Consider the following 115,343-nt stretch of genomic DNA (forward strand, 5'->3'; position numbering starts at 1 on the left):
GATCGTCATGGACCTCTCCTCGACCAAGCCCGTCGGCCCGGCCGACCGCGCCGTTCGCCCGCGCATCTGGGCGATGGGCATCAGCCGCCTGCGCGACCTTTTTCGCGAGATCGCCGGCGAATTCGACGAACGCGCCGACGTGCGCATCGTCACGCGCGCATACGAAGACGCGCTGAGCGCGATCGCGGAAGCCGGCACCGCGCGGCCCGACGTGATCGTCGCGGCCGGCTCGAACGGCGGCTTCCTGAAAACGCGTGCGCAGGTGCCGGTCGTGGTCGTGTCGCCGACCGGTTTCGACGTGATGCAGGCGCTCGCGCGCGCACGGCGCGACGCATCGCGCATCGCGCTCGTCAGCGCCGGCGAGACGCCGCCGGAAGTGCGCCGCTTCGTCGCCGCCTACGGCCTCGACGTGCAGTTTGCGTCATATCAGTCCGCGCAGGAAGCGGAAGCCTGCGTGCACGACCTGCACGATCGCGGCATCGAGACGATCGTCGGCCCCGGCCTCGTCACCGATCTCGCGGCAAGCGCCGGCATGGGCGCGGTGTTCCTTTATTCGCACGCGTCGGTGCGCAAGGCAGTCGAGACGGCGCTCGAAGTCGCATACGCCACGCACGCCGAGGCGTTTCGCCGCCAGCGTCTCGACAACTTGTTGCAGCACTTGCGCGACGGCGTGGTGGCGCTCGATGCGCGCGGTCGCGTCGAAGCCATCAACGAGCGGCTCGCGTCGGCGCTCGGGGTCGAACCCGCGGCGGCCGTCGGCCGTGCGCTCGTCGACCTGCGGCCGGAGCTGCGCACGCTGCGCGGCGAGGACGGCGACGCGCTCGCGACCGTGCGCGGCGTGCGCTACGTCGTGCATCGCGGGCCGCTGGTCGATCGCGGCGTGACGTCCGGCAGCGTGCTGACGTTCCAGGAGTCGCGCGCGGTCGAGCGGCTCGATCGCACGCTGCGTTCGCAGCCGAATACGCAGCAGTTCGCGGCGCGCTACACGCTCGACGACGTGGTCGGCGCGTCCGCGGCGATGGCGCGCGTGCGCGATCTCGTGCGCCGCTACGCGAAATCCGACGCGACCGTACTCGTGCTCGGCGAAAGCGGCACCGGCAAGGAAATGATCGCGCAGAGCCTGCATGCGCTGTCCGCGCGGCGCAGCTATCCGTTCGTCGCGATCAACTGCGGCGCGTTTCCGGAGGCGCTGCTCGAGAGCGAGCTGTTCGGTTACGAGGAAGGCGCGTTCACCGGCGCGCGGCGCGGCGGCAAGACCGGGCTGTTCGAGGCCGCGCACCGCGGCACGCTGTTTCTCGACGAGATCGGCGAGATGCCGCCGTCCCTGCAAAGCCGGCTGCTGCGCGTGCTGCAGGAGCGCGAGGTGATCCGTCTAGGTTCGACCGAACCGATCCGCATCGACGTGCGCGTGATCGCCGCAACGCACCGTCCGCTGCTCGCGGCCGTCGAGGACGGCACATTCCGCGCGGACCTGTACTACCGGCTCAACATCCTGAACATTGGCCTGCCGCCGCTGCGCGAGCGCGCCGCCGACATTCCGGCGCTCGCGGCCGCGCTGCTCGTGCAGGCTGCGCGGCGCGAACCGCGGCTGGCCGAACGCATGCGCGAGGCCGGCGATGCGATGCGCGTGCTCGACACGGCGCAAGCGACGCTCGCGCGCTATCGATGGCCCGGCAACGTGCGGGAACTGCAGAACGTGGTCGAGCGGATCGCGGTGGAACTGGCCGAGGAGGTCGACGAGCACGATCCGGGCGCCGCGTGCGCGGCGCTCACGCCCGATGCGCTGCAAGCGATCGCGCCCGAGTTGTTCGCCGTGCCACCCGACGCGACCGACGCCGACGACACGCAGACGCTCCACGCGCGCCGCCGTCGTGCCGAAGCCGACGAGATCCGCGCGGTGCTCGATGCGTGCGGCGGCGATCGCGATCGCGCGTGCGCGATGCTCGGCATCAGCAAGACGACGCTGTGGCGGAAGCTGTCGGCGAAATAGGTTCCGGAGGAACAGGCGCGATCGTATGACACGCCGCAGCGCGCCGCCGTCAATCGGCCTTGTGATAGTGGCGGTACGCCTTCGCGCGATTCCCGCACGACGACATCGAGCACCAGCGACGGCTGCCGTTCTTGCTGTCGTCGATGAACAGCCACTGGCATGCGTCATTCGCGCAGCGCTTGACCTTTGCGAGCCGCGCGCTGCCCAGCACGTCCGTTGCCGACCACAGCACCGGGCTCAGGAGCGCCGGGAGCGTCGCGTCCGCTACCCCGATCCGCCACGCGTAGCGGCCGTCGATCCGCGCGAGCGCGACGCGCGGCGCCGCTTCTGCCAGAAAACCGCCCAGCAGCGCGAGATCGTCCGCACTCGGCTCGCGCCGCTCGGCTTGCGCATGAAAGAGCCGATACAACACCTCGCGCAACGCGAACGCGCGCGCTAGCATCGCCGGCTCGTCCCCCTTCTCCTTTACTCGTGCACGACACATGTCGGCCAGGCCGGACGGCACACCCGCCCGCTCGCGGCACCATGTGAACAGGTCGTCCAGTGCGCCGAAGGGAGCCACAGATGAACGACCGTTTTTCCTGCAACGTTGTCCACACCGGCCGCAGCCCCACGTTCTACGACGGCACACTCGGCGCGCTTCGCTACAAGCGGCTGGCATGGTGGTTATAAGCGGGTTGGGTGCCCCGACGTTCCCCGTTCAGTTCAAGGAGCCACAGATGATCGATCACCTTTCGTTTGGCGTTGCCCACATCGACCGCAGCCGCGCGTTCTACGACAACACGCTCGGCGCGCTCGGCTACAAGCGGCTGTACAGCGACGACGGATCCCTCGGCTACGGCACCAGCGAGCCGGTGCTGTGGCTGCAGCACGCGGCGCGTCCGGTCGTCGCCGATCCCGATTCAGGGCTGCACGTGTCGTTTCGCGCATCGTCACCGGTTGAAGTCGATGCGTTCTACCGCGCCGCGCTGCAGCACGGCGGACAGGACAACGGCGGGCCGGGCAAACGCGAACATTACGGCCCCGGCTATTACGCGGCGTTCGTCGTCGATCCCGACGGCTATCGGCTGGAAGCGCATTGCGAGCTCGACAACGTCGTCTGACGAAATCGTCGATTCCCGACTGAGGCGAACGACGTCGATGCGTCGGCAGAGCGCCGGGCACGCACGAACCGGATACATCGACGACAAGGGCCCGATTCCGCGTTGCACGGAATCGAGCCCTCGCCTTTCTGATGCCATGTCATGCCGTCGTTCGGCCCGGGCAGATGCGCCCGGCGGCGGCTCGACGCGGACGATTACTGCGCGCCACGCGTGCGCTGGTATTGCTCACCAAGCCCCTCGATCCCGAGACGCACGGTCTGGCCCGCCTTCAGAAACACCGGCGACGGCTTGATGCCCATCCCGACGCCCGGCGGCGTGCCGGTCGTGATCACGTCGCCCGGCTGCAGAGTCATGCAGCGCGACAGATAGGCGACCAGCTGTGCGACGGTGAACACCATCGTGCGCGTGTTGCCGTTCTGATAGCGGTAACCGTCGACCTCGAGCCACAGATCGAGACGCTGCGGATCGGGCACTTCGTCGCGCGTGACGAGCCACGGACCGATCGGGCCAAACGTGTCGAAGCCCTTGCCCTTGTCCCACTGGCCGCCTCGCTCGATCTGCCATTCGCGCTCGGAGACGTCGTTGACCACGCAATAACCTGCAACGTAGTCGAGCGCGCTCGCTTCGTCGACATCCTTGCACGGCGCGCCGATCACGACGCCCAGTTCGACTTCCCAGTCCGTCTTGACCGAGCCCTTCGGAATGTCGATCCCGTCGTTCGGCCCGCAGATCGAGCTCGTCCACTTGCCGAACACGACCGGCTCCTTCGGCACCGGCATGCCGGCCTCGGCCGCGTGATCGGCATAGTTCAGACCGATGCCGATGAACTTGCCGACCCGCCCGACGCACGCGCCGATGCGTGGCTCCCCGGACACCAGCGGCAGCGTGGCCGGATCGATCGCGCGCAGCCGCGCGAGACCCGCGTCGGACAGCGCGTCGCCGGCGAGATCCGCGACGTGCGCGGACAGGTCGCGAATCCGGCCGTCCGCATCGAGAATACCGGGCTTTTCCTGGCCGGACGGGCCATAGCGAAGCAGTTTCATCGTCTCAACCTCTGTAGTCGAATGTGACAGGATACCGGCCGATGCGGCTGGCTTCAGCCGCACGCCGGACAGGTCGTCGATCGTCGATTGCGCGCGTCGGCACCAGGTCCGGCATGCCGTTCGACGCGCGAGGCTCGCGCGGGCGCAGCGATCGCGGCGCCGCCCGAGGGGTAGCGCGCATCGGTCGGGCGGCCGCCGGTCTGCGCATCGGCGACGGCGGCACGGCCGCGACGCGTGCCGGCTGCGCCGACCGGCTTCGCGCGCGGCCGTGCCGTCGCTGGCCCGCGAGTCTTTGTACCATCGGCCGCGCGCGTTGAAATCGCGCGCGACGGATACCGACTATTGGGCACCCGTGCGTTCGCTGCGGCGCAGCATGGCCCGCATCGACACCGCCCAATCGCGTTTCCAAGACCTTGCCCCCATGCCACCTCGCATAAATACCGGGTATTCGGGGCTACCCTGTCATCGCAAACGATTGCAGATCCGTTCTTAATCGGTAACGATCGGTAAAATGACGCTGCATTGCACACTGGATGTTTGTTGTTAAGCTCGAACGCATGGCGAGCATTGCCATGTGCGGGCTCGACACAAACGTGTTGCATGATGGGTCAGCGTGCGTCGCCCACCGATCGACGGACATTCTCGAACTCATATCAACAATGCAAACATCCAACGACCCGCTTCCTGGCAGCGACGCACGGGAGGCAATCGGGGCAATCGGGGCAATCGATCGCTATCGCGCACCCGCGCTCGACAAGGGCCTCGACATTCTCGAACTCCTGTCGGAACAAAAGGAAGGACTCACCCGCACCGAAATCACGAAGGAACTCGGCCGCAACGCAAGCGAAATCTACCGGATGCTCGAGCGTCTCGTTGCACGCCGCTACGTGATGCGCTCGAGCGGCGGCGACCGTTACACGCTCAGCCTGAAACTGTTCGCACTCGCGCATCGGCATCCGCCGATGAACCGGCTGATCGCCGAGGCCTTGCCGCTGATGCAGCGCTTCGCCGATGCGGCCGAACAGTCGTGCCATCTGACCGTCTACGATCGCGGCAACCTGCTCGTGATCGCGCAGGTCGACGGCCCCGGCCCATGGGGCGTGTCGGTGCGGCTCGGCTCGCGCGTCGGGCTCGCCGATACGGCGTCGGGGCGCGTAATGCTGTCGTTCCAGGGTTCCGAGCAGCGTGCGCACATGCTGGCCGAGCATCGCAAGGTCAAGGGCGAAACCCCGATGAACGAGCAGGAACTCGCGCTCGCGTGCCAATCCATCCGCCAGTCCGGCTACGTGCGCCAGGACAGCCGCCAGGCATACGGCGTAACCGACCTGAGCGCGCCGATCCTCGGCCCGGCCGGCCATGCGATCGCCGTGCTGACCTGTCCGTACATGCGCCGGATCGACGCACATATGGCGCCGTCGGTCGAGGTGGTCGTTGCAAGACTGCGCGATACGGCAGGCCAATTGTCGATGTGCCGCGCGCAGACTTGCTGAACGCTGCAGAACGGTCGCCTGCCCTGAAGGTGGTCGACCGTTCGGGCGTGGCGGTCGTTCGGTCACGACCAGCGGATCGGGCCGGGCGTGTGAGCTCGACGTCGCGCACTCGGTGTGCGGATGCGTGCCGGTCACGCGGCCTCGCGTACCCGCATCCGGCAGACCGTTTCCGGATGCGCGGACGCCGCGCTACGCTAGAATAGCGGCCCTCTCAAAAACTACGACGGCCGGTTGTCGCGGCCGTCGTGTCCGATGGATGTCATGGCCAAACTTCTGAACGATCAAGAATTCCAGCGTTTCTCCGAACTTCAGCAGAAGCAGGCGAGCTTCACGATCACGCCCGAGGAAGCGGACGAGCTGCGCGACATCGTCGCGCGCGCGCAGAAGAAGCGCGACGACCGTGCCGAAGCGATGCGGGCGATCGAGAACTACATCGAGCAGTTCGACATCACCCCCGACGAACTCTTCTCGCCCGAGCAAATCGGCGAGGCCGCGCGCACGTACGGTCTCATTACGGCCACCAAGAAGGAGCGCACGCTGCCGCCGTCGATCACGTTCAACGGCAAGCCGTATCAATGGACCAAGACGCTTCCGGACGACGTGCGCGGCGCGCTGTTCGATGCATTTACGTCTGGCGAATCGGTCAAGCGCTTCATCGCGATGCCGAAGGACACCGCGCGTTGCGCGCTGACGATCGCCCGCCTCGAGCGCGAAACCGGCGGCGTTTATGCCGACGCGCACCTCGAAGAACTCGCGATTTCGCGTGATCAGGTGAACGACGCAGCGTCGAAACTCGCTGCGTAATTGCGATCGCGGGCACGGTTCATGCGTGCCCGCACCGGCGCGGACGCAGGCAGAAGCCCGCGCCGCGCCCGCCGGAGCACTGCGGCCGCTGGCTCCCGAAAATTCTCACTGAAGCATCCCGTAAGCGCTCACCTGAGCATCCCGTAAAAGCTCACCTGAAGTTCCCGGAGAGGCTCACCAGCCCCTCCCGAACGTCCTCACCAACGCTTCCCGCAAAGGCTCACCGGGGCTTCCCGCAAGGGCTCACCGGCAGCTGCCGCGAAGGCTCACCGAGTGTTCCCGAATCGGCTCACCCAATTGCTCCCGGAAACGCTCACTTTCCGCTCCTGAAAAACCTCACCTTTGTTCCGTTTCCGACGCCGCGGGCGCGCAGTGCGGGCGTCAGTGCGCTCAAATGCGGCGCCGGGACCGGCGATACGCGGAGGTCACCAGCGGATGCAATCGCGCGCCGCGGACGCCGAAACTCGACGCGCCCGCCCTTTCGCGCCGATCGCGAAGCGAGCGTTGTAACGATCCGCATATTGACGCGCAAGAGTCCAACGATCTGCACCCCGAACTACAATCAATTCGCACGGTCGCGACCGTGCATTGCCAACAGCCGGCTTTCCGTGGCGGCTGCGCACGATACCGCCGGACGTTCGGGCACGCTCGTCGACTCGATTACGGTTGCAGCTTCATCCTGAACCCCACCACGCCGGGTTCCTCCGTCGTCGACACCTCGAAGCCGCAGGATTTCGCCAGCGAGATCATCGCGGTATTCTCGCGCAGCGCCTCGCCCACCATCCATGCGGTGCCACGCGATCGCGTGTAGTCGATGATGCGGGTCATCATCAGCCGCCCGAGCCCCTTGCCCTTCTGGTCGGGCCGGACAGCGATCGCGAACTCGGCAGTCTCGTTGTCGGGATCGGTAACCGCGCGCGCCACCGCGAGCGTGTGCGAGCGGCCCGATACGTCGGTAAACGACACGATGAAGGCCATCTCGCGGTCGTAGTCGATCTGCGTCATGCGCGCGACTTGCGAATGATCGAAGCTACGCACGGCCCCGAAGAAACGCATACGCAAATCGTCCGGCGTCATCGCGCCAAGCAGCTCGTTGTGCGCTTCCTCGTCTTCCGGACGGATCGGCCTAATCGTCACGGTCTCGCCACGCCATTCGAGCGTCTGCTCCAGATGGCGCGGATACGGCATGATCGCGAGCCGGCTGCGCCCGGCCGCCAGCGTGATGTGCGGCTCGACCAAGTATGCCCGGTCGGACAGCACGCGCAGCGTGACCGACATCGCGACGACCTCGCGTACGTCGCAAACGGCTTGCGACAGCGCCGTCAGCGCGTCGAGCGTGGGTTCAACGGGCGTGCGGCGCGCATATGGCGAACGCTCCATCACCGCGCGGGCGAGCACTGAATTCAGCGGTGGCAGCCCGTACACGACGAACGGCGCCGATACGCCGTCGGCGGACGGCACGACATAACGAAATACCGGGCCGAAGTTCGAATCGTCGTACATGTCGACCGTGACGTCGACGATTCTGGCGCCCGCCGACACATCGGCCGGCTCGCCATGCGCGCCGAAGTGGGACAGCCAGCGCAATGCCGCTTCGCCGGCCAGTTCATGCTCGCCAGCCTCGACCATCCGTCGGGCCTCTGCCTGCGCGGATGCAATGCACTCGGCCGGCTGCAGCGGCGTGCCCTCAGGCGTCTGCATCAGCAACTGCCGCCCGAGGTTGTAGTCGACGAGCCGTGCATATGCGCGCGCAAGACGCTGCGGTGTGGTGTGCACCGGAATGCCGTTCGCGTGCAGTGCGTCGCGCGTGGCCGCGTCGACCGCACCGAAGAAACACGCGAGGATGCCTCGGTACGCGTACTGCCGCGACTCGATCAGCGTGCGCGCGACCGCATCGGCCGGCGCACTGTGGGACGTCGAATGCACGACGAACAGCGTGCCCGTTTGCGGAAACGGTGCGAGCGCCTTGATGGCGGCGCCGAAATGCTCGGGGCGCGCATTGTCGCCGAGCGTCAGCGGATTGCCAGGCCCGGTGAGATGCGGCAGCGCGGCCGCAACCGCCGACGTTGCCTCTGCCGGCCAGTCGGCCAGCACGTCGCGCACCTCCGCGACCGCATCGACCGCGAGTTTCGCGACGCCTGCGTCGCTCGTCACGAGTGTCGCCGCGCCGCGCGCTGTGACGCGCCCGACGCCGAGCGTCTCGATCTCGTCGAGCAGATCGTCGAGCGCATCGACACGCACCATCCCCGCACGCTGGAACGCCGCCGTGTAAAGCGCATCCCCCGGATCGGCGCGCCCGGTGCGCAGTGCGAGCACCGGCTTGTTGCGCGCCGCCGCACGCGCGGCCGACATGAACTTGCGCGCGGCGCATACGGTATCGAGCTCGAGCAGGATTGCGCGCGTGCCGGGATCGCTCGCGAGGTAGTCGAGCACGTCGCCCGCATCGACGTCGGCCTCGCTACCCAGCGCGACGACATGTGAAAAACCGAGGCCTCGTGCATCGGCCCAGCCGAGTACCGCATTCGTCAGCGCGTTCGATTGGGACACCCACGCGACACCGCCCGCTCGCGCCGTATAGGCCGGCGCGCCGAAATGCGCATGCCGCGCGGGCGACAGCACGCCGAGACTGCCGGGCCCGACGATACGGAGCACGAACGGCTTCGCGGCCTTCAGCGTGCGATCGAGCGCGGCACGGTCAGCGTCGGTGCGCGCCTCGCCGACGATCACCGCCACGCGCGTGCCGATCTCGCCGAGCTTGCGGACAATGCCGGCCCACGTGGCAGGCGGGGTGCAGATCACGGCGACCGATGGCGGTGCGGGCAGCCGGTCGACATCGGCCACGACCGCGTGCCCGTTCAGCTCGCGATGCTTCGGATTGACGGGCCACACGGGCCCCTCGAACGCGCCGTCGAGCACGCGCGCCCACACCATCGCACCAATACTGCCCGCGCGCGACGATGCACCGACGACCGCAACGGACCTGGGCTGGAATAACGCATCGAGATGGCGGACGGTCACATCGGCTCCATACGGTAACGAAAGACGACCCGACCGGCACACCGACCGGACGGCCGTGCGCCGGTCGACGCGAATTCCAAGCATAGGCGAACCCGATGCGGCTGCCTATATGCCGAACGGCCGACTGTGCGACGCGCGTCAATGCCCGCAACATGGGCCGGTCACCGACGTCTTCGCACGACGCAACGGGCGAAGGCGACACGATGCGGTCATTCGGTCGCGGCTTCAAAGGTGAGGATTTACAGGAGGTATGGTGAGAAAGTTCGGGAATAGCATGGCACGCAGCGTAAATACGCGAGAGGTGATCGCAATCGGCGGTACGTCCGCACGGCGCGCATCGAGAATGGCAATGCACGCATGCCGCGTAATTGCAGGGTTGTTTACGGGAATTCGCGGCGATATCCGGTCGAATCGCGGCGAATTCGCAAAACGGTATCCGCTAATCGTGCAGCATTGCCGATCAATTCGCGGTTTCGAGTCATGCTGCGACTGCCCAAAAACAAAACGGTGCGACGGCCGCATGGCCGTTCGCACCGTCAGTCAGCGCACGAAAGGTGAGGATTTTCGGGAGTCAGTCCTTGATCAGGAAACGCGCGCGGTTCTTGCCGAGCCACGCCGGCGCACGCCCGCGGCCACTCCACGTTTCGCCTGTCTTCGGGTTCAGATACTTCGGCGGCAACGGACGCTTCGGCTTCGCGGCAGCAGCGGCGCCGATCGGTCGAAAACCGAGCTCTTCCGCGGTAATGTCGAATTCCTCGATTTTCGCCCGAATGGCAGCAATCGCATCGGCAATCGCCTTTTCGCGTTCTTTGTCGATCTTTTGCTGAAGCCGTTCGAGCTGCGCTGTCAGTTGCCTGTAGGTCGCCATATGGATGGGACTCCGTGAGTGTTATTCATGAAAAATAGCCGACTCCAAGCAAATAGAAAAGCGCTTTACCCGATTACAGGTCCTTATCTGGCCGTGTCGGGATCAATAACCGCTTTTCTTCTTGCATGCGAAGAGAAGATTTCGCACGGCGTCATCGGTCGATTGCTGGAGGACGTCGAATTCCCCATTGCAGATGGCTCGGGCATTGTCCGTGCAATTGCTCCAGTCGCTCCCGGTGCACTGCACCTGCGTAGTCGGGCGCCCGTCCGAAGTAAACAGTGGCGCCCCGCCGCCGCACCCGCCGAGCCCCGCAACCAGGGCCAACAATCCGGCCCGACGCCAAAGCATTCGAGGCCACCGACAGACCGACGCAAGCATGTGTTTCATTGTTCTTTCCGTCAACCGATTTTTTAATGCCGCGAGTATGCCATGCACCGCCGTCCGGCGTTCAGTCAGGCGTCCGGTCCGGCAGTCCGCGCGTCTTGTATGGCACGGCCCGGTGCGGATCGTCGGTGATGCGAACGAACACCTGCTCGACGTCGGGAAGCGCGCCGAGTTCGCGCGCCAGCGCCTGCCGATCGAATGCCGGATCAGCACACCCTTCGACATAGATGAAGCGCCGCTGCACGGTGATCCACAGGCTCGTGCCCTGCAGACGATCGGTGCCCGCGAAATGCGCTTTCACTGCCTCGGCGATCGGTGCGTCATACATGTAGGAATTCGGTTTCGTGCAGCGGTGGGCGAGCCAGCAGGTAGTCCCGCGCTCGACGCGGTAATGCGCGTCGTCTTCCATCTCGGCGCGCGTCATCCATGGGCCGAGCGGCAGCGGGCATTCGGCGAAGCCTTGCGACAGCGCGACGAACGGATCGTTGTACCAGTTGCGCCGTGCCGCGGGTGCATCCGCATCACCCGCCTGCGCGAGCGAGGACGTCGCCACCAGTACGGTCAGCCATCCGCCAATTGCGATCCGCTTCATCGTCGTCTCCTGTCGGGCACTTTACCGGTGTCGTTCGCCATGTCCGGATGCATCCGCCGTTGCTCGCTACCGATCGATCCCGAGCGCCGTCAGTTTCTTGTACAGCGTCGCCCGGCCGATACCGATGCGTGCGGCCGCTTCCACCACCTTCCCGTCGCAAGCCGCAAGCGCATCGATCAGGAACTGGCGCTCCCACGCGGCCAATGCATCGGCATACGAAACGATCGGCGCACCAGGCGCCCTCGCTGCATTTGCCGCATCCCGGCCGACTGGCGGCGAAGCAGCGCGCGTGCCTGCCGGCACGCCATCCGGCACCACGCGCACCGGCCCGAGGAACGGTGCCAGCGCATCCGCATCGATCACCGAGCGATCCGACAGCATCAGCGCACGCTCAAGCGTGTTGCGCAGCTCGCGTACGTTGCCCGGCCACGGGTAAGCGCACAACATCCGCAGCGCATCGTCGGTCAGTTCGCAGTGCGCGGCCCGACCGTGCTGCGCGGCCAGCTCCTCGAGCGTCGCGTAGACGAGCGCCGCGATGTCGGACGCGCGCTCGCGCAACGGCGGCGCGTGAATCGTCAGTACATTGAGCCGGTAATAGAGATCCGCGCGAAAACGGCCGGCCTCGACCAGCGCAGGCAGGTCGGCCGAGGTCGCGGCGATGATCCGCACGTCGGCGCGCACGATCCGGTTCGAACCGACCGGTTCGAACTCCTTGTCCTGCAATACGCGCAACAGCTTGCCCTGCAGCGGCAGCGGCATGTCGCCGATCTCGTCGAGAAACAGCGTGCCGCGATCGGCCAGCTCGAACTTGCCGACGCGTCCCTTGCGATCGGCTCCGGTATAGGCGCCCGGCGCCGCGCCGAAGAATTCGGTTTCGAGCAGCGTGTCGGGAATCGCGGCCACGTTGACGGTCACGAGCGGCTGGAGCGCGCGCGCCGATGCCGCGTGAATCGCATGCGCGAGGAGTTCCTTGCCGGTGCCCGTCTCGCCGAGCAGCAGCACCGGCGAATCGACCTGCGCGGCGCGGCGCGCCTGCCGCTTGGTTTCGAGGCTTGCGGCGCTCGTACCGATGAAACTCGCGAACGTGTATTTCGCACGGCGTGCCTGCGCGAGCGAACGCTGGGTCGCGATCAGTTGCTGCTGAAGCTGCGCGTAACGGGAAAAGATCGGCGTGAGCGTCTTCAACTGGTCGAACAGCGCGAAGCCGATCGCGCCGACCGTCTCGCCCGTCTCGTTCTTCAGCGGAAGGCGCGTGACGACGAGCGGCTCGCGGCCCGTCTCCATGATGTCGAGCAGAATCGGCTGCCCGGTCGAAACGACCTCGCGCATCAGGCTGTTCGGAATCACCGCCTCGCAATCGAGGCCGACCGCCTGCTGCGGATCGGCGAACCCGAAGCGCGCCGCATAACGCTCGTTCATCCACACGACGCGCGCGTCGCGATCGACGACCACCGTACCCGCACTCGAATCCTCGAAGGTCCGGAACAGCGACTCGGCAGCGCGGCGCAGCACGTCGCCGTAATTGACGGGCAGGCGGACCCAGTCGTTCATCATCGTGTCGTCGTCTCCGCGTATGCTTGGCCGAATGTCTCCGGAACGGGACGCAGTATCTCACTTTGGAGACGCCCCGGAATGCCTTGTCCGGGAAAGCCCTGCCCGATTCAGGAGGCAGTCTTGACGGCCGATTCGTCTCCCGATGGAGACGATTTATGTAGAATCCTCAGACATTGGCCGGCGCGGGCCCGCCGGCCTGCGCCGGACCCATGTCCGGCGGCGCAATCCGGCCGATGGCACGAAACCTGCACGAACCCGAGCCGGTTCGCGGCGCATCCCGCGATCGAACAACAACCAAAGCCATTCCAAGCTACCAGGAGACTCCCTTGTCTTTCGTGATCGTCCTCGCCGCGCTGGCGTTCCTGATGTTCGCCGCGTATCGCGGCTACAGCGTGATCCTGTTCGCGCCGATCGCCGCGCTCGGCGCGGTCCTGCTGATCGAACCCGCCGCCGTCGCACCGGTCTTCTCCGGCATCTTCATGGAGAAGATGGTCGGCTTCGTCAAACTTTATTTCCCGGTCTTCATGCTCGGCGCCGTGTTCGGCAAGGTGATCGAACTGTCCGGGTTCTCCGAGTCGATCGTCCATGCCGCGATCCGCTACATCGGCCGCTCGCGTGCGAATGCGGTGATCGTCGCGGTGTGCGCACTGCTCACCTATGGCGGCGTGTCGTTGTTCGTCGTGGTGTTCGCTGTGTATCCGTTCGCGGCCGAACTCTATCGCCAGAGCAATATTCCGAAGCGGCTGATGCCAGGCGCGATCGCGCTCGGCGCGTTCTCGTTCACGATGGATTCGCTGCCCGGCACGCCGCAGATCCAGAACATCATCCCGACCACATTCTTCAAGACGACTGCGTGGGCCGCACCCGCGCTCGGCACGATCGGCTCGCTGTTCATCATCGTCGTCGGCCTCTCGTATCTGGAATGGCGCCGCCGTTCGGCGATGGCGAAGGGCGAAGGCTACGGCACGTCGCTCGTCAACGAGCCGGAGCGCGTCGAAGCGGCGGCACTGCCACATCCGGCGCTGGCGATCCTGCCGCTGATCCTCGTCGGCGCGTCGAACTTCACGTTCACGAAACTGATCCCGCAGTGGTATGGCGCCGCGTCGTACACGGTCGCGCCGGACGTGCTGCCTGGCGTACATGCGCCGGTCACGACGTCGATCAAGACCGTCGTCGCGATCTGGTCGGTCGAGGCCGCGCTGCTGCTCGGCATCGTGCTGGTCGTCCTGACCGCGTTCAAGCGCGTCAGCGACCGCTTCGCGGCCGGTTCGAAGGCCGCCGTCGGCGGCGCGCTGCTCGCCGCGATGAACACGGCGTCGGAATACGGTTTCGGCGGCGTGATCGCTGCGCTGCCGGGCTTCCTCGTCGTCAGCGACGCGCTGAAGAGCATTCCGAACCCGCTCGTGAACGCGGCTGTGTCGGTCAGCTCGCTCGCCGGCATCACCGGTTCGGCGTCGGGCGGCATGAGCATCGCACTCGCCGCGATGTCGGATCTGTTCATCAAGGGTGCGCAGGCAGCCAACATTCCGATGGACGTGCTGCACCGGGTCGTCGCGATGGCCAGCGGCGGCATGGACACGCTGCCGCACAACGGCGCGGTCATCACGCTGCTCGCGGTCACGGGCCTCACGCACCGCGAATCGTATCGCGACATCTTCGCGGTCACCGTGATCAAGACGCTCGCGGTGTTCTTCGTGATCGCCGTGTACTACGCGACGGGCCTCGTGTAAGCCTCCGCATCGGGCGGCGTTTCGAACGCCGCCGCACCTCGGCCGGCTGCATCGACGCAGCCGGCGCCCTTCCTCTGCACGCCAAGGCTGGGCAACCGGCCCGGCATCGCCGAAGCGGGCAACGTGGCGCAATGCAGGCCGCGACGCGCCGCACATTCCCGATACCTCCTCGTGCAAGCCACGGCAGATCGGCGGGATTCGCATCCGCCGGTTCGTCCCCCAGCCGACCAGAGCCGCTCGACGCTACATCGCCGAGCGGTCCGCCGCCCGGCACCGTCCGCACCCGCCACTCATTGTTACCGGCAGCAGAACACTGCGTTGGGCGCGATCGCATTTTTCCCGTGCGTGGCCAGGCCTACACTGCTTTCAACCGCCGCCGCTTCGTCGAACGAAGGCCGGCCGACCAGTCGAAAACGTGGAGGTCACGATCATGAAGCGCCTGATTCACGCAGTTGCCGTTGCCCTGGCCATATCCGCCCCGTTCGCCGCGCAAGCGCAGTCGAATCCGCCGCTCACGCGCGCGCAGGTCCACGCCGAAGTGAAAGCGCTCAAGCAGGCCGGCTTCCAGCCGAGCGACTGGTTCTACCCGGCCAGCATCGTCTCCGCCGAAGCGAAGATTGCTCAGCAGGAGCGTGCCGGGTATGGCAGCGACCGCGGTGCGTCCTCGGAGTCGAGCCACTGATCGCCATCACGACGCAGCCGCTCCATCCGGCCGCTCCCCCACAAGCCATCACGTCTTCATCGGCTCAATCAGTTTCGCGCATGCCGCTGCCTGCGGATCGCCCGCAGGCAACTTCGCGCACACCCCGTCGAACTGCTTCACGACCGATCTGACCGACCCGTCGTGCGCACCGTGGTCGCGCCAGCGATTCAGCTGCGTGACGACCTTGGTCAGCGCCCGCAGGTTCGCCCCGTAAAACGCATCCCTGGTGTTGCCGGCCTGCGCGAGCACGCTCGCGGCGATCGCCTCGATCCGCGCCGAATCGTCCGGCGCCAGCGCGACCGCATTCGCGAAATAGGTCGCGCCCCAGCGCAGCTTCGTCGCCGGCCCGCTCGCCGCGTCGTACGCTCTCCGGTACCAGTCGAGCGCCGCGGCCTTGTCGCCGCGCGCCTTCGCATTCGCGGCCAGTCCCGACATGAAGTAGTACGGCGTCGCCGAACGGGGCAACTCGGCCTTCAGCAAAACGTCGGATTCATCGTACAGCCCGGCGTCGGTCAGCGTGTCCGCCGCCTCGCTGACGAGCGCCTGCCGTTCGTACGCGTTCGCGGCGCCCCGCATCGATGCTGTGATCTGCTTGCGTGCGGTATCGACCAGCGCCGGCGCGGCGAGCGGCGCACCGTCGTGCGCGTCGCCACGTGCGAGCAGCACGCGGCCGTGCAGCGCCATCAGACGATCGATCGACGACAGCGTCGTATCGGTCGTCAAGCGCGCGAGCGCCGTATCGTACGCGCCCCGCAGCTTCGTGCGCTGCGCGGTGTCGCCGCCGAGGTAGGCGACCACTCGCGCGGGCGCCGCGACGAGCACGTCCGAATCGGCACGCGCCAGCGCCGGGTCGCGCAGCACCGCGCGCAGCGCGTCGCCGAGCGCCGCCTTGTCGAGCGCGCCGGCCTGTGCGGGATCGTCCGATGCCGCCACCACCGCCGACTTCAGCGCGAATCGCGCGGCGTCCGCCTTCGCACCAGCCGCACGCGCACGTTGCGACAGCGTCTGCAATGTCACCGCGACACGATCGGGCGGCACCGGCAGCGCGCCGTCGGTGTCCCACGAATAGTCGGCCAGCAGATGCCATTCGGCCGGTGTCAATGCCGCGCCGTTGTTCAGCGCCGTCGCGAGCGTCTGCCGCACCGGATGCGCGGCCGTCATCCCGAGCGACAGTGCCTGCATGTAGCGGTCGAGATCGGCCTCGCCCGGCAGCCGCGTCACTTCGGTGCCGTCCGGGCGGAACAGGATCATCGTCGGATAGCCGTGTACCTTGAAGCGCTCGCCGAGCTTCTGCGCGCTTTCGGTATCGCCGTCGAGATAAACGGGCACGAAGAACGACGAGCGGGTCTTGAATGCCTGCTGGCTGAAGATCGTCGACTTCACCTGGTTGCACGACGGGCACCACACGGCCCCCCAGTACAGCAGCAGTGGCTTGCCGGTGCGCTTCGCGAGCGCGAACGCGGCGTCGACGTCGCCCTGTTGCCACGAGATGCCGGGCGGCAGATGTGCGCCGTCGCCCGACGGGCTGGATACGGCGACACCCTGCGGCGCGGCGGTGGCGAATGCCGCACCCGCGGCGGCGAACAGGCAGGCGACAGTCACGTTACGGAGAACGGTTTTCATCGAGACGGGTTCCGTTGAAAGAGACAGTTGCGGGAAGCGGCGTCGCACGACGGTCGGGCCCATGCATACGAAGCGGCGAAACGAAAACACGACGAAGCGACGAAAGAGCGAAGTCCATCGCCGGAATCGGCCGCTTTCGTGCGCGTCCCGCAGGCATCGGCGCGGAAAGTCGCGACCAGCCGCTGCATGTGCACATCGCGCAGCCGTGCCGACCACGACGACCGGCAAATCGCTCGACGATACGATTCGCCCAGCCGGTTGAAAACGAACGAATTCTCGAATGGATATGACGCGCGATTCGACGACAGCCCCCGTCATGCTGCCGGATCCGATGCACGAATGCAGGGGCGTCGACAATACGCGCCCATTCCGCGCCCGAAGCTGCGACATGGCACCTCGAACGCTGCACTTCACGTTGAAGTCGAACCCGGTGTACGGCCCACTGTCCGGCCGCGGCGCACACGACGATCGCGGGCACGGCAACGACACGGGCACGACGTAATCCGTCAGGGCGCGCGCCGACCAGGCGTTGCATTGGAAGCTCGACTCGACCGGCCGCTGGTACGATTTTGTCGCCACCGCCGACAGCGATGCGAGCTTCTCGCGCCCCGTGGCCGGCCGCGTCGAAACGGGTCGCCATCGATCAGCGACCCGGCGATCGGGCTCGCCGACCGCTTCCGACGACACCTGGGCCCGCCCGGCGCCAGCACCGGGCGCGACGCGGTCCTATCCGGCTGAAACGCCCGCCCGGCGCGGCTCAAACATCAGAAGGATAGGTGGTGCAGCCCTCATTTCGCGCCCACGAAAATGCTCCGTGTTGCGGCCCGTTCGCGTTAAACTTCGTCAAGCTGCATTCAACAACGACATCTTCGCCAATCTGGCACACACGACACGAGGATAGGTTCGATGCGCACTACCGGCTCATCCGGGGCAATGACCCTGCTCACCGAACACGACCCGGCCGACGGCCGCGAACTGCGCTCGCTCAGGCTCGAATCGACCGGCGACGGCAAGAGCGTGCTGCTGATCGAGATCGACGAACGCAAGCCCGGCATTCACCGCGAGGTCCGCTACGAGATCACGCCGGCCGAACTGATCGCGGCGATCCGCTCGCACGGCGCCGAGCTGCCCGGCGAAAACCACGGCGCGGCCTCGCTCGCCCGCACCCCTTCCTGATGTCGAACGGTGAGCCACGCGCAACGCACTGGCTCACCGATCTGTCCGCATGTCCCTGCCGCCGTCAGGCGCTTTCCGTCATTCCCCTCCGCACGGTTGAAAATGGCCGATAATCGGCCCATCTGTGAGTCTTCCTCACGCGCTTCCTTTTCGGCCAGCCGTCATGCTCCGTGACCTCGTCGCCCAATACGGGCCGCTCCTCGTCTTCGCCAATGTGCTGGCGGCGGCCATCGGCCTGCCCGTGCCGGCGATGCCGACGCTCGTGCTGTTCGGCGCGATGGCCGCGATGCATCCGGCGATGATCGGCTCGCAGCTATTGACGGTGCTGGCGCTGTCAGTCCTCGGCGCGCTGATCGGCGACACCGTGTGGTACGTCGCCGGCCGGCGCTACGGCGGCACGACGCTGAAGACGATCTGCCGGCTGTCGCTGTCGCGCGATACCTGCGTGAAGAAAACCGAACGCTTCTTCGGCCGCTACGGCGTGCGCGTGCTCGCGGTCGCCCGCTTCATTCCGGGGCTTTCGCTCGTGTCGGTGCCAATGGCCGGCGCGCTCGGCACGCGCTATCGCACGTTCGCCGGCTACGACGCGCTGGGCGCCGCGTTGTGGACGACCGTCGGCCTCGTCGCCGGACTCGTGTTCTATCGGCAGATCGACTGGCTGTTCGCCGGCGCGAGCCGGCTCGGCCGCGCGGTGCTGCTGGTGATCGTCGCGCTGCTGGCAGTCTATGCGGCCGTGCGCTGGATGCGCCGCCGCGCGCTGATCCGCCAGCTCGCGAGCGCGCGGATCGGCGTCGACGAACTCGACCTGCTGCTGCGCGATCCGGCCGCACCGGTGGTGCTCGACGTGCGTTCGCCCGAGCACCGCAGGCTCGACCCGTTCACGATTCCCGGCGCGCAGTTCGCGGACGAGCGGCACATCGAGGACATCGTCGCGCGCTACCCGTTCTCGCAGAAGTTCGTCGTGTATTGCTCGTGCCCGAACGAGGTGACGGCCGCGCTGATGGCCAAGCGCCTGCTCGACGCGGGCTTCACCGATGCGCTGCCGCTGCGCGGCGGCCTCGACGCCTGGCGCGACACGGGCCGTCAGCTCACGTCGCTGGTGGAAGACATCCCCGCCGCGAACGATCCGGTGGCGGGGTTGCACAAGCCGGCCTGATCGAACCGGCCGCAGCCGGCTTGTGCAAGACGAGAAATGCTAAAGGGGGCGTTGCGCCCCCCTTCGATCAGAACGGATCAGAACGCGTGCAGCGGCACGTTCACGACCAGGCGATATTCCTTGTTGGTCGCGTCCGAGTAGTGTGCGGAACCGTTGTGCCACATCGCAATGAACGTGACCTTCGTGTCCTTCAGCTTGCCGCTCTGGAACGTGTACGACGGAATGAAGCCGAACTCGTGGTGACGGCCCTGCACCGGTGCGCCGTTGCTCCAGTAGATGCTCGACTTGCTCGGATCCGCCGCCGCGCCCGCGCTCGCATCCGCGCCCCAGCCCGTCACACCCCACACCATCGCCTTGAAGCCCGGCAGGCCCGCTTCCTTGCCGTAGAACGTGTAACGCAACTGCAGCGACTTTTCGTGCGGCGCGTTGTAGTCGACGTCCATCGAGTTGGTCAGGAAGATGCCGTTGGTTTCATTGAGGTAGTCGAAGAACTGGTCGCCGAGCACTTGCTGATAACCGAGCAGCAGTTCGTGCGGGCCGTGTTGCGCGGCGAGCGACAGGCTGTACGCGTTGTTGTTGATCTTGCCCTGCAGCGCGTCGCCGGTGTCGTGCGTCGAATAAACGTTACCGAAGCCCGTCCACTTGATCGACTTCGTATCGCCGATGCTGTGCTTCACCGACGCGTAGTACTGGTGCCACACGTCGTCGGCCTGGTTCGCGTACAGCGCGACCTCGCCGTTCGGCGAGTAGTCCCACGTGCCGCCGACGTAGGTCAGGCGATTGATGCGCGTGCCGCCGTACTGCGTCGTGAGGTTGGTGAGCGTCGTGTGACCGCGTGCATCGGTCTTCGTGAAGCTGCCGGCCTCGAGCATCACGTTCTTGAATTCGTTGCTGACGATCGTCGCGCCGAGGAACGTCGGCGGCAGCGCGCGGTTGTCGTGCTGCTCCATGAACGGGTTGTCGACGGCCTGCAGACCGTACTTGACCACCGTGTTCGAGATGCGCGCCTTCACGTCGTAGATGCCCGGATAGGCCCACGCGAGCTGGTTCGAACCGCCGCCGCCCTTCGCGATGTGCACCATGCTGCCGGCGCCGGCGCCGCCGTCGAGCTTCAGCGCCGCATACAGCGACGCGTCGAAGCCGATGCCGATCAGGCCGGTCGTGTAGCCCGACTCGAAGTTCGCCATCGCGCCCTGGACCCACGCGTGACGATGCGGCCCGCCCTTGTTGTCGAGCGTGTCCGAATAGTTGCGGAACAGGAAGTTCAGGTGGCTGTCGGCAATGAAGCCGTTCGACTTCGACTGCGCCGACGGCTCGTCGGGCGGCGTAACGGCCTGGTTCGCCTCGGCGTTGATGATGGCGTTCGGGGTCGTTGCCTGCGCAACCGACGCGCTTGCGCCGGCGGACGGCGCGGCCTGCGCGACCGTCAGCGGCGCGGGGGCCGCGTCGTCGGCGTGCGCGACGCCGCTCATCGATACGCCGGCAAGCGCAGGCAAGCCCCATGCAAGCAGCATCTTCGATGCCGTCCCGATCGTCTTTTGCTTTTTCATCGTCATTCTCGTCTTGTGTTGATGTCGTCCACGCCGGTTGCGATCCGCTTCCAGCCCCCCGGCGAGCCCGGTTAAGGACGCGCCTTTACCCGCGACGCGAAGATCATTCGCGCCGCACCCTACCCCTGTTGACCAGCCTGGTTATGTTTGCTGCGTCACTTCACGCCGCCACGCCCGCCCGGATGCACGCGACACGCGCCGCCGAGCCGTGCCGCACTTCCGGCAGCGGCACGTCCTGCGCACACGCGTCGATCGCGACCGGGCAGCGCGTGCGAAACGCGCAGCCGGACGGCGGGTTGAGCGGCGACGGCATCTCGCCCGCCAGCAGCATCGGACGGCGAGCACGCTCGCGCGCCGGCTCCGGCGTCGGCGCCGCATCGAGCAGCGCCTTCGTGTACGGGTGCTGCGGCACCCCGTACACGTCATGCCGCGTGCCGAACTCCATCACGCGGCCGAGATACATCACGAGCACGCGCTGACTGATGGCCTTCACCACCGCCAGGTCGTGCGCGACGAACAGATAGGACAACGACAGTTCGCGTTGCAGATCGCGCAGCAGGTTCACGATCTGCGCCTGGATCGACACATCGAGTGCCGATACGGGCTCGTCGCAGATCACGAGCTTCGGCTCGCTGATCAGCGCGCGCGCGATGCCGACACGCTGGCACTGTCCGCCTGAAAATTCGTGTGGATAGCGCAGCAGGTGATGCGCGTTCAGGCCGACACGCTCGAGCATCGTGACCACGCGGCGTCGCACTTCGGCGCGGCCAAGGCCGGCGTGGTGCGTGACGAGCGGCTCCGCGACGATCTGCTCGATCGTCATGCGCGGATCGAGCGACGCGAGCGGATCCTGGAAGATCATCTGCACTTCGCGGCGCATCGCGGTGCCGCGCAGATGGTCGGGCGCGACGGCTTCGCCGCGCCAGCGCACCGTGCCTGCCGTCATCGGCACGAGGCCGATCAGCGCGCGAGCGAGCGTCGACTTCCCGCAGCCCGACTCGCCGACGAGCCCGACCGTCTCGCCGCGCTTCACGTCGAACGACACACCGTCGACCGCGCGCAGCGTGCCCTTCGGCGACCACGGATAGCCGCCGAGCGGCACGCGGAAATGCACCTTCAGATCCTCGACGGACAGCAGCGTATCGTTCGCACCCGTCGCGCCGGCATTGCGGCGTTCATCGACGCTCATCGCAGACCTCCCGTCAAATCGGCCAGCGGCCGGTGGCACGCGCGCACCGCACCCGCCGCGCCATAGGTTTCGAGCGCGGGGCGCGCGGCACCGCAGCGCTCCTGCGCATACGTGCAGCGTTTTGCGAATGCGCAGCCGGCCGGCGCGGTGCCGGGCATCGGTGGATTGCCGGGAATCGCGACGAGCGGCGCATCGTCGGCATCCGTCAGGCGCGGCAGCGCGTTGAGCAGACCGATCGTGTACGGATGCGACGGCGCCGCGAAGATGGATTCGGCCGGCGCATATTCCACGGTGCGTCCCGCGTACATGACCATCACGTCGTCCGCGAGGCCGGCGACCACGCCCATGTCGTGCGTGATCAGCACGATCGCGGTGCCGCGCTCGCGGTTCAGCTCGCGCAGCAGGTCGATGATCTGCGCCTGCACGGTCACGTCGAGCGCGGTGGTCGGTTCGTCGGCGATCAGGATTTCGGGCTCGGACAGCAGCGCCATCGCGATCATCACGCGCTGGCGCATGCCGCCGGAGAATTCGTGCGGATACATGCGAATGCGGCGCGCGGCATCCGGAATGCGCACCGACTCGAGCGCCTCGATCGCGCGCTTCGTCGCCTCCTTGCGCGACAGCTTGCGATGCAGTTGCAGCGTCTCGGTCATCTGCCGCTCGATCGTCAGGAACGGATTGAGCGACGTCATCGGATCCTGGAAGATCATCGCGATCCGGTCGCCGCGCACCGCGTTCAATGCGCGCGTATCCATCTCGAGCAGGTTGTCGCCGCGATAGCGCGCGGCACCCGTCGTCGTGCCGTTGCCGGCCAGCAGGCCGAGCAGCGCCATCACGGTCTGGCTCTTGCCCGAGCCCGATTCGCCGACGATGCCGAGCGTCTTGCCGGCTTCGAGCGAGAACGACACGCCGCTCACGGCGTCGATCGGCGGCGCGTCCTTGCGCGAGAAACGCACGCCGAGGTTTTCCACTTCCAGCAATGCAGCCATTTCAGCGATCCTTCGGGTCGAGCGCGTCACGCAGGCCGTCGCCAACGAAGTTCACGCAATAGAGCGTCACGCACAGCATGACGGCCGGCGCCAGCAGCAGCCACGGCATCGATTCCAGTTTCTGCGCGCCGTCCTGGATCAGCACGCCCCAGCTCGTCATCGGTTCCTGCACGCCGAGGCCGAGGAACGACAGCACCGATTCGGTCAACACGATGTTCGGCACCGACACGGTTGCGTACACAACGACTACGCCGAGCAGGTTCGGCACGATGTGGCGCACCACGATCGACGTCGGCGACACGCCGATCGCGCGCGCCGCATCGACGAACTCGCGATTGCGCAGCGACAGCGTCTGACCGCGCACGACACGCGCCATGTCGATCCACGAGAACGCGCTGATCGTCAGCACGACCAGCACGAACGAGCGGCCGAACAGGGTCATCATCAGGATCGCGATCAGCAGGTACGGGATCGCGTACATCATGTCGACGACGCGCATCATCGCGGAGTCGACGCGGCCGCCCGCGAAGCCGGCGGTCGCGCCCCATGCGACGCCGAACAGTCCGGACACCAGCGTGCCGAGCAGGCCGACCTCGATCGACACGCGGCCGCCGATCAGCGTGCGCACGAGCAGGTCGCGGCCGAGTTCGTCGGTGCCGAACCAGTGCTGGTTCGCGAGCGTCGGCGGCAGGCTGATCGCGGCCCAGTCGCTCGCGGCGGGATCGGCCGCGAGCACCCACGGGCCGACGAAACACGCGAGGGTGATGAGCGCGAGCAGCACGAGGCTGAACACGGCCGCGCGATTGTGAAGGAAGCGCGCGAACGCGAGCGCGAGCGGCGAGCGCGAACGCGGCGGCGAGTCGGTCTGCACGGGCAGACTGACGACGGGAGTAGTCGGAGTCATCGCAGTGCCTCGCTCAATAACGGATGCGCGGATCGAGCCACGCGTACGCGAGGTCGACCAGCAGGTTGAACAGCACCGCACAAACGGTCGTCAGCACGACGAGGCCGAGCACCAGCGTGTAATCGCGGTTGATCGCGCCGTTCACGACGAGCTGCCCGAGCCCCGGCAGCGCGAACACCGATTCGGTGACGACCGCCGCCGTGATCGACGTGATGCAGACCGTGCCGAACAGGGACACGACCGGCATCAGCGCGGGCTTGAGCGCATGACGCAGCACGATCGTCGAGCCCGGCAAACCCTTGGCCCGCGCGGTGCGGATGTAGTTGCTCGACAGCGTCTCGATCATCGAGCCGCGCATCACGCGTGCGAGCAGCGACACGTTGATGAAGGTCAGCAGCACGATCGGCAGCAGCCGGTACTGCCAGCCGCCGTCGCCCCAGCCGCCGGCCGGCAGCCAGCCGTTGCCGGCCGACGTCTTGAGCAGGATCGCGAAAATCCACACGAGTACCGGGCCGAGCACGAACGGCGGCACGACGTTGCCGAAGTTGCCGATCAGCATCACGAAGCGATCGATCACGCTGTCGCGGCGCACGGCTGCGACGGTGCCGAGCAGCACGCCGAACACGATCGAGATCGGGATCGACACACCGCCCACGCCGAGACTCACGGGCAGCGCCTTCTTCACGAGATCGTTCACCGACCAGTCGACGTAACGGAACGACGGGCCGAGATCGCCTTGCAGCAGCGAACCGAGATACATCAGGTACTGCTTCCACAGCGGCTCGTCGAGGTGGTACTTCGCGTTCAGGTTCGCGAGCGTCGCCGCGGACAGCTGCTTCTCCGTATCGAACGGACCGCCGGGCGTGAAGTGCAGCAGCAGGTAGCAGACGGTGATGACGGCGAGAATCGTCGGCACCGCCCACAACGTGCGTCTCAGTGCGTAGGCCAGCATGATCGCTCCGCTCAGTGCTTGATCAGGTACATGTCCTGCGAAGCACGCATGTCGATCACGTTCTTCAGCGAGTAGCCGCCCACGTAGGGCTTCACGAGACGGTCGGCCGAATACTGGAACAGCGGCACCATCGGCGTGTCGTTCATCGCCATGTCGTGCGCCTGCGTGAGCAGCGCGGCGCGCGCCTTGTCGTCGAGCTTCTGGTTGCCGTCGTCGACGAACGTGTCGACCTGCTTGTTGCAGTAGCCGACGGTGTTCTGCGAGCTGCCGCAGCGGATCAGGTCGAAGAAGGTCATCGCGTCGTTGTAGTCGGCGAACCAGCCGTCGCGCGCGATCTGCACCTTGCCGTCATGCCGCTCCTTCATCAGCACCTTGAACTCGACGTTCTCGAGCTTCGTGTTGATGCCGAGCTTCGTGCGCCATTCCGATGCGGTGAACAGCGCGACCTTCTTGTGCAGGTCGTTGGTGTTGTACGTGAGCGTGAACGACAGCGGCTTCGCGTCCGAATAGCCGGCCTGCTTCAGCAGGTCCTTCGCGGTCGAGATGCGCTTGGCCATCGGCCACGACGCCCATTCCGGCGTGAACGGCTGCACGCCCTTCGTGCCGTTCGGCATCAGGCCGTACATCGGCTTCTCGCCGGCCTGCGTGAGCTTCGACGTCAGCACGTCGCGATCGATCACCATCGACAGCGCCTGGCGCACGCGCTTGTCCTTGAGCGCCGCGTCGTTGTTGTTCAGGTAGTAGTAGTAGGTCGCGAGCTGCAGGCCCGGGCGCAGTTCGCCGCCGAACTGCTTGCTGACCTGCTGGAAGATGCCCGACGGGATCGAGTAGCTGTAGTCGATCTGGCCCGCCTGATACATGCGCATCGCCGTTTCGTCGCTTTCGATCGGCAGGTACGTGACCTTGTTGATCACGACCTTCGGCGCGTTCCAGTACTTCGCGTCCTTCGAGATCACGATGCGGTTGTTCGGCTGCCAGTCGACGAGCTGGTACGCGCCGTTGCTGACGATGTTGCCCGGGCGCGTCCATGCGTCGCCGAACTTCGCGACCACGTCCTTGTTCACCGGTGCGAGCGGGGCCATCGCGGTCAGCTCGGGGAAGAACGCGACCGGCACGTCGGTCGTCACTTCCAGCGTGTACGGGTCGACCGCGCGCACGCCGAGCGTCGTCGGCGCGGCCTTGCCGGCGATGATGTCCTTCGAGTTCTTGATGAATTCGACGAGGATCGTGTACTTCGAGCCCGTCTTCGGATCGGCGACGCGCTGCCACGAATACACGAAATCGGCGGCCGTCACCGGCTGGCCGTTGCTCCACTTCGCGTCATGGCGGAGCTTGAAGATCCACGTCTGCGGCGTCTTGCGTTCCCACGAGAGCGCAACGCCCGGCACGACCTGGCCGGCGGCATCGATGCGGGCGAGCCCTTCGAACAGGTCGAGGCCGATCGTATTGCCGGTCCACGATTCGATGTGCGCCGGATCGAGCGACTCGACTTCGGCTGGCACCTGGCGCGTCAGGTCCTGTTGGGGAGCGAGCGCGACGTTCGACGGAACGGTCACGGCGTGAGCGGCGGGCGTCGTCAGGGCGAGCGCGGCCAGCACGGCCGACATGGCATGCAAGGATTTCATCGTGGCGGTCTTGAGAAGGTTGTTCGGTGAGCGATGCGCGGCGGATGCCGCGGTTACGCGTGAGACGCTGACGGGTTCAGCGATTGAGGAGGCCCGTGATTCTCGTATTGCATCTTAGTATTCCTTACGTTTCTTTCGACAGGCATTCCGTCTCGGAAACGAAGGAATACCTGTGCGTTAGAACAGCCGCGGCGTACCGACCCAGACCACCACCGACTCGATCTTCGCGGTGTTGACCCAGCTGTGCGGGACGGTCGACTGATAGTGCGAACTGTCGCCGGCCTGCAGGACGAACGTCTTGCCTTCCAGCGTCAGCGACACTTCCCCTTCAATCACATACAGGAACTCCTCTCCTGCATGTGTCGTCACCTCCGACCGCTTCTGTCCCGGCGGCATCCGCACGAGGATCGCCTCGAGCTGACGCCCTTCGGTCGCGTTGGTCAGCCTCGCGAACAGGTTCGCCGAATCGGCGAATCCGAAGAAGCGCAACTGATCGCCTCTGCAGACCGAGCGTTCCTCGCTCGGCGTATCCACGAAGTACTGCACCGTCACGCCGAGCGCCTGTGCGATACCGGCCAGCGACGTCAGCGACGGCGACGCGAGCCCGCGTTCGACTTGAGACAGAAACGGCTTCGAAATCCCCGCGGCGGTAGCGGTGTCGTCGAGCGTGCGCTTGAGTCGTTGGCGCAACGCGCGGATCTTGCTGCCCAGTGCTGCGGCAGCGTCTGCCGACTGCGAGTTTTCAGTGGGGGGAACCATAGCAGGCCGAAAAGTGGTCGTCAAAAAATGTTTGATGGAAAGTAACTAAGTTAGATCGATTTGGCTTAGTCTTCGGGTTCGCACACGTCTTCGGTGTTGAGCCCGGTGCACTAAACAGGGCACGAAGCGAGCGAAACGACGCGCTATCTTGCCAGACTCGCCCGCTTCACAGGCAAGCTGCAAGCGGCTCTCCGGGAATTTGCGGAGGACGGGCGCAAAGCTTACAAGTAAATGATGAGACGAATATTCCTGAAAGCTGCTGCCATATCGGGAGTTTCCCTGAGTGGCGCGGACCTGACGCACCGGACCGGCAAACGTTACCATTCGCGCGCCGGTTGGGGCCTCGCACCGCCTTGTGTGGCGGCGTCAGACCCCGGCCCGGGCTAACCGCCCGACTGCTCCATCGCCGACGCAAAGCCTACCCGGCCACAGTGCTCCGGCGCCAGTTCGACCCAAAGGCGACGCGCGATCCGCGCCGTCCGTTTCAAACGAGATTGATGATGCACGCACCTGTTTCACAGACCCGATCGTTTACGACGGTCTTCCTTATCGAAATGTGGGAGCGCTTCGGCTACTACGGCATGGCCGCGCTCCTGGTTCTCTTCATGGTCGACCGGCTCGGTTTCACCGACAGCCATGCGAACCTGACCTGGGGCGCATTCACCGCGCTCGTCTACGCGTCGCCGTCGATCGGCGGCTGGATTGGCGACAAGGTGCTCGGCGCCCGTCGCACGATGATCATCGGCGCGGCCGTGCTGTGCGCCGGCTACCTGATGCTGGCCGTGCCGAATGACGCGCTGGCCTACATGTATGCGTCACTCGGCGTGATCGTCGTCGGCAACGGCCTGTTCAAGGCCAACGCGGCAAACCTCGTGCGCCGCATCTACGAAGGCGACGATGCGCGCATCGACAGCGCATTCACGATCTACTACATGGCGGTCAACATCGGCTCGACCGTGTCGATGCTCGCGACGCCGTGGATCAAGGATCACTGGGGCTGGCATACCGCGTTCGCGGTCTGCTGCGCCGGCATGCTGCTCGCGATCCTGAACTTCATGCTGATGCACCGCACGCTCGCGCACATCGGCTCGCAGCCCGACGACGAACCGATCCGCTGGAAGCGCCTCGGCGGCGTGGCGGCAGGCGGCGTCGCGCTCGCGCTGGCGACGCTGTACGTGCTGCAGCACAAGCAGCTCGCGGTCGCGAGCGTGTGGACGGCCGCATTCGCGATCCTCGCGATCTTCGCGTACATGATCGCGAAGTCGGAGCGCTCGGAGCGCGCGGGCCTGATCGCGGCGCTCGTGCTGATCGGCCAGGTGATCCTGTTCTTCATCTTCTACGTGCAGATGTCGACGTCGCTGACGCTGTTCGCGCTGCGCAACGTCGATCCGCGCTTCATGCTGTTCGGCACGACGCTGTTCACGTGGAGCGCCGCGCAGTTCCAGGCGCTGAACCCGATCTGGATCATGATGCTGAGCCCGGTGCTCGTGTGGATCTACAACGCGGTTTCGAAGAGCGGTCGTGACCTGCCGGTCGCGGCGAAGTATGCGCTCGGCTTCGGCGCCGTGGCTGCCGGCTACCTGGTGTTCACGATCAGCGGCCGCTACGCGGTGGACGGTCGCGTGTCGTCGTGGTTCATGGTGTGGGGCTACGGCCTCTACTCGCTCGGCGAACTGCTGGTGAGCGGTCTCGGCCTCGCGATGATCGCCCGCTACGTACCGGCGCGCATGAGCGGCTTCATGATGGGCGCGTATTTCGTCGCGACGGGTGTGTCGCAGTATCTGGGCAGCGTCGTCGCGAACTTCGCGCAGATGCCGTCGCACGACCTGCCTGCCACCGAATCGCTGCCGCTCTACCTGTCGCTGTTCGAGAAGCTCGGCTGGCTCGCCGCCATCGGCATGCTGCTCGCACTTCTGCTGCTGCCGATGATGAACCGCCTGTCGCGTCAGCATCAGCGCTGCGCGGACGAGCGCCGCGAGGAAGAAGCGGTCCAGGCGCAGGCGATGGCCTCGGCGCAGTAAGTACTATCCCTCGGCGTGCGGCCTGCACGCCACATTCTCTCGCCAGCGCGGCCAGCACGTCCTACACTGGTTGCAACGGCGCATCCGCTCCGTCGCGATGCGTACTGGCGGGAGAAGATCATGAAAAACAAAACGACTCGGCTCTTGAGGATCCTGTCGGATATCCGGCACGCGCAGCGCTGCACCGCATTGCGCGCCGCCCGGGCCGCGGCCGAAGCCGACGCGGTGCTCGCGGAGCAGGACGACCCGAAGTCCGACGAACGCGACGACGCCGAATCCGACGACGCGAACGCCGTCCCCCGCTCCCGCATCGGCTCGCCTCACTGACCGCACCGACGCCGCGCGGCACCCCGCGTGCCGCTTCCGAGTTTCCGCGTTGCTCTCGTGCTTCCGGGTTGTCCGTGTTGTCGCGGTGCCTCGTTGCCCGCGCTGCCGCGTCGCCCGTGCTGTCGCGTTGCCCGCGTTTCCGAGCTACCCGTTCTTCCGCGCCGCTCACGCAGCCGCGCTGCGCCAGCGCGCGAACCACGTTCCCGAACCCGCCACGGCCATCATCAGCCCGACCGCGCATGCGTCGGCCGCGAGGCCCACGCCGATATGCCGCAGTTCGGCGCCGTTCGCGACAGGATGCAGCAGCGAATCGATGACGAGCGAGATCGCCGCGCCCGCGACGAAGCAGATCAGGCCGCGCCGGCCGACCGCGACGACGGGCTGCACGGCCTGCGCGATGCGCGCGATCCAGCCGCGGCGCACGCAATCCGCCATCAGCCATGCGATCGCCGCGAAGCTCACGATCCGCGGCAGCGCGAGATCGCGCTTGAGCACGCCTTCCGGCACCGGCAGCCCCGAAAACAGCTTGTAGCTTGCGCAACCGAGCACGACCGCGCACGCGACACCGGTCGCCGCGGCGCCCCAGCGTCCGAGCGCGACGCGCCGGTAGAACGGCTGGCAGCGTGCGAGCACGCCGGCAACGAACATCAGTTGCCACGCAAACGGGTTGAAGCTCCAGCGGAACGAATCGGTGTCGAGCAGTTCGGGGCCGAGCCAGCCGGCCGCGACCCACGACGCCGCGCTGAACGCGACGAGCAGCCACGGATGGCGGCGCGCGAACGGCACGATCACCGGCGACGCGAGCGCGAACAGCACGTACATCGGCAGCACCGACGCGAGATACGGCTGCCGCTGGAACGTGAGCAGTTCGGCCGCGCCCGTGAGCGGCGACGCGAGCATCACGCTGACGTCATCGAGCGCGAGGTTCGGCGCGTCGATCCCGTAATGGTCGAGCACGGCGGACACGACGAGCATCAGCGTCGAGGTCGCGAGAAACGCGCGATAGATCTGCATCGCGCGGCGCACGAACCGCCGCTGCGCGGCGCGCGCGCCATGCCGGTCCGCAATCGCGCCGTAAGCGCTCGCGGTCGCGAAGCCGCCGAGGAACACGAACACCTCGGCCGCGTCGCACAGCGCGAACGAGTGGAGCGTCACGCGCGACAGCATGCTCGCGCCGATGTGATCGACGACGATCATCAGCAACACGATGCCGCGGAAGAAATCGACTTCGATCAGGCGGCCGCCGCGCGCCGGCGGCTCAGCGATGGCGGGCGGCATGCTCAACGACATGGCCGCACCCGCGCGACGACGGCGCGGCACGCACCGGCGGAGGATTCGGAAGGGAAAAGGCGAACGTGATCAGCGGCGATGCGCGTATGCTCGCATCGCGCCAACCCGGCCGGCCCGGCACGGAGATGACCGATCATGGAAAAGCCGCATACGAAGAGAAGACTGTCAGGTCAGTCTAGCGGCCGATCGGGGGATACCCTAAGTAACAAAGTGCAACGGAATCTTCTGTTCGATTACGCGTATAACAACGGCGATACAGAATTGGCAGAGTGGCCAGACTGACGTCAGCGCGATGCCAGTTCGACGCCAGCATCGCGGAATTCGACGCAACGAACGCGCGACGCGCGGCCGGTTCGTTGCCGTCGTCGCGTCGCCCGACGACGGCGCTCAGCCGCGCATGGGCAAGCGCCGCATCAGCATCGCGCTGTGCCAGGCGGTCAGCGCCACCGCCGCCCAGATCGGCCCGTACGTCGCGAGCTGCGCGGCGCTCAGCGTCTCGCCGAGCAGCAGCAGCGACACCGCGACGAGCAGCACCGGCTCGACGTAGCCGAGGATCCCGAACAGCGCCATCGGCAGCATCCGGCTCGCCTTCAGGTAGCTCGCGAGCGCAAGTGTGCTGAGCACGCCGAGCCCCGGCAGCAGCATGGCCCACAGCGTCGGATGGCTGGCGACGGGCGTCGTGCTTGCCGCCACCATCGCGAGCGCGACCGGGCACAGCAGCGCGATCTCCAGCGCGAACGCGGCAAGCGAATCCGCGTTGATCCGGCGACGCAGCACGAAATACGGCGGATAGCCGAGCGCGACGACGAGCGTCGGCCACGCGAACGCGCGCGTCGCCCACACCTCGTGCGCGACCCCGAGCGCCGCGCACGCGACCGCCGCCCATTGCAGCGGATCGAGCCGTTCGTGATAGTAGAAGCGGCCGACGAGCACCATCGTCAGCGGCAGCAGGAAATAGCCGAGCGACACTTCGAGCATGCGCCCGTGCAGCGGCGCCCACAGAAACAGCCACAGCTGCAGGCCGAGCAGCGCCGCGCTCGCCGGCAGCGCGATCAGCAGGCGCCGGTCGCGCACGCTGCGCCGCACGAGTTCAACCAGCGCCGGCCAGCGGCCGCGCAGCGCGATCAGCGCGAGCGCGCCCGGCGCGGTCCACAGGATGCGCCACGCGAAGATGTCGAGCCCGGTGAGCGGCGCGAGCAGCTTCGCGTAGGCGGACATCAGCGCGAACAGCGTCGACGCCATCACCGACAGCGCGATGCCGCGACCAGCCTCCGGATACCCCGTCACGTTGTTTTCGCCTTACTGCTGCTGGAAGCGCTCGAAGCGCTTTTCAATCTGACGCTCCTCGAACGTCACCTCGGTCACGCGCGCGGACGGCGGTCCATGCCGCAGCCACGCGAGCATCCGGTCGATCTGCGCGCCGGGGCCCTGGATCATCGCCTCGACACTGCCGTCCTCGAGATTCGCGACCCAGCCGCGCAGCTTCAGCGCGTGCGCCTCGCGCACCGTCGCGTGACGGAAACCGACGCCCTGCACGACGCCGCGCACCCGCACGTAGTAGGTCTCGATCCGTTCGTCCAGTTCATTGCGGCTCATCGCGTCGCCCTCCCGTTGCATTCAAGCCCGGCATTGTAGTCGCGTCGGCCGCTTCTCACACGTGCCCGGCCGGCCCGCCGCGCGCTGCCGCCGCGCCGGCTCGGCCGCCGTGCGGCGCTCGCGTCGCCGGGCGCGCCGACCACGTACAATCTCGCCGACGCACAACCGCCGCGCCGCCCGCGCGCGGCCCTGAAGGAAACGCATGACTGATACCTCCCGCGATATCGTTCTCGTCACCGGCGCGTCCGGTTTCGTCGGCTCGGCCGTCGCACGCATCGCGCAGCAGAAAGGCTATGCGGTGCGCGTGCTGGTGCGCCCGACCAGCCCGCGCACGAACGTCGCGGATCTCGACGCCGAGATCGTCACCGGCGACATGCGCGACGAGACGTCGATGCGCGCCGCGCTGCGCGGCGTGCGCTACCTGTTGCACGTGGCGGCCGATTACCGGCTGTGGGCGCCGGATCCGCACGAGATCGAGCGCGCGAACCTCGAAGGCGCGGTCGCGACGATGCGCGCCGCGCGTGCCGAAGGCGTCGAGCGGATCGTCTACACGAGCAGCGTCGCGACGCTGAAGGTCACGAGCGCCGGCGATCCGTCCGACGAGAACCGGCCGCTGACCGCCGAGCAGGCGATCGGCGTGTACAAGCGCAGCAAGGTGCTGGCCGAACGCGCGGTCGAGCGGATGATCGCCGACGAAGGGCTGCCGGCCGTGATCGTCAACCCGTCGACGCCGATCGGCCCGCGCGACGTGAAGCCGACGCCGACCGGCCGCATCATCGTCGAGGCCGCGCTCGGCAAGATTCCCGCGTTCGTCGATACCGGCCTGAACCTCGTGCATGTGGACGACGTCGCGCACGGCCACTTCCTTGCGCTCGAGCGCGGCCGCATCGGCGAGCGCTACATCCTCGGCGGCGAAAACCTGCCGCTGCAGCAGATGCTGGCCGACATCGCACAGATGACGAACCGCAAAGCGCCGACGATCGCGCTGCCGCGCTGGCCGCTCTACCCGCTCGCGGTCGGTGCGGAGGCCGTCGCGAAGTTTACGAAGAAGGAGCCGTTCGTGACCGTCGACGGGCTGCGGATGTCGAAGAACAAGATGTATTTCACGTCCGCGAAGGCCGAGCGCGAGCTCGGCTACCGCGCGCGTCCGTACCGCGAAGGATTGCGCGATGCGCTCGACTGGTTCGGCTCGGCGGGCTACCTGAAGTAACACAAAGCGGCGTGCTTCACGCCGCTTTGCGCACTTTGTTACACGTCGCCGACGGACCGGCACCGGCGCAGCGGTTAAAATCGCGGGTCTTACGCAGAGAAGACACGCATGAACCTGAACGAACAGATCGATTCGCTCAACGCGGGCGTCGATCGGCTCCTCCACGATCACCACGCCGCGCAGCAGGCGGCACGCAGCGCGGAAGCGTTCGCGCGCGCCGCCGCGGCCGAAGCCCAGGCCGCCGCTGCACGTCATGCCGCCGCCGAGACCGAAGCACAGGCCGCCGCGCAGCGCCACACGGCCGCAGCTGCCGACGCCGAAGCCGCGCAGCAGCGCCATATCGACGCAACAGCCGCGGCTGAAGCCGCCGCCCAGCGCCACACCGAAGCGGCCGCACAGGCCGAAGCAGCCGTCCAGCGGCACGCCGAGGCGACCGCGCTGACCGAAGCGCTCGCGCAGCGTCATGCGGATGCCGAAGCCGCGTCGCAGCGTCATGCGGCCGCGATCGCCGAAGCCGAGGCCGCCGCGCAGCGTCATCACGCCGCCGCGACCGAAGCGGATGTGGCCGCGCAGCGCCATGCCGCCGCGACCGCCGAGGCGGAAGCTGCCGCGAAGCGTCACGCGCAAGCGATCGCCGAAGCGGAGGCCGCGACGCAGCGCCACGCAGCCGCGATCGCCGAAGCCGAGGCGCTCGCGCAACGTCACACGCAGGCGATCGCCGAAGCGGAAGCCGCCGCGCAGCGCCATACCGACGCAGCGGCCGCAGCGGAAGCGATCACGCAACGCCACAACGAGGCGATCGCGCAAGCCGAAGCCGCGGCGCAACGCCACGCAGTCGCAACCGCCGAAGCCGAGGCCGTCGCGCAACGCCATGCCGAAGCCATCGCACAGGCCGAGGCGGCTGCCGCGCGTCACGCGAAGGCGATCGCCGACGCGGAAGCATTGGTCGAAGCCGTCGTGAAGGACGCTGCGACGAGCGCAGCAGGTGCGGCAACCGAGCCGATTGTCGCGGCCGGCGTCGTCGAAGCGGCAGCCGAATCCGCGGTTGAGCCCGTAACGGATGTCGCCGCACCGTCGGCCGCCGCTGAAGTCGCGGCGCCGGCCGACGCGATCACCGACGTCGTTGCGACGACCGCCACCGACACCGCGACCGAACTCGCCCCCGCCGCCGAAGCGGCAGACGCTCCGGCGGACAAGGCGACGCTGCACGTCGCCCGTCCGTCGCAGAACGAGCTGACGTTGACCGTCAACGGACAGTCGATCACGCTGCACCCGGAGCAGCTTGGCCAGCTGATCGAGGAACTGGCGCACGCGCGCGCGTCGATGCAGCCGGAACCGCCGCCGGGCATCCCGGCCGGCTGGCGCTTCGTGACGACGAAGAACCCGATGATGGCCGTGCAGAAGCAGTCGAACGGCGACCGTCTGTTGGTCGCGCGCCATACCGGCTACGGCTGGGTGCCGTTCACGTTCTCGCCGGACGTCGTGATCCAGATGTACATGATGCTGACGCAGCGCTAAGCACGCGCGGTATCGCCGTAAAACGACAAAGCCCGATCGATTCACACAATCGATCGGGCTTTTTGCTTTCCGAAACCCGCAACAACGACGGGCATCTGCCGGCTTCCCGGCGTCTGTCAGCGCTCCACCGGCGCCTGCACGCGCGCCTTCCACTGGCCGCCCTTGCCACGCCAGTAGCGCCACGCTGACGCGAACGTCGCGCCGACGTAGAACAGCGCGACGAGCGGCAGCGCCGGCGCCCACAGCGGCGAGCGGCGGTAGTAGCGCAGCATCGGCGCATATGCGGTGCACATCGACGCCCACGCGAGCCATGCGGGCCACGCGCGCGCGCCATACGCGAGCGCGGCCACGGGCGGCACGAGATAGATGATCGTCATCCCGAGCAGCGTGCCGGCCAGCAGCAGCGGCGAATAATGGAGCTGCGTGAACGCGGTGCGCGCGATCATGTTCCAGATGTCGCGCCAGCTGTCGTACGGACGCAGCGACACGCTGCGATCGGCCAGGTCGAGCCGGATCGGATGCCGGCCGCTGCCGCGATGCTTGATCTGCGCGGCGAGACTGCAGTCGTCGATCAGCGCGCCGCGAATCGATTCGATGCCGCCCGCCTCCTCGAGCGCGCTGCGCTTGACCAGCATGCAGCCGCCTGCGGCGCCAGCCGTCCGGTTGCGCGGATTGTTGATCCACGAGAACGGATAGAGCTTCGCGAAGAAGAACACGAATGCCGGGATCAGCGCCTTTTCCCAGAACGAGTCGCAGCGCAGCCGCACCATCAGCGACACCAGATCGCGCTGTTCGGCCTGCGCGCGCGTGACGAGCTGGGCGACGGCGTCCGGCGGATGGCCGATGTCGGCATCGGTCAGCAACAGGTAGTCGGCCGGCAGCCCGAGCGTGCGCACCGCGGCGATGCCCTGCGACTGCGCCCACACCTTGCCCGACCAGCCGGCCGGCAGCGGCTTCGCGGCCAGCACCGTCAGGCGGTCGGCGCGGTTGATCGCGAGCGCGGCCGCGCGGGCCGCGTCGGCGGTGCCGTCGTCGCTGTGGTCGTCGACAATGATCAGATGAAAGTCGCCCGGATAGTCCTGCTCGAGCAGCGACGTCGCCGCGCGGGCGATCACGTCGGCCTCGTTGCGTGCCGGCACGACCGCGACCACGGCCGGCCAGCCGGCCTCCGCCGCGGCGCCGCGTGCCTCCGGCGGCAGCGCCCGTGCGGGGCGCGCGCGCCAGAAGCCGCCGCGCGCGACGAGCAGCACGATCCAGATCAGGAACGACAGACCGGACACAAGGAAGGTAATCGCCAGCATCATCGGCCCGTCTCCTGCCGGATGCCGGCGCGAGCGACGCCGGATCGTCCGGCGACAATCGGGGTCGGAGTGAAAACGCCCATGACCGCACCGGCGGCAGGGCAATACGCGTAAGAATCGACGGTCATCGAATAGCCTTGAAATGAGCGCGACGCCGGGCAGCCGGACAGGCCGCCTGCGAAACCGAGCAGTTTACCGGGTTCCGCGCGCGCGAGCGCCGACGCGGCTCTGCGGCGGATGCAACACGGCCGATACAGCACCAGAGCAAGGACGGCGCGATAGGGTTAAAATGCGCGATTAATTCGGGGTTCCGGGGCCTGGCCTGGCCGGTTCGTTTCCTGCCTTCATAACATCAAGCCGGGGCGAGCGAGCAGTGCCAGCTCCTCGAACCCCGGCGTCTGTCGTCGGAGTTCGCTCACTTATGCGAGTCATCCTTGCCCAGCCCCGCGGCTTTTGTGCGGGGGTTGTCCGCGCGATCGAGATCGTCGACCGCGCGCTGCAACAGCACGGCGCGCCGGTCTATGTGCGTCACGAGATCGTGCATAACCGGCATGTCGTCGAAAACCTGCGTAATAAAGGGGCACGATTCGTTGAGGAGCTCGACGAGGTGCCGCACGGCGCCGTGGCGATCTTCAGCGCGCACGGTGTCGCCCAGACGGTCGAGCGCGACGCCGAAACGCGCGGGCTCGACGTGCTGGACGCCACCTGCCCGCTCGTCACGAAAGTGCACGTGCAGGGCCGCCAGTATGTCGCGGCGGGCCGCCGGCTGATCCTGATCGGCCATGCGGGCCATCCGGAAGTCGAAGGCACGATCGGCCAGATTCCGGCCGAGGTGATCCTCGTGCAGAGCGAGGCGGAAGTCGATACGCTGACGCTGCCGGTCGACACGCCGGTCGCGTACGTCACGCAGACGACGCTGTCGGTCGACGACACGCGCGGCATCATCGAAGCGCTGCAGCGCCGGTTCACCGACATCGTCGGCCCGGACACGCGCGACATCTGCTACGCGACGCAGAACCGCCAGGCCGCCGTGCGCGAGCTGAGCAGCCAGGTCGACGTGCTGCTGGTCGTCGGTGCGACGAACAGCTCGAACTCGAACCGCCTGCGCGAGATCGGCACCGAAAGCGGCGTGCCGAGCTATCTCGTCGCCGACGGCTCGGAAGTGAAGCCCGAATGGTTCGCGGGCGTGCAGACGGTCGGCCTGACCGCCGGCGCGTCGGCACCCGAGGAAATGGTTGAGGATGTAATCGGCGCGCTGCGCGCGCTGGGGCCCGTCGATGTCACGACGATGGCGGGCCGTGAGGAAAAAGTCGAATTCAAGTTGCCGGCGAAGCTTACGCAAGCTGTCGCCCGCGAAGTTTAAGGAGGACAACTCTTGTCTATTCCGCTGCTCCAGCAAGTCCGCGTCGGCGCATACATCATGCGCCAACACCTGTCCGGCAACAAACGCTATCCGCTCGCGCTGATGCTCGAGCCGCTGTTCCGCTGCAACCTCGCCTGTAACGGCTGCGGCAAGATCGACTATCCGGACCCGATCCTGAACCAGCGTCTTTCCGTCGAGGAATGCCTGGAAGCCGTCGACGAGTGCGGCGCACCCATCGTGTCGATCGCCGGCGGCGAGCCGCTGCTCCACAAGGAGATGCCGGAGATCGTCAAGGGCATCATGAAGCGCAAGAAATTCGTGTACCTGTGCACGAACGCGCTCCTGATGGAAAAGAAGATGGACGACTACCAGCCGAACCCGTACTTCGTCTGGTCGGTCCACCTCGACGGCGACAAGGAGATGCACGACCATTCCGTGTCGCAGGAAGGCGTGTACGACAAGGCGGTCGCGGCCATCAAGGAAGCGAAGCGCCGTGGCTTCCGCGTGAACATCAACTGCACGCTGTTCAACGACGCGATCCCCGAGCGCGTCGCGAAGTTCTTCGACACGCTGGGGCCGATCGGCGTCGACGGCATCACCGTGTCGCCGGGCTATGCGTACGAGCGCGCGCCGGATCAGCAGCACTTCCTGAACCGCGACAAGACGAAGAACCTGTTCCGCGAAATCCTGAAGCGCGGCGAAGGCGGCAAGCGCTGGTCGTTCAGCCAGTCGTCGCTGTTCCTCGACTTCCTGGCGGGCAACCAGACGTACAAGTGCACGCCTTGGGGCAACCCGGCGCGTACCGTGTTCGGCTGGCAGAAGCCGTGCTATCTGGTCGGCGAAGGTTACGTGAAGACCTTCAAGGAACTGATGGAAGACACGAACTGGGACAACTACGGCGTCGGCAACTACGAGAAGTGCGCGGACTGCATGGTCCACTGCGGCTTCGAAGCGACCGCCGTGATGGACACGATCGCACATCCGCTGAAGGCGTTTGCGGTGAGCCGGAAGGGCATCAAGACCGAAGGCGCATTCGCGCCGGACATCTCGATCGCGAAGCAGCGCCCGGCCGAGTACGTGTTCTCGCGCCATGTCGAGATCAAGCTCGAGGAAATCCAGCGCGCCGGCAAGGGCAAGCTGCAAAAGCCGGCGAAGCCGGCAACGGCGGCTTAAGCGCGTATCGCCACGCGAAGGTTCGCGCCTCCGCGTCGGCCGGCATCGAAGAAGCGCCACGGGGCTCGCTCCGTGGCGCTTTCGTTTTGTCGGGCGTCATCGCGAGTCCGCATGCCTTCGCGCACGCATGAGCATGCGAACGCCCGCATCCCTAGTGCCTCGATTCCGCCGCCGCGATCAGTTGCCATGCGGTCGGCCGGCGATCGAGCAGCGAGTCGGACGGCGGATCGAGATCGTGACGATGTGCGTCGTCGGACGGAAGCGCCTGCGACTTCGCGATGCCGATCTCGTCGCCGCATATGGTGCATCGATAGATGCCCGCAACCGTTGCCTCGCTGCCCGGCGGCAGGTCCTCGCTGAATGCGCGGCCGCTTCCGCACGTGAAGTAGCCACCGATCCTGTATAGCGCCATCGCGCCTCCTGACTGAAACGATGCGTTCGCGCCGACACGCACGATTCGCCGCGAACGCGAGGATGGATCGTCATCGACCGAACCCGGTCGGCTCCTGTCGTGACATCGGGCGGCGAGCATCTGCCCGGGGAATGGAACACGCATGAAACGCGGCCAGCAGGCCGCTCGTGTTGCCACCGCTCAATGCAGAACGGCCGAAGCCCGCATCCGGGCCGCCGCCTGCGCGATCAGTCCCGGCTGCTCGCTGGACGCGAACTCGCTCACGTGGCGCCACAGCTCGGCGAGCCGGTGCCGCGTGAGCGTCGCGACGCACGCGTCGTTCGCCGCGAGCACACGCTCGAGCGCCGCGCACTCGTCGCCGTGCAGCGTCCATGCGCCGCTTTGCGCAGCGCGCGCCAGGCTCGCGTCGAGCACGCGCTCCGCGTCGACGCACAGGTCGATGCTCGCTTCCGGGGATACTGCGTCGTCGAGTGCGAGGAACACCAAGTAGACGCTCGTGCGCAGCCGCATCAGCAACGTTTCGCTGCCGTGCTCGCCGCGCAGCGCGACAAGCGCCATGTGGCATTTGAGCGAGATGTCGCGCACATGCGCGGGCGGCAGCGGCAGCAGCCACTCGCGCGTCAACGGCACGTGGCGACGGCCTTTTCGGGCAGCCTTCATGATCCGCCCTCCCCTGCTGCGACGTCGTCCGCATCGAATGACGGCCACGCGATGCGGCACGCGACGGTGCCGCAGCTCACGTCGCGATGGCCGTTCGCGCGGCGCAGCGCGCCGCCGTTCATGTCGTCCCGCCGCCGCGTCGCACAGGCCTGGAGCCGCCGGCGAATCACCGATGCGCGCGACACGTCGGGGAGTCGATCAGGGCATGCCATGCTCGTCTCCCGCATCAGAACGTGTTCTCGCCCTTCAGGTAGTACGCGGTCTTCACGAAGAACGCCTTCACCGGATGGCCGCTGCGCGCGGCGTTTGCCGCGCGCGCTTCCATCGCGGCCTTCTCTTCGCGCGAGCGGTCGGGCACCGGGTACCGCACCCGCTCGAGCGCACGCTGCATCGCGAGCGGATAGTTCTGATTGCCGGCTGTCGTCGCACGATAGCCGGCGCGCGTCATCTGCATCAGTTGCACGTCGGTTTCGGCGCGCGCGGCCGACCAGGTCATCGGCGCGACGTTCGACTGCCACTCGGTATTGACGGATTGCGCGAAGCTTGCGGCGGGCAGCATGGCAAGCGCGCCGGACAGGACAGCAAGGGAAACAATGGATCGCATCATGGCCTCCAGATGGTTGTTTCCGCATCGATCATCGTCGTCGATGCGGTGCAATCATCGTATGTCGCGTGGCCACGCGCTTGAATAGCCGATTCCGCAATTGATATTTTCGGCACCGACTGCCGGGGCGCGATTCACACGATTCGCCAATGCTGCCTGAGCGGAATTTCTTTATTTCATTCAACTACCTGATCGCGTTTTTACAGACGAATCGAGATGGTGCGTGAATCGCTTTTGCTGTTTTTGAAATGACGTATTGCCGATGTGATTTCCGCCGAGTGCCTGCCAGGCGCGACTTCGGCACGATGCCGCACACGCCGGCACAATTGGGAAACGGCTCGACGAATGCACCGGATTCCCTGACACCCGACAAATCCGCCGCGCCGATTTACCGCTTCGCGACGAGACGTGTCGAGCGAGGACGCGAGATAATTGCGCATCGGCCGTCAATCGCGGCTCTTGTCCCTTCCTTATTCTTCTCTCGGGTTCCGCCATGGCAGCCATCGACACCACCGCCATCGACAGTTGGCACGCACACGTCTACTTCGACGCCGCGAGCCGCGACGCAGCCTGGGCGTTCCGCCTCGTCGTCGAAGAACGGTTCGGCGCGATCATCGAGCTCGGCCGCTTCCACGAGCGCCTGGTCGGCCCGCATCCGGCCTGGTCCTACCAGATCGCGTTCGACGCCGCGCAGTTCGACACCATCGTGCCGTGGCTCGTGCTGAATCACGGTGCGCTCGACGTCTTCCTGCATCCGAATACCGGCTACGAAATACGCGATCATCGCGACAGCGCGGTGTGGATCGGCAAATCGCATGAACTGAATCTCGGCGCACTGGCGGGCTGACGAGCCGCACGCCGTCGCGTCCGGCACGTGCGACAGCCACGTTTCGGCCTGGGCTGAAACGTCCGGCGGCACGGCGTCGATACAGTGGTTCCGTTATCCACGTTTGACGGAACCCGCCATGACACAAGCCGACACCGATGCGCAACGCATCCATCAAGACTGGCACGCCGCCGTCGTCGCGCGTGACCTCGACGCGCTGATGTCGCTGTACGCGGACGACGCGGTACTCGAAACACCGCTGATCGTCGTCGCGCTGCCCGACCACGGCTCCGGCGTGCTGCACGGCAAGGCCGCGATCGGCGCGTTCTTCGCCGCGGGCCTGCGCAATCCGGGAAACAAGCTTGGACGCTGGTATCGAACAGCGCTGTTCTTCTCGAACGGCCGGCAACTTACGTGGGAATATCCGCGCGAAACGCCGGAAGGCGATCAGGTCGATCTCGTCGAGGTGATGGATCTGCGCGACGGGCTGATCGCGCATCATCGCGTCTACTGGGGGTGGGTCGGATTCATGGCGCTGCGTGGCGCGGCACAGGCGGCCGGGCGCGCATGACGCGACGCGTGCCGCCCGCGCTCACGTTCACGCGACATACATCGCGACGCTGACGAACTGACACAGGCTGCCGGCCAGTACGAAAAGATGCCAGATACCGTGCCCGTGGCGGATGCGCTCGTCGTTGATGAAGAAGTAGATCCCCGCGCTGTAGATGACGCCGCCGGCCACGAGCCATGCGGCACCCACCGGCGGCAGCGCATGAATCAGCGGGCGGATCGCGACGAGCGCGAGCCAGCCCATCAGCACGTACAGCACCATCGACACGATGCGCGTGCGCCGGCCGAGCGTGAGTTCCTGCGCGATCCCGAATGCGGCGAGCCCCCAGCTGACGCCGAACAGCGACCAGCCCCACGGGCCGCGCAGCGTGACGAGCGTAAACGGCGTGTAGCTGCCCGCGATCAGCAGGTAAATCGCCGAATGATCGCACTTCTGCAGGATCGCCTTCAGCCGCGGGTTGCGCGCGCTGTGATACGCCGTCGAGATCCCGTAGAGCAGGATCAGCATCGCACCGTACACGCTGAAGCTCACGATCTTGTAGGGATCGCGGTCGAGCGCGCCCATCGTCACCAGCGCGACCAGCCCTGCCACCGACAGCACCGCGCCGACGAGATGGGAAATGCTGTTGAAACGCTCACCGACATGCACGACGGGCTCTCCTGCGCGGATTCTTCGGAAAAAAGCAGAGCCATATGATACCGGCGGGCGGATCAAGCCGCGCTGAAGCTGGTCAAATGCCGCAGCGACGGCGGCCCGATCCAAAAAGAAAAAGCGCCGCGAATGCCTTCGCGGCGCTCCCCGGTCCGTCGCCGGACCGCCTTACCGGCCGTCTGTTCCGGCCCGGCTCAGCAACACTTCCCTGCCCCCGATCCGTACCGCGCATTCTGACGCTCGCGGAAGAATTCCTCGTACGTCATCGGCTCGCGGTCCGGGTGGGTTTCGCACATGTGCGCAACGTAGGTATCGTAGTCGGGCAGGCCGACCATCAGCCGCAACGCCTGCCCGAGGTAACGCCCCGCACTGCGCAGGTCGCTGCCGAGATCGGTGAACATCGCGGCCTCCCGTTATCGTCCGCTGCCGAGCGCCTGCGCGGCCGGCATCGTTTCGTACGGCGTTTCGCGCACGGTCGGCTTCGACTCGCGACGCGCGCGCAGCACGGCGAGCAGGCCGTACCCCGCGATCGCCACGACGACGAAGATGAACAGGCCGGCCAGCGCCGCATCGACGTAGTCGTTGAAGATGATTCGCTGCATCTGCGCGATCGACTTCGCCGGCGCGAGCACCTTGCCTTCGTCCACCGCGGCCTGCAGCTTCGCCGCGTGCGCGAGGAAGCTGACCTTCGGGTTCGCATCGAAGATCTTCTGCCAGCCGGCCGTCAGTGTGCAGATCAGCAGCCATGCGGTCGGCACGATCGTCACCCAAGCGTAGCGCTCACGCTTCATCTTGAAGAGCACGACGGTGCCGAGCACCAGCGCGATCGCGGCGAGCATCTGGTTCGAGATCCCGAACAGCGGCCACAGCGTGTTGATGCCGCCGAGCGGATCGACCACGCCCTGGTACAGGAAGTAGCCCCACGCGGCCACGCACAGCGCGGTGGCGACCAGGTTCGCGGGCAGCGACTCGGTGCGCTTGAGCGCCGGATGGAACGTACCGAGCAGGTCTTGCAGCATGAAGCGGCCCGCGCGCGTGCCGGCGTCGACGGCCGTCAGGATGAACAGCGCCTCGAACAGGATCGCGAAGTGATACCAGAACGCCATCATCGCTTCGCCGCCGATCACCTGGTGCAGGATGTGCGCCATGCCGACGGCCAGCGTCGGCGCGCCGCCCGCGCGCGCGATGATCGTCGTTTCGCCAACGGCCTTCGCGGTCTGCGTCAGCATGTCGGGCGTCAGCACGAAGCCCCATTGCGTGACCGTATTCGCGACAGCTTCAGGCGTCGAGCCGAGCACGGCGGCCGGCGCGTTCATCGCGAAGTAGATACCCGGCTCGATCACGCACGCGGCGACCAGCGCCATGATCGCGACGAACGATTCCATCAGCATCGCGCCGTAACCGATGAAGCGCGCATTGGTTTCGTTGTCGATCAGCTTCGGCGTCGTGCCCGACGAGATCAGCGCGTGGAAGCCCGACACCGCGCCGCATGCGATCGTGATGAACAGGAACGGGAACAGGTTGCCCGACCACACCGGGCCCGTGCCGTCGACGAACTTCGTCAGTGCGGGCATCTTCAGTTCCGGCGCGACAACCAGGATGCCGATCGCGAGGCCGAGGATCGTGCCGATCTTCAGGAACGTCGACAGGTAGTCGCGCGGCGCGAGCAGCAGCCACACCGGCAGCACCGATGCGACGAAGCCGTAGCCGATCAGGATCCATGTGAGCTGCGTGCCGCTGAACGTGAACCATGCGGCAAGCGTCGGCGAATCGTGCACGGTCTGGCCGAATGCGATCGACGCCATCAGCAGCACGAAGCCGATGATCGACACTTCGCCGATGCGGCCCGGACGGATGTAGCGCGTGTAGACCCCCATGAACAGTGCGATCGGAATCGTCGCGGCGACGGTGAACGTGCCCCACGGCGAGTTCGTCAGCGCCTTCACGACGATCAGCGCGAGCACCGCGAGGATGATCACCATGATCAGGAACGCGCCGAACAGCGCGATGACGCCCGGCACCGTGCCGAGCTCCATCTTGACGAGGTCGCCGAGCGAGCGGCCGTCGCGGCGCGTCGAGATGAACAGCACGATGAAGTCCTGCACCGCGCCGGCGAACACGACGCCGGCCAGGATCCACAGCATGCCGGGCGTGTAGCCCATCTGCGCGGCCAGCACCGGCCCGACGAGCGGCCCGGCGCCGGCGATCGCGGCGAAGTGATGGCCGAACAGTACGTACTTGTTGGTCGGCACGTAGTCGAGGCCGTCGTTGTACTTGACCGCCGGCGTCATCCGCAGCCCGTCGAGCTGCATGACCTTGCTGGCGATGAAACGGCTGTAGAAGCGATATGCGATCAGATATACGCAGACTGCGGCGATCACGATCCAGAGTGCGCTGACGCGTTCGCCGTGCGCTAGTGCGATCGTCCCGAACGCGAACGCGCCGAGCAGCGCGACCGCAATCCAGAGCAGGGTACTGGAAGCCCGATTCATGGCGTCTCCTGGTCTCCAATGTGTTTTTGAGTGGATCCGGCAAGGCGCCGGACCCGCGTGACGTCGATGCGTCATGCCGCGTCTTGCGGAAGACACGGCGGTGGGCCGTAGTATTCCGCGCGACGGGGGAGGCTTACAAGCGCACAACTACGTATGCGAGGCTACGTAGAATTACGTAGAGGAGGTGCGGGCCCCGGAAATTCGCCCGTAGTGGATCCACGTCCGGCCGGGCACTTGCTGCGGTTGGCCGCGCCCGGCGCGTCGCGCGCCGGGCCATATGGATCAGTGCTTGTCGTCGAGCTTCTTCGGCTTCGGCGGCGCCGGCACCTTCGCGTACTGGAACGCCGGTGTCGCCTTCAGCGCGTCCTTCGTCGCACCCGGCAGATAAATATTGCCGTTGCGCACATCGAGCGACGCGATCGGCACCGCGACGTCATGTGCCGCGACGCCCAGGAAGCCGCCGGCCGACACGATCGCGGCCGACACCGAGCCGTCAGGTGCGACGATCAGGTCGCGCACCGTGCCGACTTTCTGGTTCTGGTCGTTGTACACGGCCTTGCCGAGCACGCTCTTCTTCACGCTCCAGCCCTCGAGCAGCGCTTGCGATTGCTCGACGGTGACGCTGAGCGGCTGGGCGCCCGCGATCTGCGCATGCGCGCTGATGCTCGAAATGAGAACGGCGGCTGCGACGATTGTCTTGGTGAAAGCCATGCTGATTGCACTCCGATTAGGTTGTTGTTGGTGCCGGGAGCGAAGCGGCGCGGGTGCGGCGGCGAATCGGTGAACACCGCGCGCTTCGTCGATGCAGCGGGCAGCCGGCCGCGCCGCCGCTGCGTGTGCGCGCAACGAGCCCGGACGGGGGCGCGTCGGGTAGCGCGACACGGGTGTCATGGTAGCGCCAGTCGAGAAGTGCTGCCATCAGGATGCATGGCACAGCGACGTGCGGCAATGAACGAAGGTCAATGTCGGCGCAAATAATGCCAAGCGAGATGCGGAATCAGACGACTCTCACGCTTTCTCGAGCAGCTTGCGGGACGAGAACAATTCGGCATCGCTACGGATGCCTAGCTTGCGATACGCCGATTGTTTTTGCGTGCTGATCGTCTTGCGGCTGCGGGAAAATTTCAATGCGATATCCGACACCGACATGCCGGCGAGATAACAGCGCAGCACCTCGTGCTCGCGCGGGCTCAGGCGCGGATCGACGGACGATTCCGACTCTGCCGCCGGTGCGTCGTCACCGAGTGTGGGTTTCGGTATCGCGAGGTTCTGGACGGACGCCGCACTCGCCGTCACCCTGTCTGCCAGTTCGGCACTGATGTACGAACGTCCGTTTGCGACCACTCGAATCGCATGCACCAGTTCGCGCAGATTTTCGCTCTTGCCGAAGAAGCCGAGTGCGCCGGCGCGCATGGTCATGTTGACGGTCGCGGGCGTATCGCTGCTCGACATCATCAAGATCCTGCAATCCGGGAAGCGCGTACTGATCAGCTTGATGAGATTGAGGCCGTCGATTTCGTCGGGACCCAGCGTGTAATCGAGCAGCACGACGTCCGCATGATTCGACTCGAGCCAACCAATCAGGTCGCGCGACCTTGCAAAACTCGCAGCCACTTCAATGCCGGTCCTCTCCGTCAGATAACTGGCGATCCCGTGCTGGACGACGGCATGGTCGTCCAGGATCACGACGCGGATCGGCTGGAGCTCTGGTCTCATTGCTATCCCTTTTTCTCTCTGGCGATACGGCTATCAACGGTTGGCCCTTCTTGTCGTGGCAAACCGGAACGAATGGTCTGGATTAGCTTACCGGCTTTCTGGATAATTTTTAACCCCGCCGGCTAAACAGCCTATGTACGCGCAGCCGTGGCAAACGCCATGCAATGCGATCCGGCCTTCGCGGCGGCTCCGGCATGCCGGACGGCATGCGCGGCCCGCGATTCCCGCGGGAGTTGGCAACACGCCGCAGTTCACGCCCGGGTAAAAGGCACGGATCGCCGCGCATCCGGCCGTGCGAACCTCTGCCGACACGCATTGACGCCCGCTCGAATTTCGCGAAGGCGGGAAGGACGTCGAGGTCGTGCCTTTGTTTCTCGATGTGATGTCGCAAATCAGCGGTCTGGGTTTCGAATATGTCGATGACGTATCGCCGACCTGCTCACGCGACGCGGTGATGTCCGGGAAGATCGAGTTGGCGCCGAACGGGCGGAAGAGCACCGACATGTCGCAGTTTCGCGGCGGTACCCTTGTCCGCAAATGGGCCGTGCCGGTTCACTCGTGATCGAAGTCTGCGATACTCGCCTCGGCATTCCTCCCCGATCGCCAGTGTCGCATTGTCGAGTCGTGCCACCGCGTCGGGCAATCGCCGCATGAACTGCAGCAGACTGGTTCTGTCGACCTGCCGTGAATGGGTCGACCGGATTCTCGTTGACGACGATCACGAGGCTGTTCAACCTGCGATCCAGCACACAAGCGGCAGCCCTGATCAGCTACCGCGTGTCCTGATCCACGCGTTGGAGTTCGAGAAGCCTCGATTCGGCATTCGACGCAACTTCCGCGATGTTGCGCAGTTCGGCTAGGTGCGACGCGCCCGTGATCCGGTGCGCGGCACGTGCTGCTGCCGAGAAATCACGCGACAGCAATCCGTTGACGAGCGCATCGAGATCCTTCGCCACCTCGCGGTCATAGACCGCGCTGAGATTGACGGCCTCGGCGCCATATGGCGGCGGGAGCGCCACGTCTTTATAAGTCGGGCACCACATTGCGATCAACTGCCGTAACGTTTCGAGCCGCAGCGGTTTGCCCAGCACGCCGTCCATACCGCTGTCGAGGCAGCGCTCGCGGTGCGCGTCCCCGGACAGAGCCGAAATTGCGATGATGGGAACGTGTCTGGCTTCGCGTGCCGACTCGTCCTGACGGATCATCTTCGCGAGTGCATGACCGTCGATGTCCGGCAGATCGCCATCGAGCAGCACGAGGTCGACACGGCCATGCGCCAGTTGCAGCATCGCGTCCTCGCCCGTGCCAGCGACGATGCCGACGCAGCCAAGCTCGTCGCATTGCTCCTGCAGCGCGATCTGCACGGTTTCGTGATCGTCGACGATGAGGATGCGTGGCGAGTCGGGATGCGCGTTTCCAGGCCGTGCGTCGACGAGTACGGGCATCGATGTGGCAGGCCGCGCCGGCAACGGCTCGTCCACTGTCGCGACAGGCAATCGAACCGTCATCGTCGTTTCGGTGTGCGGCTCGCTTTGGACGGTGATCGTCCCATGCATCAATGCGACGAGTTCACGGCAGATCGCGAGACCAAGCCCGCTGCCGTCGACTTCCTGTTGAAGCGAGCCGGGCACCTGCCAGTATGCGTCGAAGATGTGTTCGAGACGCTCTGACGCAATGCCGATGCCGGTATCGCGAACCTCGAGCGTCAGCGTGCCATTTTGCCCGTGGCGACCCGACACATACTCGATGCGCAGCGTCACCGAGCCTGCGGACGTGAATTTGATTGCGTTGACGAGCAGATTCAGCACGATCTGGCGCACACGGACCGGATCGATTGCAACTCGCACCGCCGACGGACAAACAATGTCGAGTACCAGTTCCAGCATCTTCTCGTCGGCACGCCAGCGCACCATGTCGACCGTTTGCCGAGCCCACGCCTCGAGCTCGACTGCCTGCGTGGCAAGCCAGACCTTGCGCGATTCGAGGCGCGAATACTCGAGGATATCGTCGAGCAGGGTCAGGAGCGTCTCGGATGCCGAGATCGCCGCATCCGCTCGATTCGCCTGTTGCCCAGTCAATCGCGAGCGCTGCAGCAATTCCAGCGACGACAGGATCGTATGCATCGGCGTGCGGATTTCGTGACTGACGAACGCGAGGAACTTCGCCTTGTCGCGCTCGCTGCGGATCGCGGCCACGCGCGACCTCCACGACAGGCACGCGAGCGCCGCGAACGCCAGTAGCGCGGCAGCGATCGCGAACACCTGGGGCGCCCGGTAATGCAGGATAGAACGGATCGTCGGCTTGCCGTAATCGGCCATTTCGACCCAGTTGCGGGTGATCTCCGCCGTCTCGCTCACGGGAATGGCCGCGAGCGACTTGTCGATGATCGATGCAAGGATCGGCAGGTCCGCCCGCGTGAGCATCGCCAAGGATACGGGGCGGTCTGCAAGCATCCCCGACATGTAAAGCTGGCCGGGAAACTTCCGTTGCACGATCGGCAGAATCGTGACGTCGACACCAAGCGCGGCATCGGCTTCGCCGCTGGCAACCGCGGCGAGCGCGAGCTCCTCGGTGTCGAACGCGAGCACGTCGAGCATCACGCCGCTGTTGCGGGTGAAATACTCCACCGCGCCGCGCCCCTTGATCGCGACACGCTTGCCTTCGAGCCGCTTCAGATTGAAGATCATCGCGGAGTTGTTGCGCGTGACGGCGGTCAGCCGCCCCACCAGGTAGGGCGCACTGACGAGCGCCCCAGCGCCGACGCGGTCCGGCACCAGTTCGCGCCACACGCCCGGCAGCAGATCGACCTTGCGCGATGCAAGCGCATCGTACGCGTGGCCCCATTCCGTGCCCGGCACTGTCCGGAACGTCAGCCCCGTCATTTTCGAGATTGCGTTCAGGTACCCCGCGACGAGGCCGGCATGGTTGCCGTTGCGCATGTATTCGATGGGACGCCAGTTCGCCTCGACCGCGATATGAACCACAGGATGCGCGCGCATCCACCGAAGCTCCTCGTCGGTGAAGGTTGGTTTCCAGCAGGCGGTCGCGCCGCTCGCGGGCATCGATGAGGCAACGAGCCAAAGGAATAATGCGCGCCAGAGCAGGCGCGGTGCGTTGCAGTACGCGACGGGACGTCCTTCCATGTACGATACGGCGGCCGGAGCATGTGCATCGGTGGCCATGCATGCGTGCGCCGTCGGTTGATGATTGCAGATGCATCGACTCTATCTGACGATACGCGAATCGACCGCTGACCCATTCCGATTTCAGACAGATGCCCTAGGAATTGTCCTAATTTTTGCGGTCGATCGATCCGATTCGTACCTGCAAGATCGTGTACCGGGGCAGTGGCGCGCGGTGCGGAACCTTGAGCACATGCGCCGTCATTGCCGGTTTAATAGATGTCCGGCAATACTCGTTGCGACGTGTACACGACCTGATAAAGCTCGGCGTCCCGCTCGACACCGAGCTTTTGCATGGCCATGGATTTCTGCAAGCTGATAGTCTGCTTGGTGCGGTTCAATCGCGCTGCGATTTCGCCAACCGACATCCCGGAAATATAAAGCCGCAAAACTTCGAGTTCGCTCTTGGTCAGGTCCCGAGGTTTGCGCCCGTCGTTCGCCTCGTTCAGCGTGCGACGAACGGTGGGTGAATAATAGGTTTCGCCGTCATGGACAGCCCTGACGGCGGCAACCAGATGCCTCGTGTCGTCGCCCTTGCCGACGACTGCCTTGACACCCGCGCTGATCAGTTTCTCTGTCAGATTCCTGCCGCTCAGCGCGGTGAACACGATGATCGGAAGATCCGGAAAGTGCGACCGCAGGTAAGTCATCATGGTGAACCCGTCGTTGTACTTGCCATCCGGCATATCGAAATCGGTCACCAGCACATCGCACGAATTTCGGGAAAGCAGCTCGACGATCCCCGTCGAATCGCTGGCCTCTCCGATGATTCGAAAGTCTCTCAGGTTCTGCAACGCCGCTCTGATACCGGCAAGAATTGACGGATGATCGTCGGCAATGAGTATGTTGATACGTGTATCGGCACGCATGGAGGCTCCCTCCAGATCAGTCACCAAGTCTGATCGAATTTGGCGGACAGGGACGATGTGGAATTCGGAAATTGTCCTAAGTTGTACTGTTCAAATCGCACTCCCATGGAGCATTCCGCAGTAACGTTGAAGGAATCCGGCTGGCCGTCGATCAGATCTTTTCAAGCTCGAGATTGTCGACATGATGTTCTTGTCCGCCTCGCCTTGACATAGGAATCGTCCTAAAAAACTCCCGCGTCGAGCCACTCGACCATGCTCGCCTCTGTCTTCTTGAACTGGTATGACTGTAAGTGTGCTCGCATTCGAAACCTTCGGCTCGAGTGCAGTCTGATCCTGATGTCCGCTCGGGAATACCTGCGGTGGCACGGACGACCGTCGCAGCACATCGTCTGCCTGCGCGTTGCCAATTTCGGCCTGAACGGATATTCGTATTTCGATTCGAAGCTCGTTTCTCTGCGTCGGCACTTTCCGCTCGAGTAAAGCTTGGCATCACACAGTATCTTCATGCGGCCGCGGCGGCGCACTCAAAGGCGCCGCGCAAAACCTGACTTGTCAGATAGAAATGTGGCGTACACGTCTGCATACTGACTTTCGTCGCACCAAATTCATCAAGGACACTGTTCAATCGTCTTGCAGTCTGACCATCACAAGCAATGCCAGATATGCGCTTTTCCGTAACTTGGCACGCTCTCTCAAGACGCCACACGCCGATATTCCGCACACACACCGGCCAGCGATCCGGCCATGGAGTGAAATCATTAACAATGTTGAAGACATTCGTCACTCTTCGCATTGCAGGCGGCATAACCCTTACGCACTCGATCGCCCGTCTGTCTACCGCGATTACGCGGGATTCCAGAGCGAGGCTCTCCGGCGCTTCGATCGCCCCTTCCGCAGTTGATGCCGCCGCAACGCATTGCGTGGCCTGTCGCCACCCACCGTCCCGTTTCTCACATGCCGAGTCGCGCGCGTTGACGACACGAGCACCGCACTGTTTTTATCGCGCCGCACGCCTCATCACGCTGCTTACCGCCGTATGCCTCGTTCCGGTGTTTATCGGCTTGAAATCCAAGAAGGGGCGTTTTGGAGAAGCCACGATTTCGATCACATGGTTTAGCGACTCAGCGTTTTTTTGGAATCGATGGGTATCCGTATGATTGATCTGTTAATCCGTGTCATCGTCGCCGACAACCACCCGGTATCCATCAAAGGTGTCAAGAACATTCTCCGCACTGCTCCTTCGATCAGAGTGGTGGCCGTATGCAGGAACGCGGCCCAGCTGGTCGACACGCTGGGAAAAACAAAGTGCGATGTCGTGGTATCCGACATGCTGGCGCCATGTCATGGCACACCGGGCGGAATTGAGCTCTTCAGGCACATCACCCGCAAATTTCCGACTATCAAAATCGTCGCACTTACGTTAGGCACCGGAAGCGTGCAACTGCACAAACTGGCAGCCCTGCAAGTATCTTCCATATTGACAAAATCAGACCCGATCGAGCATGTCGCCCCCGCGATATATTCGAGCATGCTCTGCAGTGGTGGGAACTACTGGTCGCCCAGAGTCGCAGAGACGATCCAATATGCCGATACGTATTCGAGAAGACTGACCCCGCGAGAGAGCGAGGTTGTCCGATTGTTTATGAGCGGTCTGCCTGTGAAGGATATAGCAGCGCATCTCGGGCGAAGCATCAAGACAGTCAGTTCGCAAAAGTGCAGTGCCATGAAGAAGATGGGAGCGGCCAGCGATTCTGAATTGATACGGGCTGTTCTTGATGGCGCAGGAGGCGGTCCGTCTCGCGTCTTGTAGATTCATTCGGCGACGCGGTTGCTAGGCACGATGTCGGAACGGTCGAGCGTGCCGCCAGGTCGGACGGGCCTCTCTCCACTCCCACGAGTCGCGCTCCAAGCCAACGCGCTCATCAACGACGAGCACCACGCGATGGCGCACGTCGTTTTCAACGTCCCGCGACGGTCCGCCGAACCTGGCTGGATTCCGAGCATCTCGCGCCGGAAACACGCTTCAACGGATTCGCAAGCGCTAGAGATTTGCCGACGACGGTGTGAACGTGATCGTCAACTTGTTGCGGTACTTTCCTGGACGCTTCCATACCGATTGGAATTCGGGCGTATCAAGCGTCAGCGGCGTAGGCGTACAGACGACCGGAACCGGAATGCCAGGCAACGAGACCGTCCGCCCCGCGCTGTTGTTCACGCCCTGAAGCCGGACGGTTTCTTTGTTCGGCAACACGATCTTCTTGCCGGCGTACGTGAGACTCGCGTTGTAATCGACGCGCGACGCATACGCGCCGCTCTTGTCCGACTCCAGCAGCACGGAATAACTGCCCTTGTCGCGCCGGTCGATCGTGAGGCCGTCGCTCGCGGTAACGTCGAACCACGTACTCCGCGAGTTGTAGCCGTCGTACAGGCACATGTCGACGGCCGACGTGCCGCTCAGCCGACTGCCGTTCGGCAGCGTGCGCAGCTTGAGGTCGACCACGGGCGTCGCATTCGTGAACTCCGGCAGGTAGACCTGAATGTTGTTCTTGTCGGTGACGTTCAGTTTGATTGCTGCTTTGAAGACGGCGAGCGTCGAAGCGGTGTTCGAGCTCCATAGTCTCAGGTTCAACTGAAGGTTCGCCTTCCAAATTCCACCCGACGGGAGGTTCTTCAGCTCCGAGGCCGGAATCTTGACGAAGAGTTTGCGCCCGTCCCAGCCTGTGAATTCGCAATTTCCCACGATGATACCGACCGCCGCCATCTCGATCGGCGTTCGCGCGGCCGACACGATTTCCGGACTGGCGTTGCCGTTGCAATCGACGTGGCGACTGTAAGCACTTGCTCCATGAAGATTCAGCACGGCTGTGGCGCCAGTCTTTTCCTCCTTGAACGAAAGCCGGATTGTGGACGAGTTGCCCGCCATCTCCCATATCGGCTCGGTCGCGCATGCACCCATCGTCGTGGTGGTGGCCGACTGGCACGTCCACGAATTTCTCCCCCACTTCAGGTAATCCGTCGTGTCGTAGCCGCCGGATGCGCCGTTGAATATCATGACGTCTCCCTGCGGCGCACCTCGATCCAGCGTGGCTTCAACGGCATCGTTGCGGTTGGCAGGCGCCTCGAGGGCCGCCGACGCATCGAGCGAGATCGTCCCCAGCGTAGCGGCGAGCAAGATGGCCCGCCAGTGAGATTTATTTGCTCGTGTCATTTGAATCGATATCTCCTAGGGTTCCGCGCTTCGTCCGTGCCACTGCGCGACGGCGATTACCGTGCTTGTACCCCACGCGGCGAAAAGCAATGCATGCGCACCTGCTCCGGGAAAGGTGATGCCGCGACCGGCATCTTGATCTCTAATTCATCAAGCGGATCAACGTCCGGCACGACGCAGGCAGATCAGTCGCCCGCACCGGTCCGGCCATGTCCAATCACTTACTGCGACGCGTCATCCACACCCGCCGTCCGCGCCCGCACCGACGACATCACATAGCGCTGCTGCAGTAGCTTTTGCACGCGTGCCTGCTTGCGCAGTGCATCGGGCAGCGCATCCGGCCCGGCCACTTCGCATCGCACCTTGCCGACCATCATCAGCACATCCTGACGGCGCTCGACGTGCAACGGGCACCGCATCAGCGTCGGCCCGTCCACGACGAACAGCTCGTCTTCCTTGTGGTCGAGTTCGGCAACGAAGCCGCCCTCGCCATCGAGCGGCGGCATCGAGCCGTTGAGAATCACGCTGTCCGACAGCGGCATGCCGCCCGCCGAGAACGCTTGGCCGACGTACGTGTACGTCACCTTCGCCTTGACGTCGCGCATCGCGAGTTGCCCGGGCACCATGAACAGCGTGCGCTTGCCGAGACCTTCGGTCACGCTGGTGGCTCCCACGGCCGACTGAGCGCCGGCGTCGTTCACTTCCGTCGTCAGGCCCAGTTGCCGCCGATGAAGCTGTTCGGCGTAAGACCGAGCGCGCCCGTGCCCGACACGGACAAACTCTTGTAGCCGCGCCCGCCGGAGAGGTTGATCGTCTGCTGATGGATCAGCGCGTTCTCCGTCATCGGCGACGGCTCGCGGAAACGGCGGTCGCGCTCTTCCGTGGTCAGCCAGTCGCGCGAGAGAAACAGCTCGATGCTGCCGTTGCTGTCGTCATAGATCACGGCCGCGCTGTCGGTCTCGACATACCCGCAACCATTTACGCCGGGTTGTCCGCCGCACGCGAGGTTGCCGTTGCGCGCCATCGGCTTCGACAGCGCATCACCGATCTGCGACACGTCCTTCGTCGGGTCGAGATGCTTGCCAAGCGCCATCAGCAATCGCGCGGGTTCCTCGAAGCGAATCGTCCCCGGCGTCACGAACACGCGAAACAAACCGAGCGACTCGCCCAGAAAATTGACGTCGATGCGCTCCTCGCTTCCTGTCACGATGTCCTCGAAGCCTGCCGGCACAGCCGATGCGGCGCATGCGGGCGACACGAAGTCACCTACACACAGCGCGCTGAGGCATGCAACGACAGTCCTCTTGAGATCGAATGGGATCGTGAATGACGAGTAGGCGTTGGAGACAACGAAAAGGAGGAGAAAAAGAAACGGGCGCGCCTGTCAGGCACGCCCGCGAGTGAAACGATCGGGTTTAGCCGCCCGACGCAGCGCTTTGCGTGACGATCACGCTGACGACGCCTTGGTAGTTACCCGACGCCGTCAGGGCTTCGGCTTTCTTCTGCTTGATCGACAGCGCGAGCACGTTCGAGCCTTGCGCCAGTTCGCCGGTGAAGATCTCCGAAGCCTTCAGCGTTGCTGCCGTGGTGCTCAGCTCGGTGCTGCCCAGATTGACGGACAGCGGAATTTCCGGGGGCGCCCGGGTTCGTCTGGTTCTTCATCGACGGCTCGGCCGCGAGGCGAATCTGCAGATCCTTCGCCTTGTCGTTCGTGAAGATCTTCGTGTTCACTTCGGTAGCCTGAAGGCCCGAGCCCGGCAGATATTGCATCTGCACGGTCGCCGGCAGCGCCGAGCCGTCCGCGGACAGCATCTCGAGCGTCGTGTCGATGTTCGCGGTCACGGTGATGTCCTTCTGCACGGCGTAAGCCGACATCGACATGAGCGCAGCGGCGGCGATCGGAACGAATTTCAGCATGGGTTAATCTCCCTGGTTGGTTGAAACAATGGTTCGACCCGGTGGGGTCTCGGTATTCGCGCTCGACCCGCTCATCGTGTTGATGGAATGCGTGGGCACGACCTTCTGCTGTACATCCGACATTCCCTCCACCCGATATTTGATCCGCACGTAAGGTGCGGGATGCAGCCCGTCCAGCTTGAATTGCTGGTCGGGGTAGACGCTGCGTTCAAACTTCGTCCACTGGCATGACGATTCGTCCCGCTCGGACTGACACGCGCCGACTTTGAGCAATCCGATCCGGACATTGCCGGTATTGGTCAGCGAGCCGTGCGACACCTTGAGATCAGGCAACGCCGTTTTCGGCAACACCCGAATGAGCGGCGCCCACACGAGACTGAAGTTCACCTGACCGGAGACATCGCCCGCCGTGCCGGGTTCGGCGTCGGACGGCGCTGCAACGGGCTGCAGATAGACGCGATAAAGCACTTCCTTCTGCGGCACGCCCAACGGAATCACGCGAACGAGCCGCGTCCCGCCGGCAGGCAGTGCGAACTTCGCCGGTGAGATCACGATCGCGTCGTCGCCGGAAGTCATGCCGCTCACTTCGCGCTCGTGAGGTGTTGCCGGATCGATCACGCGCTTCACGATTGCCTTCACGTACTGCGTCGTTTCGGATTTCGAATAGATGCGCAATTGCGCCGCCGATTTCCCGCCAGATCCTATCGATGCAGCCATTGGATAGACGGTCATGTTCGCGTTGGCGATCGATGAGGCAAGCGACATCGCGATCGCGGCAAGCAACACCATTCCCACACGGGACTTTTCCTTTGACTCGATTCGCATGACTTAATAATTAAAAGTTCATTTCACATTCGACGACCTGCCCGATTTCGCTCAAGCCATTTCAGACAACCGTTAATGGATGCGGCAGTTCTTGAGCAGCCAGCACCGTGTCAGGCATGTCGGCTACCTCAACGCATCAGATGACTCGTATTTTCACAAACGGGACGAAGGCCGAATATAGGAATCAGCCAAAAAGCGGCGACAAATGCGTCGATTGCTCACGATCATGTCGTCAAATTACTAAACCTCCGCGAGCTACGCGCCATCTCGCGCATTGCGCAGTAAACATCGGCGGAAGACATGTTGGACTCGTCCGAACCATCGAGTCGCCCGATATGACCATCAGGAAAGGAGGGGGTAATGCACCGGGCAGGCCGCCCGCGTGAATGGTGAGATAGATGCGTTGCCGCAGCGGGCGCGCATTCGGGAGGGAGGGAATGAACGCTCGCGCGGCCGATCTCCGTCGACGCATCGAACGTGGCGACGGCGGGCGCTGGTCCGCCGCCATTACATCACGCGTTACGCGAATACACCCGGCGATGCCTGACCGCCTCGGCAAGCACATCGAGCACCGGCTCCGTCTGCGTCCAGCTCAGGCACGCATCGGTGATCGACACTCCATACTGCAGCGGCACGCCCGGCTTCAGATCCTGGCGCCCCGCCTCGAGATGGCTCTCCACCATCACGCCGACGATCCGGTGCTCGCCCTGCCCCAACTGCCGCGCGAGATCCTGCGCGACGTCGATCTGCCGCTCGTGCGACTTGTTCGAGTTCGCGTGCGAGCAATCGACCATCACCTGCTCGCGCAGCCCGCTCTTGCGCAGCACGGCACAGCTCGCCTCGACGTGCTCGGCGTCGTAGTTGGGCCCGTTCTTGCCGCCACGCAGGATCACATGTGCGTCGTCGTTGCCGCGCGTCTCGAAGATCGCGGCCATGCCCATCTTCGTCATCCCCATGAACGCATGGCTCGCGCGCGCGGCGACGATCGCGTCCGACGCAACCTGCACACCGCCGTCGGTGCCGTTCTTGAAGCCGATCGGGCAGCTCAGCCCGGACGCTAGCTGACGATGGCTCTGGCTCTCGGTCGTGCGCGCACCGATCGCGCCCCACGCGATCAGGTCCGCGATGTACTGCGGGCTCAACAGGTCGAGGAATTCGGTCGACGCCGGCAGGCCGAGCGCATTGATGTCGAGCAGCAGCTGCCGCGCCGCGCGCAACCCTTCGTTGATGCGGAAGCTGCCGTCCAGGCGCGGATCGTTGATGTAGCCCTTCCAGCCGACCGTCGTGCGCGGCTTCTCGAAGTACACGCGCATCGTGATCAGCAGGTCGTCCTTCAGCGCATCGGCGGCGGCCTTCAGGCGGCGTGCGTAGTCGAGCGCCTGGTCGTGGTCGTGGATCGAACACGGGCCGACGACGAGCAGCAGCCGATCGTCGCGGCCGTGCAGGATGTCGCCGATCGCACGGCGCGTATCCTCGACGAGCGTCTGCGTCGCAGCGGGCACCGGCAACTCGTCCTGCAGCAGCGCCGGCGAAATCAGCGGACGCACGGCGCCGATGCGCACGTCGTCGATGCGCGTGGTGTCCTGCGTCGCGTCGGCAACGCCTACCTCGCGATCGTGGGAAGGATTGTCGAGGTTCTGCATGGTGATTCTCCGGGAGACGTCTGGAATGATGTGCAGGCTCGATTATGGCACTCGCGCGAGGCGGCAGCGACGCGCGGAGAGCGGTGTCGGGAAGCGCGTTCGCCACCCTTCGCGCCGTCATCCTCGCCGGTGTCGAGTTGGCGCGGGCGGGCGGTCAGCCGGCGTCGCCCGGGGTATCGACGTCGATCCCGAGTTCGTTCGCCATCCGCTGAACCAGCGCGTTCAGCCGCGCCACTTCATCCGCAAGCCGTTTCTGTTCGGCCTTCAGCGCCTCGAATTCGGACGGCGGAACGGAATCCGCGCCGCCACCCGCATCCGAACCGGCGAATTCGGCGGCGCTCACCTCGCCGCACATCAGATGCATCCAGCGATTCTCGCGCGCACCGGGCGCACGCGGCAGCCGGACGACGAGCGGCTGCGCACGCGCCGCGAGTTCGTCGAGGAATGCCTCGACCGACGAGATGTCCGCGAAGCCGTGCAGGCGTGCGCTGTTCAGGCGCAGTTCGGCGGCTGTCTGCGGGCCGCGCAACAGCAGGATCGTCAGCAGCGCGATCGCCTGACTCGGAATCCCGAGCACGCGGTTCATGTTGTGCTCGAAACGCGGCACGCGACTGCTGCTCCCTTCCATCACGAGGCTCAGGTGCTTGAGCCCGTCGAGCGCGGTCGTGACCTCATCCTCGCTGACGTTCATCACCGGCGAGCGCGCGGTTTTCTGGTTGCAGCCCGAGGTCAGCGCATTCAGCGACAGCGGATAGGTGTCCGGCACGGTGTGCTGCTTCTCGACGAGCACCCCGAGAATGCGGGCCTCGAGGGGCGTGAGTTCGCGCAGGGCGCGTGGCGTGGGCATGTCCGGCGTGGTGTTCATGGGTGCGTCGCAGCGTGCAGCAAGTGAAGGAAAACGGTCGCGGCCCATCCGGCGTCGCGAACCGGCGAGCCATATGATAGCTCGCGACGTGCGGCCCGGCGCCACTCGCCGCCGTGGCGTGCGGACTTGCCGCAGCCCGCATTCGTCCAACGTATCGGCCGTGCGGCGGCGCGCGGCGGCACATGCGTTCGACGTCGCGAATTCACGCACCGCGCCCGCGCGTGGCGTCGCACCGCGTTTGCGCATCGGGTGGACCGGCGCTACGATACGCGTTCACCTTGAGATACGGCGCCGCACGCGGCGCGACTTCGCGCGCCATGCGAGCACCGCGCAGCGCCCGTCCCGCACGCCGTGCTGCCACCCATGCGCGCCAAGCGTCAACTCGGTTCATCCGCTCACTCGTTCACCGCCATGACTGCATCCACCTCAGCGCCGCACGTGCGCGCCATCGTCACCGGACACACGCGCGGCCTCGGCGCGTCGCTCGCCGAACAACTGCTGCTGGAAGGCGTCGCCGTGCTCGGCATGTCGCGCGGCCGTCATCCGTCGCTCGCCGCGCAGGCCGGCGATCGCTTTGCCGAAATCGAACTCGACCTGTCGGACACATCGGCCATCGCGGCCTGGGTGGCAGGCGGCACGCTCCGCCGCTTCGTCGACGGCGCATCGATCGTGCTGCTCTTCAACAACGCGGGCATCGTCGATCCGATCGGCCCGCTCGACGCGCAGGACCCTACGCTCATCGCGCGCGCGGTCGGCCTGAACGTCGCGGCGCCGCTGATGCTGTCGGCCGCGCTCGTGCAGGCGGCATCGTCCCCGACCGAATGCCGGATCCTGCACGTGTCGAGCGGCGCCGCGCGCAACGCATACGGCGGCTGGAGCGTCTACTGCGCGACCAAGGCAGCGCTCGATCATCACGCGCGCGCCGTCGCCCTCGACGCGAACCGCGCAGTGCGAATCTGCAGCGTCGCGCCGGGTGTCGTCGATACGGGCATGCAGGCGACCATTCGCGCGACCAGCGAAGCCAACTTCCCGATGCGCGAGAAATTCGAGCAGTTGAAGGCGAGCGGCGCGCTGTCGACACCCGACGCGGCCGCGCGGCAATTGATCGGCTATGCGCTGAGCGACGCATTTGGTTCGGCGCCGACGGCCGACGTTCGCGAACTGTCCGCGACCTGATCCGGGATAGAATTTCGCGGTTGCCTTTCCCCGAGGATCCACCGATGGTCACGAAGACCACCGCACCGTTCCAGCAGATCAAGACGCTCGTTCGCCAGAATGTCGACGCGGGCGACTGGCGCCCCGGGGACCGCATTCCGTCCGAACTCGATCTCGCCGCGCAATTCGGCGTCGCGCGCATGACGGTCAACCGCGCGCTGCGTGAACTGACCGAGGAAGGCGTTCTGAAGCGCATCGCGGGCGTCGGCACCTTCGTCGCCGAGGCGAAACCGCAGTCGAACCTGCTGATGATCGCGCACATCCGCGACGAGATCCGCGCGCGCGGCCACGAGTATCGCTGCCGCGTGCTGAGCCAGTCGCGCGAGCCCGCGTCGTTCGACGTCGCGGCCGCGTTCGGGTTGACGGTCAATACGCCGGTCTTTCACGTGGTATGCGTGCACGAGGAAAACGGCCGCCCGATCCAGCTCGAGGATCGCTACGTGAATCCGGCCGCGGCACCGGAATTCATCGACCAGGATTTCGAGGTCGAGCCGCCGTCCGAATACCTGTTCAACAACGTGTCGCACTACGAACTGGAAATCGAGCACGTGGTCGACGCGTCGCTGCCGACCGGCGAACAGGCGCGCCTGCTCGACATGCGCGCCGACGAGCCGTGCCTCACGCTCACGCGCCGCACCTGGACGAACGGGCTGCCGGTCACCTTCGTGCACTTCCTGCATCCGGGCAACCGCTATCGGCTCGGCTCGCGCTTCAAGCCCGGCGCCGGGCGGCACCAGACCTGAACCCGCCCCGACGCGCGAAAGCGATCACGCGCGGCGGCCGCTTCATCGCGCAACGGCCATCGCGCGCGTGATCTAGCATGGCGTCGTCAATCCGCGTCGCTCAGATCGCCCCGACCTGCCCCGCGCCGCGCGACCACACGACCGGAAACAGCGGATGCTCGAGCGGTGCGCCGTCCGGCAGTTCGTCGGCGAGCCCGGGGAAATCGGGCGACGTCTTCCAGCGGCGCGGTGCGTGACGGATATCGTCGCCGACGAAGCGGATCGAGAACGCGCGCCGGCGGTTCTGCGTGCCGCCCGACGCGTGCAGCGTCAGCATCCGGAAGCACACCATGTCGCCCGGCTCGAGCGCCCAGCGGCGGATCGGGAACGCCGAACGGTCGGCTTCGATGTCGGGCAGGTCGGCGAGGCTGCCTTCGGGGAACCACTTCGCTTCCTTGTCCATGAACGTGCGCGGCATCAGCCACGGCCCCCGGTGCGAACCCGCGACGAATTCCAGCGTCGATTCGAGCGGCACCGGATCGACCGGAATCCACATGCTGACGTTGTCGTCGCCTTCGATGTTGTAGTACGGCTGATCCTGATGCCACGGCGTGCGCTGCCGCGTGCCTGGCTCCTTCACGAGCAGGTGATCGTGATGCAGCCGCACCGTCTGCGTGCCCATCAGCGCGGCGGCCACCGACGGCGCGGGCGAACGCGCGATGAAGTCGCGGTACGCGTCGTTGTGCTGCCAGTTGCAGAAGTCCTCGAAGAACCAGCCCGGGTCGTCTGGCCGGCTCGCGACCTTCGCGCGCTCGCTGGGCCGCGCGAGGTTCGCGTCGATGCCGGCACGCAGCGCGGCCACTTCGTCGGGCGAGAAGATGCCTTTGATGCATACCGCGCCTTCTTCGCGGAACGCGGCGATCAGTTCGGGCGTCACGGCTGTCGCGACGCGGTCCTGGATACTCGTCATGGCTTGCCTGTCGATTGAATGAGTCACTGGGTCACGGTGCGGCGCTCAGTTGCTGCTTCGCGCCGTAGATGTCGAAGTCGAAGTATTTCGCGGCGATCTTCTGGTACGTGCCGTTCGCGCGGATCGCGGCGATCGCGTCGTTGAGCCGCTTTTTCATCTCGGCGTCGCCCTTGCGCACGCCCATCGCGACGCCGTAGCCGGTGATGCGCACATCGGTCACGTCCGGGCCCGCGAATGCGTAGCCCTTGCCGCGCGGGGTCTTCAGGAACGAATAGCCGGCCTGCGTCTTGTCCTGAAAGGTCGCATCGAGACGGCCGTTCACCAGATCCTGATACACCTGGTCCTGGTTCTGGTACGACACGATCGTCACGCCCTTGGTCGCCCATTCGGCCTTCGCGTACGCCTCCTGCGTCGTGCCCTGGTCGATCCCGACACGCTTGCCTGCGAGCGACGCGGCGGTCGGCAGCAGCTTCGAGCCGGCCGGCGCGACGAGCGCACCGGGCGACGCGTACAGCTTGTTCGAGAAGTCGATTTGCTTGAGCCGCTCGTCGGTGGCCGTCATCGCGGACATGATCACGTCGAACTTGCGCGCGCGCAGCGCCGGAATCATCCCGTCGAAGCCCTGCTCGACCCATACGCATTTCGCACGCAACTGCTCGCAGATCGCGTTGCGCAGGTCGATGTCGAAGCCGGCGAGCGAGCCGTCGGGCTGCTTCGCCTCGAACGGCGGATAGGTGGGATCGATGCCCCAGCGGATCGTCGCCGTGTCCTGCGCGAACGAGACGAGCGGCGCGAACGCCATCATGGAAGCGACGAGCTTTGCGGTGCGATTCATGACCTGTCCTTTGTGATCTCGACGTGGCGGGCAAGCGCCGGACGTCCGTTGGGGAGCGTTGCGCCGGCATGCCCGGCGCGGTGCGCGAACGACTGGGACTTCGATGAAACTGCGATGCAGTCTAGACCGCTCAATTTTCGAGCGCAAGCCGAAGGACCGAACGTGGAGCGGACAGGCTGGAATGACGCAGAGAGATCGCGCAGGAAGAGCGATGTAACGCGATGGATATAAAAAATTGCCGAAAATTTTCGGGCGTTCACGCGTTTACCCGATAATGCGCGTGGTCGGAGGAAAGTGGATTTTCACGGTTGTCCATCAGCCGGCGCGATCACGAATCGGCGGCAAATCCGGTCGACACCCTTCGGTGGTTATCTCGCCATGGACTCCGACCTATACCGCTTTGATGCTACGGTCGCACCGGTTCATTGGACCCGGCGTTCACGCCCGCATCGATCGGCACGCGCCGCCTCGACATGATTGCCGCGCACTGCGAATCAGCCGCGCCGCGCAGCGGCTTCCCGCGCGTCACGTTCGGCGAAACCGCGATTGCCCACGGACGCGCGCCATGTTAAAAGTCGTCGCACATATTCGAAAATGAAATGCTCGAAGCCGGAAAAGTGCGGAAATGAATAGACCTTTGTTCGACCTCGACCTGTTGCGCGCGCTCGTGATGGTCGCTGACTGCGGCAGCTTCACGACCGCGTCCGCGCGCCTGCATTCGACACAGTCGACGGTCAGCCAGAAGGTGCGTCGGCTGGAGGAGATCGCCGGGCATCGCCTGCTCGACCGCGGCACGCGCGACGTGCGGCCGACCGACGCCGGCGTGACGGTGCTCAGCTACGCGCGCCGCATGATCGCGCTGAACGACGAGATGCTGGAAGCGCTGTCGGGCACGACCGTCGCGCTGACGATCCGGCTCGGCGTGCCCGATGATTTCGCGGCGGGCCGCACGACCCACGCGCTTGCCGCCTTCAAGCGCGATCATCCGCAGGTGAAGCTCGAGGTGATGTGCGGGCTGAGCCGCGACATCTGCGCGGCCTACGATCGCGGCGAGCTCGATCTGGTGCTGATCAAGCAGCGGCGCGACAGCCGCGAGGCGGTGGTGCGCTGGCCGGAGAAGCTGCGCTGGATCGACAGCGCGCAACATCCGACGGTCGAGCTGGACCCCGTGCCGCTCGTCGTGTTTCCGCCGCGCGGGCTCTATCGCGACGACATGATCAAGGCGATCGAGGAACGCGGCCGCCGCTGGCGGATCAGCTTCACGACATCGAGCCTGAGCGGCATCCAGGCGGCCGTCGCGGACGGGCTCGGCATCAGCGTGCTGCCCGCGCGCGCGGTGACCGACGACCACGTGGTGCTGACCGAGGAACATGGCGGCTTCGCGCCGATCGAGAACATGGACATCGCGATCCTGCATCGGCCGACGGCGGATCCGATGGTCGGCGAATTGACGAAGGTGCTCGCGGCATTGCTGGAGCACGAGGAGGAATGAGCGCGGCGATGCGGGCCGGCATCAATGGAGCTCCCGCGTAACCGGGGGAATGCACGCGCGTCAGAACATCGTGTTCCCGTTTGCCGCCTGCTCCGGCACCGGCTGGTTCACGTCCCAGTGCTCGACGATCTTACCGTGCTCCAGCCGGAAGATGTCCACGATCGCGCTGCCGCGCGTGCCGGGTTCGCGCACCGCGTGCACGTGCAGGATCACGTAGTCGCCGTCGACGAACGACCGCTTGATCTCGCTGTGCGACTGCGGATACTTGTCGCGCAGGAACGCGACGAACTTGCGGAAGCCGTCGCGGCCGTCGGACGCGTTCGGGTTGTGCTGTACGTATTGGTCGCCGACGTACACGAGCGCGGCATCCGCATCCTTCTCGTTCAGGCCTTTCTCGTAGAACGCGAGCACCGTGCGGCGATTCGCCTCGCGCTGCGCGTCGTCGGGGCCGGCCGCCATCGCATGCACGGCGGTCGCCGCGAACGCCGCCGCTGCCGTCCATCGCGCCCATCGCGCGGCGCGTGCCGCCCTCGTGCATATGCGTCGCATCGTCGTCTCCCCGGAGATCAGGCTGAAGAATGCCCCGATCATACCGGCACGATGCGGCACTCGGCTCAGACCAGCGCGCCGTTGCGCGCGACGATTTTCCCCGACGATACGACGAGACACCGCGTCGGCCGCGCGACGACCGCCTCGGCGAACGTCAGCGCATCGACAAGCACGACGTCAGCACGCTTGCCCGGCTCCAGACCGTAGTCCGCAAAGCCGCAACCGCGTGCCGCGCCGTGCGTCACGCATTCGAGCGCGACTTCGAGCGCGTCGTCGCGGCGGAAATCGTTGCGCATGCCGATCAGCATCGCGCGTTCGAGCATGTCGGGCGAACCGTAGGGCGTCCACGTATCGCGCACGCCGTCGTTGCCGCCGACGACGGTCACCCCGGCCGCGCGGCACGCGGCGACTGGCGGCACCGGCACCGCGGCCGGCGCGGTCGTGACGATCGCGACGCCGAGTTCGGCCATCCGCGCGAGCAGCGCGTCGCGCTCGCGTTCGGCGATGTCGCCAAGGCAAAAGCCGTGGCTGATCGTGACCTTGCCGTGCATGCCGAGCGCGGCGGTGCGCTGCAGGATCAGGTCGAGCGAGTACGCGCCCATCGACCCGCGCTCGTGCAGATGCAGGTCGAGCCCGCGGCCGTGACGCTCGGCGATCCCGAACAGCACGTCCACAGCCTCGACCGGATCTCCTTCGATCGCGGACGGGTCGAGCCCGCCGAGCAGGTCGGCGCCCGCGTCCAGCGCGTCGGACAGCAACTCGGCGGTGCCGGGCCGCTTCAGCACGCCCGACTGCGGAAACGCGACGATCTGGATCTCCACCTGGCCGCGCAGCGTCTCGCGCGTCGCGAGCACACCGTGCAGATGCCGCAGCCCGGCCTCGGTGTCGACGTCCACGTGCGTGCGGATGCGCGTCGTGCCGGCCGCGAGGAACGCGCGCGACAGCGCGAGCGACGCGGCGCCCGCATCATGGCCGCTCGTCGCACGGTAGTTGCGCTCGTTCTCGATGCGGTCGACGAGGCGCGGCCCCACCGCGTTGCGATACCACGGCATCCCCCAGTGCGTCTTGTCGAGGTGCGTGTGGCCTTCGACGAGGCCGGGCAGCGCGAGCGCGCGCGCGCCGTCCTCGATCGCGCAGCCGGCGGGCGCGTCGAGCGACGGGCCGACGCGCGCGATGCGCTCGCCTTCGATCAGGATGTCGAGCGCTTCGTCGGCGTGCGTGCGGACGTTGCGGATCAGCAAGTTCGTCATGTCGGTTCAGGTGTGGTCGGTCAGCGCAGGAGCGTCACGATGCATGCAACGCGACGGAGGTCATGTCGTTATCACGCGAAACGCAGTGCCGGCGCGAACGCCACACCGGTATCGCTTTCGCCGCGACGGAACACCCAGCGTTCGGCCGGCACGCCGGCGACGGCGGCGGCCGCATTCGGCGCGCGCACCGCGACGAAGCTCGCGTCGCAGCCGACCGCGATGCCGTAGTCGGCCTTGCCGAGCGCGCGCGCGCCGGCATGCGTCGCCATGTCGAGCGCGATGCCGAGCGCTTCGTCGGTGTAGAAACCGGAGCGGTAGCCGACCATCATCGCGCGTTGCAGCATGTCGCCGTTGCCGTACGGCCACCACGCATCGCGAATGTTGTCGTTGCCGGCGAACACGTGCACGCCCGCATCGCGCAGCTGCCGCACCGGCGGGAATGCGCAGTCGCCCGGCGCGTTGGTCAGGATCGACACGCCGGCGTCCGCGAGTGCGGCGGCCGCACGCTCGACTTCGCCATGATCGACCTGGCCGAGTGCATACGCGTGGCTGACGTTCACGCGGCCGCCGAGGCCCGCCGCGCGCGTGCGCGCCGCGATCCGCAGCAGTTGCGCGATGCCGGTCTCGCCCGGTTCGTGCAGATGGATGTCGATCTTCGCGCCGCGCTTCTCGGCGATGCCGAAGATGATGTCGAGCTGGCCGTCCGCGTCGCCGTCGAGCGTCGTCGGGTCGATCCCGCCGACCACGTCCGCGCCTTCGCGCACGGCCGCATCGAGGATCGCGGCGGTGCCGGGACACGTCACCACGCCGCTCTGCGGGAACGCGACCAGTTCGATGTCGACGATCCCGCGCCATTGCTCGCGCGCGGCCATCACGGCCTGCAGGTTCGACAGGCCGGTCGTCGCGTCGACGTCGACATGGCTGCGCATCGCGATCGTGCCGAATGCGGCAGCCTGCGCGATCAGCGCATTCGCGCGCTCGACGATCGGCGGCGCGGCCGCGAGCTGGCGCTTCTCGACCGCGAGCCGCTCGCGCAGCGAACCAGCCGGTTCGTGCGGCACCCAGCGCTCGCCGACGAAGCTCTTGTCGAGATGGATGTGGCCGTCGACGAAGCCGGGCAGCACGACGCGCCCGCCGAGGTCGATCGTTTCCGCGCCGGGCGCGGCAGTGCAATCGGCGCCGATCGCGACGAAGCGGCCGCCATGGACGGCGAGGTTGACGGGGCGGCCGCCGGCATCGACGGCGTTGGTGAAGAAGCGATCGGTCATGACTCGGGATGTGAGTGGGGCGGTCGCTGTGCGACGCCGGCGCGAACAGGGGGAAGAGCCACGGCCGGCACGGCGCGACCGACGGCTGGGAATGCGGCCACGATATCGGACCGTGCGGCCAGTGGCCAATTAATTGTCGCGATGCCGCGCATTCGATTTCGCGATACGCGGGGCGAGCGGCCTGTCGGGCGTCGGCGGCGGGGTCCAATCACGGCGACGGCGGCATGCTTCGCGCCGATGTCGGGCCGTCGAACAAGCGGCCGGGAAGCGATGCGTCGGCCCTCCGCATGTCCTGCGATTTACGCGGCAACAGACTTTACACGTTGTTACCCGGCCGCAACGGACGGGCATTCGGCCATTCCTTATACTCACGCCGAGTTCGCCATCCGTCCCGGAATCCACCGGCGAACACGTTGCCGATGCAGGAATCATCATGATGCGCATGCCTTCCACGAAGACCATTCTGTTCGCCTCGCTCGTCGCCGTGGCGGCGCTTCCGCTGACCGCCTGCGTCGCGCCCGGCTACTACGGCGCGCAGCCGGGTTATCCGCAGCAGCAATACGCAACGCCCGGCTATGCGCAGCCCGCGTACTCACAGCCGGGCTACGTGCAGCAGCAGCCGTACTACGACCAGTACGGCAACTCGTCGCAATACGGGTCGCAGCCGTATGACCAGTACGGCAATCAGCAGCAGTACGGCAACGGCTACGGTACGCAGTACGGTACGGTCGCGAGCATCCAGCCGGTCAACGGCTCCGTTGGCCCGTCGGGCGTCGCCGGCACCGTCGTCGGCGCGCTGATCGGCGGCGTGCTCGGCAATCAGGTCGGCCGCGGTCACGGCCGCGATGCGGCCACCGTGATCGGCGCGCTCGGCGGTGCGGTGGCAGGCAACCAGATCGGCCAGCAAATGGGCGCCGCGCAAGGCCCGAGCAGCTATCGCATCGACGTGCAGGTCAGCGACGGCTCGATGCGCTCGTTCGACGTGCAGTCGCCGGGCAACCTGCGGCCGGGCGATCGCGTGCAGATCAACGGCAATCAGCTGTCGCGGTATTGATGCCGCGCGGGCGTGCGGTGTTTGCCGCACGGCAAGCGCAGCACGTTCCGCAGCGCGCGAAGTAGCACATCGCGCGCAATTCGTTCGCCCTCCTCGCTTCGCCGACCGGCGTCGCGCCGCGCGCATGCTTGGATCGATGCGCGCGCGCGATACATCGCCGCTCCTCGGACACATCGTCCGTACGTTCCGTCATTGCCGATCGCATCCGGGGCGCACGATGCATTGCCACCGCTCGCGCGGCCATCGGCGGTCAATCCGCAGACAAATGGGCGAATTCGCGATCCCGCCGGACACCCGGAGGCGAGCACGCGCACCCGCCTTTCCGTGCTGCGTAAGCGTCGCGCACGGCAACGAAGCCAGCCGCGACGCCAGGCCGCAGATGCGCTGCCCGAGTCTCATCCCCAAATTTAGGACTTGTCTTATACCCGCGGCGGGCCCGCTCGCGCATACTGCCATCTGCTGTTTTCGAGTACGGCCGATGCGCCGCCAGGTTGCGTTGCAGCCAGCAATATCCCCCACTTGCCCAGCCGTCGCCGACTGAGCCGCGCGCGCAGCCAGCGGCCGCGCGTGACGGGCACCTGCCCGCGTGCTTTCACCGCCTGACCGGCATTCGAGCAGTGCCGGCCATTTGCCGTTCCGTTCGGTGGGCTGTCGGGCCAAACCTCACGCTTTCGATCGCTTTCCATGGCAAGCCCGATCGATTCGCGATCGCCGCATCTCGACCCGACATCACGACACCGTGCCGCCGTGCCGGTGCGATCGTGAACCCCGTCGCGAAGCCCGATGGGACCGTGCCCGGCGGCACGGCGCCATGCGACGCAAGGCTTGCAAGACATTCGATTCGGTCGTCGATACGCCAACGCCGAGACACCTGATGCGGCTCCCGGATTTCGCGAGGCTCCAACACGCATCTTCACGACAACACTCATGGCTCGAGCGAAGTTGGCGACGAGGCCGGCCTTTCAATCAATCGACCAGGAATAAAATCATATGGATACCTTAATTAGCAGTCTACTGCGATCGCGCACGATGAAAGGAATGACCGCCACGCTGCTTCCGGTGTTGCTGGTCGCATGCGGCGGCGGCGGTGGTGGCGACGGCAGCAATGCGACCAATTCGGCGGTCGAAGCCAACGATCCTGCGATTCACGAGCCCGCCCAGCCCGAGGGCGGTTCGGGCGAGCATGCCGACGACAGCACCTGGCATGAACAGTGCCACGCCGACGATACGTCGATGGTGGCGGCGGGAGGACCGGCATTGAACATGTCCACGAATCAGTTGATCGTGAAGATGCGCTCGCATGGGTCCGCCAGTGCTTCCGAATACGGTCGCGGGTCGCGCAACGCGTCGGTCGACGTCGACGCGCTGACGCGTGTCGTCGATCGAATCAATGCACGCGCCAACGCAAGCACGATCGCATCGCGCGGGCTCCCGGTGCGGATCGCAGTCAAGCGGCTGATGTCGGGCGGAAGCGCGGTCCTGTCCGCCACGGGCGCTGACCCATCCGTGGCCGCCCTTGCCGCCGAGCTCATGCGTGAGCCGGAAGTCGAATACGTCGAGCCGGATGTCGATGTGCACGCGAGTGCCCAGCCGCTCGATCCTCATTTCCGCGACATGTGGCATCTCCACGACAGCGACGTTGCCATCCGTATGCCCGGCGCATGGGATGTCACACAAGGCAACCGGGAAATCGTCACTGCGGTGCTCGACTCCGGCATCACGCCCCACCCGGAGCTCGCGGCGAACCTGCTGCCCGGATACAGCTTCGTCAGCAACGCGCTCTCCGCCAATGGCGTGCCGCGCGGGCCGCGCGCCGACGATCCGGGCGACTGGCTCAGCGAGGAAGAAACGTCGGCCGGCGGACCGTTCCACGGATTGCCCGCACAGCACAGCAGCTGGCACGGGACACGCGTCGCGGGCATCATCGGCGCTACCGCGAACAACGGAATCGGCATCGCCGGGGTCAACTGGTACGGCGCGGTCCTGCCGGTTCGCGTGCTCGGCAAGGGTGGCGGATCGACCAGCGACGTCGTCGACGGCATGCGCTGGTCCGCCGGCATCCCCGTCGCCGGCGCGCCCGCGAATGCGCATCCCGCGCGGATCGTGAATCTCAGCCTCGGGTCGATCGGCGCGTGCAGTCGCACGTTTCAGGATGCGGTCGACGAACTCAATGCGAACGGCGTGACCGTCGTGGCCGCCGCCGGCAACAGCGGCAACAATGCGATCGACATGCCTGCAAACTGCCGTGGCGTGATTTCGGTCGGAGCGAGCGACAATACCGGCCGGCGTGCATTCGACAGCAATACGCATCCGCGTGTGACGCTCAGCGCGCCGGGCACGGGAATTCTTTCGCTTGCCAATGACGGTACGCGCGCGCCCGGCGTCGCCACTTACGGCGTCACAAGCGGCACCAGTTTCGCAGCCCCGCAAGTGTCCGGCGTGGTGTCGCTGATGCTTGCGGCCAATCCGAGTTTGTCACCGCGCGATATCGCGGACATCCTGAAACGCACGGCCCGCTTCCCCGTGGTCGCGCAAACAACGCGCTCGTGCCGCGTGATTCCTGCCGGGCGAGGCATCCTCGACGCCCGGGCTGCGATCAACGCGGCGGCGAGCACGCGAAGCGGCAGCCGTTCATAAGCCCATCGAGCCAACCGCTCGATCGCTCCGTCATCGCGCGCCGCCTCCCGTACGCGGGACGCCGCCAACCCGCTCACGCGGCCGCTGGATTCCGATTAGCATAGGCGCGATACGTCGCGCGCCCGATTTCGGCGCGCGTCGCCTCGCACTGCGCTCCACCGGAACTCTCCTGATGACGATCACGACCCGCCTGCTCGACGCGGCCGACGCCGCCAGTTTCCAGACCGTTCGCCTGCGCGCGGTCGACACCGCGCCCACCTCTTTCCTGCCGACGCTCGCCGAGGAAGCTGGCATATCGGTCGACGAGTTCGCGACGCGCATCACGCCGACGCACGAACGGGCCGTATTCGGTGCGTTCGACGGCGATACGCTCGTCGGCATCACGGGCGTGCGCCGCGACGCGCGCGCGAAAATCGCGCACAAGGCGACGATCTGGGGCGTGTTCGTCGATCCCGCGTATCGCGGGCGCGGCATCGCGCAATCGCTGCTCGACAACGCGACCGCGCATGCGGCGCACGCATGGCAGTGCAAGCAACTGATGCTGTGCGTGAACGCCGTCAACGGCACGGCGGAACGGCTGTACGCGTCACACGGGTTCGTGCGCTTCGGCACGGAGCCGCGGTCGCTGTTGGTCGACGGGCAGTTTTACGACGAGCACTACATGGTCAAGACGTTGGCGTAGCGTGCCGCCGCCGCGAATGGGAAGTGGTGCGCATCGGCATGTGAACACTGACTCACCAGTGCAGCGCGTTTGTGCGTTCCCCTCTGTGCAGCCACGTCGATGCGCTGCCGACCATCGCCCCATGCGCAGCGAACGAGGCGAGCCGGATGTGAGCACACACCAACTTTCCATACAACACGGCCATCTCGACCAGCCGCCGCTGGTTTATGCGCAAAAACTCCAATAGCAACAACTCGGCGGCTGACACCGGTAGATCGAATCCTCACCTGCCGGCAGTCGCCGCCACACCGCCTAGCGCTCCATCGTCTCCCGCCGAAGCGACCGGTTCGAACATCAGCACCAGGTCGCCCGGATAGCTTCCGTTGACGTCGGCCGCACCGTGAGCGGCCGGTGCACGGCAAGTTACGCGGCATTCCATCGCCACGGCACGGCCCCTGCCCCGCCTCGGTAATTCCGCCTCTATTCAGCCCCCGGCGCTCCGCGCTATCGTCTTCGTCATCTTCACAGCCCAGGAGCCGCACTTGTCTTCCCGCCACGGAGTCGACCTCATCCGCGCCCGCGCACTGTTCGATCGCGAGCGCCGTGCATTCGCCGAAGCCATGCCGATCTCCCGCGCGTTGTCCGCGGAAGCGTCCGAGCATTTGCTGTTCGGCGTGCCGTTGCACTGGATGCAGGACTGGTCGACGCCGTTCTCGCTGGTCGTGAAGGAAGCGCGCGGTGCGACGTTCACCGACGTCGACGGTCATCGTTACGCGGACTTCTGTCTCGGCGACACCGGCGCGATGTTCGGCCACGCGCCCGAGCCGGTCGCGCGCGCGCTCGCCGAGCAGGCGACGCGCGGCTACACGACGATGCTGCCGAGCGAGGACGCCGCATGGGTGTCGCGCGAACTCGCGCGGCGCTTCAAGCTGCCGGTCTGGCAATTCGCGCTGAGCGCGAGCGACGCGAACCGCTTCGTGCTGCGCTGGGCGCGCGCGGCCACCGGTCGCAACACGATCGTCGTGTTCAACGGCTGCTATCACGGCACGGTCGACGACGTGTTCGTCGATCTCGTCGATGGCCGCCCGGTGCAGCGCGACAGCCTGCTCGGGCAGTCCTACGACCTGCTCGCGAACACGCGCGTCGTCGAGTTCAACGATCTCGAGGCGCTCGAAGCAGCGCTGAAGGATGGCGACGTCGCATGCGTGCTCGCCGAGCCGGCGATGACGAACATCGGGATGGTGCTGCCCGATCCTGGCTTCTGGGAGGCGGCGCGCGAGCTGACGCGCCGCTACGGTACGCTGCTCGTGATCGACGAAACGCACACGGTCAGCAGCGGCCCGGGCGGCTATGCGGCCGCGCACGGTCTCGAACCGGATGCGCTGGTGGTCGGCAAGCCGATCGCGGGCGGCGTGCCGTGCGCGGTGTACGGGTTCAGCGCCGAATTCGCGGCGCGCGCGAAGCAGGCAAAGCTGAACGCGCCGCCCGGCCATTCCGGGATCGGCACGACGCTCACCGCGAACATGCTGGCCATGCGAGCGGTGCGGGCGACGCTCGCCGAAGTGGCGACCGACGCCGCGTATGCGCACATGTTCGAGCTTGCCGCGCGGCTTGCGACCGGGCTCGAACGGGCGATCGCGAAACACGGGCTGCCTTGGTGCGTGACGCGCATCGGCGCGCGCACCGAGTTCCAGTTCACGCCCGTGGCGCCGCGCAACGGCACGATCGCGGGCGAACAGCTCGACAGCGAGCTCGAGCACATCGTGCATCTGTACCTGCTAAACCGCGGCGTGCTGATTACGCCGTTCCACAACATGATGCTCGTGTGCCCGCAGACGACGACCGACGACGTCGATACGCTCGTCGCGCAGTTCGACGCGTGCCTGGGCGAACTGGCGTGAGGTGAATGCGGCGGCCGTTCGGCTCGCCCGCAGCGGCAAGCCGAACGCACGCCCGGCGCTACTTCGGCAGATCCGTCGGATCGACCTGCGTGCCGGGCACGCCCGCGGTGCGCGCGCTCGCGTCGAGCTCGCCGCGCAGCGCCGAGCGCATATCGCCACCGCCGGACTCCTGCCCTGACGCGGCGCGACCATCGAGCGCCGGCAGGATGTAGCCGTTCACCATCCGGCGGAACAGCTTCACGTTCTCCGCATCGCGCAGCCCGCCGTCCACCGGCAGCACGCCGGTCATCACGATCACCGCATTGCGCTTCGGCAGCACCGTGATGAATTGCCCCTTGAAGCCCATCGCATCGAATTCGGGCTCGCGCTCGACGATGTTGTTGATCCACCAGTAGTAGCCGAAATGCGGCGACACGCGCGGCGCCGTCATCTGTGCGATCCACGCCTGCGGCACGACCTGACGCCCCTGCCAGCGCCCGCCGTCGAGCACGAGCATGCCGATCTTCGCCATGTCGACCGCGCGCAGCCGCAGCCCCCAGCCCGCCGATACGAGCCCCGTGCGGTCCGCGCGCTCCCATGCGGCGCGCTTCATGTCGAGCGGGCCGAACAGATGCGCCTGCGCATAGCGCTCGACGGGTTCGCCAGCCGCCGCGCTCAACATCGCCGACGCGAGGATCGGATTCACATCGGTGTACTCGAACGCGGTGCCGGGCGCGACCTTCGGCGCCGCCGACGCGGCGAGCTTCAGCCGGTCCGGCGCGGTGTAGTAGATCGGATCGTCCTTCGGGCTGAAGTCGTAATGCAGGCCGCTCGACATCGACAACACGTGCTTCAGCTCGATGCCGCGTTTGTCCGCGAGCGCGCCGCCCAGATCGGGGCGCCACGCGGCGAGCCGCGCGGCCACCGGCTCGTCGAGATGCACGGCGCCGCGATCGACCAGGATGCCCGCGACGAGCGACGTCACGGCCTTCGTCACCGAATACAGTTCGTAGGTCGAATCGCGCGACGCATTCGCCCCGTAGCGCTCGAAGATCAGCTTGCCGTCCTTCACGACGAGCAGGCTGTACACGTCGAGCTTCTGCTCGCGGATCCAGCGCGACAGTTCGACGAGCTTGCGCGAATCCACGCCGACGTCTTCAGGCGCGGCCGCAGCGATGCCGGTTTCATGCAGCGGCGGCAACGCATCGGCCGCATGTGCCACGGACGGCACCTGCGCCGACGCCAGCGCACCGCCGCCGATCAGCAGCGCGGCCACCCGCGCGAGCAGTCGTCGGATGAAAGGCGCCGCGGGCCGTCGCGTGTCGCGCCACGCGGACGAGTCGCCCATGATGTTCGTCTTCCTCATCAAATCTCCGGTGCGTCGTTGAACGCGGCGGCCGTCCCCGGCACGCCTTTCGTCCGACGGCTGCGCGCGAGTTCGTCGCGCAGCGCCTGCGTGGTTTCCGCGCGCTCGACCGGCGGCCGCGCGGGCGTGAGCGCGGGCAGGATGTAGTCGCCGACCATCCGCCGATACAGGTTCAGATAGGTCGCGTCGCGCAAGCCGCCGTCCGTCGGCAGCAGGCTCGTCATCACGACGACCGCGCGCTGCGCGGGCAGCACCGTGATGAACTGCCCCTTGAAGCCCATCGCGCCGAATTCCGGCGTGCCGTGTTCGACGACATGGCTGATCCAGCAGTAATAGCCGTAGTCGGCCGCGGCCGGCGACGGCGTCGTCATCTGCCGGACCCAGCCAGCCGGCACGATCTGCTTGCCGTTCCAGCGGCCGTTGTCGAGCAGCAGCATGCCGATCTTCGCCATGTCCACCGCGCGCAGCCGCAGGCCCCAGCCGCCCGCCACCGCGCCGGTGCCGTCGGCGCCGCTCCAGCGGTAATGCGCGAAGCCGAGCGGCTCGAACAGCCGCTTGCGCGCGAAGTCGTCCTCGCGTTCGCGCGCGGCGATCGCGACGGCCGTGCCGACCAGCACCGGGTTCACGTCGATGTAGTCGAATTGCGTGCCGGGCGGCTGCGCGACCCGGCTCGTCACCGCGACGCGCAACCGGTCGGGCGCGTCGTAGTACAGAGGATCGGTGCCTTCGCGCGTCGTGTAGCGCAAGCCGCTCGACATCGACATCAGATGCCGCAGCTCGATGTCCTGCTTGTCCGCGAGTTCGCTCGCGAGATCGGGCCGCGCGGCCGCGATCAGCGGCGCGACCTTGGTCGACGGGCCGAGCCTGCCTTCGCCGTCGAGGATGCCGGCGAGCAGCGCGGTGATCGTCTTCGTCACCGAATACAGCTCGTAGTTGTTGTCGCGCGTCAGGCCGTCGCCGTAGCGCTCGAACACGATCTTCCCGTCCTTCACGACGACGAGGCTGCGCAAGTCCATCCGTTCGCGGCGCAGCCATTCGGACATCCGCACGAGCGGCGTCGAATCGACGCCGGCCGCTTCGGGCACGACGCTCGGCAGGTCCTGCTGCGGCCCGCCCGCGGCCAGCGCCGGGCCGCCGCACGACCCGGCGACGATCGCGGCGGCCGCGATGCCGCGCATTGCGAGGGAAACGCTCATCCTTGCTCCTGTTGAAACGCGTGCCCGCCACATCGGGCGGGCCGTCGCGTCGACTCCCGGGAAGTCAGTCGAGACACGGCTTGCCGGCCGGCAGAAATCGTCCGCGCCCCGGCTCCGCCGCGAGCAGCCGGCCGTCCTCGACGAGCAGTTCGCCGCGCGACAGGCAATGACGCGGCCAGCCCGTCACCTCGATCCCTTCATAGGGCGTGTAGTCGACCGCATGATGCAGCGACGCATTCGCGATCCGCACGCGCTTGTCGGGATCCCACACGACGATATCCGCGTCGGCGCCGACCGCGATCGTCCCCTTGCGCGGATACAGCCCGTACAGCTTCGCGGGCCGCAGCGACGTCAGCTCGACGAACTGATGCAGCGACAGCCGCCCGTTGCGCACGCCGTCGAACAGCAGCGGCAAACGCGTCTCCAGGCCCGGGATCCCGTTCGGGATATGGTCGAACGACACGGTCTTCCCGCCCGGATGCTTGCCGCACGGATCGTCGTAGTTGAACGGCGCATGATCCGACGAGAATACCGAGAACACGCCCTGCTTCAGCGCCTTCCACACGGCCTGCTGGTTGGCCGGATCGCGCGGCGGCGGGCTGCATACGCATTTCGCGCCTTCGTAGCCGTCGTGACCGTGATGACCGAGATCGGCTGCCGTCAGGTACAGGTACTGCGGGCAGGTTTCGGCCAGGATCGGCAACCCGCGCGACTGTCCCCAGCGGATCTGCTCGATCGCCTCCGCGCCCGACACGTGCACGATCAGGATCGGCACGTCGACGAGTTCCGCGAACGCGATCGCGCGATGCGTCGCCTCGCGCTCGACCACCGCCGGCCGCGCATGCGCGTGGAAATGCGGCGCGACGTGGCCGTCGCCGAGCAGCCGCTCGGTCAGCCAGCCGATGCAGTCCGAGTTTTCCGCGTGCACCATCACGAGCGCGCCGTGCTCGCGCGCGACCGACAGCACGTCGAGCATCTGCCGGTCGTTCAGCTTCAGGTCGTCGTAGGTCATGTACACCTTGAACGACGTGTAGCCGTTCGCGATCAGCCGCGGCAACTCCTCGGCCAGCACGTGCGGCGTCGGATCGGCGACGATCAGGTGAAAGCCGTAGTCGATCAGCGCGCGCCCTTCCGCCCGCCGGTGATAGTCGTCGACGGCCGCCTGCAGCGATTGCCCCTTCGCCTGCGCGGCGAACGGCACCACGGTGGTCGTGCCGCCGCACAGCGCGGAGCGCGTGCCGGATAGGAAATCGTCGGCCATCTTCAGCCCGTCGGGCATCGGCTGGTCGAGATGGCAGTGCGCATCGACGCCGCCCGGCATCACCAGCATCCCGGTCGCATCGAGCTCGCGCGGCGCGCGCGGCAGCCCGTGGCCGAGCATGGCCACGCGCCCCGCGCGGATGCCGATGTCGCACGAGAACCGGTCCGCCGCCGTCACGACGTCCGCGTGACGGATCACGAAATCGAGATCGTTCGACATGGCGCGCGCCTCAGATCACGTCGCTGAAGAGCCGGCCCCAGCCCTTCACCTGCCGCGTGTCGTAGTCGGCGAGCTGCAGCGACTTCCACACGACGGTCGAGATCGTGTCGTAGATCGGAATGCCCGTCTCTTCCTCGAGCGCCGGCACCAGGTGCGCGGCGTTCAGGTTCGTGCAGAAAATCGAGATCGCGCGCGGGCCGGCCTTCGCGACTTCGCGCACCATCCCGCCGATCTGGTCGCCCGTGACTTCGGAGAACGAGAAATTGACCTTCAGGTTCAGGTGGCGCTCGGCGATGCAGTTCAGCCCCGAGCGGCGGTAGTTGTCGACGATCTTCGTCTGCACGTCGTCGAGGTACGGCGTGACGAGGCCGAACTCGTGCGCGCTGGTCTTCTTCAGGATCTCGTTGAGCGCGAGCACGGAGGTCGTGGCCGGAATGCCGGTGGCTTCGGTGATGCGCTGGCACAGCCGCTCGTCGGCCTCGAAGCCAAGCCAGCCGGACGACGTGCCGTTCCACGCGATCACGTCGACCTTCGCATCGGCGAGCAGCATCGCGGCCTGAATGATCTTGTCGTCGTCGAACTGGCCGAGCGCCTGGCCCGTCAGCGAGATTTCGGTGACGGGAAAGCGCGCGAAGTGCGCGGACACGCCCGGCAGGCCGGCGACCATCGCGCTCGTCAGCGGTTCGAGCGACGTGTTGGAGGACGGGGTGAGCATGCCGAGCAGGGTGCGTTTCTTCATGATGGGTTGTCTCTCTACCAGTGAATGCAGTCGATGCAGTGAAAGGGGTCGGTCAGACCGGAAGCTTGTTTTCGTAGTCGATCGCGCTGGAGCACACGAGCAGGCCCACGCCGGCCGCCGCGAACACCATCAGCGCAAGGAAGTAGGAACCGGTGAACTGCACGATCGCGCCGACCACGATCGGCACGGTGATGCCGCCGATGTTGCCGCCGAGGTTCATGAAGCCGCCGAGGAAGCCGATCTTGTTGCGCGTGCCGAGCGACGACGGGATGCACCAGTACAGCCCGCACCAGCGCAGGAAGAACAGCGTCGACGACAGCAGCGCGACGCACACGACAGGGCTCTTCACGTAGGCGACGGAAAAGATCGACACGGTCGCGATCACGGCCGCGATGCCGAACAGCGTGCGCATCACGACGTTCGGACGGCCGCCCGCGGCCTTCCACTTGTCGGCGATCCAGCCGCCAAGCAGCTCGCCGACGAAGCCGCAGAAAAAGATGATGAAGGTCGAGCCGCCCATCTGCTTGATGTCGAAGCCGTGCACCTTGTGCAGGTAGTTCGGCATCCATGTGAGCAGCCCGTAGAACACGCTGTTGAAGCACATCCAGCCGAAGAACATGCACCACACCGAGCGGTACTTGAAGAAGTCGCGCGAGCGGCCCGATGCGTCGGCCGGCTCGGCCGCGAGGTCGCTCGCGTGCGATGCCTCGATGTAGTCGGCTTCGAGATCGTTGACGCCCGGATGCTCGCGCGGCGTGTTGCGGATGTAGTACCACGCGAGGAAACCGGCCAGCACGGTGCCGACCCCGGCGACCGCGAACGCGAGCCGCCACGAGCCGAGCAGCGCGATCAGGCCGGCGATCAGCACCGCGCCCAGGGCCGCGCCGAGCGGCGCGCCGCCGTCGAGCAGCGTGGCGCCGCGGCCGCGCTCGGTCTGCGTCATCCAGATCGCGTTGAGCTTGCCGCCGGCCGGATAGATCGGCGCTTCGGACGCGCCGAGGCCCAGGCGCGTGAGCAGCAGCGACGGCGCGTTCGTGCACAGCGCGGCGATCGCCTGGAAAAAGCCCCAGAACACGGTTGCCGTCGCGATCACGATGCGCGGCTTGAACCGGTCGGCCAGCATCCCGCCCGGGATCTGCATCACCGCATAGGTCCAGAAAAACGAACTGAGGATCAGACCCTCCATCGCCGGCCCGATGTTGAACTCCTGCGAGATGTAAGGCATGGCGACGGACAGCGACGCGCGATCGACGTAGTTGATCGCGATGAGGCTCAGCATGACGACGAATATCTTCCAGCGGACGGCGGATTTGCCGACCGTCAGGGCGGCGACACCGGAGGTTGAAGACATGGACGGACTCCAGGAGTGAACGAGGATGGTCAAGACGTCGCGCAACGTGGAACCGAGTATAGGATTAGAAATTTATAATTACCGTTAGCGTAAACGCTTGGTTTTATTGAAATTATTCTATCACTATGATGGTGCAGGGTAAGCCCCGATATCGTGATAAGCTTGCCCCATCATGAGCCAGCCCCCCCGCAATCCCCTGCTTCTGCGCACCCGCGGCATGGCCGCGGAGATCGCCGCGCGCCTGCGCGTGATGATCGACGAAGGCGAACTGCCGCCCGGCGCGCGGATCGACGAAAAGGAACTGAGCCTCGCGTTCGACGTGTCGAAGACGCCGCTGCGCGAAGCGCTGAAGGTGCTCGTCGCGGAAGGCGCGGTTACGCATCGCCAGTACATTGGCTATCGCGTCGCGCCGATCGACGTCGACGATCTCGTGTCGACATTCGAGCTGCTGCACGGGCTCGAGGCGATGGCGGGAGAACTGCTGCGCAAGCGCATCGCCGCGCCGGCGCTCGCCGCGTTGCAGGCGAAGCACCGGCGGATGGTCGAGTGCCATGAAGCCGGCAAGCGCGTCGAATATTTCCGGCTGAACCAGCAGATTCATCAGATGATCGTCGACGCGGCGGGCAACCCGGTGCTGTCGGGCATCTATGCGTCGCTGATGTCGAAGGTGCACCGCGCACGCGGCGCCGCGAACGCGGACACGCTGCGCTGGGCGGAATCGCTGCACGAGCACGAAGCCATCATGGCCGCGCTCGCCGATCCCGACCATACGCTGCTGCCGCAGGTGCTGCGCAGCCATTCGGAAAACACCGCGCGGGAAGTGCTGGCGATCCTCGATCGCACGAGCCCGGCCGACGCGCCGGGCAAGCGGGCGGTGCAAGCGTGAAGCCGCGCGCAGGCCGCGCGGCTCCGGCCGCCTGACGCCCGTTACACAGCCTTCAGCGCGCGCCGCGCCACTTCCGCGAAATAGCGCGCGCCCACCGGCAGGATCTCGTCGTTGAAATCGTACGCCGCGTTGTGCAGCGGCACGCCGCCTCGCCCGACCGCATCACCGTTGCCGATGAACACGAAGTTGCCCGGCACGGCCTGCAGGAACGCGCCGAAGTCTTCCGAGATCATCATCGGCTGCACGTCGGCGTTCACCGCGTCGGCGCCCGCGACCTGCGCGGCGGCCTGCACCGCCGTATCGACCCATTCCGGAGAATTCACCGTCGGCGCAAACTCGTGCGTGTACTCGAACGTGCAGGTCGCGCCGTGCGTTCGGCAGATTCCTTCGCTGATCTCGCGCATCCGCGTTTCCAGCAGCGTCTGCACGTCGCGCGAATAGCTGCGCGTGTCGCCCTTGATCGTCACCGTCGACGGCAGCACGTTGCGCAGCCCGTCGGTGATGAACTCCGTGCACGAAATCACGGCCTGCTGGCCCGGATCGAGATTGCGCGACACGATCGTCTGCAGCGCGATCACGATCTGCGAACCGATCACGATCGGATCGATGCCCATGTGCGGGCGCGCCGCATGCGTGCCGCGCCCGTCGATCCGGATCACGAAGTTGTCCTCGCTCGCCATGATGCCACCCGCGCGCGTCGAGAACGTGCCGGCGCGCATGCCCGGCATGTTGTGCGCGCCGAAGATCGCGTCGACCGGGAAGCGCTCGAACAGACCGTCGGCCATCATCGCCTTCGCGCCGCGGCCATGCTCCTCGGCCGGCTGGAAGATGAAGCGCACCGTGCCGTCGAAGTCCTTGCGCTCGGCCAGCAGTTGCGCCGCGCCGAGCACCATCGACATGTGGCCGTCGTGTCCGCACGCGTGCATCTTGCCCGGCGTGCGCGACGCATGTTCGCGGCCCGGCGCGTGTTCGGCGATGTTCAGCGCGTCCATGTCCGCGCGGATGCCGATCGTGCGCGTGCCGGTGCCGGCCGTCAGGTTCGCGACGAGCCCGGTGCCGCCGATCCCGCGATGCACGTCGAGCCCGAGCGCCGTCAGGATCCGCGCGACGTAGTCCGACGTGTTCACTTCCTCGAAACCCGTCTCCGGGTGCTGGTGCAGATGCCGGCGCCAGGTTTTCAATTGCCGTTGCAACGTGCTTTCTTCCATTGCGTCCATCGTGCTTGCCTCGTCGGTCGTCAAGTCGTTCGGTTCGCTCAGGCCATCGCCGCTGCACGGTTCAGCCAGCCGCGCTGGCGCGCGAGCACCGCGTCGGCCGTGTCGCCGACGCACTGCCGGTAGACCGACGGCGCGGTCGCGCCTTCCGTGTTGATCGCGAGCACGCGTGCGTTCGCGTCGAGCCCGGTCTGCCGCGCCAGCACCGGGTCGCGCATCAGCACGGTCAATCCGGCGATGCCCGCCGCGCCCGACTCGCCGGACACGAACGGCACATCGCGTTCGCTGCCGGCGGCAAGCCGGCGCATCGCCTGCACCGCGTCGTCGTCGTCGATCAGCATGAAGTGGTCGATGCACGGCTCGAGGAAATCCCATGCGAGCGGCGACGCCTCGCCGCACGCGAGCCCGGCCATCACCGAATCGACACTGCCGGTCGCCTTCGTCGCGCGACCGGCGAGCGCGCTCTGGTACAGGCAATCGGCCTGGCGCGGCTCGACGACGATGAAATGCGGCCGCCGTGCGCCGGCATGCTCCCACAGATAGCTCGCGACACCGGCCGCGAGGCCGCCCACGCCGCCTTGCAGGAACACGTGCGTGAACGGGCGGCCGTCTTCGCACGCGGGCTGCTGCGCGAGCGCCTCGGCCGCGATCACGCCGTAGCCCTGCATCACGTCGCGCGGAATCGCCTCGTAGCCGTCGTACGACGTATCCGACACCACGTGCCAACCGTTCGCGTCCGCGAGTTGCGCGGCGTGCACGACGGATTCGTCGTAGTTACCGGCGATCCGCACGATCCGCGCGCCCTGCGCGGCGATCGCGTGCTCGCGCTCCGCGTCGACGTGCGCATGCAGCACGATCACGCAGCGGCAGCCGATCGCGCGCGCGGCGGCGGCCAGCGCGCGGCCGTGATTGCCGTCGGTCGCGCTGATCACCGTCAGGTTGGCCAGCGACGCCGCGTAACGCCCGGTGACGAGCCCGCGCGGATCGAGTTCCTCGTTGCGCCGCAGCCGCTTCACGAGCCGCATCAGCGCGATCGGTGCGCCGAGCGCCTTGAAGCTGCCGAGCGGCGAACGGCACGCTTCGTCCTTCACCCCGACGCTCGCGACACCGAGCCGCGCGGCCAGGTCGGGCAACGCGCGCAACGGCGTGCGCGCCGCGCCGACGAGCGGCCAGTGCGACAGCCACGCGCCGCTCTCGCCGGCAGCGGCAATGTTCATGATGCGGCGCAGCGCGTCGGGATAGTCGATGCGCGACGCGCGGGGATTGGCGATCAGCATGGCGGAAAGGGCTCCGGAAAAGGGCCGCGCGGGCAGCCCGTCAGTGGATGCGGTGCGGGCGCATACGGGTTGCGCTCGCTGTCGGTCCGAAAAATAATATTGCGCATGCTCAGCAACAAAATCGCCAAATCGGCGAGCTTGACGCAAAAATTTCTCATTCTTTCGAGGCTGCCACGCCATCATGCCCATTCCACTCGATACGTTCGATCGCAAGCTGCTGATGGAAGTCCAGCGCGACGCGCACACGCCGCAGAACGAACTCGGCGCCCGCGTAAACCTGTCGACCGCCGCCGTGAACCGCCGTCTGCGGCGGCTCGCGGAAAACGGCGTGATCGAGCGCTATACAGCCGTCGTCGCGCCGGAGAAGGTCGATCATCCGCTGACGATCGTCGTGAACGTCGAGGTCGAGAGCGAGCAGATCGACCAGCTCGACGCGATGAAGCGGACCTTCGAGCGCTGCCCGCAGATCCAGCAGTGCTACTACGTGACCGGGGAATGGGATTTCGTGCTGATCCTGGCCGTGCGCAACATGGATCAGTACAACGCGCTCACGCGCGAGCTGTTCTTCGCGAACAACAACGTGAAGCGCTTCAAGACGCTGGTCAGCATGAGCCGCGTGAAGGTCGGGCTCGAAGTGCCGGTCGAGACCGGCGAGTGACGTGTGGCGATCGACGTCAGCGCCGGTCGGCGGCCAGTGACCCGAAAAACGTCGCCACCTTAGCCTTGCTCGTCGTCTGCAACCGCGACATGAGCCCGTGGTCGACTTGCCGCAGCCCGTAAGTCTCGCCGATGTCGCGCTGCATCCGGCACCAGAGGTGGGTCGCGATCTCCGCATCGACCATCGCGCGGTGCGCGCGGCCTGCCTTCGGCAGCCGCAGCATGTCGGCGAGGCTCGACAGCCGGTGACTTTGCGCGTGCGGGTAGATGCGCCGCGCGACGAGCATCGTGCATGCGAACGCATGATCGGCCGCCACGCCGAGCATGCCGAGCTCGGCTTGCCAGAACCGCTTGTCGAAGCCGGCGTTGTGCGCGACGACGGGGTGGCTTCCGACGAATGCCGCAGCTTCCTTCATGACCTTCGACACTGGCGGCGCCGACGCAATCATCTCGTTCGTGATTCCGGTGAGCGCGACGACGTCGGAAGGAATGCGCCGCCCTGCGTTCATCAGGCTCTGGTAGCGGTCGACGATCTCGCCGTCGCGCAGCAGGATCACGGCGATCTCGGTCGCCCTGTCTCCCATGTTCGGGGAAAGCCCGGTTGTTTCGAAGTCGAGTACCGCTACGGTTTGCATGGTCGAATCAGGGGAAGGATGCCTGGCGAGCCACGTCGATCGAGACGCGTCCCGCCGACGCAAAAGCGCCATAGTATCCCCGGATGCGGTATCCGGCGGCAAACGCCGTCGTCGCGTGCCACTTCCGCTGCGAGACAAAGGCGAACGTACCGATGCACCCGCGCATCGGTACGTTCACGCGCCCGCTACGTCAGCGACAACTGAAACTCGCCGCCGAATTCACGTCGCCCGAGCCGTTGTAGCGCGCAACTTGCGGATACGGACACAGCGGACGCGTGCGTCCCGCTCCCCACGACGCCGGCACGTCCGCATTCGGCACCGCGTTCGTCGTGTCGCGCGCCGTGGCGACGATCGCCTTGGGCGCCTGCCCTTGCTCGACCCACGCGACGAGCGGCGTCAGCATGTCGAACTGGTCGGCTGCCGGCCCGCCCGAGCAGTGGTTCATGCCCGGCACCGGATAGAAGCGCGCGAAGTCCGACGCGTCGCCGCCGTTCGCCTGCGCGAGCCGCCCGTACCAGTCGCTCGTGTCGCTGTACGAGAACACCGGATCGCCCGTGCCGTGATAGACCAGCAGCTTCGCGCCGCGCGACTTCAGCGCGGACAGGTTGGTCTCGTCGGGCGGCGTCATGAACGACCACGCGGATTGCGTGTACACGCCGTTCGTCGCGAAGATCGCCGGCGCGTCGTTGTCCATGTCGAAGCCGAGCGCGAAGCCGGCGAGGTTCGCGAGCGTCGCGGCGGTTTTCGGCGGCGTCGTGAACGTGAACGCCATCGCGGCCGGGTCGAGCGTGACCGAGTTCGACTGCTTCCACGCGGCCCAGCCGCCGGCCGCGATGCCCGGATCGTACGGAAAGCTCGCATAGAGCGCCGTGCCCGCGCTGTTGCGCGCGCCCGCGAACACGTTCTCGAGCGCACTCTTCTGCGCGGTCGTCAGGCAGGCGCCGGTGCGCGTGCCGTTCGCGCAGGTCGGGATGTCGGCGTCGACGCTGAAATGCGCCTGGCATGCGGCGACGTCCTGCACCATCCCGTCGGCCACGCCGTCGAGCGCATCGCACTTGTCGAGAATCGTCGCACCGACGAACTTGCGTTCCGCATCGGTGAAGCCGCTGCGAATATCGGGCAGCCCATTCGTCCCCGTCGCCGACGCGATCTTCGCGAACTGCTGCGCACCGTACATCTCGCCGATCGCCGCCTTCGGCAGATGGAAGCCCGGGTCGCCCGCGATGATCCCGTCGTAGTCGCCCGCGTTGCGCACGGCCGTGACCATCGCGTGACGGCCGCCGTTCGAGCAGCCGCCGAAATAGCTGCGGTCGGGCGCTTTCCCGTATGCGAGCCGGATCACTTGCTTGGCCATCGGCGTGAGCGCGTCGACGGCGCCGTAGCCGTAGTCGAGCCGCGCCTGCGGATCGAGGCCGAACAGCGGGTTCTGCGCGGCGCTGTGCCCGGAATCCGAGCTGATCACCGCGAAGCCCATGTTCAGCGCGTCGGTCAGCGGCCCGCCGCCGCCGATCTCGCCGGTCGCGGTCACGACGTTGCCGTCGAGCCCGCCGTTCGCCTGGTAGAAGAAGCGGCCGTTCCACGCTTTCGGCAAACGCATCTCGAAACCGATCGCATAGGTCTGGCCGTCCACCGCGCTCACGCGCTCGTTCATCTTCCCGTCGATCACGCAGTGTTCGGCGATCGGCTTGCCGGCCACCGTCAGCGTGCCGGCGGCCGCAGTGGTCACCGACGTGAACGACGTGTTCGCGTACGACAGCTTCGCGGCGAGCGCGTCGCAGGTCTGCGTCATCGCGGCCGGCGTCGCGGCGCTCAGGTGCGTCGGCGTGGCGCTGACGGAATCGTCGCCGCCGCAGCCGGCGAGCATGGCTGCCGCCGACAGCGGTGCAATGCAAAGGAATGCAGATTTCCTATTCAAGATATCTCCCCTTCGTCAGGCTGCCGGATCAGAACATGTGCCGCACGCCGACCATCGCGCCGAGCTGCCCCATCCCGGCGCCGGGCGTCGTGCCGGGCCCGCCGCCGCTGACCGCGTAGCGTGCATGCGCGCTGTTCCACAGATACGAAGATTGCGCATAGACGGCCGTGCGCTTGGTCAGCAGATAGGTCGCGCGCAGCGTGGCCATCGTCGCGCGCGTGTCGTGCGCGCTGTTGACGATCCGGTAACCCTCGCCGTCGACGATGAAATCGGGCTTCACCGCATACGACGCACCGAGGAAGAACAGGTCCGAATGCGCGCCCGGCGCGGCCGGCGAGCCGGTCGACACGCGCCGCCCGATCCAGCCCGCGCCGATCCGCGCGCCGGCCGCCTGCGCATACGCGCTCACGTGCGTGCGCGCGTCCTTGCCGCCGCTGCTGGTGAATGCGACCGGTGCGACGCCGTCGAAGAAGTTCGCGGCCGCGCCGGTGCCGCCGCGCTGCTCCTCGTACGATGCCGCCGCACCGAAATACGCGCTGTCGTACTTGAGCATCACCGACCAGTTGCGGCACTGGACGGCATCGCCCGGCACCTGCCCCGCGCACGTGCCCTGCCCCGGCGAATTGCCGGTGCCCGCGCCGTCGCGGCCGAACGAATACGCGGCGCCGAGCGTCACGCCGCGATACGTGCCGACGTAGGTCACCGCGTTGTCGGCGCGGCCGTTCGGCACGTATGCGTCGAACGAGCCGAGCCCGTAGATGTCGGGGCCGATGATGTCCGCGCCCTGCAGCGCGAGATAGGTCATCGTGTACTGGCGGCCGAACGCGAGCGTGCCGAAGCCGCTCTTCAATCCGACGAATGCCTGCCGCCCGAACAGCCGGCCGCCCTGGCCGAGATCGCCGCCGCGCACGTTGAAACCGCTTTCGAGCGTGAATACCGCCTGATAGCCGCCGCCGAGATCCTCCGTGCCGCGCAGGCCCCAGCGAGACGGCAGCTCGCCGGTCACGCCCGGCATGCGCACGACGTGGTCGCCGGCCGCGTTCGCGTGCGACACGAACTCGACGCCCGTATCGATGATGCCGTACAGCGTCACGCTGGACTGCGCGTGCGCGCCCGGCGCGGCAAGCGCGCAGCACGCGCCGGCGGCCAGCAGGCCGTTCCTAGTCTTCGTCTTCATTTCGTTGCGTCTCCAGACCGTGATGAGTTGCGCGCTCTGACGGCGCGCATTGAAAAAACGAAACGTTTCAGTCGCCGGCTTGCGGGCGGCGAATCAGCACGAATGCAGCGAAGGCCGCGACGAGCGTGACGGGGATGCTCGCGCCGATCACGACGGGCGCGCTGCGGCCCGCGGCCAGCAGCGTCGCGGCCGCGAGCGGCCCGACGACGGAGCCGAGCCGGCCGACCGCCACCGCCGCGCCGACGCCGGTGCCGCGCATCGCCGTGGGGTAATAGATCGCCGCGAGCGCATACAGCACCGACTGACCGCCGACCACGAACATCCCGGCCGCGAACGCGGCCGCCGCGAGCGACGCGAAGCCGGGTGCGGCCGCGAGCGCGGCGAGCGACAGCACGATCCCGACATACATGCCGCCGACCACGCGCGACGCGCGCATCCGGTCGAGCGCCGCGCCGATGCCGAGCGCGCCGAGGCCCGCGCCGACGTTGAATGCGATCTGCACGAGGCCGACATGCGCGCGATCGAGCCCGCGCGAGGCCATCAGCGACGGCAGCCAGTTCAGCAGGAAGTAGAGGACGATCAGCGTGCAGAAGTAGCTGACCCACAGCGCGACGGTCGACGTCGTGCGGCCGTCGCCGAACAACGTGCGCGCGACGCTCGTGCGCGCGGCCGGCGTGCCGGCGACGTCGAGGTACGCGCGCGATTCCGGCAGGAACCACGCCAGCAGCGGCACGAGCAGCAGCGGGCCCAGGCCGCCGACGTAGAAGATGTGCCGCCATTCGGTGTCGCCGGCGAGCAGCACGCCGATCACCGACGCGATCACGCCGCCGAACGGGATACCGCAATACATCGTGGCCACCGCGCTGCTGCGCGAGCGTGGCTCGACCGCTTCGGACGACAGCGCGATCAGGTTCGGCATCGCGCCGCCGAGGCCGATGCCGGTCAGCACGCGCACGACGACGAGCATCGCGAAGGTCGATACCTGCGCAGTGGCGAGCGACAGCAGCCCGAACAGCACGGCCGACGCGATCAGCACGCGCTTGCGGCCGATCCGGTCGGCGAGCCGCCCGCCGAGCATCGCGCCCGGCAGCAGCCCGAAGGTGCCCGCGCTGAACGCGATGCCCATCTGCGATACGGAAAGCCCGAATTCGCGCGCCATGCGCGGCGCGGCGACGCCGACCGACTGCAGGTCGAGCCCTTCGAGAAGTGCGATCGCGAAACACAGCGCGAGCGTGGTCGCGACCGTCGGTTTTTCGGCAACGTAAGTGTTCATCGTGTCTCCAGTCCCATGTCTTGTAGTCGATCGGCCCGGCGACGACCGGCGCGCGCCGCCGCGGGCCCACTGGCGGATCGGCGCGCGATATGTCGTCCGAACGGTCGCCTTTATCAGGCAGCCTGATTCACGAGCCGCAAGGGTGCCCGCCGGTCACATGGCCGGCCGGTCGTCATGCGAGCCTGTCATTGCTTGAAACTGCCCGTGCCCGCTCGGGCGTGTCCGCCACTTACGCGTAAATCACGTCTGGATCGCGCCGCGCCGGATCGTACAGCGCGTCGATCGTCGCCGCGCGGTGCTTCTGCACGGCCGCCTGGTTCAACGAGCCCTTGTCGGTCACTTCGCCCAGATCGAGCGACGGCGGCGTGTCAATCAACCGGATGCGCGCGACGAACGTCGATCCGCCGCTTGCATGCCGGTTCAGCACGGCAAGCCACGACGCGAATGCCGCGCGCACGGCCGGCGCGCGCAGCACGTCGGAAACCGATGCATCAGCCGCGAGTCCCGCCAGCGCACGACACGCTTCGATACGCGGAAACACCAGCAAGCCGATGTCGTCGCGATTGATCCCGGTGACGACCACGTCCTGCACGTACGGCGCGCCGCTCGACACCGCGTTCGCGCGCAACGGCCCGACGCTGACGAACGTGCCGCTGCTCAGCTTGAAATCCTCGGTCAGCCGCCCGTCGAACAGCAGCCCGAGATCCGGCCGCTCCGGATCGGCGAAGACCCCCGCGTCGCCGCTGCGGTAATAACCTTCGTCGTCGAACACGTCGCGCGGATCGACGTCCGCGTGCCAGTAGCCGCGCATCACGTTCGGCCCCTTGAAGCGCAGTTCGTGCTTGCCGCCGCACGGCACGAGCTTCGCGTCGCAGCCCGGCGCCGGCAGGCCGATGTAGCCGGCGCGCATCAGCGGCCCGGTCGTGAACAGGCACGACGGCGACGCCTCCGTCATCCCGAGACCGGCCATGATGCGGATGCGCTCGCCGCAATGTGCTTCGGTCACGCGATCGAGCCGATCCCACGCGGCCTGCGACAGCCCCGCGCCGCCGAAGAAATACAGCTTCACGCGCGAGAAGAACGTGTCGCGCAGCACGGCATCGCGTTCGAGTGCGGCGGTCAGCTCTTCCCAGCCCTTCGGCACGTTGAAGTAGATCGTCGGCGCGATCTCGCGCAGGTTGCGCACGGTTTCGTCGAAGCGGCCCGGCACCGGGCGGCCGTCGTCGATGTACAGCGTGCCGCCGTTGTACAACGCGATGCCGAGGTTGTGACTGCCGCCGAACGTGTGATTCCACGGCAGCCAGTCGACCAGCACCGGCGGTTCGCGCGTCAGCTCGGGCATCGTCTGACGCAGCATCTGCTGGTTGCTGCACAGCATTCGATGCGTGGTCGGTACGGCCTTCGGCAGTTTCGTCGACCCCGACGTGAAGAGGATCTTCGCCAGATGGTCGGGGCCAATCGCTTCATGGATCGCATCGATCGTGCGCGGGACGGTCGCGAGCAGGTGCGACAGCGGCACGATGCGGCACGACGCGTCGCCATCGGCATCCGCATCGGCATCGTTCGCGACGATCAGCGCCGCATCGGCAGGCAGCGCCGCGTCGAGCGCTCGCGCAAACGGCGCACGCTCGGCGACGAACACCGCGCCCGGCCGCAGCACGCGGAGCGTGTGACGCAGCTTGCCGTAATCGGTCGACACCAGCGAATACGCGGGCGAGATCGGCGCGTACGGCACGCCGGCCAGCATCGCCGCGAACATCAGCTGCAGATGCTCGAGATCGTTGCCGGACAGCACCGCGAGCGGCCGCTCGACCGACAGCCCGAGATCGACGAGGCCCTGGCCGAGCGCGCGGGCGCGTTCGAGCATCCGCGCGTAAGTGATCTCGATCCAGCGGCCGTCGGCGCCGCGCCGCGCGGCGAGCACGCGGTCGGGATGCGCGCGTGCACCGCGCACGAGACAGTCGGTCAGGCGCGTCGGGTAGTCGCCGAGCGGTTCGCGCGAGCGCAGGTACCACGTGCCGTTTTCCGCGCGGCGAATCTCGGCCGAGCCGACCGCGACGGCTGCCGCGCGATAGCGCACGCCGTCCGTGTCGTTCGCCGGGCCGCTCGCGGGCGTCGCAACATTCATCGTCGGCTCGCTCATATCGGATAGTGACGCGGCGTGGTCTGCACGGTGATCCAGCGCAGCTCGGTGAACTCGGCGATCGATGCGCGGCTGCCGAAGCGGCCGTAGCCGCTCGCCTTCGTGCCGCCGAACGGCATCTGCGCCTCGTCGTGCACGGTCGGCCCGTTGACGTGGCAGATCCCCGATTCGATCCGGCGCGCGAGCGCCATCGCGCGAGCGATGTCGCGGCTGAACACGCTCGCCGACAGCCCGAACTCGCTGTCGTTCGCGAGCGCAACCGCTTCGTCGTCGCTGTCCGCACGCAGGATCGCGACCACCGGCGCGAACGATTCCTCGCGATAAAGCCGCATGTCGCGCGTGACGCCGTCGACGATCGCGGGCTGCATCGTCGCGCCGTCGATCCGGCAGCCGAGCGGCAGGCGCGCGCCGTGCGAACGCGCATCCTCGACGAGCGACGCGGCGCGCGCGGCCGCGGCCGCATCGACCATCGTGCCGAGCGCATGGCCCGCCAGCGGATCGCCGGCGACCAGCGTGCGCGCCTTGTCGGTCAGCCGTTCGACGAGCGCATCGGCGATCGGCCGTGCGGCGATCACGCGCTCGGTCGACATGCAGATCTGCCCCTGGTTGAAGAATGCGCCGAACGCGATGGCATCGACGGCCGCGTCGAGATCGGCATCGTCGAGCACGAGCACCGGCGCCTTGCCGCCGAGTTCGAGCAGCACGGGTTTCAGGTGCGCGGCCGCATGGCGCGCGATGATGCGCCCGACGTGCGTGGACCCGGTGAAGTTGATCCGCTTCACGTGCGGATGCGCGATCAGCCGCTCGACGAGCTCGGGCGCATCGGCCGCCGCATGCGTGATCACGTTGACGACGCCCGCGCCGAGCCCGGCCTCCTCGAGCACCGCGCCGATCAGCGTGTGCACGCCCGGGCACGCTTCGGATGCCTTCAGCACGACCGTGTTGCCGCATGCGAGCGGCATCGCCAGCGCGCGCGTGCCGAGGATCACCGGCGCGTTCCACGGTGCGATGCCGAGCACGACGCCGCACGGCACGCGCATCGCGAGCGCGAGATTGCCCGGCACGTCGGACGGAATCACGTCGCCGTCGATCTGCGTCGTCATCGACGCGGCCTCGCGCAGCATGTTCGCCGCGAGCGTCACGTTGAAGCCGAGCCAGCCGGGCGTCGCACCCGTTTCGGCGACGCCGGCCGCGATGAACGCGTCGATGCGCGCGTCCATCAGATCGGCCGCCTTCAGCAACCGGCGGCGCCGTTCGGTCGGCGCGAGCGCCGCCCACGCGGGGAACGCGCGATGCGCGGCTTCGACCGCCGCGTCGGCGTCGGCCGCGCCGGCCGCCGGCGCGCGCGACGCGAGCGCGCCCGTCGCGGGGTTGAATCGGTCGAAGGTTCGTCCGTCGCGGGCGGTGCACCACTCGCCGGCGATCAGCATCCGTCTGTCGGTCATGTCGTCTCCTGCCTTGCCTGTCTCTGTCGGTTGCGCGGCGCTTGTATCAGCGCTTGTATGCCTGCAGGCCCGGCTTGATCGTCTTGTCGTCGAGGAACTGCTTCAGCCCCTGCTCGCGGCCGCGCTCCGGATCGCGAAGTTGCGCCTGGTCGAGCTTCGCATACAGGTAATCCTCGCACTGCTCCCACGTCAGCTCGCGCGAACGCTTGAAACCGTGCTTCGCCGCGCGCAGCACGACCGGGTTCTTGTCCATCAGCCGCGCGGCGAGCGCGATCGTCGCGTCGCGCAGGCCGGCCAGCGGCACGCTGCTGTTCACGAGGCCCATTTCAGCGGCCTCCACGCCGGTGAACGTATCGCCGGTCATGATGTAGTGCAGCGCGCGGCGATGCCCGACCGTGTCGGCCATCGCCTTGCTGACGAGGTTGCCCGGCGGGATGCCCCAGTTGATTTCCGACAGCCCGAACACCGCTTCGTCCGCCGCGATCGCGAGATCGCACGCGACGAGCGGCGAGAATCCGCCGCCGAAGCACCAGCCGTTCACCATCGCGATGGTCGGCTTGTTGTACATCCGCAGGCGGCGCCATTGCCATTCCGATGCGTCGCGCCGCACCTTTTCCTGCAGCGCGTCGGAGCCGCCGTCGATTTCGCGGAAATATTCCTTCAGGTCCATGCCGGCCGTCCATGCGGCGCCCGCGCCAGTCAGCACCAGCACCTTCGCCTCGTCGTCGAACTCGACCGCGTCGAGTACCTCCAGCATCTCCCGGTTCAGCGTCGGGCTCATTGCATTGCGCTTCTCGGGGCGGTTCAGCGTGACCCATGCGATGCCGGCCTCCACCTTCACTTCAACGGTCTGCCAGCGGTTGTCGTACTTGCTCATGTCTGTTCCTGTCGTTCGTTCCTGTGCCAATCAGTGCATTTCGGTGCGCAGCATTCCTGCTGCGAACGGCTTCATTTAATATCAGGCTACCTGATATTGCAAGCAACATGAGCGCCGGTGTAAACCCGGAGCGCAAAGCGGCGACAACGACGTAATCGGGGAACGGTCAGGCGACCGGCGAGCGGGCGGGAAAGCGAACGCGGGCCGCACGGGCCCGCGCCGTAACGTTTCGGGAAGGAATCAGCCGCGCAGGTTGCGCGAGAACAGTTCGAGCGCGCGCTGCACGTGCGCGGCGTCGTCGGCGGAGATGTCGCCGAGCATTCGCGTCTCGAGCGGGCGCAGCACGGCTTCGCATTCACGCAGCATCGCCGCGCCTTCGTCGGTCAGCCTCAGCAGGATGATGCGGCCGTGCGAAGGGTCGGCTTCGCGCGTAACGAAACCGCGGGCGGCCATCACGCTCATCACCTCGTTCGCCGATTGCGGCGTGATCCACGAGCGCTCGGCCAGTTGCGCGTTCGACGACGCGCCGCGCGCCTCGAGCACCGACAGCGCCGTGTATTGCGCGAGCGTGATGCCGAGCGGTGCCAGTGCGTCGGTCATATGCCGGCGCAGCAGCCGGTCGAGACCGCCGATCACGTAGGTCAGGCGCTGCTGCACGCGCGCCTTCGGCTTGTCGCCCGTCGCGCGGGCGGCGTTCTTCGCGGCGTTTTTCGGGCTCGCGGGCTTGGTTGGTGCGGAACTCATGGTGCGGGCGGGATGGGATTGCGGGCCATCTTACCAGCACGTCGGGAAACCCACGGGGTGTTCGGGCAAGCGGGACGGCCACCGTGTGCGCGCGCATGCGCGGCAAACCGCGCGCCTGAGCACCTGGCTCGGCGCGTCGGACGTATCCCGTGAGCGGAATGGAATCCGATCCGCGGTCAGCCGCGCGGCGCTCCCGAGAATCGCGCGGTCGGCAATCCGGCATGCCGCGTCCGGGCGACGAATACGCCGCCGGCATGCGCATCGCTGGCCAGCGCGTCGTCGCTCAACCCGGCACGGGCGCTCGTCACATACAGCCGCCCTTCGCCGTCGAGCGTCACGCAGCTCGGCTGCGCGGTCGGCACGGCCACGCGATCCGTCTCGATGCCGTCGGGCCCGTAGCGCACCACGCGCGCACCGCCCCACTGCGCGTTCCACAGCCCGCCGTCGCGATCCATCGTCGAGCCGTCCGGGTCGCCGTGCGCATCGGTCAGCCGCGCGAACGGTCGCACGTTGGCCACGTCGCCGCCTGCGCGGTAATCGCAGACGAGAATCTCGCGCACCATCGAATCGCAGAAGGTCATCTTCGTGCCGTCCGGCGAGAACGCGATGCTGTTGGCGATCGCCGCCGCCGGCAACGCAAGCCGTTCGAGCGTGAGGTCCGGATTGAGCCGGTAGAAGCCGCCGACCGCGCGCGGCGGGTCGCCGCCTTCGTCCTTCATCCCGAACACAAACGCGCCGAACGGATCGCAGCGGCCGTCGTTCAGCCGCGTAGGCAGGTCGGGTTCGACGTCGACGATCCGCGTGAATTCCCCGCTGCGCAGATCGAAGAATGCGAGATGCGTCGCGAGCCCGACGAGCAGCACATTCGGCTCGTGCGTCAGCGCGAAGCATGCGAGCCGTTCCGGCATCGGCCACTGCGCGAGGTCCGAGCCGTCCGCGCGGCAACGCCACAGCCGCGCGCCTTCGATGTCCGTCCAGTACAGCGCGTGCGTCGCGTCGCACCACGTCGCACCTTCGCCGAGCGTGTTGCGGCTGTCGACGAGCAGCGCCGCCGCGCCCGGTTGAATCTGTTGCATGCCGTCTCCCGATATCTGTCGCCTTCGCGGGCGGCCGCGCGTTCGCCAGGGTCAGATCTTCATCGCGCGCCGCTGGTTGCGACGATACTGGTCGAACAGCACCGCGAGCAACAGAATTCCGCCGCGTATCAGATATTGGTAAAAAGTCGGCACGTTCAGCAGGCTCATCGCGTCCTGCACGGAGCCCATGATCAGCACGCCGACCAGCACGCCGGAAATCGTTGCGACGCCGCCCGTCAGCGACACGCCGCCGAGCACGCATGCGGAAATCACGCCGAGCTCGAGGCCGACGGACGTTTTCGGATCGCCGAGGCTCATCCGCGATGCAAGCATCACGCCGGCGAAGCCGGTCACGAGCCCCTGCAGCACGAACACCGCGATCTTGATGCGCATCACCGGCAGCCCGGCGAGCAGCGCGGCCTCGCCGTTGCCGCCGACGGCCAGCACGTTCTTGCCGAACACCGTCTTGCGCAACAGGAAGCCGAACACGACGAAGCCGACGATGTTGCTCCAGATCGGATACGAAATGCCGAGGAACGACCCGCCGCCGAGATCGAAGAAGCGCTCCTCGGAGATCATCACCGCGTCGCCGTTCGACGTGATGAACGCGAGCCCGCGCACGACTTCCATCATCGCGAGCGTGACGATCAGCGAGTTGATCCGCCAGCGCGCGATCAGCACGCCGTTCACGAGCCCGACCGCACCGCCCGCGAGCACGCCGGCCGCGATGCCGAGCACGACGCTGTGCGTCGCGGTGATCAGCGTCGACGCGACGACGCCCGAGAACGCGACGATCGACGCGACCGACAGGTCGACTTCGCCGAGCGCGAGCACGAACATCATCGTCACCGCGATCGAGCCGATCAGCGTGACCGACAGCAGCAGGCCCTGGATGTTGCGCGGCGTGAGGAAGTCCGGCACGGTCAGCGACAGCGTCGCGAACAGCACGAGAAACACCATCACGATGCCGGAGCGGTTGATCAGTTGCCACATGCCGCCGCGCGCTCGCGCGGGCGCGGCTGCGCCCGCTGCATCCGGGGACGGGGAAGTACGTTGGGGTTGCATTGCCTGGCTCATATCGGTTGCTTTCCGTTTGACTGCGTGCCGCTAGCGCGGCAGCGCGAGCTTGATCAGCGCGTCGGGCGTCGCCTGCGCCTTCGCGACCTCGCCCGCGATCCGCCCTTCCTTCATCACGATGATGCGGTCCGACACGCCGATCACCTCGGCCAGGTCGCTCGACACGATAATCACCGTGCGGCCCGCTTCCGCGAGCTCGTAGAACAGGTTGTAGATTTCCGCGCGCGCGCCGACGTCGATGCCGCGCGTCGGCTCGTCCATCAGGAACACGTCGATGCGCTCGGCCAGCCAGCGCGCGAGCACGACCTTCTGCTGGTTGCCGCCCGACAGCGCGCCGATCGGCGTCTCGCCGTCGCGGGTCTTGATCGCCAGCCGCTCGATGTAGCGTTGCGCGAGCTCGCGTTCGCGCCGCGCGTCGAGCAGCACGCGCGCCGGGCTGAAATGACGGCGCGCGCTGATGTTCAGGTTGTCGGCAACCGACGCGATGGCGACGATGCCTTCCTGCTTGCGGTCCTCCGGGCACAGCGCGATGCCGGCACGCACCGCGTCGCGGGGGCTCGCGAACGCGACACGCTTGCCGCCCAGCTCGACGTGCCCGCCGCTCGGGCGCGCCGCGCCGTACAGCAGCTTCATCAGCTCCGAACGCCCCGCGCCGACCAATCCGAAGAAGCCGACGATCTCGCCGCGCCGCGCGGCGAACGACACCGGCTCCGACAAGCCCGGCCCCAGCAGCGCCTTCGCCTCGATCAGCACGTCGCCGGCCGCGCGCGGCCGGTAGCCGTACACGTCCTCGATCGAGCGGCCGACCATGCAGCCGATCAGCCGGTCACGATCGAGATCGGCGACCGATTCGAACGTCTCGATCCGGCGGCCGTCGCGGAAAACCGTCACCCGGTCGCACAGCGCATCGACTTCCTCCATCCGGTGCGTGACGTAAATGATCGCGCGGCCCTCGGCACGCAGCGAACGGATGATGCGGAACAGCTGCGTCGTCTCGCGCGCGGACAGCGAACTCGTCGGTTCGTCGAATGCGATCACGCGCGCGTCGCGCATCAGCGCCTTGCCGATCTCGATCATCTGGCGCTGACCGATCGACAGGTACTTCACCGGGATGTCCGGATCGATGTGCTCGCCGAGCCGCTCCAGCGCATCGAGCGCGCGCACCGCGAGTGCGCGCTCGTCGACCACGCCGAGCCGGCTCGGCAGCTGGCCGAGCATCAGGTTCTCCGCGACCGTCAGCTCGGGCACCAGATGCAGCTCCTGGTAGATGATCGCGATGCCGGCCTCGAGCGCGGCGCGCGTCGACGCGAAGCGCTGCACCGTGCCGTTCAGCGTCAGCGTGCCGGCCTGTGGCTGGTTCACACCGGACAGCACCTTCAGCAACGTCGACTTGCCCGCGCCGTTCTCGCCCATCAGCCCGTGCACTTCGCCCGCGCGCACCGACAGCGACACGCCGTCGAGCGCACGCACGCCCGGGAACGTCACCGTGATGCCGTCGAGCGCGAGCAGCGCACCGCCGGGCGGCGACGCATCGCCGCCGTGCGTGGCCGTGTCGTCGTTGCCCGGCACAGCCGTCATCGTCTGCATCGTCATCGCGTCGTCGCCCCGCACGCTCAGATGCCGAGCTCAGCGCGCACGGCCTGCCAGTTCGCGCGCGTCATCAGCTTGCCGCTCGTCTGCGTGTCGGCCGGCGGCGTCTTGCCGTTACGGATCCAGTCGACGAGATTCTGCGTGCTGTCCTTGCCGTGGTTCGTCGAGCTGACCGCGATCGTCCCGTAGAAGCCGGTCGGCTCCTTCTTCTGGAATTCGGCGAACGCCTCGCCCGCGCCGTTGATGCCGACGCCGATCACGTCGGCCGCCGGAATGTGCAGCTGTTCGGTCGCGCGCACCGCGCCGAGCACGGTTTCCTCGTTCAGTGCGTACACCACCCACTTCTTCACGTTCGGATGGCGCGCGAGCACGGGCGCGGCCGCGCTGAAGCCGCCTTCGTCGTCGGTCGTCTTCTGCGGCGCATCGAAGATGTTCTCCTTGCGGAAGCCGTTCGCGAGCAGCGCCTGCGTCGCGCCGTCGGTGCGCAGCTTCGCGGTCGGCAGCTCGTAGTTCGTAATGCGCAGCGCACCGACTTCCTCCGGCTTCCAGCCACGCCGCTTCATCTCGTCGGAGATCGCCTGGCCGACCTGGTTGCCGATCTTGGTCGCCGACATCCCGAGGTGCGGCACGTTCGCGAGCGGCTTGCCGGTCGAGTCGACGAGCTGGTCGTCGACCGTCACGAATTTCATGTTGTAGCGCTTCGCGCGCGCGGCGATCGCCGGCCCGAGACGCACGTCGGGTGCGCAGATCACGAAGCCCTGCGCGCCTTGCGAGCCGAGGTTGTCGATCGCGGCCAGCACCTTCTCGCCGTCCGGCGTGCCGATCTTCACGACCGAGAAGTTCTCCTTCTGGCCCAGCGCGGACGCCGCGTTCTGCTCGTTGATGAACCACGCCTGCTCGGGCATCTTCACCAGGAAGCCGATCTTCAACGGCGCGTCGGCGTGCGCCGCGCCCTGCATCCCGAGCGGCGCAATGCAAAGCGCGGCCAGCAGCGCGCGCAGGGTGTGTCGGCGAATCGTGCGGTTCATGCGGTGTCTCCTTGTATTGGCTTGGGTCTTCAACTACCGTCGTGCGCGGACGCGCTCGCGATCGAGCGCGACCGCATGGTGTCAGCGGCCGAACGCGTCGGTCCCGACGCGCCGCCCGAACAGAAACGCATCGGCGACGAGCCGCAACGGCCGCACGTCGACGTCGCTTTCGCCGCGCGCGATCAGCGCGCGGAACTGCGCATACAGCGCCGGATACTCGCGCTGCGGCCCGATCTCGACCGGCTCGCCGCCGATCGACAATTGCGCGCCGCCGCGGCTGATCGCGAGCACGCCGTCCGACGTGTCGACCGCGATCTCCCACTGCTCGACGGGGCCGTGCCGCCAGTCGAATTCCGCGCGCACGGGCACGCCGTTCGTATCGGCGCAATCAAGTTCGGCCGCGATCGGCATCTGCGCGTCGCTCGGCACGTAGAGCGTCGCCTCGCGCAGCACGAGCTCGCGCGGCAGGATCCGCGTGACGATCGACAACGCGTTGATGCCGGGATCGAACACGCCGAGGCCGCCCGGCTCCCAGATCCATTGCTGGCCCGGATGCCAACGCCGCACGTCTTCCTTCCAGCGCACCTGCACCGCGCGGATGGTGCGCGACGCGAGCCACGCGCGCGCCGGCTCCACCGCGCTCGCGCAGCGCGAATGCCAGGTCGCGAACAGCGTGAGGCCGCGTTCGCGCGCGAGCGCGTCGAGCGCGGCCACTTCGCCGAGCGTCGCGCCCGGCGGCTTCTCGAGCATCACGTGCTTGCCGGCCTCGAGCGCGGCGCGCGCCTGCGCGTAGCGCACCTGCGGCGGCGCGCACAGCGACACCGCGTCGAGGTCGCGCTCGGCGGCAAGCAGCGCGTGCAGGTCCTGATAGTTGCGCACGCCGTTGACTTCCGCATGACGGCTCGCGCATGCGGTCAGCACGAAACCCGGTTCGGCGGCGATCGCCGGCAGGTGCTGGTCGCGCGCGATCTTGCCGATTCCGATCACGCCCAGCGAAATCACGTCGCTCATCTGCGTTTCTCCTTCGCCACTTGCTCAGCGCGCCCAGCGCAGCACGAGCGGATCGAGCCGGCGCGCGATCGCGAGCAGCTCCGCGCGCGTGTCCGGATGCAGTTCCGGCATCGGATGCCGCGGCCGCTCGCACGCAATCACGCCGCCTTCGCGCATCAGCGCCTTCGCGGTGAGGATCCCGGACTGGCGGTTCTCGTGATTGATCAGCGGCAGCCATGTCTGGTAGCGCGCGAACGCATCGTCGTGCCGCCCTTCGCGGAAGGCTTCGAGAATCGGCCGGATGCCGTCCGGAAACCCGCCGCCCGTCATCGCGCCGGTCGCGCCGGCGTGCAGGTCGGCGAGCAGCGTGATCGCTTCCTCGCCGTCCCACGGCCCTTCGATCGCGTCGCCGCCGAGCCGGATCAGCTCGCGCAGCTTGTTCGCGGCGCCGGGCGTCTCGATCTTGAAGTACGCGACCTGCTCGATCTCGCGCGCCATCCGCGCAAGGAACGGCGCCGACAGCGCGGTGCCGCTCGCCGGTGCATCCTGGATCATGATCGGGATGTCGATCGCGTCCGACACACGCGCGAAGAAGTCGAAGATCTGCGCTTCGGGCACGCGGAACGTCGCGCCGTGATACGGCGGCATCGCCATCACCATCGCCGCGCCGAGCTGCTGCGCGCGCAGGCTGCGCGCCGCGCACACCTGCGTGCTGTAGTGCGACGTCGTGACGATCACCGGCACGCGGCCGGCCACGTGTTCGAGGATTGTGCGCGTGAGCACGTCGCGTTCGTCGTCGGTGATCGCGAATTGCTCGGAAAAGTTCGCGAGAATGCACAGCCCGTCCGAGCCCGCGTCGATCATGAAATCGACCGCGCGCTTCTGGCTCGGGAGGTCCAGTTCGCCGGTGTCGGAAAACGTCGTCGGGACGACGGGGAAGATGCCGCGATAGCGCGGCGTGCTGCTCGATGTCATGGTCGGGTCCTGCGTCGGCCTCGAGGCGAGGCCATCAAGCGTTCACGATTTCACTCACCACTTCGCGTTACGCGAGCCGCCGCCCGCGCCCCGTCTGCCGCTCAATGCGAATGACTCGGCACGTCGGCGCCGCGCATGCCGACCAGGAAGTCGAGGTCGCACCCCTCGTCGGCCTGCAGCACGTGATCGATGTACAGCCGCGCGTAGCCGCCCTTGCCGAGCTGTCCGGCCACGCCGGGCGACGCGGTGGGATCGACGTCCGACAGGCGGCGCTGCAGTTCGTCATCCGTAATGTCCAGGTGCAGCGTGCCGGCCTCGCAGTCGAGTTCGATCCAGTCGCCGTTGCGCACGGCGGCCAGCGGCCCGCCCGCGGCGGCTTCCGGCGCGACGTGCAGCACGACCGTGCCGTAAGCCGTGCCGCTCATCCGCGCATCCGAGATCCGCACCATGTCCTTCACGCCTTGACGCAGCAGCTTCGGCGGCAGGCCCATGTTGCCGACCTCGGCCATCCCCGGATACCCGCGCGGTCCGCAGTTCTTCAGCACCAGCACCGAGCTGGCATCGACGTCGAGCGCTTCGTCGTTGATGGTCGCCTTGTAGTGATCGAGGTTCTCGAACACCACCGCGCGGCCGCGATGCTTCAGCAGCTCGGGGCTCGCCGCCGACGGCTTCAGCACCGCACCGCGCGGCGCGAGATTGCCGCGCAGGATGCAGATGCCGCCGTCCGCGATCAACGGCCGATCGAGCGGGCGAATCACTTCGTCGTCGTAGTTCGGCGCTTCGCGCACGTTGTCCCACAGCGACTTGCCGTTGACCGTCAGGGCATCCGGGTGCGGCAGCAGCCCGCCTTCGCCGAGCCGGCGCAGCACGGCCGGCAGCCCGCCCGCGTAATAGAACTCCTCCATCAGGAAGCGCCCCGACGGCATCAGGTCGACGATCGTCGGCGTGTCGCGGCCGATGCGCATCCAGTCCTCGAGCTCGAGCGGCACGCCGATGCGGCCCGCGATCGCCTTCAGGTGGATCACCGCATTGGTCGAGCCGCCGATTGCCGCATTCGCGCGGATCGCATTCTCGAATGCGGCGCGCGTCAGGATCTTCGACAGCACGAGCCCTTCGAGCGCCATCTCGACGATGCGGATGCCCGACATGTGCGCGAGCACGTAGCGACGCGAATCGACAGCCGGAATCGCCGCGTTGTGCGGCAGCGCGACGCCGAGCGCCTCGGCCATGCACGCCATCGTCGACGCCGTGCCCATCGTGTTGCAGGTGCCGGCCGAGCGCGACATGCCGGCTTCCGCCGACAGGAAATGGTGCAGGTCGATCTCGCCCGCCTTCAGCGATTCATGCAACTGCCACACGGCCGTGCCCGAGCCGATATTCTTGCCCTCGAGCTTGCCGTTCAGCATCGGCCCGCCCGACACGACGATCGCCGGCACGTCGCAACTCGCCGCGCCCATCAGCAGCGCCGGGGTCGTCTTGTCGCAGCCGGCGAGCAGCACGACCGCGTCGATCGGGTTGCCGCGGATCGCTTCCTCGACGTCCATCGACGCCAGGTTGCGCGTGAGCATCGCCGACGGCCGCAGGTTCGATTCGCCGTTCGAGAACACCGGGAACTCGACCGGGAAGCCGCCCGCTTCGAAGATCCCGCGCTTCACGTGCTCGGCGAGCTTGCGGAAGTGCGCGTTGCACGGCGTCAGTTCGGACCACGTGTTGCAGATGCCGATGATCGGCCGGCCGTCGAACTCGTGATCGGGAATCCCCTGGTTCTTCATCCAGCTCCGGTACATGAAGCCGTTCTTGTCGTTCGTGCCGAACCATTGGGTGGAGCGCAGCCTGGGTTTTGTTGCCGACATCGTCAGTCCTGTGGTGACGGGATACCGGCGCAGTCTAGGCAGAATTTTGATAACTCGCTAATGACGTTTTAGGCGATTACGATATCGATTCCGATATCGATATAAACCCGTACGATGCAAGAAGCCAGCCCGTGGGGAAACCGCAGCCGCCTGAAGACCCGCCAGCTCCTGCTGGTCGTCGCGCTCGCCGACGAAGGCAGCATTCACCGCGCGGCGGCCGCGCTGAACATGACGCAGCCGGCCGCGTCGAAGCTGTTGCGCGAGCTCGAGGAATCGATCGGCGCGGTGCTGTTCGAGCGGCTGCCGCGCGGGATGCGGCCGACGCTGTATGGCGACGCGCTGATCCGCCACGCGCGCGCGGCGCTCGGCAGCCTCGACCAGGCGCGCGAGGAACTCGCCGCGCTGAAGGCCGGCCATCTCGGGCACGTGGCGGTAGGCGCGATCACGTCGCCGGGGCTGCGGCTCGTGCCGCCGGCCGTCGCCGCCGTGAAGGGGACGCATGCGAACGTGCGCGTGTCGGTGTCGATCGACACGAGCAACGCTCTGCTAGAACATCTCGCACAGGACAAGCTCGACATCGTGCTCGGCCGGCTGTCCGCCGAACACGACAAGTTGCACCTGCGTTACGAGCCGCTGACCGGCGAGCCGGTGGCCGCGGTCGTGCGGCCCGGCCATCCGCTGCTCGCACAGGCGCCGCTGTCGCTCGCCGACGTGCAGCGTGCCGCATGGGTCATGCCGCCGGCCGGCAGCGTGCTGCGCCATCGCTTCGAGCTCGTGTTCCAGCGCGCGAGCCTCGCGCCGCCCGCGAATGTGGTTGAAACGGCCGCGCTGCTGTTCATCACGCAGCTGATCGAGCAGAGCGACATGATCGCGGTGCTCGCGGAGGACGTCGCGCTGTACTACGCGCGACACGGGATCGTGTCGGTGCTGCCGCTGGAGATGGACTGCCGGATGGACGATTTCGGGATCATCACGCGCACCGACCGGCTGCATTCGCCGGCTGTCGAGGTGATGGCGGACGCGATTCGGGCGGCGGCGCGGGAGGTGTATGGGATCGTGTTGTAACGCGGCGCGGCCCCGTTTCGTCCGGCCTGCTCCATGACTGGCATCACACCGCAGCAAACTCGATCACCGGTTCGCACCGGACCGGGAAATTCACCGAATTCGCCACATAGCACTTCGCATGCGCGTCGTGATGCAGCCGCTCGGCCAGCGCGCGATCGTCGCCCGCGCGGATCGTCACGCGCGGATGCAGCACGATTTCGGTGAAGCGCCCCGGCTCGGGATTGTCGAGCATAGTCCCTTCGGCGTCGTCGACATACGCGAGCACGCGCACGCCCGCATCCGCACACAGATGCAGATACCAGAGCTTGTGGCACGCCGATACCGAAGCCAGCAGCAGGTCTTCCGGATTCCACCGCGCCGCGTCGCCGCGAAACGCCGCATCCGACGAGCCGGGAATGTCCGGCTTCGAACCCGCCCGGATCACGTGATCGCGGCCGTATTCGCGATACCCCGACGTGCCGGTGCCCCGGTTACCGGTCCACTCCACTGCCACGCGGTATTTATGTTCGCCATGCGCCATCTCGCTCTCCTTCGATATCGGAACGTGAGGCCGCCATTGTGGCACCGGAATGTCGTTTGGTATACCATTATTCCAAACTGAGGAACGCGAAGGGATGGAAGCCAGACTCGATTCCACGGCGGACGCCGTGGCCGCATCGTTGCGGGAGATGATCATCAACGGCGAGTTGCAGGCAGGCGAGCGGCTCGTCGAGCGCGATCTCGCCGAGCGTTTCGGGATCAGCCGGATTCCGATGCGCGAAGCGATCCAGCGCCTTGAACGCGAAGGACTGCTGGACATCTTCCGCAATCGCGGCGCGGTCGTGCGGATGCTGAGCGCGTCCGACGTGCAGGAAATCTACGACATGCGCACGCTGCTCGAAGGCGATGCGATCTACCGCAGCGTGAAGCGGCTCGACGGCGAGACGCTCGTCCGCGCCGAACTCGTGCACCGGCTGCTCGGCGAATCGAACGTGCCGCGCCGGCAAGGCGAGCTGAATCGCGAATTCCATGCGCTGTTGTATTCGTGTTGCGGCAATGAGCGGCAATTGAAGGCGATCGCGGAATTGCGCAGCCAGGTCGAACGATATGAGCGCCTGCAGGCCACGCTGCTCGCGGACACACCGTCGTTCCAGATCGAGCATGAGGAAATCCTGCAAGCGTGCCGCGACCGCAATGCACGCGGCGCCCGCGCGATGACGGTCGCGCATCTCGATTCGGCCCGGCGCATCGTGATGCGGCTCGTCGAAGGCGAATGACGCAGACGGACGATGCGACCCGCCTCGTCATGTCACCCATCGGCCGGCGAACCATCCCCCGTTTGCAGCTTGCGGGTCTCGCCCGAGCGCTTGCGAAACGCGCGACACGCATCGCGACCGCACGCGACGTCTACGCCGTCGTTCGCCGTCCCGGCGCCGCCCCCGTCGTACCGCGCACCACCAGCCGCGGCACCGACGCCGTCCGCACGCGCGACGCATCGTCGATCTTCCCGCCCGCCTCGCGCAACGCGTTCAGCAGTTCGACCGCGAGCCCCGCAGCCTCGCCGGTCGGGATCGCGACGGTCGTCAGCGTCGGACGTGTATCGCTTGCCAGATGAATATCGGTGATGCCGACGATCGACAGATCATCGGGCACGCGCCTGCCGCGATCGGCTGCCGCGTGCAGCGCGCCGATCGCGGGCAGGTCGTTGGTCGCGACCAGCGCGGTCAGCTCCGGATGCGCGTCGAGCAGCCGGCCCGCCGCGCGCACGCCGCCTTCGATCGAATCGTGCCCGGTGCCGATGCGCGACGCATCCAGCCCGGCTTCGCGCATCACATCGACGAAGCCGTCATAGCGCGCGGCCTGCACGCCGTTTGCGGACCCGCCGACGATCATGCCGATTTCGCGATGGCCGAGCGCGAGCAGATGCCGAGTCGCGATCCGCCCCGCCTCGCGGAAATCCACCGCCACGCACGGCAACCCTTCGGGTGGCGCATCGGGCCGCTCCCACAAGCACAGCACGACCGGCACGCCGCGCCGTGCGACGTCGACCAGATCCGGCAGGTGCAGGTTCGCATTGGTCACGAGAATGCCTTCGGAGATCGTGCCGGCGATCTGGTCGAGATACGCGCGCCCCTGCAACGGATCTTCATTCGTATTGCAGACGATCAGGAATTGCCCGTTGCGCCGCACCGCGCGCTCGACCGCGAGCGCGAACTCCGGGTAGAACGGGTTCGCGATGCTCGATACCATCAGCGCGACCGTCGGCGCGCGCCCTTCCGCCAGCGCCCGCGCGGCCAGATGCGGCCGGTAGCCCAGCGCCTGCACCGCTTCGAGCACCCGCGCACGGGTGGCTTCGCCGACCCGGCCGCGGTTGCGCAGCACGTTCGAAACCGTCGCGGCCGTTACGCCGGCGCGGCGGGCCACTTCATCGAGTGTCGCCATCCGTTGCTCACTATATGAGACGTTGATCCAATATTTGCTTCACCCACCGAAGCGGCGCACTATCGCCGCACACCCTGCCGCCCGACCAACGGGCGCGACTCGGCCGCGATCGCTATCGGCGCTTTTTTTGATCGCGATGGTTAAGCGCTTAAGCATCGACGAAAGCGCATTAGAACATGGAGCGGAGACAATGGCGAGCATCTCGATGCGGCGCGTGCAGAAAGCCTACGGCGAGCACGCGCCGGTCATTCGCGACGTCGATCTGGAGATCGGCGCACACGAGTTCTGCGTGTTCCTCGGTCCGTCCGGCTGCGGCAAGTCGACCCTGCTGCGGATGATCGCGGGCCTCGAGGATCTGAGCGACGGCGAGCTTTCGATCGACGGCCGCCGCGTCGACGACGTACCGGCCGCCGAGCGCGGCGTCGCGATGGTGTTCCAGAGCTACGCGCTGTTTCCGCACATGACGGTCTACGAGAACATGGCGTTCGGGCTGAAGCTCGCGCGCGTGCCGAAGGCCGAGATCGACCGGAAGGTGCGCGACGCCGCGCGGATCCTGCAGCTCGACACGCTGCTCGAGCGCAAGCCGAAGGCACTATCCGGCGGCCAGCGGCAGCGCGTCGCGATCGGCCGCGCGATCGTGCGCGAGCCCGGCGTGTTCCTGTTCGACGAACCGTTGTCGAACCTCGACGCGGCGTTGCGCGGCCAGACCCGCATCGAGATTGCGAAGCTGCACCGGCAGTTCGAACGCGCGAGCGTCGTCTACGTGACGCACGACCAGACCGAGGCGATGACGCTCGCCGACAAGATCGTGCTGCTGCACGCCGGCGCGGATACCGCGCAGCATGGCAGCATCGCGCAGGTCGGTGCGCCGCTCGACCTCTATCACCATCCGGCGAGCCGCTTCGTCGCCGGCTTCATCGGCTCGCCGCGGATGAACTTCCTGCCGGCCGTCGTCGCTGCCTGCGACGCGCAACGCACGACCGTCACCGTCGTGCCGTCCGGCGAAACCTTCACGCTGCCGCGCGACGGCTCAGCCCTTGCGCCGGGCGCGGCGGTGACGCTCGGCATCCGCCCCGAACACCTGACCCTCGGTGCCGCGCACGACGCGACCACACTGGCGCGCGACGTCGTGCTCGTCGAGCGCCTCGGCGAGCAAACCTACGTGCACGTCGATCAGCCCGGCGGCACGCCGCTGATCGCGAAGGTCCCCGGCGATGCGCCGCTGCGTCGCGGCGAACGCGTGCACGCGCATGCGCCGGCCGCCGCCTGTCATCTCTTCACCGAAGACGGCCGCGCGGTGCCCGCGTGCGCCGACCTTCCCGTCCACCACTACGCATAAGGATCGGCATGCGCCTCGGAGTCTGTTACTACCCGGAACACTGGCCGGAATCGATGTGGGCCGACGACGCCCGCCGGATGAAGGCACTCGGCATCGCGCAGGTGCGGATCGCCGAATTCGCGTGGAGCCGCATCGAGCCGTCGCCGGGCGAATACGACTGGGGCTGGCTCGACCGCGCGGTCGACGTGCTCGGCGCGGCCGGTCTCGAGATCGTGATGTGCACGCCCACCGCGACGCCGCCGAAGTGGCTCGTCGACCGTCACCCCGACATCCTCGCGATCGGCGCGGACGGCCGGCCGCGCACGTTCGGTTCGCGCCGCCACTACGACTTTTCGTCGCCGACTTATCTCGAAGCGTCGCGCCGCATCTGCTCGGCGGTGGCCGAACGCTACGGCCGCCACCCGGCCGTGCGCTACTGGCAGACCGACAACGAGCTCGGTTGCCACCAGACGGTCGTCAGTTATTCGCCCGCCGCGCTCGTGCGTTTTCGCGCATGGCTGCAGGCGCGCTACGGCACGATCGACGCGCTGAACCGCGCGTGGGGTACCGTGTTCTGGAGCATGGAGTACCGGCATTTCGATGAAGTCGACGCGCCGGTCGGCACCGTGACCGAAGCGCATCCGTCGCACCGCCTCGACTACCGGCGCTTCGCGTCGGACGAGCTCGCGCGCTATCACCGGATGCAGGTCGCCGTGATCCGCACGCATTCGCCGGGCCGGCCCGTCGCGCACAATTTCATGCAGCTCTTCACCGAGTTCGACCATTACGAAGTGGCGCGCGACCTCGACGTTGCGACGTGGGACAGCTATCCGCTCGGCGCGCTGGAAGAGCAATGGTTCGCCCCCGACGTGAAGGCGCGCTGGCTGCGCACCGGCCATCCGGATTTCGCGTCGTTCAATCACGATCTCTATCGCGGAATGTCGAAGCTGCCGTTCTGGGTGATGGAGCAGCAGCCGGGGCCCGTGAACTGGGCGCATTGGAACCCCGCGCCGCTGCCGGGCATGGTGCGCCTGTGGAGCTGGGAAGCGTTCGCGCACGGCGCCGGCTGCGTGTCGTACTTCCGCTGGCGTCAGGCGCCGTTCGCGCAGGAGCAGATGCATGCGGGCCTCCACACGCCGGACGATCGGCTCGACGAAGGCGGCCGCGAAGCGCAGCGCGTCGCACGCGAGATCGCGGCCGTGCTCGACGCCGGCGCCGACGCGAACGGCGCGGTGCGCGCCCCCGTCGCGCTCGTGTTCGACTACGAAGCGAAGTGGCTGTTCGAAGTGCAGCCGCAGGGCGCCGATTTCCACTACCCGCGCTTTGCGTTCGAGTACTACTCGGCGCTGCGTTCGCTGGGCCTCGACGTCGACATCGTTTCCGCGCACGCACCGCTCGACGGCTATCGGCTTGTCGTCGTGCCGCCGCTGCCGATCGTGCCGGACGACTTCGCGGCACGGCTCGCCGCCTCGGGCGCGCATGCGGTGTTCGGCCCGCGCACCGGCTCGAAGACTGTCGATCTGCGGATTCCGCCGGCACTGCCGCCCGGCCCGCTTGCCTCAATCCTGCCGGTGCGCGTATGGCGCGTCGAATCGCTGCGGCCGAACGTGACCGAGCGGATCGACGGCACGTTGCACGACGGCGCACCGCTCACCGGCGACGCACGTCACTGGCGCGACCTCGTCGAGCTGAACGACGACGATGTGCACAGCGTCGTGCGCGCGCGCTTCGCCGACGGCCATCCGGCCTGGGTGTCGCACGGCACGCTGCACTACTGGGCCGCGCTGTTCGACGATGCCACCACCGCGCGCCTGTTCGCCGACGTCGCAGTCGAAGCCGGCCTGACACCGTCGCCGCTCGGTGACGGCGTGCGCGTAAGCCGGCGCGGCGGCCTGACCTACGTATTCAACTACGGCAGCACGCCGCACACGATCGATGCGGTGCAGCCGTCCGCGTTCGTGGTCGGCGCCGCGCAGGTCGAGCGGCAAGGCGTCGCCGTGTACCGAAGCCGTTCGTAGCAACCGCCCCCGGCGCGCGACGCGCCGGTCAAGCACAACGACACACAGGAATGGAGACACACATGACACATCGCCCCCTTCGCGTCGCCGCCCGGCTTGCGACCGCCGCCGCCATCGCGTTCGCTTCGTTCGGCGCCGCGGCGCCGGCCAACGCGGGCACGCTGACGATCAACATCGCGTTCAAGGGCGCCAGCCAGCGCGCGGTCTGGCAGTCGACGCTCGAGGCGTTCCACAAGGCGCATCCCGACATCGACGTGAAGCCCACCTTCGTCGACGAGGAAGCGTACAAGGTGCAGCTTCCCGCGTGGCTCACGACCGTCGCACCCGACGTCGTGAACTGGCACGCCGGCGAACGCATGGCGTATTACGCGAGGCGCGGGCTGTTCGAGGGCCTGAGCGGCGACTGGAAGAAGAACGGCTGGGACGCGATGTACGCGTCGACGCGCGACGCATCGTCGTACAACGGCAAGCAGTACGCGGCGCCGACCGTCTACTACTCGTGGGGGCTGTTCTACCGCAAGGACCTGTTCCGCAAGGTCGGCATCGCCGACGAGCCGAAGACCTGGGACCAGTTCCTCGACGCATGCAAGAAGCTGAAGGCGGCCGGCATCACGCCGATTGCGATCGGCGGCCGCGACGCGTGGACGCTCGCCGGCTGGTTCGACTATCTCGACCTGCGCCTGAACGGCAATGCGTTCCACCAGCAGCTGATGGCCGGCGACGTGCCGTACACCGACCCGCGCGTGAAGAAGGTCTACACGACGTGGAAATCGCTGATCGATTCGGGCTACTTCATCGACAACGCGCTGTCCTACGATCTCGACGGCGCGCAGCCGTTCCTGTTCCAGGGCAAGGCCGCGATGATGCTGATGGGCACCTTCATCGCGGCGGGCTTTCCGCCGAACGTGAAGCAGGAAATGGGCTACTACCGCTTCCCGATCATCGACCCGAAGGTGCCGACCGCGGAGGACGGGCCGGTCGAATCGCTGCACATCCCGACGAAGGCGAAGAACAAGGCCGACGCGCATACGTTCCTCGCGTTCGTCGAAACGCCCGAAATAGGCGCGAAGCTCGCGGAAGGGCTCGGCTCGCTGTCGGCCAACAGCAAGTCGCCGGAACCGGCCGATCCGATCTCGCGAATCGGCTTCCGGATCCTCGCCGACACCCGCGGCGGCGTCGCTCAGTTCTACGACCGCGACATGACGAAGGAAATGGCCGACGAAGGGATGAAGGGGATGCAGCAGTTCCTCGCGAATCCTGCGCAGCTCGACACCGTGCTCGCGCAACTCGAGCAGACCCGCAAGCGGATCTACAAGAAGTAACCGCACGACCCCGGCGGCGGCCCCGTGCCGCCGCGTCCGCCCAGGAGGCTTGCCGTGTCCAGTCCGATCACGTCCAGACCCGTCGAAACACCTGTCGCACCGGCCGCCGCGCCGCCGGCCGGCAGGTCGCCCGCCGCGCTGCGCGCGCGCCGCCCGTCGCCGGCCGTGCGGCGGCAACGGCGCGCCGCGTGGCTCTTTCTCGCGCCAGCGTGCGCCATGGTTGCCGTCTATGTGATCTGGCCGATCCTGTCGACGCTGTGGCTGAGCCTTTGCAACTGGGACGGGATGACCGAGCGCACGTTCGTCGGTCTCGCCAACTACGCCGAGCTGCTGCACGCGCCGACGTTCTACACCGCGCTGCGCAACAACGTGATCTGGCTCGCGCTGTTCATGCTCGCGCCGCCGCTCGGCCTCGCGCTCGCGCTGTACCTGAACCAGGCGGTGGCCGGCATCCGGCTCGTGAAGTCGCTGTTCTTCGCGCCGTTCGTGTTGTCGGGCGTGGTCGTCGGCCTGATCTTCTCGTGGTTCTACGATCCGACCTTCGGGCTGCTCGCGTTGATTGCCGGACACGGAATTCCGGTACTCGGCGATGCGCGCTACGCGACGTTCGGCATCGTATTCGCCGCGCTGTGGCCTCAAACCGCGTATTGCATGATCCTGTACCTCACCGGCCTCACGTCGGTGAACCCGGAACAGATCGAAGCGGCGCGGATGGAAGGCGCGCGCGGCTTCGCGCTGCTGTGGCACGTCGTGCTGCCGCAGTTGCGACCCACCACGTTCATGGCGATCGTCGTCACGGTGATCGGCGCGTTGCGCAGCTTCGACCTGATCTCGGTGATGACGGGCGGCGGCCCGTTCGAGAGCTCCACCGTGCTCGCGTATTACATGTACGACCAGGCGATCAAGTACTACCGGCTCGGCTATTCCGCGGCGATCGCGGTCGTGCTGTTCGCGATCATGCTCGTCTACATCGTGTTCCAGTTGCGCCGCATGCTGCGCAACGAGCAGTGACATTCCGGGGATGCCTTCATCATGTTTCCGACACCCGTTGCCCACTGGAAGCCGGTCTCGCGCCGGCTGTACAAGCTGTCGCTGCCCGTCGCGCTGGTGATCTGGCTGCTGCCGATGATCGCGGTGTTCGTCACGTCGGTGCGCTCGACCGAGGAACTGGTCGAAGGCCACTATTGGGGCTGGCCGCGACACTTCTCGATGATCGAGAACTATCGCGACGCGCTGACCACGTCGCCGATGCTGCATTACTTCTGGAACAGCGTGCAGATCACGGTGCCGTCGGTGCTCGGGTCGATCGCGCTGGCCGCGATGGCCGGGTTCGCGCTGGCGACTTACCGATTTCGCGGGAATGCCGCGTTGTTCGGCACGTTCGTCGCGGGGAACTTCGTGCCCGTGCAGGTGCTGATGATTCCCGTGCGGGATCTGTCGCTCAGGCTTGGGGTATTCAATACGGTCGAAGCGTTGATTCTCTTTCACGTCGCGTTTCAGACGGGGTTCTGTACGCTGTTTCTGCGCAATTTCATCAAGCAGTTGCCGTTCGAGCTGATCGAGGCGGCGCGGATCGAGGGCGCGGGGGAGTGGACGGTGTTCTGGCGGATCGTGTTGCCGCTGATCCGGCCGGCGTTGGCGGCGCTTGCCATTCTCGTGTTCACGTTCGTGTGGAACGATTACTTCTGGGCACTGTGCCTTACGCAGGGCGACGAGGCTGCGCCGATTACCGCAGGGGTCGCGGCGCTGAAGGGGCAATGGACGACTTCATGGAACCTTGTCTCGGCCGGGTCGATTCTTGCCGCGTTGCCATCGGTCGCGATGTTCTTCGCGATGCAGAAGCATTTCGTGGCCGGGCTCACGTTCGGGGCGACGAAAGGTTGAACTCACCCTGATCGCCGATCGCCGATCGTCGATTCGGATCTCCCCCTCTTCATCGAGAGGATTGCCCGCTTCGGCGGGCTTTTTTTTGTTCCGCGCAGCGTGCCGCGACGCGCGGCACCCATTCTCGGCACGCCTGGCGAAAATTACCGAAGCAGGTCTGTTACGCGTCGCCCGGCCGATCTTCCCGCAACCTCGCCTCCACGGCACCGATGTTCTTCTCATGCGCGACCAGCATCAACGACAGCGCGTGATGGATATCCGGATCGCCGAGCGTGGGCAGCAGTGCCTGCAGTTTGCGCACGACCCAGCGTTGCCCGCGGTTCAAGAAGGCCATCCGCTCGGTCAGATCGTCGATCGCCATCGCCTTCTCATAGAACGCGCCTGTCGCGCGCGACGGTGTCGCACCGAGCGTTCGAATCGCATCGACGAGCACGCTGCACCAATGCGCTTCGTCCTGCCGAACATGCGCGATCAATCGGTGAAGTTCCGCATCTTCAGTCACCTCTGATGCAGTCTCGGACGCAACGCGCGCCCCCGCCCGCTCCGCCTCCAGCAGTTCGTCGAGCGCCGCGAGCAATGCCGTGCGATCCTCATTCGCGTCGACCGCCGACGAAGTCGCCGCCCCTTTCTCGACAATCGCCGCCGCATCGCGCACGATCCGACGCAGCACGTCGCCAGCCGATTCGATCGCTCGAATTCGCCCTGCTCCCGTGCCCGCATACAACGCCATCGCCTCGAAATCACCGGTCATCGTACGCAGCGGCGAATCAGTGCTGAACAGATAAATCGGCCGACCTTCTTCGTCGCCGATCACCACGCGCCCTTCGCCGAACGGATCGCCGCGCTCGCCACGCGTCACGCTCGATGGCAGCACACGAACTCGCGCACCGCGCGGCCAGTTGATGTGAAAGATGTCGGTCAACAGCGTGTCGCCCTCACGCGCATCGACGATCCGCTGCTGGTGATACGCGTGCGCGAACGACTCGTGCGTCGCGATGAAGGCCGTACCCATCACCGCCCCTTGCGCACCGAGCGCCATTGCGGCGGCAACGTCCGCGCCGTCGACGATCCCGCCCGCGGCGAGCACCGGCAACCGCGTCGCGCGCATCACTTCAGGCAACAGCTCGGCCAATGGCCGATCGCCACGCACGTGGCCGCCAGCCTCGCGCCCCTGAGCGATCAGCGCCTGCGCCCCCGCCGCCTCCGCCGCGCGCGCATCGTCGAGCGAGCCCACCTGGTGAACCACCCGCACGCCCGCATCGCGCAGACGACGCACGACGCCCGGCATCACGTCCCAGAACAACGCAACGACGGGCACGCGCAATTCGATACACGCGTCGATCTGCGCATCGAGCAATTCGGGCGGCGTCGACGCGGGAATCAGATTCACACCGAACGGCCGCTCGGTCGCCGCACGCACCCGCTCGACCTCGCGCCGAATCAGCGTGACCGGCTCCCGCACCATCCCGAGAAAACCGAATCCGCCAGCGGCGCTTACCGCACTCGCGAGCTCCGCCCGCGCGACGCCGCCCATGCCCGCGAGCACGATCGGCCATGCACAGCCGAGCAGGTCGCAGACGGGGCGATGCAGGATCTGGACGGCGCGGGCCTCGGGCCCGTCGCCACGCGTCGGAATCGACATGCAGCGTCCTCCTTCAAGGATCGGCGGCGCGTCACGATCAACCGCGAAGATGTGTATCGCGCAAGGGCGAAACGGGTCGTGTCGGGCCACGCATCGAATGGATCATATTGTGACATATTCGCCGACAACGCCGCACGGCGAGCGCAATATGTCTGATACATGTCACGGTGCCAACAGCCACGCCGGCTCGCGCGCTCAGGCCCACCCTTCAAGGCGCAGCGTCGAGCGCACGAGCCGCTGCTCCTCCGCTTCGATCTCGCGAAGATAGTCGACGCACTGCCGAATATGCTCGCTCGCGGCCTTGCGCGCCTGGTCAGGCAGCCGCCCGGTCACCGCGTTGTAGAGCCGCGCGTGCTGACGGTCGATCTGCTTCTTCAGCGGCTCGCGGTGATAGAGGTTGTTCACCGACGCGAACACCGAACTGAGCAGCAGATCGGTCAGCGACTGCAGCGTGTTGACGAGCACCGGATTGTGCGACGCCTCGCAGATCGCAAGATGGAACGCATGGTCGAGCTTCGCGCGCGCGGCCGGATCGAGATCCTGCGCATCGGCTGCGGTCATTTCCTCGTAGCGACGCCTGATCAGGATGAAGTCGGCGGGCGTGCCGCGCAGCGCGGCGAGCCGGGCGGCTTCGGTCTCGAGCATCCCCCGCACTTCGAACAGGTCGTAGAGCGTGCGCGGTTGCGAGCCGAGGAGATGCATCATGGGCGAGATTTCGCGCTGCGGGGTCAGGC

The 115,343-nt window shown here is 66.7% G+C and carries 100 protein-coding genes and 3 pseudogenes (1 of these 103 running past the window's edge); 35 read left to right on the plus strand and 68 right to left on the minus strand.

The window, feature by feature from the left end:
• Positions 1-7 precede the first annotated feature (7 nt).
• Positions 8-1,990, plus strand: a complete 1,983-nt coding sequence (gene prpR / locus WI26_RS26115; RefSeq protein WP_069227665.1) for a propionate catabolism operon regulatory protein PrpR — start codon at positions 8-10, stop codon at positions 1,988-1,990.
• 49 nt (positions 1,991-2,039) lie between these two features.
• On the opposite strand, the pseudogene WI26_RS26120 reads toward prpR, so the two are convergent.
• Positions 2,040-2,543 (minus strand): annotated as a pseudogene (locus WI26_RS26120) (CGNR zinc finger domain-containing protein); the annotation flags it as partial.
• Positions 2,544-2,709: 166 nt separating this feature from the next.
• Between WI26_RS26120 and WI26_RS26125 the strand changes: the two are divergent.
• Positions 2,710-3,093, plus strand: a complete 384-nt coding sequence (locus WI26_RS26125) for a VOC family protein (RefSeq protein WP_059508454.1) — start codon at positions 2,710-2,712, stop codon at positions 3,091-3,093.
• 194 nt (positions 3,094-3,287) lie between these two features.
• Here WI26_RS26125 and WI26_RS26130 read toward each other — a convergent pair whose 3' ends face one another.
• Positions 3,288-4,136: an ureidoglycolate lyase gene (locus tag WI26_RS26130; RefSeq protein WP_069227667.1), complete on the minus strand. Its 849-nt coding sequence runs from the start codon at positions 4,134-4,136 to the stop codon at positions 3,288-3,290.
• Positions 4,137-4,795: 659 nt separating this feature from the next.
• Here WI26_RS26130 and WI26_RS26140 point away from each other — a divergent pair.
• Positions 4,796-5,626 (plus strand): IclR family transcriptional regulator, encoded by an 831-nt coding sequence (locus WI26_RS26140; RefSeq protein ID WP_069227669.1) that lies wholly within the window; start codon positions 4,796-4,798, stop codon positions 5,624-5,626.
• A 252-nt stretch (positions 5,627-5,878) separates the two neighbouring features.
• The gene (locus tag WI26_RS26145; RefSeq protein WP_059528779.1) at positions 5,879-6,430 is read left to right on the plus strand and encodes a hypothetical protein; all 552 of its coding nucleotides are present in this window, start codon (positions 5,879-5,881) and stop codon (positions 6,428-6,430) included.
• Between the two features lie 660 nt (positions 6,431-7,090).
• Here the strand turns inward: WI26_RS26145 and WI26_RS26150 are convergent.
• The 5 genes from WI26_RS26150 to WI26_RS26165 form a co-directional block, all read right to left on the minus strand.
• Positions 7,091-9,448, minus strand: a complete 2,358-nt coding sequence (locus WI26_RS26150; protein ID WP_069227670.1) for a GNAT family N-acetyltransferase — start codon at positions 9,446-9,448, stop codon at positions 7,091-7,093.
• A gap of 571 nt (positions 9,449-10,019) precedes the next feature.
• Positions 10,020-10,316, minus strand: a complete 297-nt coding sequence (locus WI26_RS26155; RefSeq protein ID WP_059467298.1) for an H-NS family nucleoid-associated regulatory protein — start codon at positions 10,314-10,316, stop codon at positions 10,020-10,022.
• Between the two features lie 102 nt (positions 10,317-10,418).
• The gene (locus tag WI26_RS33140) at positions 10,419-10,703 is read right to left on the minus strand and encodes a hypothetical protein (protein WP_230939385.1); all 285 of its coding nucleotides are present in this window, start codon (positions 10,701-10,703) and stop codon (positions 10,419-10,421) included.
• 61 nt (positions 10,704-10,764) lie between these two features.
• Positions 10,765-11,292: a BON domain-containing protein gene (locus WI26_RS26160; protein ID WP_069227671.1), complete on the minus strand. Its 528-nt coding sequence runs from the start codon at positions 11,290-11,292 to the stop codon at positions 10,765-10,767.
• A 66-nt stretch (positions 11,293-11,358) separates the two neighbouring features.
• Positions 11,359-12,846 carry a sigma-54 interaction domain-containing protein gene (locus WI26_RS26165; protein WP_069227672.1) on the minus strand — a complete coding sequence of 496 codons (1,488 nt, stop codon included), beginning with the start codon at positions 12,844-12,846 and terminating at the stop codon, positions 11,359-11,361.
• 326 nt (positions 12,847-13,172) lie between these two features.
• Between WI26_RS26165 and WI26_RS26170 the strand changes: the two genes are divergently transcribed.
• Together WI26_RS26170 and WI26_RS26175 are read left to right on the plus strand one after the other, a co-directional pair.
• Entirely contained in the window at positions 13,173-14,576 is a 1,404-nt protein-coding gene (locus tag WI26_RS26170; RefSeq protein WP_059467301.1) for a GntP family permease, read from the plus strand.
• A 430-nt stretch (positions 14,577-15,006) separates the two neighbouring features.
• Positions 15,007-15,258 (plus strand): DUF4148 domain-containing protein, encoded by a 252-nt coding sequence (locus WI26_RS26175; RefSeq protein ID WP_069227876.1) that lies wholly within the window; start codon positions 15,007-15,009, stop codon positions 15,256-15,258.
• 48 nt (positions 15,259-15,306) lie between these two features.
• On the opposite strand, the gene WI26_RS26180 is transcribed toward WI26_RS26175, so the two are convergent.
• Complete coding sequence (locus tag WI26_RS26180) at positions 15,307-16,902, minus strand: thioredoxin family protein (RefSeq protein WP_069227673.1); 1,596 nt, start codon at positions 16,900-16,902, stop codon at positions 15,307-15,309.
• Between the two features lie 403 nt (positions 16,903-17,305).
• Here WI26_RS26180 and WI26_RS33145 point away from each other — a divergent pair.
• From WI26_RS33145 to WI26_RS26195, 3 genes and pseudogenes are all read left to right on the plus strand, one after another.
• Positions 17,306-17,580 (plus strand): annotated as a pseudogene (locus WI26_RS33145) (phospholipase C, phosphocholine-specific); the annotation flags it as partial.
• A gap of 228 nt (positions 17,581-17,808) precedes the next feature.
• Positions 17,809-18,078: a hypothetical protein gene (locus WI26_RS26190; RefSeq protein WP_040138862.1), complete on the plus strand. Its 270-nt coding sequence runs from the start codon at positions 17,809-17,811 to the stop codon at positions 18,076-18,078.
• A 163-nt stretch (positions 18,079-18,241) separates the two neighbouring features.
• On the plus strand, positions 18,242-19,234 hold the full coding sequence (locus tag WI26_RS26195; protein ID WP_059467303.1) for a DedA family protein/thiosulfate sulfurtransferase GlpE: 993 nt from the start codon (positions 18,242-18,244) through the stop codon (positions 19,232-19,234).
• 77 nt (positions 19,235-19,311) lie between these two features.
• Here the strand turns inward: WI26_RS26195 and WI26_RS26200 are convergent, their stop codons facing one another.
• The 7 genes from WI26_RS26200 to WI26_RS26230 form a co-directional block, all read right to left on the minus strand.
• Positions 19,312-20,784 carry an OprD family porin gene (locus tag WI26_RS26200; protein ID WP_059467422.1) on the minus strand — a complete coding sequence of 491 codons (1,473 nt, stop codon included), beginning with the start codon at positions 20,782-20,784 and terminating at the stop codon, positions 19,312-19,314.
• Positions 20,785-20,944: 160 nt separating this feature from the next.
• The gene (locus tag WI26_RS26205) at positions 20,945-21,973 is read right to left on the minus strand and encodes an ABC transporter ATP-binding protein (protein ID WP_059467304.1); all 1,029 of its coding nucleotides are present in this window, start codon (positions 21,971-21,973) and stop codon (positions 20,945-20,947) included.
• On the minus strand, positions 21,970-22,962 hold the full coding sequence (locus WI26_RS26210) for an ABC transporter ATP-binding protein (RefSeq protein ID WP_060108646.1): 993 nt from the start codon (positions 22,960-22,962) through the stop codon (positions 21,970-21,972). The genes WI26_RS26205 and WI26_RS26210 overlap by 4 nt, the downstream gene beginning before the upstream one ends.
• 1 nt (position 22,963) lies before the next feature.
• Positions 22,964-23,866, minus strand: a complete 903-nt coding sequence (locus WI26_RS26215; protein WP_069227675.1) for an ABC transporter permease — start codon at positions 23,864-23,866, stop codon at positions 22,964-22,966.
• A 13-nt stretch (positions 23,867-23,879) separates the two neighbouring features.
• Complete coding sequence (locus WI26_RS26220; RefSeq protein ID WP_059467307.1) at positions 23,880-24,818, minus strand: ABC transporter permease subunit; 939 nt, start codon at positions 24,816-24,818, stop codon at positions 23,880-23,882.
• Between the two features lie 11 nt (positions 24,819-24,829).
• Positions 24,830-26,443 carry a peptide ABC transporter substrate-binding protein gene (locus WI26_RS26225; protein WP_059467308.1) on the minus strand — a complete coding sequence of 538 codons (1,614 nt, stop codon included), beginning with the start codon at positions 26,441-26,443 and terminating at the stop codon, positions 24,830-24,832.
• Between the two features lie 177 nt (positions 26,444-26,620).
• A complete protein-coding gene (locus tag WI26_RS26230; protein ID WP_069227676.1) occupies positions 26,621-27,202 on the minus strand; it encodes a cupin domain-containing protein in 582 nt (193 codons plus the stop codon).
• Between the two features lie 497 nt (positions 27,203-27,699).
• Here WI26_RS26230 and WI26_RS26235 point away from each other — a divergent pair, with 497 nt between their 5' ends.
• Positions 27,700-29,223, plus strand: a complete 1,524-nt coding sequence (locus WI26_RS26235; protein ID WP_059467309.1) for a peptide MFS transporter — start codon at positions 27,700-27,702, stop codon at positions 29,221-29,223.
• Between the two features lie 120 nt (positions 29,224-29,343).
• A complete protein-coding gene (locus WI26_RS26240; RefSeq protein WP_059467310.1) occupies positions 29,344-29,550 on the plus strand; it encodes a hypothetical protein in 207 nt (68 codons plus the stop codon).
• A 165-nt stretch (positions 29,551-29,715) separates the two neighbouring features.
• On the opposite strand, the gene WI26_RS26245 is transcribed toward WI26_RS26240, so the two are convergent.
• The 3 genes from WI26_RS26245 to WI26_RS26255 all read right to left on the minus strand — a co-directional run bounded on the left by WI26_RS26245 (position 29,716) and on the right by WI26_RS26255 (position 32,436).
• Positions 29,716-30,840 carry an OpgC domain-containing protein gene (locus tag WI26_RS26245; protein ID WP_069227877.1) on the minus strand — a complete coding sequence of 375 codons (1,125 nt, stop codon included), beginning with the start codon at positions 30,838-30,840 and terminating at the stop codon, positions 29,716-29,718.
• A 387-nt stretch (positions 30,841-31,227) separates the two neighbouring features.
• On the minus strand, positions 31,228-32,127 hold the full coding sequence (gene rarD, locus WI26_RS26250; RefSeq protein ID WP_059467312.1) for an EamA family transporter RarD: 900 nt from the start codon (positions 32,125-32,127) through the stop codon (positions 31,228-31,230).
• Positions 32,128-32,139: 12 nt separating this feature from the next.
• Complete coding sequence (locus WI26_RS26255; protein WP_040140867.1) at positions 32,140-32,436, minus strand: acylphosphatase; 297 nt, start codon at positions 32,434-32,436, stop codon at positions 32,140-32,142.
• Positions 32,437-32,638: 202 nt separating this feature from the next.
• On the opposite strand from WI26_RS26255, the gene hpnA reads away from it, so the two are divergent.
• Together hpnA and WI26_RS26265 are read left to right on the plus strand one after the other, a co-directional pair.
• Positions 32,639-33,646, plus strand: coding sequence for a hopanoid-associated sugar epimerase (hpnA, locus tag WI26_RS26260; RefSeq protein ID WP_059508445.1), 1,008 nt, complete (start codon positions 32,639-32,641; stop codon positions 33,644-33,646).
• Between the two features lie 108 nt (positions 33,647-33,754).
• Positions 33,755-35,164, plus strand: a complete 1,410-nt coding sequence (locus WI26_RS26265) for a hypothetical protein (RefSeq protein WP_059536845.1) — start codon at positions 33,755-33,757, stop codon at positions 35,162-35,164.
• A 116-nt stretch (positions 35,165-35,280) separates the two neighbouring features.
• Here WI26_RS26265 and WI26_RS26270 read toward each other — a convergent pair whose 3' ends face one another.
• Positions 35,281-36,468: a glycosyltransferase gene (locus WI26_RS26270; RefSeq protein ID WP_059536847.1), complete on the minus strand. Its 1,188-nt coding sequence runs from the start codon at positions 36,466-36,468 to the stop codon at positions 35,281-35,283.
• Positions 36,469-36,886: 418 nt separating this feature from the next.
• On the opposite strand from WI26_RS26270, the gene ispH reads away from it, so the two are divergent.
• Both ispH and hpnH read left to right on the plus strand, forming a co-directional pair.
• The gene (gene ispH, locus WI26_RS26275; RefSeq protein WP_059467316.1) at positions 36,887-37,828 is read left to right on the plus strand and encodes a 4-hydroxy-3-methylbut-2-enyl diphosphate reductase; all 942 of its coding nucleotides are present in this window, start codon (positions 36,887-36,889) and stop codon (positions 37,826-37,828) included.
• 12 nt (positions 37,829-37,840) lie between these two features.
• Positions 37,841-39,001: an adenosyl-hopene transferase HpnH gene (gene hpnH, locus WI26_RS26280; RefSeq protein ID WP_059467317.1), complete on the plus strand. Its 1,161-nt coding sequence runs from the start codon at positions 37,841-37,843 to the stop codon at positions 38,999-39,001.
• Positions 39,002-39,152: 151 nt separating this feature from the next.
• Here the strand turns inward: hpnH and WI26_RS26285 are convergent, their stop codons facing one another.
• The 4 genes from WI26_RS26285 to WI26_RS26300 form a co-directional block, all read right to left on the minus strand.
• Entirely contained in the window at positions 39,153-39,413 is a 261-nt protein-coding gene (locus WI26_RS26285; protein WP_069227677.1) for a hypothetical protein, read from the minus strand.
• 180 nt (positions 39,414-39,593) lie between these two features.
• Positions 39,594-40,073 (minus strand): hypothetical protein, encoded by a 480-nt coding sequence (locus tag WI26_RS26290; RefSeq protein ID WP_069227678.1) that lies wholly within the window; start codon positions 40,071-40,073, stop codon positions 39,594-39,596.
• The gene (locus tag WI26_RS26295) at positions 40,070-40,285 is read right to left on the minus strand and encodes a hypothetical protein (RefSeq protein ID WP_069227679.1); all 216 of its coding nucleotides are present in this window, start codon (positions 40,283-40,285) and stop codon (positions 40,070-40,072) included. Before WI26_RS26295 ends, WI26_RS26290 begins: the two co-directional genes overlap by 4 nt.
• A gap of 14 nt (positions 40,286-40,299) precedes the next feature.
• Positions 40,300-40,677: a hypothetical protein gene (locus WI26_RS26300; protein ID WP_069227878.1), complete on the minus strand. Its 378-nt coding sequence runs from the start codon at positions 40,675-40,677 to the stop codon at positions 40,300-40,302.
• 493 nt (positions 40,678-41,170) lie between these two features.
• Between WI26_RS26300 and WI26_RS26305 the strand changes: the two genes are divergently transcribed.
• A complete protein-coding gene (locus tag WI26_RS26305; protein WP_069227680.1) occupies positions 41,171-41,524 on the plus strand; it encodes a DOPA 4,5-dioxygenase family protein in 354 nt (117 codons plus the stop codon).
• Between the two features lie 118 nt (positions 41,525-41,642).
• Entirely contained in the window at positions 41,643-42,074 is a 432-nt protein-coding gene (locus WI26_RS26310; protein WP_059508439.1) for a nuclear transport factor 2 family protein, read from the plus strand.
• Positions 42,075-42,101: 27 nt separating this feature from the next.
• Here WI26_RS26310 and trhA read toward each other — a convergent pair whose 3' ends face one another.
• From trhA to WI26_RS26335, 5 genes are all read right to left on the minus strand, one after another.
• A complete protein-coding gene (gene trhA / locus WI26_RS26315; RefSeq protein WP_059467323.1) occupies positions 42,102-42,722 on the minus strand; it encodes a PAQR family membrane homeostasis protein TrhA in 621 nt (206 codons plus the stop codon).
• Between the two features lie 197 nt (positions 42,723-42,919).
• A complete protein-coding gene (locus WI26_RS26320) occupies positions 42,920-43,126 on the minus strand; it encodes a YbdD/YjiX family protein (protein WP_069227681.1) in 207 nt (68 codons plus the stop codon).
• A gap of 12 nt (positions 43,127-43,138) precedes the next feature.
• Positions 43,139-45,217: a carbon starvation CstA family protein gene (locus WI26_RS26325; RefSeq protein ID WP_059467324.1), complete on the minus strand. Its 2,079-nt coding sequence runs from the start codon at positions 45,215-45,217 to the stop codon at positions 43,139-43,141.
• 282 nt (positions 45,218-45,499) lie between these two features.
• Positions 45,500-45,928 (minus strand): PRC-barrel domain-containing protein, encoded by a 429-nt coding sequence (locus WI26_RS26330; protein ID WP_069227682.1) that lies wholly within the window; start codon positions 45,926-45,928, stop codon positions 45,500-45,502.
• Between the two features lie 297 nt (positions 45,929-46,225).
• Entirely contained in the window at positions 46,226-46,933 is a 708-nt protein-coding gene (locus WI26_RS26335; RefSeq protein WP_069227683.1) for a response regulator transcription factor, read from the minus strand.
• Positions 46,934-47,294: 361 nt separating this feature from the next.
• On the opposite strand from WI26_RS26335, the gene WI26_RS26340 reads away from it, so the two are divergent.
• On the plus strand, positions 47,295-47,495 hold the full coding sequence (locus WI26_RS26340) for a hypothetical protein (RefSeq protein WP_155768822.1): 201 nt from the start codon (positions 47,295-47,297) through the stop codon (positions 47,493-47,495).
• 208 nt (positions 47,496-47,703) lie between these two features.
• On the opposite strand, the gene WI26_RS26345 is transcribed toward WI26_RS26340, so the two are convergent.
• Both WI26_RS26345 and WI26_RS26350 read right to left on the minus strand, forming a co-directional pair.
• Positions 47,704-49,932: an ATP-binding protein gene (locus tag WI26_RS26345; protein ID WP_269465988.1), complete on the minus strand. Its 2,229-nt coding sequence runs from the start codon at positions 49,930-49,932 to the stop codon at positions 47,704-47,706.
• Between the two features lie 395 nt (positions 49,933-50,327).
• Positions 50,328-50,984 (minus strand): response regulator transcription factor, encoded by a 657-nt coding sequence (locus WI26_RS26350; RefSeq protein WP_069227685.1) that lies wholly within the window; start codon positions 50,982-50,984, stop codon positions 50,328-50,330.
• Between the two features lie 1,153 nt (positions 50,985-52,137).
• Here WI26_RS26350 and WI26_RS26355 point away from each other — a divergent pair.
• On the plus strand, positions 52,138-52,794 hold the full coding sequence (locus WI26_RS26355) for a response regulator transcription factor (RefSeq protein WP_069227686.1): 657 nt from the start codon (positions 52,138-52,140) through the stop codon (positions 52,792-52,794).
• Between the two features lie 231 nt (positions 52,795-53,025).
• Here WI26_RS26355 and WI26_RS26360 read toward each other — a convergent pair whose 3' ends face one another.
• The 7 genes and pseudogenes from WI26_RS26360 to WI26_RS26390 all read right to left on the minus strand — a co-directional run bounded on the left by WI26_RS26360 (position 53,026) and on the right by WI26_RS26390 (position 59,442).
• Positions 53,026-54,192 (minus strand): CfaE/CblD family pilus tip adhesin, encoded by a 1,167-nt coding sequence (locus WI26_RS26360; RefSeq protein WP_069227687.1) that lies wholly within the window; start codon positions 54,190-54,192, stop codon positions 53,026-53,028.
• Positions 54,193-54,413: 221 nt separating this feature from the next.
• A complete protein-coding gene (locus WI26_RS33300; protein WP_269465989.1) occupies positions 54,414-54,851 on the minus strand; it encodes a CS1-pili formation C-terminal domain-containing protein in 438 nt (145 codons plus the stop codon).
• 50 nt (positions 54,852-54,901) lie between these two features.
• Positions 54,902-55,450, minus strand: coding sequence for a hypothetical protein (locus WI26_RS33305; protein WP_269465990.1), 549 nt, complete (start codon positions 55,448-55,450; stop codon positions 54,902-54,904).
• A 157-nt stretch (positions 55,451-55,607) separates the two neighbouring features.
• Positions 55,608-56,109 (minus strand): annotated as a pseudogene (gene cblA, locus WI26_RS33345) (cable pilus major pilin CblA).
• 3 nt (positions 56,110-56,112) lie between these two features.
• Complete coding sequence (locus WI26_RS26380; protein WP_269465991.1) at positions 56,113-56,898, minus strand: fimbrial protein; 786 nt, start codon at positions 56,896-56,898, stop codon at positions 56,113-56,115.
• A gap of 548 nt (positions 56,899-57,446) precedes the next feature.
• Positions 57,447-58,577 (minus strand): 3-deoxy-7-phosphoheptulonate synthase, encoded by a 1,131-nt coding sequence (locus tag WI26_RS26385; RefSeq protein WP_059467332.1) that lies wholly within the window; start codon positions 58,575-58,577, stop codon positions 57,447-57,449.
• A gap of 154 nt (positions 58,578-58,731) precedes the next feature.
• Complete coding sequence (locus WI26_RS26390) at positions 58,732-59,442, minus strand: YceH family protein (RefSeq protein ID WP_059467333.1); 711 nt, start codon at positions 59,440-59,442, stop codon at positions 58,732-58,734.
• Positions 59,443-59,853: 411 nt separating this feature from the next.
• Between WI26_RS26390 and WI26_RS26395 the strand changes: the two genes are divergently transcribed.
• Together WI26_RS26395 and hutC are read left to right on the plus strand one after the other, a co-directional pair.
• Positions 59,854-60,618, plus strand: coding sequence for an SDR family oxidoreductase (locus tag WI26_RS26395; RefSeq protein WP_069227690.1), 765 nt, complete (start codon positions 59,854-59,856; stop codon positions 60,616-60,618).
• A 44-nt stretch (positions 60,619-60,662) separates the two neighbouring features.
• The gene (gene hutC / locus WI26_RS26400; RefSeq protein ID WP_059448894.1) at positions 60,663-61,400 is read left to right on the plus strand and encodes a histidine utilization repressor; all 738 of its coding nucleotides are present in this window, start codon (positions 60,663-60,665) and stop codon (positions 61,398-61,400) included.
• Between the two features lie 100 nt (positions 61,401-61,500).
• Here the strand turns inward: hutC and WI26_RS26405 are convergent, their stop codons facing one another.
• Together WI26_RS26405 and WI26_RS26410 are read right to left on the minus strand one after the other, a co-directional pair.
• Complete coding sequence (locus WI26_RS26405; protein ID WP_069227691.1) at positions 61,501-62,349, minus strand: phytanoyl-CoA dioxygenase family protein; 849 nt, start codon at positions 62,347-62,349, stop codon at positions 61,501-61,503.
• 31 nt (positions 62,350-62,380) lie between these two features.
• The gene (locus WI26_RS26410) at positions 62,381-63,184 is read right to left on the minus strand and encodes an ABC transporter substrate-binding protein (RefSeq protein ID WP_059538721.1); all 804 of its coding nucleotides are present in this window, start codon (positions 63,182-63,184) and stop codon (positions 62,381-62,383) included.
• A 625-nt stretch (positions 63,185-63,809) separates the two neighbouring features.
• On the opposite strand from WI26_RS26410, the gene WI26_RS26415 reads away from it, so the two are divergent.
• Positions 63,810-64,676 carry a LysR family transcriptional regulator gene (locus WI26_RS26415; protein WP_069227692.1) on the plus strand — a complete coding sequence of 289 codons (867 nt, stop codon included), beginning with the start codon at positions 63,810-63,812 and terminating at the stop codon, positions 64,674-64,676.
• A 60-nt stretch (positions 64,677-64,736) separates the two neighbouring features.
• Here the strand turns inward: WI26_RS26415 and WI26_RS26420 are convergent, their stop codons facing one another.
• From WI26_RS26420 to WI26_RS26430, 3 genes are all read right to left on the minus strand, one after another.
• Entirely contained in the window at positions 64,737-65,225 is a 489-nt protein-coding gene (locus WI26_RS26420) for a nuclear transport factor 2 family protein (protein WP_069227879.1), read from the minus strand.
• Between the two features lie 65 nt (positions 65,226-65,290).
• Positions 65,291-66,475, minus strand: a complete 1,185-nt coding sequence (locus WI26_RS26425; protein WP_069227693.1) for an amidohydrolase family protein — start codon at positions 66,473-66,475, stop codon at positions 65,291-65,293.
• A 71-nt stretch (positions 66,476-66,546) separates the two neighbouring features.
• Positions 66,547-67,743: an amidohydrolase family protein gene (locus WI26_RS26430; protein WP_069227694.1), complete on the minus strand. Its 1,197-nt coding sequence runs from the start codon at positions 67,741-67,743 to the stop codon at positions 66,547-66,549.
• 433 nt (positions 67,744-68,176) lie between these two features.
• On the opposite strand from WI26_RS26430, the gene WI26_RS26435 reads away from it, so the two are divergent.
• The 4 genes from WI26_RS26435 to WI26_RS26455 all read left to right on the plus strand — a co-directional run bounded on the left by WI26_RS26435 (position 68,177) and on the right by WI26_RS26455 (position 73,996).
• A complete protein-coding gene (locus WI26_RS26435; RefSeq protein ID WP_059467338.1) occupies positions 68,177-68,797 on the plus strand; it encodes a glycine zipper 2TM domain-containing protein in 621 nt (206 codons plus the stop codon).
• A gap of 1,038 nt (positions 68,798-69,835) precedes the next feature.
• Complete coding sequence (locus WI26_RS26440) at positions 69,836-71,434, plus strand: S8 family serine peptidase (protein ID WP_236849337.1); 1,599 nt, start codon at positions 69,836-69,838, stop codon at positions 71,432-71,434.
• Between the two features lie 172 nt (positions 71,435-71,606).
• Positions 71,607-72,116 carry a GNAT family N-acetyltransferase gene (locus WI26_RS26445; RefSeq protein WP_059508426.1) on the plus strand — a complete coding sequence of 170 codons (510 nt, stop codon included), beginning with the start codon at positions 71,607-71,609 and terminating at the stop codon, positions 72,114-72,116.
• A gap of 521 nt (positions 72,117-72,637) precedes the next feature.
• Positions 72,638-73,996 (plus strand): aspartate aminotransferase family protein, encoded by a 1,359-nt coding sequence (locus WI26_RS26455; RefSeq protein WP_069227697.1) that lies wholly within the window; start codon positions 72,638-72,640, stop codon positions 73,994-73,996.
• A gap of 58 nt (positions 73,997-74,054) precedes the next feature.
• Here the strand turns inward: WI26_RS26455 and WI26_RS26460 are convergent, their stop codons facing one another.
• The 5 genes from WI26_RS26460 to WI26_RS26480 all read right to left on the minus strand — a co-directional run bounded on the left by WI26_RS26460 (position 74,055) and on the right by WI26_RS26480 (position 80,107).
• Positions 74,055-75,341 (minus strand): serine hydrolase domain-containing protein, encoded by a 1,287-nt coding sequence (locus WI26_RS26460; RefSeq protein ID WP_081334360.1) that lies wholly within the window; start codon positions 75,339-75,341, stop codon positions 74,055-74,057.
• Positions 75,341-76,537: a serine hydrolase domain-containing protein gene (locus tag WI26_RS26465; protein WP_069227698.1), complete on the minus strand. Its 1,197-nt coding sequence runs from the start codon at positions 76,535-76,537 to the stop codon at positions 75,341-75,343. Before WI26_RS26465 ends, WI26_RS26460 begins: the two co-directional genes overlap by 1 nt.
• A gap of 64 nt (positions 76,538-76,601) precedes the next feature.
• Positions 76,602-78,017, minus strand: coding sequence for a dihydropyrimidinase (hydA, locus tag WI26_RS26470; RefSeq protein ID WP_059538738.1), 1,416 nt, complete (start codon positions 78,015-78,017; stop codon positions 76,602-76,604).
• A 10-nt stretch (positions 78,018-78,027) separates the two neighbouring features.
• Positions 78,028-78,756: an aspartate/glutamate racemase family protein gene (locus tag WI26_RS26475; protein ID WP_059467344.1), complete on the minus strand. Its 729-nt coding sequence runs from the start codon at positions 78,754-78,756 to the stop codon at positions 78,028-78,030.
• Between the two features lie 52 nt (positions 78,757-78,808).
• Entirely contained in the window at positions 78,809-80,107 is a 1,299-nt protein-coding gene (locus WI26_RS26480; protein WP_059467345.1) for an MFS transporter, read from the minus strand.
• Positions 80,108-80,279: 172 nt separating this feature from the next.
• Between WI26_RS26480 and WI26_RS26485 the strand changes: the two genes are divergently transcribed.
• Complete coding sequence (locus tag WI26_RS26485) at positions 80,280-80,993, plus strand: GntR family transcriptional regulator (protein WP_069227699.1); 714 nt, start codon at positions 80,280-80,282, stop codon at positions 80,991-80,993.
• Positions 80,994-81,034: 41 nt separating this feature from the next.
• On the opposite strand, the gene WI26_RS26490 is transcribed toward WI26_RS26485, so the two are convergent.
• Together WI26_RS26490 and WI26_RS26495 are read right to left on the minus strand one after the other, a co-directional pair.
• The gene (locus WI26_RS26490; protein ID WP_069227881.1) at positions 81,035-82,210 is read right to left on the minus strand and encodes a M20 aminoacylase family protein; all 1,176 of its coding nucleotides are present in this window, start codon (positions 82,208-82,210) and stop codon (positions 81,035-81,037) included.
• Positions 82,211-82,248: 38 nt separating this feature from the next.
• Entirely contained in the window at positions 82,249-83,484 is a 1,236-nt protein-coding gene (locus WI26_RS26495) for a diaminopropionate ammonia-lyase (RefSeq protein ID WP_069227700.1), read from the minus strand.
• A 181-nt stretch (positions 83,485-83,665) separates the two neighbouring features.
• Between WI26_RS26495 and WI26_RS26500 the strand changes: the two genes are divergently transcribed.
• Positions 83,666-84,142, plus strand: a complete 477-nt coding sequence (locus WI26_RS26500; protein WP_059467348.1) for an Lrp/AsnC family transcriptional regulator — start codon at positions 83,666-83,668, stop codon at positions 84,140-84,142.
• 16 nt (positions 84,143-84,158) lie between these two features.
• Here WI26_RS26500 and WI26_RS26505 read toward each other — a convergent pair whose 3' ends face one another.
• The 15 genes from WI26_RS26505 to WI26_RS26575 form a co-directional block, all read right to left on the minus strand.
• Positions 84,159-84,776, minus strand: coding sequence for a PolC-type DNA polymerase III (locus WI26_RS26505; protein ID WP_059467349.1), 618 nt, complete (start codon positions 84,774-84,776; stop codon positions 84,159-84,161).
• Between the two features lie 190 nt (positions 84,777-84,966).
• Positions 84,967-86,691 carry a tannase/feruloyl esterase family alpha/beta hydrolase gene (locus WI26_RS26510; RefSeq protein WP_069227701.1) on the minus strand — a complete coding sequence of 575 codons (1,725 nt, stop codon included), beginning with the start codon at positions 86,689-86,691 and terminating at the stop codon, positions 84,967-84,969.
• A 28-nt stretch (positions 86,692-86,719) separates the two neighbouring features.
• Positions 86,720-87,868, minus strand: coding sequence for a porin (locus WI26_RS26515; RefSeq protein WP_059508418.1), 1,149 nt, complete (start codon positions 87,866-87,868; stop codon positions 86,720-86,722).
• A 67-nt stretch (positions 87,869-87,935) separates the two neighbouring features.
• A complete protein-coding gene (mhpT, locus tag WI26_RS26520) occupies positions 87,936-89,141 on the minus strand; it encodes a 3-(3-hydroxy-phenyl)propionate transporter MhpT (RefSeq protein ID WP_059508417.1) in 1,206 nt (401 codons plus the stop codon).
• Between the two features lie 229 nt (positions 89,142-89,370).
• The gene (locus WI26_RS26525; RefSeq protein WP_069227702.1) at positions 89,371-91,284 is read right to left on the minus strand and encodes a feruloyl-CoA synthase; all 1,914 of its coding nucleotides are present in this window, start codon (positions 91,282-91,284) and stop codon (positions 89,371-89,373) included.
• Complete coding sequence (locus WI26_RS26530; protein ID WP_069227703.1) at positions 91,281-92,729, minus strand: aldehyde dehydrogenase; 1,449 nt, start codon at positions 92,727-92,729, stop codon at positions 91,281-91,283. The genes WI26_RS26525 and WI26_RS26530 overlap by 4 nt, the downstream gene beginning before the upstream one ends.
• Before the next feature lie 46 nt (positions 92,730-92,775).
• Entirely contained in the window at positions 92,776-93,606 is an 831-nt protein-coding gene (locus WI26_RS26535) for a p-hydroxycinnamoyl CoA hydratase/lyase (protein WP_059448873.1), read from the minus strand.
• 240 nt (positions 93,607-93,846) lie between these two features.
• Positions 93,847-94,350, minus strand: coding sequence for a MarR family winged helix-turn-helix transcriptional regulator (locus WI26_RS26540; protein ID WP_059508415.1), 504 nt, complete (start codon positions 94,348-94,350; stop codon positions 93,847-93,849).
• Positions 94,351-94,526: 176 nt separating this feature from the next.
• Complete coding sequence (locus WI26_RS26545; RefSeq protein WP_069227704.1) at positions 94,527-95,426, minus strand: SMP-30/gluconolactonase/LRE family protein; 900 nt, start codon at positions 95,424-95,426, stop codon at positions 94,527-94,529.
• Between the two features lie 51 nt (positions 95,427-95,477).
• Positions 95,478-96,503 (minus strand): L-arabinose ABC transporter permease AraH, encoded by a 1,026-nt coding sequence (gene araH / locus WI26_RS26550; protein ID WP_059467358.1) that lies wholly within the window; start codon positions 96,501-96,503, stop codon positions 95,478-95,480.
• 30 nt (positions 96,504-96,533) lie between these two features.
• The gene (gene araG / locus WI26_RS26555) at positions 96,534-98,096 is read right to left on the minus strand and encodes an L-arabinose ABC transporter ATP-binding protein AraG (protein WP_069227882.1); all 1,563 of its coding nucleotides are present in this window, start codon (positions 98,094-98,096) and stop codon (positions 96,534-96,536) included.
• Between the two features lie 20 nt (positions 98,097-98,116).
• On the minus strand, positions 98,117-99,121 hold the full coding sequence (locus tag WI26_RS26560; RefSeq protein ID WP_059467359.1) for an arabinose ABC transporter substrate-binding protein: 1,005 nt from the start codon (positions 99,119-99,121) through the stop codon (positions 98,117-98,119).
• A gap of 81 nt (positions 99,122-99,202) precedes the next feature.
• On the minus strand, positions 99,203-100,132 hold the full coding sequence (locus WI26_RS26565; protein WP_059508413.1) for a Gfo/Idh/MocA family protein: 930 nt from the start codon (positions 100,130-100,132) through the stop codon (positions 99,203-99,205).
• Between the two features lie 24 nt (positions 100,133-100,156).
• The gene (locus WI26_RS26570) at positions 100,157-101,086 is read right to left on the minus strand and encodes a dihydrodipicolinate synthase family protein (protein WP_059538758.1); all 930 of its coding nucleotides are present in this window, start codon (positions 101,084-101,086) and stop codon (positions 100,157-100,159) included.
• Positions 101,087-101,187: 101 nt separating this feature from the next.
• Positions 101,188-102,939, minus strand: coding sequence for an IlvD/Edd family dehydratase (locus WI26_RS26575; RefSeq protein ID WP_059538760.1), 1,752 nt, complete (start codon positions 102,937-102,939; stop codon positions 101,188-101,190).
• 114 nt (positions 102,940-103,053) lie between these two features.
• On the opposite strand from WI26_RS26575, the gene WI26_RS26580 reads away from it, so the two are divergent.
• Complete coding sequence (locus WI26_RS26580) at positions 103,054-104,004, plus strand: LysR substrate-binding domain-containing protein (RefSeq protein ID WP_069227705.1); 951 nt, start codon at positions 103,054-103,056, stop codon at positions 104,002-104,004.
• A 43-nt stretch (positions 104,005-104,047) separates the two neighbouring features.
• On the opposite strand, the gene WI26_RS26585 is transcribed toward WI26_RS26580, so the two are convergent.
• Positions 104,048-104,524, minus strand: a complete 477-nt coding sequence (locus WI26_RS26585) for an OsmC family protein (protein WP_060321285.1) — start codon at positions 104,522-104,524, stop codon at positions 104,048-104,050.
• Between the two features lie 94 nt (positions 104,525-104,618).
• Between WI26_RS26585 and WI26_RS26590 the strand changes: the two genes are divergently transcribed.
• Complete coding sequence (locus WI26_RS26590; RefSeq protein ID WP_069227706.1) at positions 104,619-105,260, plus strand: GntR family transcriptional regulator; 642 nt, start codon at positions 104,619-104,621, stop codon at positions 105,258-105,260.
• A 130-nt stretch (positions 105,261-105,390) separates the two neighbouring features.
• On the opposite strand, the gene WI26_RS26595 is transcribed toward WI26_RS26590, so the two are convergent.
• Positions 105,391-106,425 carry a LacI family DNA-binding transcriptional regulator gene (locus tag WI26_RS26595; RefSeq protein ID WP_069227707.1) on the minus strand — a complete coding sequence of 345 codons (1,035 nt, stop codon included), beginning with the start codon at positions 106,423-106,425 and terminating at the stop codon, positions 105,391-105,393.
• Positions 106,426-106,615: 190 nt separating this feature from the next.
• Between WI26_RS26595 and WI26_RS26600 the strand changes: the two genes are divergently transcribed.
• The 5 genes from WI26_RS26600 (at position 106,616) to WI26_RS26620 (ending at position 112,967) form a co-directional block, all read left to right on the plus strand.
• Complete coding sequence (locus tag WI26_RS26600; protein ID WP_059914117.1) at positions 106,616-107,764, plus strand: ABC transporter ATP-binding protein; 1,149 nt, start codon at positions 106,616-106,618, stop codon at positions 107,762-107,764.
• Between the two features lie 8 nt (positions 107,765-107,772).
• Positions 107,773-109,761, plus strand: a complete 1,989-nt coding sequence (locus tag WI26_RS26605) for a beta-galactosidase (protein WP_069227708.1) — start codon at positions 107,773-107,775, stop codon at positions 109,759-109,761.
• 62 nt (positions 109,762-109,823) lie between these two features.
• Positions 109,824-111,083 carry an ABC transporter substrate-binding protein gene (locus WI26_RS26610; RefSeq protein ID WP_069227709.1) on the plus strand — a complete coding sequence of 420 codons (1,260 nt, stop codon included), beginning with the start codon at positions 109,824-109,826 and terminating at the stop codon, positions 111,081-111,083.
• 54 nt (positions 111,084-111,137) lie between these two features.
• The gene (locus tag WI26_RS26615; protein ID WP_069227710.1) at positions 111,138-112,094 is read left to right on the plus strand and encodes a carbohydrate ABC transporter permease; all 957 of its coding nucleotides are present in this window, start codon (positions 111,138-111,140) and stop codon (positions 112,092-112,094) included.
• 21 nt (positions 112,095-112,115) lie between these two features.
• Positions 112,116-112,967 carry a carbohydrate ABC transporter permease gene (locus tag WI26_RS26620; RefSeq protein WP_039318652.1) on the plus strand — a complete coding sequence of 284 codons (852 nt, stop codon included), beginning with the start codon at positions 112,116-112,118 and terminating at the stop codon, positions 112,965-112,967.
• Between the two features lie 160 nt (positions 112,968-113,127).
• On the opposite strand, the gene WI26_RS26625 is transcribed toward WI26_RS26620, so the two are convergent.
• Positions 113,128-114,609: a nitronate monooxygenase gene (locus WI26_RS26625; protein WP_069227711.1), complete on the minus strand. Its 1,482-nt coding sequence runs from the start codon at positions 114,607-114,609 to the stop codon at positions 113,128-113,130.
• Between the two features lie 195 nt (positions 114,610-114,804).
• Positions 114,805-115,343 carry the 3' portion of a transcriptional regulator GlcC gene (glcC, locus tag WI26_RS26630; RefSeq protein WP_059467372.1) on the minus strand. 232 nt of this gene lie beyond the right edge of the window, so 539 of the gene's 771 nt are visible here — the last part of the coding sequence; the start codon falls outside the window, past its right edge; the stop codon is at positions 114,805-114,807.

The organism is Burkholderia diffusa (genome assembly GCF_001718315.1).
GTDB classification, from domain to species: Bacteria; Pseudomonadota; Gammaproteobacteria; order Burkholderiales; family Burkholderiaceae; genus Burkholderia; species Burkholderia diffusa_B.

Bases quoted from the DNA above. Each gene is read 5' to 3' on its own strand.
- WI26_RS26580 (WP_069227705.1), top strand. From the start codon at position 103,054: ATGCAAGAAGCCAGCCCGTGGGGAAACCGCAGCCGCCTGAAGACCCGC.
- WI26_RS26355 (WP_069227686.1), top strand. From the start codon at position 52,138: ATGATTGATCTGTTAATCCGTGTCATCGTCGCCGACAACCACCCGGTA.
- hutC (WP_059448894.1), top strand. From the start codon at position 60,663: ATGGTCACGAAGACCACCGCACCGTTCCAGCAGATCAAGACGCTCGTT.
- WI26_RS26565 (WP_059508413.1), bottom strand. From the start codon at position 100,132: ATGAGCGACGTGATTTCGCTGGGCGTGATCGGAATCGGCAAGATCGCG.
- WI26_RS26195 (WP_059467303.1), top strand. From the start codon at position 18,242: ATGCTCCGTGACCTCGTCGCCCAATACGGGCCGCTCCTCGTCTTCGCC.
- araG (WP_069227882.1), bottom strand. From the start codon at position 98,096: ATGACGATGCAGACGATGACGGCTGTGCCGGGCAACGACGACACGGCC.
- WI26_RS26325 (WP_059467324.1), bottom strand. From the start codon at position 45,217: ATGAATCGGGCTTCCAGTACCCTGCTCTGGATTGCGGTCGCGCTGCTC.
- WI26_RS26290 (WP_069227678.1), bottom strand. From the start codon at position 40,073: ATGAAGGCTGCCCGAAAAGGCCGTCGCCACGTGCCGTTGACGCGCGAG.
- WI26_RS26585 (WP_060321285.1), bottom strand. From the start codon at position 104,524: ATGGCGCATGGCGAACATAAATACCGCGTGGCAGTGGAGTGGACCGGT.
- WI26_RS26540 (WP_059508415.1), bottom strand. From the start codon at position 94,350: ATGAGTTCCGCACCAACCAAGCCCGCGAGCCCGAAAAACGCCGCGAAG.
- WI26_RS26220 (WP_059467307.1), bottom strand. From the start codon at position 24,818: ATGCTGGCCTACGCACTGAGACGCACGTTGTGGGCGGTGCCGACGATT.
- WI26_RS26530 (WP_069227703.1), bottom strand. From the start codon at position 92,729: ATGACCGACAGACGGATGCTGATCGCCGGCGAGTGGTGCACCGCCCGC.
- WI26_RS26125 (WP_059508454.1), top strand. From the start codon at position 2,710: ATGATCGATCACCTTTCGTTTGGCGTTGCCCACATCGACCGCAGCCGC.
- hpnA (WP_059508445.1), top strand. From the start codon at position 32,639: ATGACTGATACCTCCCGCGATATCGTTCTCGTCACCGGCGCGTCCGGT.
- WI26_RS26330 (WP_069227682.1), bottom strand. From the start codon at position 45,928: ATGGCTTTCACCAAGACAATCGTCGCAGCCGCCGTTCTCATTTCGAGC.
- WI26_RS26415 (WP_069227692.1), top strand. From the start codon at position 63,810: ATGAATAGACCTTTGTTCGACCTCGACCTGTTGCGCGCGCTCGTGATG.
- WI26_RS26575 (WP_059538760.1), bottom strand. From the start codon at position 102,939: ATGTCGGCAACAAAACCCAGGCTGCGCTCCACCCAATGGTTCGGCACG.
- WI26_RS26490 (WP_069227881.1), bottom strand. From the start codon at position 82,210: ATGGACGCAATGGAAGAAAGCACGTTGCAACGGCAATTGAAAACCTGG.
- WI26_RS26205 (WP_059467304.1), bottom strand. From the start codon at position 21,973: ATGAGCGTCGATGAACGCCGCAATGCCGGCGCGACGGGTGCGAACGAT.
- WI26_RS26485 (WP_069227699.1), top strand. From the start codon at position 80,280: ATGAGCCAGCCCCCCCGCAATCCCCTGCTTCTGCGCACCCGCGGCATG.
- WI26_RS26360 (WP_069227687.1), bottom strand. From the start codon at position 54,192: ATGACACGAGCAAATAAATCTCACTGGCGGGCCATCTTGCTCGCCGCT.
- WI26_RS26440 (WP_236849337.1), top strand. From the start codon at position 69,836: ATGACCGCCACGCTGCTTCCGGTGTTGCTGGTCGCATGCGGCGGCGGC.
- WI26_RS26225 (WP_059467308.1), bottom strand. From the start codon at position 26,443: ATGAAATCCTTGCATGCCATGTCGGCCGTGCTGGCCGCGCTCGCCCTG.
- WI26_RS26295 (WP_069227679.1), bottom strand. From the start codon at position 40,285: ATGGCATGCCCTGATCGACTCCCCGACGTGTCGCGCGCATCGGTGATT.
- WI26_RS26500 (WP_059467348.1), top strand. From the start codon at position 83,666: ATGCCCATTCCACTCGATACGTTCGATCGCAAGCTGCTGATGGAAGTC.
- WI26_RS26145 (WP_059528779.1), top strand. From the start codon at position 5,879: ATGGATGTCATGGCCAAACTTCTGAACGATCAAGAATTCCAGCGTTTC.
- WI26_RS26140 (WP_069227669.1), top strand. From the start codon at position 4,796: ATGCAAACATCCAACGACCCGCTTCCTGGCAGCGACGCACGGGAGGCA.
- WI26_RS26425 (WP_069227693.1), bottom strand. From the start codon at position 66,475: ATGACGAACTTGCTGATCCGCAACGTCCGCACGCACGCCGACGAAGCG.
- WI26_RS26515 (WP_059508418.1), bottom strand. From the start codon at position 87,868: ATGAAGACGAAGACTAGGAACGGCCTGCTGGCCGCCGGCGCGTGCTGC.
- WI26_RS26200 (WP_059467422.1), bottom strand. From the start codon at position 20,784: ATGAAAAAGCAAAAGACGATCGGGACGGCATCGAAGATGCTGCTTGCA.
- prpR (WP_069227665.1), top strand. From the start codon at position 8: ATGGACCTCTCCTCGACCAAGCCCGTCGGCCCGGCCGACCGCGCCGTT.
- WI26_RS26535 (WP_059448873.1), bottom strand. From the start codon at position 93,606: ATGAGCAAGTACGACAACCGCTGGCAGACCGTTGAAGTGAAGGTGGAG.
- WI26_RS26215 (WP_069227675.1), bottom strand. From the start codon at position 23,866: ATGACTCCGACTACTCCCGTCGTCAGTCTGCCCGTGCAGACCGACTCG.
- WI26_RS26165 (WP_069227672.1), bottom strand. From the start codon at position 12,846: ATGATGAACGACTGGGTCCGCCTGCCCGTCAATTACGGCGACGTGCTG.
- WI26_RS26155 (WP_059467298.1), bottom strand. From the start codon at position 10,316: ATGGCGACCTACAGGCAACTGACAGCGCAGCTCGAACGGCTTCAGCAA.
- WI26_RS26570 (WP_059538758.1), bottom strand. From the start codon at position 101,086: ATGACATCGAGCAGCACGCCGCGCTATCGCGGCATCTTCCCCGTCGTC.
- WI26_RS26190 (WP_040138862.1), top strand. From the start codon at position 17,809: ATGCGCACTACCGGCTCATCCGGGGCAATGACCCTGCTCACCGAACAC.
- WI26_RS26180 (WP_069227673.1), bottom strand. From the start codon at position 16,902: ATGAAAACCGTTCTCCGTAACGTGACTGTCGCCTGCCTGTTCGCCGCC.
- WI26_RS26235 (WP_059467309.1), top strand. From the start codon at position 27,700: ATGATGCACGCACCTGTTTCACAGACCCGATCGTTTACGACGGTCTTC.
- WI26_RS26465 (WP_069227698.1), bottom strand. From the start codon at position 76,537: ATGAGCGTTTCCCTCGCAATGCGCGGCATCGCGGCCGCCGCGATCGTC.
- WI26_RS33140 (WP_230939385.1), bottom strand. From the start codon at position 10,703: ATGAAACACATGCTTGCGTCGGTCTGTCGGTGGCCTCGAATGCTTTGG.
- WI26_RS26620 (WP_039318652.1), top strand. From the start codon at position 112,116: ATGTTTCCGACACCCGTTGCCCACTGGAAGCCGGTCTCGCGCCGGCTG.
- WI26_RS26310 (WP_059508439.1), top strand. From the start codon at position 41,643: ATGACACAAGCCGACACCGATGCGCAACGCATCCATCAAGACTGGCAC.
- WI26_RS26230 (WP_069227676.1), bottom strand. From the start codon at position 27,202: ATGGTTCCCCCCACTGAAAACTCGCAGTCGGCAGACGCTGCCGCAGCA.
- WI26_RS26505 (WP_059467349.1), bottom strand. From the start codon at position 84,776: ATGCAAACCGTAGCGGTACTCGACTTCGAAACAACCGGGCTTTCCCCG.
- WI26_RS26175 (WP_069227876.1), top strand. From the start codon at position 15,007: ATGAAGCGCCTGATTCACGCAGTTGCCGTTGCCCTGGCCATATCCGCC.
- WI26_RS26590 (WP_069227706.1), top strand. From the start codon at position 104,619: ATGGAAGCCAGACTCGATTCCACGGCGGACGCCGTGGCCGCATCGTTG.
- WI26_RS26445 (WP_059508426.1), top strand. From the start codon at position 71,607: ATGACGATCACGACCCGCCTGCTCGACGCGGCCGACGCCGCCAGTTTC.
- WI26_RS26380 (WP_269465991.1), bottom strand. From the start codon at position 56,898: ATGGTGTTGCTTGCCGCGATCGCGATGTCGCTTGCCTCATCGATCGCC.
- WI26_RS26435 (WP_059467338.1), top strand. From the start codon at position 68,177: ATGATGCGCATGCCTTCCACGAAGACCATTCTGTTCGCCTCGCTCGTC.
- WI26_RS26600 (WP_059914117.1), top strand. From the start codon at position 106,616: ATGGCGAGCATCTCGATGCGGCGCGTGCAGAAAGCCTACGGCGAGCAC.
- hydA (WP_059538738.1), bottom strand. From the start codon at position 78,017: ATGTCGAACGATCTCGATTTCGTGATCCGTCACGCGGACGTCGTGACG.
- WI26_RS26240 (WP_059467310.1), top strand. From the start codon at position 29,344: ATGAAAAACAAAACGACTCGGCTCTTGAGGATCCTGTCGGATATCCGG.
- WI26_RS26160 (WP_069227671.1), bottom strand. From the start codon at position 11,292: ATGAAGCGGATCGCAATTGGCGGATGGCTGACCGTACTGGTGGCGACG.
- WI26_RS26270 (WP_059536847.1), bottom strand. From the start codon at position 36,468: ATGATGCTGGCGATTACCTTCCTTGTGTCCGGTCTGTCGTTCCTGATC.
- WI26_RS26345 (WP_269465988.1), bottom strand. From the start codon at position 49,932: ATGCGCGCGCATCCTGTGGTTCATATCGCGGTCGAGGCGAACTGGCGT.
- WI26_RS26335 (WP_069227683.1), bottom strand. From the start codon at position 46,933: ATGAGACCAGAGCTCCAGCCGATCCGCGTCGTGATCCTGGACGACCAT.
- WI26_RS26390 (WP_059467333.1), bottom strand. From the start codon at position 59,442: ATGAACACCACGCCGGACATGCCCACGCCACGCGCCCTGCGCGAACTC.
- WI26_RS26625 (WP_069227711.1), bottom strand. From the start codon at position 114,609: ATGTCGATTCCGACGCGTGGCGACGGGCCCGAGGCCCGCGCCGTCCAG.
- WI26_RS26265 (WP_059536845.1), top strand. From the start codon at position 33,755: ATGAACCTGAACGAACAGATCGATTCGCTCAACGCGGGCGTCGATCGG.
- WI26_RS26525 (WP_069227702.1), bottom strand. From the start codon at position 91,284: ATGAGCGAGCCGACGATGAATGTTGCGACGCCCGCGAGCGGCCCGGCG.
- WI26_RS26420 (WP_069227879.1), bottom strand. From the start codon at position 65,225: ATGCGACGCATATGCACGAGGGCGGCACGCGCCGCGCGATGGGCGCGA.
- WI26_RS26605 (WP_069227708.1), top strand. From the start codon at position 107,773: ATGCGCCTCGGAGTCTGTTACTACCCGGAACACTGGCCGGAATCGATG.
- WI26_RS26385 (WP_059467332.1), bottom strand. From the start codon at position 58,577: ATGCAGAACCTCGACAATCCTTCCCACGATCGCGAGGTAGGCGTTGCC.
- ispH (WP_059467316.1), top strand. From the start codon at position 36,887: ATGCGAGTCATCCTTGCCCAGCCCCGCGGCTTTTGTGCGGGGGTTGTC.
- WI26_RS26405 (WP_069227691.1), bottom strand. From the start codon at position 62,349: ATGACGAGTATCCAGGACCGCGTCGCGACAGCCGTGACGCCCGAACTG.
- araH (WP_059467358.1), bottom strand. From the start codon at position 96,503: ATGAGCCAGGCAATGCAACCCCAACGTACTTCCCCGTCCCCGGATGCA.
- WI26_RS26320 (WP_069227681.1), bottom strand. From the start codon at position 43,126: ATGTTCACCGATCTCGGCAGCGACCTGCGCAGTGCGGGGCGTTACCTC.
- WI26_RS26595 (WP_069227707.1), bottom strand. From the start codon at position 106,425: ATGGCGACACTCGATGAAGTGGCCCGCCGCGCCGGCGTAACGGCCGCG.
- WI26_RS26210 (WP_060108646.1), bottom strand. From the start codon at position 22,962: ATGGCTGCATTGCTGGAAGTGGAAAACCTCGGCGTGCGTTTCTCGCGC.
- WI26_RS26410 (WP_059538721.1), bottom strand. From the start codon at position 63,184: ATGAATCGCACCGCAAAGCTCGTCGCTTCCATGATGGCGTTCGCGCCG.
- WI26_RS26350 (WP_069227685.1), bottom strand. From the start codon at position 50,984: ATGCGTGCCGATACACGTATCAACATACTCATTGCCGACGATCATCCG.
- WI26_RS26395 (WP_069227690.1), top strand. From the start codon at position 59,854: ATGACTGCATCCACCTCAGCGCCGCACGTGCGCGCCATCGTCACCGGA.
- WI26_RS26560 (WP_059467359.1), bottom strand. From the start codon at position 99,121: ATGAACCGCACGATTCGCCGACACACCCTGCGCGCGCTGCTGGCCGCG.
- WI26_RS26285 (WP_069227677.1), bottom strand. From the start codon at position 39,413: ATGGCGCTATACAGGATCGGTGGCTACTTCACGTGCGGAAGCGGCCGC.
- WI26_RS26245 (WP_069227877.1), bottom strand. From the start codon at position 30,840: ATGTCGTTGAGCATGCCGCCCGCCATCGCTGAGCCGCCGGCGCGCGGC.
- WI26_RS26300 (WP_069227878.1), bottom strand. From the start codon at position 40,677: ATGCGATCCATTGTTTCCCTTGCTGTCCTGTCCGGCGCGCTTGCCATG.
- WI26_RS26255 (WP_040140867.1), bottom strand. From the start codon at position 32,436: ATGAGCCGCAATGAACTGGACGAACGGATCGAGACCTACTACGTGCGG.
- mhpT (WP_059508417.1), bottom strand. From the start codon at position 89,141: ATGAACACTTACGTTGCCGAAAAACCGACGGTCGCGACCACGCTCGCG.
- WI26_RS26480 (WP_059467345.1), bottom strand. From the start codon at position 80,107: ATGTCTTCAACCTCCGGTGTCGCCGCCCTGACGGTCGGCAAATCCGCC.
- WI26_RS26430 (WP_069227694.1), bottom strand. From the start codon at position 67,743: ATGACCGATCGCTTCTTCACCAACGCCGTCGATGCCGGCGGCCGCCCC.
- WI26_RS26305 (WP_069227680.1), top strand. From the start codon at position 41,171: ATGGCAGCCATCGACACCACCGCCATCGACAGTTGGCACGCACACGTC.
- WI26_RS26460 (WP_081334360.1), bottom strand. From the start codon at position 75,341: ATGAGGAAGACGAACATCATGGGCGACTCGTCCGCGTGGCGCGACACG.
- WI26_RS26495 (WP_069227700.1), bottom strand. From the start codon at position 83,484: ATGCTGATCGCCAATCCCCGCGCGTCGCGCATCGACTATCCCGACGCG.
- WI26_RS26130 (WP_069227667.1), bottom strand. From the start codon at position 4,136: ATGAAACTGCTTCGCTATGGCCCGTCCGGCCAGGAAAAGCCCGGTATT.
- WI26_RS26610 (WP_069227709.1), top strand. From the start codon at position 109,824: ATGACACATCGCCCCCTTCGCGTCGCCGCCCGGCTTGCGACCGCCGCC.
- WI26_RS26475 (WP_059467344.1), bottom strand. From the start codon at position 78,756: ATGAAGAAACGCACCCTGCTCGGCATGCTCACCCCGTCCTCCAACACG.
- WI26_RS26545 (WP_069227704.1), bottom strand. From the start codon at position 95,426: ATGCAACAGATTCAACCGGGCGCGGCGGCGCTGCTCGTCGACAGCCGC.